The 115,343-nt window shown below is 61.9% G+C and carries 98 protein-coding genes, 1 tRNA gene and 2 pseudogenes (1 of these 101 running past the window's edge); 41 read left to right on the forward strand and 60 right to left on the reverse strand.

Annotated elements, in window-relative coordinates; translation table 11 throughout:
• The first annotated feature begins 15 nt into the window (after positions 1-15).
• From DM807_RS04605 to DM807_RS04615, 3 genes are all read left to right on the forward strand, one after another.
• Positions 16-92 (forward strand) — tRNA-Ile (locus DM807_RS04605).
• Between the two features lie 372 nt (positions 93-464).
• Complete coding sequence (locus tag DM807_RS04610; protein ID WP_179027088.1) at positions 465-1,502, forward strand: hypothetical protein; 1,038 nt, start codon at positions 465-467, stop codon at positions 1,500-1,502.
• Between the two features lie 10 nt (positions 1,503-1,512).
• Positions 1,513-2,208 (forward strand): hypothetical protein, encoded by a 696-nt coding sequence (locus DM807_RS04615; protein WP_179027082.1) that lies wholly within the window; start codon positions 1,513-1,515, stop codon positions 2,206-2,208.
• Between the two features lie 154 nt (positions 2,209-2,362).
• Here DM807_RS04615 and DM807_RS04620 read toward each other — a convergent pair whose 3' ends face one another.
• The 15 genes from DM807_RS04620 to DM807_RS04690 all read right to left on the reverse strand — a co-directional run bounded on the left by DM807_RS04620 (position 2,363) and on the right by DM807_RS04690 (position 14,568).
• Entirely contained in the window at positions 2,363-2,962 is a 600-nt protein-coding gene (locus tag DM807_RS04620) for a tail assembly protein (RefSeq protein WP_179027089.1), read from the reverse strand.
• Complete coding sequence (locus tag DM807_RS04625; protein ID WP_179027090.1) at positions 2,962-3,321, reverse strand: hypothetical protein; 360 nt, start codon at positions 3,319-3,321, stop codon at positions 2,962-2,964. Before DM807_RS04625 ends, DM807_RS04620 begins: the two co-directional genes overlap by 1 nt.
• A 256-nt stretch (positions 3,322-3,577) precedes the next feature.
• Positions 3,578-3,775 (reverse strand): hypothetical protein, encoded by a 198-nt coding sequence (locus tag DM807_RS04630; protein WP_033698165.1) that lies wholly within the window; start codon positions 3,773-3,775, stop codon positions 3,578-3,580.
• A gap of 129 nt (positions 3,776-3,904) precedes the next feature.
• Complete coding sequence (locus DM807_RS04635; protein ID WP_244965005.1) at positions 3,905-5,062, reverse strand: phage major capsid protein; 1,158 nt, start codon at positions 5,060-5,062, stop codon at positions 3,905-3,907.
• An 81-nt stretch (positions 5,063-5,143) separates the two neighbouring features.
• Positions 5,144-5,374, reverse strand: coding sequence for a MerR family transcriptional regulator (locus DM807_RS04640; protein ID WP_081874717.1), 231 nt, complete (start codon positions 5,372-5,374; stop codon positions 5,144-5,146).
• A 3-nt stretch (positions 5,375-5,377) separates the two neighbouring features.
• The gene (locus DM807_RS04645; protein WP_179027091.1) at positions 5,378-6,667 is read right to left on the reverse strand and encodes a tyrosine-type recombinase/integrase; all 1,290 of its coding nucleotides are present in this window, start codon (positions 6,665-6,667) and stop codon (positions 5,378-5,380) included.
• A gap of 253 nt (positions 6,668-6,920) precedes the next feature.
• The gene (locus tag DM807_RS04650) at positions 6,921-7,214 is read right to left on the reverse strand and encodes a hypothetical protein (protein ID WP_179027092.1); all 294 of its coding nucleotides are present in this window, start codon (positions 7,212-7,214) and stop codon (positions 6,921-6,923) included.
• On the reverse strand, positions 7,214-8,743 hold the full coding sequence (locus tag DM807_RS04655; RefSeq protein ID WP_179027093.1) for a DUF3631 domain-containing protein: 1,530 nt from the start codon (positions 8,741-8,743) through the stop codon (positions 7,214-7,216). The genes DM807_RS04650 and DM807_RS04655 overlap by 1 nt, the downstream gene beginning before the upstream one ends.
• Positions 8,736-9,767, reverse strand: a complete 1,032-nt coding sequence (locus tag DM807_RS04660; RefSeq protein ID WP_179027094.1) for a toprim domain-containing protein — start codon at positions 9,765-9,767, stop codon at positions 8,736-8,738. Before DM807_RS04660 ends, DM807_RS04655 begins: the two co-directional genes overlap by 8 nt.
• 2 nt (positions 9,768-9,769) lie before the next feature.
• Positions 9,770-10,072 (reverse strand): hypothetical protein, encoded by a 303-nt coding sequence (locus DM807_RS04665; RefSeq protein WP_177010923.1) that lies wholly within the window; start codon positions 10,070-10,072, stop codon positions 9,770-9,772.
• The gene (locus DM807_RS04670; protein ID WP_179027095.1) at positions 10,069-10,338 is read right to left on the reverse strand and encodes a hypothetical protein; all 270 of its coding nucleotides are present in this window, start codon (positions 10,336-10,338) and stop codon (positions 10,069-10,071) included. The genes DM807_RS04665 and DM807_RS04670 overlap by 4 nt, the downstream gene beginning before the upstream one ends.
• Positions 10,335-10,496 (reverse strand): hypothetical protein, encoded by a 162-nt coding sequence (locus DM807_RS04675; protein WP_179027096.1) that lies wholly within the window; start codon positions 10,494-10,496, stop codon positions 10,335-10,337. Before DM807_RS04675 ends, DM807_RS04670 begins: the two co-directional genes overlap by 4 nt.
• A 339-nt stretch (positions 10,497-10,835) precedes the next feature.
• Positions 10,836-11,054 carry a helix-turn-helix transcriptional regulator gene (locus tag DM807_RS04680; protein WP_177010925.1) on the reverse strand — a complete coding sequence of 73 codons (219 nt, stop codon included), beginning with the start codon at positions 11,052-11,054 and terminating at the stop codon, positions 10,836-10,838.
• Positions 11,055-12,213: 1,159 nt separating this feature from the next.
• A complete protein-coding gene (locus DM807_RS04685) occupies positions 12,214-13,635 on the reverse strand; it encodes a site-specific integrase (protein WP_179027097.1) in 1,422 nt (473 codons plus the stop codon).
• A 369-nt stretch (positions 13,636-14,004) separates the two neighbouring features.
• Entirely contained in the window at positions 14,005-14,568 is a 564-nt protein-coding gene (locus DM807_RS04690) for an LbetaH domain-containing protein (protein ID WP_179027098.1), read from the reverse strand.
• 134 nt (positions 14,569-14,702) lie between these two features.
• Between DM807_RS04690 and DM807_RS04695 the strand changes: the two genes are divergently transcribed.
• From DM807_RS04695 to DM807_RS04740, 10 genes are all read left to right on the forward strand, one after another.
• Complete coding sequence (locus DM807_RS04695) at positions 14,703-15,164, forward strand: Lrp/AsnC family transcriptional regulator (RefSeq protein ID WP_012270181.1); 462 nt, start codon at positions 14,703-14,705, stop codon at positions 15,162-15,164.
• 169 nt (positions 15,165-15,333) lie between these two features.
• Complete coding sequence (locus DM807_RS04700) at positions 15,334-17,016, forward strand: flavin monoamine oxidase family protein (protein ID WP_179027099.1); 1,683 nt, start codon at positions 15,334-15,336, stop codon at positions 17,014-17,016.
• Positions 17,017-17,030: 14 nt separating this feature from the next.
• Positions 17,031-17,825, forward strand: a complete 795-nt coding sequence (locus DM807_RS04705; RefSeq protein ID WP_012270179.1) for a carbon-nitrogen hydrolase family protein — start codon at positions 17,031-17,033, stop codon at positions 17,823-17,825.
• A gap of 62 nt (positions 17,826-17,887) precedes the next feature.
• Entirely contained in the window at positions 17,888-20,188 is a 2,301-nt protein-coding gene (gene pqqF, locus DM807_RS04710) for a pyrroloquinoline quinone biosynthesis protein PqqF (RefSeq protein ID WP_179027100.1), read from the forward strand.
• A gap of 159 nt (positions 20,189-20,347) precedes the next feature.
• The gene (gene pqqA, locus DM807_RS04715) at positions 20,348-20,419 is read left to right on the forward strand and encodes a pyrroloquinoline quinone precursor peptide PqqA (protein WP_003243383.1); all 72 of its coding nucleotides are present in this window, start codon (positions 20,348-20,350) and stop codon (positions 20,417-20,419) included.
• A 79-nt stretch (positions 20,420-20,498) separates the two neighbouring features.
• Positions 20,499-21,410: a pyrroloquinoline quinone biosynthesis protein PqqB gene (pqqB, locus tag DM807_RS04720; protein WP_012270177.1), complete on the forward strand. Its 912-nt coding sequence runs from the start codon at positions 20,499-20,501 to the stop codon at positions 21,408-21,410.
• A 9-nt stretch (positions 21,411-21,419) separates the two neighbouring features.
• Positions 21,420-22,175, forward strand: coding sequence for a pyrroloquinoline-quinone synthase PqqC (gene pqqC, locus DM807_RS04725; protein ID WP_012270176.1), 756 nt, complete (start codon positions 21,420-21,422; stop codon positions 22,173-22,175).
• Entirely contained in the window at positions 22,172-22,447 is a 276-nt protein-coding gene (gene pqqD, locus DM807_RS04730) for a pyrroloquinoline quinone biosynthesis peptide chaperone PqqD (RefSeq protein ID WP_012270175.1), read from the forward strand. Before pqqC ends, pqqD begins: the two co-directional genes overlap by 4 nt.
• Positions 22,419-23,579: a pyrroloquinoline quinone biosynthesis protein PqqE gene (pqqE, locus tag DM807_RS04735; protein ID WP_012270174.1), complete on the forward strand. Its 1,161-nt coding sequence runs from the start codon at positions 22,419-22,421 to the stop codon at positions 23,577-23,579. The genes pqqD and pqqE overlap by 29 nt, the downstream gene beginning before the upstream one ends.
• The gene (locus tag DM807_RS04740; protein WP_060493148.1) at positions 23,545-25,368 is read left to right on the forward strand and encodes a S9 family peptidase; all 1,824 of its coding nucleotides are present in this window, start codon (positions 23,545-23,547) and stop codon (positions 25,366-25,368) included. Before pqqE ends, DM807_RS04740 begins: the two co-directional genes overlap by 35 nt.
• Positions 25,369-25,401: 33 nt before the next feature.
• Here the strand turns inward: DM807_RS04740 and DM807_RS04745 are convergent, their stop codons facing one another.
• Complete coding sequence (locus DM807_RS04745; protein ID WP_003177654.1) at positions 25,402-25,560, reverse strand: YqaE/Pmp3 family membrane protein; 159 nt, start codon at positions 25,558-25,560, stop codon at positions 25,402-25,404.
• A 152-nt stretch (positions 25,561-25,712) separates the two neighbouring features.
• A complete protein-coding gene (locus DM807_RS04750; RefSeq protein ID WP_069943202.1) occupies positions 25,713-26,993 on the reverse strand; it encodes an aspartate aminotransferase family protein in 1,281 nt (426 codons plus the stop codon).
• A 209-nt stretch (positions 26,994-27,202) separates the two neighbouring features.
• Between DM807_RS04750 and DM807_RS04755 the strand changes: the two genes are divergently transcribed.
• Positions 27,203-28,126 (forward strand): LysR family transcriptional regulator, encoded by a 924-nt coding sequence (locus tag DM807_RS04755; protein WP_012270171.1) that lies wholly within the window; start codon positions 27,203-27,205, stop codon positions 28,124-28,126.
• A gap of 368 nt (positions 28,127-28,494) precedes the next feature.
• Here DM807_RS04755 and DM807_RS04760 read toward each other — a convergent pair whose 3' ends face one another.
• From DM807_RS04760 to bioB, 9 genes are all read right to left on the reverse strand, one after another.
• Positions 28,495-30,273, reverse strand: coding sequence for an acyl-CoA dehydrogenase C-terminal domain-containing protein (locus DM807_RS04760; RefSeq protein WP_060515208.1), 1,779 nt, complete (start codon positions 30,271-30,273; stop codon positions 28,495-28,497).
• Between the two features lie 124 nt (positions 30,274-30,397).
• Positions 30,398-31,681 (reverse strand): GGDEF domain-containing protein, encoded by a 1,284-nt coding sequence (locus tag DM807_RS04765; RefSeq protein WP_012270169.1) that lies wholly within the window; start codon positions 31,679-31,681, stop codon positions 30,398-30,400.
• A 183-nt stretch (positions 31,682-31,864) separates the two neighbouring features.
• A complete protein-coding gene (locus tag DM807_RS04770) occupies positions 31,865-33,670 on the reverse strand; it encodes a phenylacyl-CoA dehydrogenase (RefSeq protein WP_012270168.1) in 1,806 nt (601 codons plus the stop codon).
• 289 nt (positions 33,671-33,959) lie between these two features.
• Positions 33,960-34,256, reverse strand: a complete 297-nt coding sequence (locus DM807_RS04775) for a hypothetical protein (RefSeq protein WP_012270167.1) — start codon at positions 34,254-34,256, stop codon at positions 33,960-33,962.
• A 142-nt stretch (positions 34,257-34,398) separates the two neighbouring features.
• Complete coding sequence (gene bioD / locus DM807_RS04780) at positions 34,399-35,079, reverse strand: dethiobiotin synthase (RefSeq protein ID WP_012270166.1); 681 nt, start codon at positions 35,077-35,079, stop codon at positions 34,399-34,401.
• 10 nt (positions 35,080-35,089) lie between these two features.
• The gene (gene bioC / locus DM807_RS04785; RefSeq protein WP_012270165.1) at positions 35,090-35,908 is read right to left on the reverse strand and encodes a malonyl-ACP O-methyltransferase BioC; all 819 of its coding nucleotides are present in this window, start codon (positions 35,906-35,908) and stop codon (positions 35,090-35,092) included.
• Positions 35,901-36,632, reverse strand: coding sequence for an alpha/beta fold hydrolase (locus DM807_RS04790; RefSeq protein ID WP_012270164.1), 732 nt, complete (start codon positions 36,630-36,632; stop codon positions 35,901-35,903). The genes bioC and DM807_RS04790 overlap by 8 nt, the downstream gene beginning before the upstream one ends.
• Positions 36,625-37,797 (reverse strand): 8-amino-7-oxononanoate synthase, encoded by a 1,173-nt coding sequence (gene bioF, locus DM807_RS04795; RefSeq protein WP_012270163.1) that lies wholly within the window; start codon positions 37,795-37,797, stop codon positions 36,625-36,627. Before bioF ends, DM807_RS04790 begins: the two co-directional genes overlap by 8 nt.
• A gap of 1 nt (position 37,798) precedes the next feature.
• Positions 37,799-38,857, reverse strand: a complete 1,059-nt coding sequence (bioB, locus tag DM807_RS04800) for a biotin synthase BioB (RefSeq protein ID WP_012270162.1) — start codon at positions 38,855-38,857, stop codon at positions 37,799-37,801.
• Between the two features lie 89 nt (positions 38,858-38,946).
• On the opposite strand from bioB, the gene DM807_RS04805 reads away from it, so the two are divergent.
• The 5 genes from DM807_RS04805 to rarD all read left to right on the forward strand — a co-directional run bounded on the left by DM807_RS04805 (position 38,947) and on the right by rarD (position 45,422).
• The gene (locus DM807_RS04805; protein ID WP_179027101.1) at positions 38,947-39,678 is read left to right on the forward strand and encodes a ComF family protein; all 732 of its coding nucleotides are present in this window, start codon (positions 38,947-38,949) and stop codon (positions 39,676-39,678) included.
• Positions 39,679-39,736: 58 nt separating this feature from the next.
• On the forward strand, positions 39,737-40,501 hold the full coding sequence (locus DM807_RS04810) for a TOBE domain-containing protein (protein ID WP_060493150.1): 765 nt from the start codon (positions 39,737-39,739) through the stop codon (positions 40,499-40,501).
• A gap of 157 nt (positions 40,502-40,658) precedes the next feature.
• Positions 40,659-41,633 (forward strand): serine/threonine protein kinase, encoded by a 975-nt coding sequence (locus tag DM807_RS04815; protein WP_012270159.1) that lies wholly within the window; start codon positions 40,659-40,661, stop codon positions 41,631-41,633.
• A 272-nt stretch (positions 41,634-41,905) separates the two neighbouring features.
• Positions 41,906-44,350, forward strand: coding sequence for a hypothetical protein (locus DM807_RS04820; RefSeq protein WP_179027102.1), 2,445 nt, complete (start codon positions 41,906-41,908; stop codon positions 44,348-44,350).
• Between the two features lie 184 nt (positions 44,351-44,534).
• Positions 44,535-45,422 carry an EamA family transporter RarD gene (gene rarD, locus DM807_RS04825; RefSeq protein ID WP_012270156.1) on the forward strand — a complete coding sequence of 296 codons (888 nt, stop codon included), beginning with the start codon at positions 44,535-44,537 and terminating at the stop codon, positions 45,420-45,422.
• Positions 45,423-45,754: 332 nt separating this feature from the next.
• Here the strand turns inward: rarD and DM807_RS04830 are convergent, their stop codons facing one another.
• The gene (locus tag DM807_RS04830) at positions 45,755-46,273 is read right to left on the reverse strand and encodes a glycine cleavage system transcriptional repressor (RefSeq protein WP_060515041.1); all 519 of its coding nucleotides are present in this window, start codon (positions 46,271-46,273) and stop codon (positions 45,755-45,757) included.
• Between the two features lie 447 nt (positions 46,274-46,720).
• Here DM807_RS04830 and DM807_RS04835 point away from each other — a divergent pair, with 447 nt between their 5' ends.
• A complete protein-coding gene (locus DM807_RS04835) occupies positions 46,721-48,898 on the forward strand; it encodes a malate synthase G (RefSeq protein WP_179027103.1) in 2,178 nt (725 codons plus the stop codon).
• Positions 48,899-48,935: 37 nt separating this feature from the next.
• Here the strand turns inward: DM807_RS04835 and DM807_RS04840 are convergent, their stop codons facing one another.
• Positions 48,936-49,472: a response regulator gene (locus DM807_RS04840; RefSeq protein ID WP_012270153.1), complete on the reverse strand. Its 537-nt coding sequence runs from the start codon at positions 49,470-49,472 to the stop codon at positions 48,936-48,938.
• A gap of 116 nt (positions 49,473-49,588) precedes the next feature.
• Here DM807_RS04840 and DM807_RS04845 point away from each other — a divergent pair, with 116 nt between their 5' ends.
• The 7 genes from DM807_RS04845 (at position 49,589) to DM807_RS04875 (ending at position 57,899) form a co-directional block, all read left to right on the forward strand.
• Positions 49,589-51,526: a DUF294 nucleotidyltransferase-like domain-containing protein gene (locus DM807_RS04845; RefSeq protein ID WP_012270152.1), complete on the forward strand. Its 1,938-nt coding sequence runs from the start codon at positions 49,589-49,591 to the stop codon at positions 51,524-51,526.
• Positions 51,523-52,233, forward strand: a complete 711-nt coding sequence (locus DM807_RS04850; protein ID WP_012270151.1) for a 3'-5' exonuclease — start codon at positions 51,523-51,525, stop codon at positions 52,231-52,233. Before DM807_RS04845 ends, DM807_RS04850 begins: the two co-directional genes overlap by 4 nt.
• Before the next feature lie 201 nt (positions 52,234-52,434).
• On the forward strand, positions 52,435-52,953 hold the full coding sequence (locus tag DM807_RS04855) for an RNA polymerase sigma factor (RefSeq protein ID WP_069943196.1): 519 nt from the start codon (positions 52,435-52,437) through the stop codon (positions 52,951-52,953).
• A complete protein-coding gene (locus DM807_RS04860; protein ID WP_179027104.1) occupies positions 52,950-53,906 on the forward strand; it encodes a FecR domain-containing protein in 957 nt (318 codons plus the stop codon). Before DM807_RS04855 ends, DM807_RS04860 begins: the two co-directional genes overlap by 4 nt.
• 218 nt (positions 53,907-54,124) lie before the next feature.
• Complete coding sequence (locus DM807_RS04865) at positions 54,125-56,557, forward strand: TonB-dependent siderophore receptor (protein ID WP_060493157.1); 2,433 nt, start codon at positions 54,125-54,127, stop codon at positions 56,555-56,557.
• Positions 56,558-56,613: 56 nt separating this feature from the next.
• A complete protein-coding gene (locus DM807_RS04870; protein ID WP_179027105.1) occupies positions 56,614-57,726 on the forward strand; it encodes a PepSY-associated TM helix domain-containing protein in 1,113 nt (370 codons plus the stop codon).
• Positions 57,723-57,899, forward strand: coding sequence for a hypothetical protein (locus DM807_RS04875; protein WP_012270146.1), 177 nt, complete (start codon positions 57,723-57,725; stop codon positions 57,897-57,899). The genes DM807_RS04870 and DM807_RS04875 overlap by 4 nt, the downstream gene beginning before the upstream one ends.
• 44 nt (positions 57,900-57,943) lie before the next feature.
• On the opposite strand, the gene DM807_RS04880 is transcribed toward DM807_RS04875, so the two are convergent.
• From DM807_RS04880 to glnE, 8 genes are all read right to left on the reverse strand, one after another.
• Entirely contained in the window at positions 57,944-59,386 is a 1,443-nt protein-coding gene (locus DM807_RS04880) for a lipopolysaccharide kinase InaA family protein (RefSeq protein ID WP_179027106.1), read from the reverse strand.
• Positions 59,386-60,138 (reverse strand): lipopolysaccharide kinase InaA family protein, encoded by a 753-nt coding sequence (locus tag DM807_RS04885; protein ID WP_012270144.1) that lies wholly within the window; start codon positions 60,136-60,138, stop codon positions 59,386-59,388. Before DM807_RS04885 ends, DM807_RS04880 begins: the two co-directional genes overlap by 1 nt.
• A complete protein-coding gene (locus DM807_RS04890; RefSeq protein ID WP_012270143.1) occupies positions 60,135-60,869 on the reverse strand; it encodes a lipopolysaccharide kinase InaA family protein in 735 nt (244 codons plus the stop codon). The genes DM807_RS04885 and DM807_RS04890 overlap by 4 nt, the downstream gene beginning before the upstream one ends.
• Entirely contained in the window at positions 60,869-61,675 is an 807-nt protein-coding gene (gene rfaP / locus DM807_RS04895) for a lipopolysaccharide core heptose(I) kinase RfaP (protein ID WP_060493159.1), read from the reverse strand. Before rfaP ends, DM807_RS04890 begins: the two co-directional genes overlap by 1 nt.
• Positions 61,672-62,796, reverse strand: coding sequence for a glycosyltransferase family 4 protein (locus DM807_RS04900; protein ID WP_012270141.1), 1,125 nt, complete (start codon positions 62,794-62,796; stop codon positions 61,672-61,674). The genes rfaP and DM807_RS04900 overlap by 4 nt, the downstream gene beginning before the upstream one ends.
• On the reverse strand, positions 62,796-63,854 hold the full coding sequence (gene waaC / locus DM807_RS04905) for a lipopolysaccharide heptosyltransferase I (protein ID WP_012270140.1): 1,059 nt from the start codon (positions 63,852-63,854) through the stop codon (positions 62,796-62,798). The genes DM807_RS04900 and waaC overlap by 1 nt, the downstream gene beginning before the upstream one ends.
• Positions 63,855-64,904 (reverse strand): lipopolysaccharide heptosyltransferase II, encoded by a 1,050-nt coding sequence (waaF, locus tag DM807_RS04910; protein WP_012270139.1) that lies wholly within the window; start codon positions 64,902-64,904, stop codon positions 63,855-63,857.
• A 133-nt stretch (positions 64,905-65,037) separates the two neighbouring features.
• On the reverse strand, positions 65,038-67,971 hold the full coding sequence (gene glnE, locus DM807_RS04915; protein WP_012270138.1) for a bifunctional [glutamate--ammonia ligase]-adenylyl-L-tyrosine phosphorylase/[glutamate--ammonia-ligase] adenylyltransferase: 2,934 nt from the start codon (positions 67,969-67,971) through the stop codon (positions 65,038-65,040).
• 383 nt (positions 67,972-68,354) lie between these two features.
• Between glnE and aceE the strand changes: the two genes are divergently transcribed.
• The 5 genes from aceE to DM807_RS04940 all read left to right on the forward strand — a co-directional run bounded on the left by aceE (position 68,355) and on the right by DM807_RS04940 (position 77,163).
• Entirely contained in the window at positions 68,355-71,000 is a 2,646-nt protein-coding gene (gene aceE / locus DM807_RS04920; RefSeq protein WP_060493161.1) for a pyruvate dehydrogenase (acetyl-transferring), homodimeric type, read from the forward strand.
• A 13-nt stretch (positions 71,001-71,013) separates the two neighbouring features.
• A complete protein-coding gene (gene aceF, locus DM807_RS04925) occupies positions 71,014-72,651 on the forward strand; it encodes a dihydrolipoyllysine-residue acetyltransferase (protein WP_012270136.1) in 1,638 nt (545 codons plus the stop codon).
• 360 nt (positions 72,652-73,011) lie between these two features.
• On the forward strand, positions 73,012-75,702 hold the full coding sequence (locus DM807_RS04930) for a putative bifunctional diguanylate cyclase/phosphodiesterase (RefSeq protein ID WP_012270135.1): 2,691 nt from the start codon (positions 73,012-73,014) through the stop codon (positions 75,700-75,702).
• 165 nt (positions 75,703-75,867) lie between these two features.
• On the forward strand, positions 75,868-76,536 hold the full coding sequence (msrA, locus tag DM807_RS04935) for a peptide-methionine (S)-S-oxide reductase MsrA (RefSeq protein ID WP_060493162.1): 669 nt from the start codon (positions 75,868-75,870) through the stop codon (positions 76,534-76,536).
• Between the two features lie 3 nt (positions 76,537-76,539).
• Positions 76,540-77,163: a glutathione S-transferase gene (locus tag DM807_RS04940; protein WP_043202910.1), complete on the forward strand. Its 624-nt coding sequence runs from the start codon at positions 76,540-76,542 to the stop codon at positions 77,161-77,163.
• 166 nt (positions 77,164-77,329) lie between these two features.
• On the opposite strand, the gene creD is transcribed toward DM807_RS04940, so the two are convergent.
• The 4 genes from creD to rloA2 form a co-directional block, all read right to left on the reverse strand.
• A complete protein-coding gene (gene creD / locus DM807_RS04945) occupies positions 77,330-78,658 on the reverse strand; it encodes a cell envelope integrity protein CreD (protein ID WP_179027107.1) in 1,329 nt (442 codons plus the stop codon).
• 165 nt (positions 78,659-78,823) lie between these two features.
• Complete coding sequence (gene creC / locus DM807_RS04950; RefSeq protein WP_060515046.1) at positions 78,824-80,260, reverse strand: two-component system sensor histidine kinase CreC; 1,437 nt, start codon at positions 80,258-80,260, stop codon at positions 78,824-78,826.
• Positions 80,260-80,940, reverse strand: a complete 681-nt coding sequence (creB, locus tag DM807_RS04955; protein WP_060515047.1) for a two-component system response regulator CreB — start codon at positions 80,938-80,940, stop codon at positions 80,260-80,262. The genes creC and creB overlap by 1 nt, the downstream gene beginning before the upstream one ends.
• A gap of 180 nt (positions 80,941-81,120) precedes the next feature.
• Entirely contained in the window at positions 81,121-81,621 is a 501-nt protein-coding gene (gene rloA2, locus DM807_RS04960; protein WP_012270129.1) for a retropepsin-like aspartic peptidase RloA2, read from the reverse strand.
• Between the two features lie 182 nt (positions 81,622-81,803).
• On the opposite strand from rloA2, the gene DM807_RS04965 reads away from it, so the two are divergent.
• Together DM807_RS04965 and DM807_RS04970 are read left to right on the forward strand one after the other, a co-directional pair.
• Positions 81,804-82,691: an acyltransferase gene (locus tag DM807_RS04965; protein ID WP_060493166.1), complete on the forward strand. Its 888-nt coding sequence runs from the start codon at positions 81,804-81,806 to the stop codon at positions 82,689-82,691.
• Between the two features lie 244 nt (positions 82,692-82,935).
• A complete protein-coding gene (locus DM807_RS04970; RefSeq protein ID WP_179027108.1) occupies positions 82,936-84,285 on the forward strand; it encodes an APC family permease in 1,350 nt (449 codons plus the stop codon).
• 234 nt (positions 84,286-84,519) lie between these two features.
• Here DM807_RS04970 and DM807_RS04975 read toward each other — a convergent pair whose 3' ends face one another.
• Positions 84,520-85,101: a DUF2780 domain-containing protein gene (locus DM807_RS04975; protein ID WP_179027109.1), complete on the reverse strand. Its 582-nt coding sequence runs from the start codon at positions 85,099-85,101 to the stop codon at positions 84,520-84,522.
• Positions 85,102-85,301: 200 nt separating this feature from the next.
• Here DM807_RS04975 and DM807_RS04980 point away from each other — a divergent pair, with 200 nt between their 5' ends.
• Entirely contained in the window at positions 85,302-86,252 is a 951-nt protein-coding gene (locus tag DM807_RS04980) for an RHS repeat-associated core domain-containing protein (RefSeq protein WP_179027110.1), read from the forward strand.
• Positions 86,253-86,408: 156 nt separating this feature from the next.
• On the opposite strand, the pseudogene DM807_RS04985 reads toward DM807_RS04980, so the two are convergent.
• Positions 86,409-86,667 (reverse strand): annotated as a pseudogene (locus tag DM807_RS04985) (formaldehyde dehydrogenase, glutathione-independent); the annotation flags it as partial.
• 97 nt (positions 86,668-86,764) lie between these two features.
• Between DM807_RS04985 and DM807_RS04990 the strand changes: the two are divergent.
• Positions 86,765-87,709: an RHS repeat-associated core domain-containing protein gene (locus tag DM807_RS04990; RefSeq protein WP_179027111.1), complete on the forward strand. Its 945-nt coding sequence runs from the start codon at positions 86,765-86,767 to the stop codon at positions 87,707-87,709.
• A gap of 42 nt (positions 87,710-87,751) precedes the next feature.
• On the opposite strand, the gene fdhA is transcribed toward DM807_RS04990, so the two are convergent.
• The 7 genes from fdhA to DM807_RS05025 form a co-directional block, all read right to left on the reverse strand.
• Positions 87,752-88,951: a formaldehyde dehydrogenase, glutathione-independent gene (fdhA, locus tag DM807_RS04995; protein WP_012270123.1), complete on the reverse strand. Its 1,200-nt coding sequence runs from the start codon at positions 88,949-88,951 to the stop codon at positions 87,752-87,754.
• Between the two features lie 274 nt (positions 88,952-89,225).
• A complete protein-coding gene (purU, locus tag DM807_RS05000) occupies positions 89,226-90,083 on the reverse strand; it encodes a formyltetrahydrofolate deformylase (RefSeq protein WP_179027112.1) in 858 nt (285 codons plus the stop codon).
• Positions 90,084-90,095: 12 nt separating this feature from the next.
• The gene (locus DM807_RS05005) at positions 90,096-90,728 is read right to left on the reverse strand and encodes a sarcosine oxidase subunit gamma (protein WP_012270121.1); all 633 of its coding nucleotides are present in this window, start codon (positions 90,726-90,728) and stop codon (positions 90,096-90,098) included.
• Positions 90,729-90,902: 174 nt separating this feature from the next.
• The gene (locus DM807_RS05010; protein WP_179027113.1) at positions 90,903-93,917 is read right to left on the reverse strand and encodes a sarcosine oxidase subunit alpha; all 3,015 of its coding nucleotides are present in this window, start codon (positions 93,915-93,917) and stop codon (positions 90,903-90,905) included.
• Entirely contained in the window at positions 93,914-94,249 is a 336-nt protein-coding gene (locus DM807_RS05015) for a sarcosine oxidase subunit delta (RefSeq protein ID WP_012270119.1), read from the reverse strand. Before DM807_RS05015 ends, DM807_RS05010 begins: the two co-directional genes overlap by 4 nt.
• A 14-nt stretch (positions 94,250-94,263) precedes the next feature.
• A complete protein-coding gene (locus DM807_RS05020; RefSeq protein ID WP_003255680.1) occupies positions 94,264-95,514 on the reverse strand; it encodes a sarcosine oxidase subunit beta family protein in 1,251 nt (416 codons plus the stop codon).
• Positions 95,515-95,529: 15 nt separating this feature from the next.
• Positions 95,530-96,783, reverse strand: coding sequence for a serine hydroxymethyltransferase (locus tag DM807_RS05025; RefSeq protein ID WP_003255681.1), 1,254 nt, complete (start codon positions 96,781-96,783; stop codon positions 95,530-95,532).
• A gap of 339 nt (positions 96,784-97,122) precedes the next feature.
• Here DM807_RS05025 and DM807_RS05030 point away from each other — a divergent pair, with 339 nt between their 5' ends.
• On the forward strand, positions 97,123-98,163 hold the full coding sequence (locus tag DM807_RS05030; protein WP_012270118.1) for a threonine aldolase family protein: 1,041 nt from the start codon (positions 97,123-97,125) through the stop codon (positions 98,161-98,163).
• 53 nt (positions 98,164-98,216) lie between these two features.
• Here DM807_RS05030 and mcpH read toward each other — a convergent pair whose 3' ends face one another.
• The 3 genes from mcpH to DM807_RS05045 all read right to left on the reverse strand — a co-directional run bounded on the left by mcpH (position 98,217) and on the right by DM807_RS05045 (position 100,889).
• Positions 98,217-100,154 (reverse strand): methyl-accepting chemotaxis protein McpH, encoded by a 1,938-nt coding sequence (gene mcpH, locus DM807_RS28250; RefSeq protein ID WP_012270117.1) that lies wholly within the window; start codon positions 100,152-100,154, stop codon positions 98,217-98,219.
• 205 nt (positions 100,155-100,359) lie between these two features.
• Positions 100,360-100,662 (reverse strand): cell division protein ZapA, encoded by a 303-nt coding sequence (locus DM807_RS05040; RefSeq protein WP_012270116.1) that lies wholly within the window; start codon positions 100,660-100,662, stop codon positions 100,360-100,362.
• Positions 100,659-100,889: a hypothetical protein gene (locus DM807_RS05045; protein ID WP_012270115.1), complete on the reverse strand. Its 231-nt coding sequence runs from the start codon at positions 100,887-100,889 to the stop codon at positions 100,659-100,661. The genes DM807_RS05040 and DM807_RS05045 overlap by 4 nt, the downstream gene beginning before the upstream one ends.
• Before the next feature lie 280 nt (positions 100,890-101,169).
• Here DM807_RS05045 and DM807_RS28040 point away from each other — a divergent pair.
• Positions 101,170-101,925 (forward strand): annotated as a pseudogene (locus DM807_RS28040) (MCP four helix bundle domain-containing protein); the annotation flags it as partial.
• The gene (locus tag DM807_RS28045; RefSeq protein WP_406669825.1) at positions 101,917-102,780 is read left to right on the forward strand and encodes a methyl-accepting chemotaxis protein; all 864 of its coding nucleotides are present in this window, start codon (positions 101,917-101,919) and stop codon (positions 102,778-102,780) included. The pseudogene DM807_RS28040 and the gene DM807_RS28045, both read left to right, overlap by 9 nt.
• 144 nt (positions 102,781-102,924) lie before the next feature.
• Here DM807_RS28045 and gbcB read toward each other — a convergent pair whose 3' ends face one another.
• Complete coding sequence (gbcB, locus tag DM807_RS05055) at positions 102,925-104,025, reverse strand: glycine-betaine demethylase subunit GbcB (RefSeq protein WP_012270113.1); 1,101 nt, start codon at positions 104,023-104,025, stop codon at positions 102,925-102,927.
• Positions 104,026-104,320: 295 nt separating this feature from the next.
• Between gbcB and gbcA the strand changes: the two genes are divergently transcribed.
• On the forward strand, positions 104,321-105,613 hold the full coding sequence (gene gbcA / locus DM807_RS05060) for a glycine-betaine demethylase subunit GbcA (RefSeq protein ID WP_060494184.1): 1,293 nt from the start codon (positions 104,321-104,323) through the stop codon (positions 105,611-105,613).
• Between the two features lie 45 nt (positions 105,614-105,658).
• Here the strand turns inward: gbcA and DM807_RS28050 are convergent, their stop codons facing one another.
• The 7 genes from DM807_RS28050 to DM807_RS05095 form a co-directional block, all read right to left on the reverse strand.
• Complete coding sequence (locus DM807_RS28050; protein WP_082421449.1) at positions 105,659-106,495, reverse strand: RHS repeat-associated core domain-containing protein; 837 nt, start codon at positions 106,493-106,495, stop codon at positions 105,659-105,661.
• Positions 106,496-107,162: 667 nt separating this feature from the next.
• Positions 107,163-107,933: an electron transfer flavoprotein subunit beta gene (gene etfB, locus DM807_RS05070; protein WP_012270110.1), complete on the reverse strand. Its 771-nt coding sequence runs from the start codon at positions 107,931-107,933 to the stop codon at positions 107,163-107,165.
• Between the two features lie 10 nt (positions 107,934-107,943).
• On the reverse strand, positions 107,944-109,176 hold the full coding sequence (gene etfA / locus DM807_RS05075; protein WP_060515054.1) for an electron transfer flavoprotein subunit alpha: 1,233 nt from the start codon (positions 109,174-109,176) through the stop codon (positions 107,944-107,946).
• Complete coding sequence (dgcB, locus tag DM807_RS05080) at positions 109,176-111,128, reverse strand: dimethylglycine demethylation protein DgcB (protein WP_012270108.1); 1,953 nt, start codon at positions 111,126-111,128, stop codon at positions 109,176-109,178. Before dgcB ends, etfA begins: the two co-directional genes overlap by 1 nt.
• 208 nt (positions 111,129-111,336) lie before the next feature.
• On the reverse strand, positions 111,337-113,397 hold the full coding sequence (gene dgcA, locus DM807_RS05085; protein WP_012270107.1) for a dimethylglycine demethylation protein DgcA: 2,061 nt from the start codon (positions 113,395-113,397) through the stop codon (positions 111,337-111,339).
• 15 nt (positions 113,398-113,412) lie between these two features.
• The gene (locus DM807_RS05090; protein WP_008091518.1) at positions 113,413-113,943 is read right to left on the reverse strand and encodes a DUF5943 domain-containing protein; all 531 of its coding nucleotides are present in this window, start codon (positions 113,941-113,943) and stop codon (positions 113,413-113,415) included.
• A gap of 77 nt (positions 113,944-114,020) precedes the next feature.
• Positions 114,021-114,998: a dipeptidase gene (locus tag DM807_RS05095; protein ID WP_179027114.1), complete on the reverse strand. Its 978-nt coding sequence runs from the start codon at positions 114,996-114,998 to the stop codon at positions 114,021-114,023.
• A gap of 284 nt (positions 114,999-115,282) precedes the next feature.
• Here DM807_RS05095 and DM807_RS05100 point away from each other — a divergent pair, with 284 nt between their 5' ends.
• On the forward strand, positions 115,283-115,343 hold the 5' end (the start) of the coding sequence (locus tag DM807_RS05100; protein WP_060494187.1) for a lysozyme inhibitor LprI family protein. Its footprint extends 341 nt past the window's final position; only the first 61 of its 402 coding nucleotides appear in the window; it begins with the start codon at positions 115,283-115,285; the stop codon falls past the right edge of the window.

The following is a 115,343-nucleotide window of genomic DNA, read 5'->3' on the forward strand; positions in this document are numbered from 1 at the left end:
CCGGCCACTTACTGAGGGCCTATAGCTCAGTCGGTTAGAGCAGAGGACTCATAATCCTTTGGTCCACGGTTCGAGTCCGTGTGGGCCCACCAGAAAAATCAAAGGCTTGCAGCGATCTGCAGGCCTTTTTTTATTTCCGGTTATTCGATTTTCCCCGTTTGTTCCCCGTTTTCGTGCGTTCTGCTTGGCGCCCTAGCCCCCGAAGGCCAGAATTTGCCCACCTCTCGGACTCACGATCATCAACGGCCCGCGGGCTCTCTTCTCCCCCCGCGTTCCCCGCTTGCTAGAACACAGTGTGTGGAACGACCTAAATCTTCCATCGAGACAAGTCATTGGCATCTATGCTTCTCTCAAGGCATAGCCGTCGGCAGCTCCAAGCTGGCACGCCACAGTAGCCGTTCTAGAGCCCCGGAAGGCGAACCTCAATAGCGGGCTGCAATCGATGGCTCAAAGGAGGAGCATTCATGGATAGCACTCTGCTTCTAGCCGAGACTCGAATCGGTTTCAGAAACTGTTGCAAGCCAGGCTGGCTGCGCGCACTATCAGCGAATTTTTTGGCATTAATCGAAAGGATGCATCGTATGCTGGAGCTGAATCAGCGCTGGATTCATTTTTATGGTGTAACTTTGAAGTCTGCGCCCGATGACGCGCCGCCATTTGATTTAGAAAACACGTTAAGGGTACTCAAACAAAATTTTGGGGACGGCAAGCTAGCAAAGCTGATTAACAAGAATACTGCTTGCGTGCGAATCTCAGACTTATTGTTCACCCCCCAAAAAAGGCGAGTTAGCTTTTTATTTCAATATTCCGACTCGAAAATGTCGGACCCTGCCTTCAGCCACCTAGAGTCTGGTGAGCTCAGGTCCGAGCCTAAGTTAGATGGTGAAGGGATTGCAGTGTCTGCACACGCGATACTATACCTCGACCCTATCAAGCCTAACGGCCTAGAATATTTAATGCTTTTAGAAGATGCCCCTGGCATCGGCAAGGCAAAACTGACCCCGTTCTTCAACTCCCTGCTTAAAGAATTTTTATCCAAGGAGTTTGAGAACGAAGACGGCAACTTCATCAATAGCTATCCTGTAATTGGCTTTGACAACGTTGCTGATCAGTCACTTTCTGATGACCTTGAAAAGGGCGAGCTTCGCTTTATCGAACTATACAAAAACGTGACGATTAACGAGTTTGACGAAGACCCCTATCTAGATAAAGTCACGACGACCGTTAAAATCAAAGCAGCCGCAAAGTCTAATGGCCAAGGAGCTGTGGACTTTATCAACCGAGCCAAAGATATCGGTCGAGAGAAAGGTTTCCCAGATATGCGTGTAGTTTTTAAGAAGCAACAAGGGAACCAGCGCTCAGTGCGCTTCTCGACCTTAAGAGAGGATGCTGGTGATGCAGTCTTCGGTCGAATGGAGATGGTAGAGACTGACTATGATCTGCCGCAATGTACGGCTAAAATTGATAAGAAGTTTTTGGCTAAAATGCGAGCATTAAAGTGAGCATGCCACGATGAAAAATAGTCTCCGCCGACTTTTGACCCCGCTATCTTATCTGCGGATAACAAGGCAAGACAAACACACAGATGAGCTGATAATCCCTGGGGTTATCACGACTGCATCCGTCCTTATTCTTGCCTGTCTCGCTGGAAAGGTACCAGTATTTGCAGAGAAGGGTGTAATTAGCGCAATCGTTAACTACTTACAGATAGTATCCGGATTCTACATAGCATCACTTGCGGCCGTTGCAACCTTCAATAAAGACTCAATGGACAAGACAATGCCGGGAATTCCGGTGACACTTCCTAATAGACGCAGGAGGAAGGGACGGCCCGAGCCGTTGTCTCGACGACGTTTTTTGTGCTTTCTATTTGGTTATCTGTCATTCGCTTCGCTTGTTCTTTACTTTGGGGGGAGTGCATTAGTTTTGCTGGCTCCGCACATTAAAGAAATGATTCCCGCTCAGGCCTTACCGTTTCTGAAATGGCCGGTGATTACTTTATATTTATTTGTCACAAGCAATGTCATGATCACTACCTTGCTCGGACTATATTATATGACCGATAGGATTCATCGGAAGGAGGCGACTTTTGTTACTCCTATGGTGGCGCCGCCCAATGACGATGACGATAGCCCTGAGGACGACGATGAGGATGAGGATGAGGATGAGGAGGCCAAGCCAGATGTGCCCCCTCATCGAAAGCATTGAAGCCAAAATTTTGAGCCACACGCCGGGGGGTTGAGATCAGCTGGTATCCCTCGCGGTATTGGTACCTCACGTGGTGGAAAGGCAGGTGCCCTCAGATCTGAGGACACACCTAGATACCTCGAATTAGACGTACTTAAAGTGACCTCGACTCACTTTAAGCCTTGTCCTGGGCCACGATCGAAGCCGAGATGATCGCTCCGCCCCAGCGACGATGGCCGATGCAGATCGGCACAGGAAGGCCGCTGGCTGTGGTGTTTTTGGCGCTGCCAAAGGCGTAGCTAGCCAGGTTGTCTGGCGATCCACTGTGGCTTAGCCCAGTGGCCTGTGGGCTGAGCATCTGCAGCACTCCACCGGCCACGTTGGCAATGCCGGCGCCCATCAGGCCGGCAGCAAGGCCGCCTGTGGCGAACGAAGCAGCGACGATCAGCGCTGCGCCAAGCACAGTCTGCAACAGACCGCCGCGCTTGCTGCCGCGAATGACGGGGACAAACCACAGCTCCCGTGCGCCGCCTCGATCCAAGTCACCCTCACCAATATTTTTGCCATTCTTGAAGACGGCGAAGCGTAGACCGCGACCCTCAGCTTCAGCCAGGTCACGCGCGAAGCCTGGATAGTTGGCATCCAGCGCTTTGGCGGCCTCCTTCGTATCACCGCGTTCCAGCAGGAAGTGGTGGTGTTTATCGTATTTCTTGCCCAAGAAGCCGCCCAAGCGGATTTTGGTCTTTGGTGCATAGTCCATTGCGGTCGCAGCCATCACACGGCCTCCTGTGGCATAGCTAGGTGCACGCCCAGGCGACGAGCGAGCATCTCGCGGCACTGCAACGCCTCAAGGCGGATGGCGGCCTCTCGGGCAGAGCAAGGGTTCCAGTTGGGCGCATAGCTCGACATGGAAGCGCGAGCGCCGCGCATGGTGCCACGCAACAAGTCAGCGGATATCCGTGCCTCCTCTTCGGTGAAAAACACGCCATCGAGCTTCGCCCTTTGGCCGGCCTGGACCTGATCGACTTCCCACAGCAAATAACAGGGACCACCTTTGTCCAGCGCGAAGGTAGTCACATCGCAGGCTCGGGCGAAACGCTCTTGAAAGGTGGGTGGAGCTGGTTGAATGGTCATCAGCGGTAGCCTCCAGGTGTTAACACGTCGGTGTTAAAGCGTTAACTTTTCGGTGTTAAAGGTGTTAACCCTGTTAACGTCCGCCAGAGGGCGCTATTGGCTTCTATCGCACGATTTCCGTGGCTTCCAGCCCCATGCACGTTCGGCATGGTGTTAACGTCGGATTAACATTTTTTGTTAAAGGGGGAAAAAATCTGTGCGTGGGGTCGGAGGCGGTCTAGGTCAGCGGACCTTCCAGACTTTCGACCCGCCCCCCTCAGTAGGTCGGCGCGATGTACGGCGGCGCCGACCGGATCTGCTCCAGCGCTTCTGCTGCGCTCAGGCCGCTGGCCAACAGTCGATCGATCTCTTTGCTCAACCGCTCACGCTCCTCCATCTGGCGCAACAGGGCGCGGCTGTGGGCGATCTGGTTGAGGGCTCGTTGAACTGGCTTGGGTAGATGGGTATGGCTCATGGTCTTCTCCGGTGTGAATGAAAAGGCCCGCGAGTGCGGGCCAGTGCCGGATCACCCCACAAAGGAAAGAAGGGCTCCGACTGCTGCGGTTAGGAGGTCGTGGCACTCACAGCTAACCCACGCTCGTTGTTACGGTGTCGGCGTGCCGGCCAGCGTGACGAGTCGAGTAGCTGTGGGTGCGAACACGGCCAGGCCAGCGCGCAGCTCTGCCAGGATGGTCACCATGTTGCGGCGGAAGTTGTCACCGTCGTGGCGGCTGGCTTCCACGGTCACTTCCTGACGGTCCAGCAATGCGGCCACGCTGGTATCGAGGATCAGTGCCTCGCCTTGCGGCATACCGTTAGTGACGACTACCGGTGTGCCCCACAGGCTGGGTGGCGCTGGATCGCGGGGCGTGCCAATCACGTACTGGCCGTCGCCATCCTCGGCGCGCTCGCTCTCGATGGCGAACCAGTCGCGCGGGTTCATCACGATGACGTTCGGATTCCAACCGTCGGCCTTGAGGTCAGTGAGGGCAGCGCCAATGCGGTCAGCCGGCTTGCCGGTGGTGATGCCGGCAGCGATGGCCTGCTTCTTGAACCCGAGGATTTCACCTGCGCCGCCGTCACCGTTGATGAGTTCGGCTTCCAGCTTCTGCCGCACGCCCACGCTCATCAGCGTGTTGATCTGTCCTTCAAGCTGGTCATTGTCCTGCAGCACCTGGAGGCTCGCCGGAATCCAGGTGGCGATGGTGGCGATTTCCGCCCGCTCCATTTTGGTAGGCATCGACCCTTCGGCCTTCTCCTCGCCTTCTTCTTTCTGGTAGGCCGCGCCGTTGATGTAGCCGTCGAGGCGAACGAACTCGTAGGTGGCGCTGGTAACCGGCACGACCGGCAGCACATCCAGCAAGCTCAGCCGTGGCTGTGGAATGCCCCGGATCCCGCCGCCATCACGCTGCGGGGTGGTGGGGTAGCTGGTCGAGCCGGTAACGCCTTTGTTGGGGTTGGTGATGGCTGCGCGGACGCCCACTTTGCAATTGATCTGGCCGGTGGACTTCATACCGTTGCGGAAGCCGGCGATGCCATCAGCGGCCACGACCTGGGCAGTCACAACATTGGAGTCGGTGGAGTCATCGTTGGCGCCTCGGCGGGCGCTGACATTCACCATCTTCTGCTCGATTTCTTGAAGGCGGGCGCCGAACTCGGTTTGTTTCTCTGCAGAGGAAGATTTGAAGTCAGCGATCTGCGTGCCGATGTTCTGCAGCGTTTGATTCAGCTGGGTCATGTCCTGCTGATAGGGATCTGGCATAGGGTTCTCCGGGGTGTGTAAACGATGCCGTCTACCCTATGCGCGCACGCACACCCCGGTCAGCGGTTAACTTCGACGTCCTCAGTCGGTATCCGTCGCAAAGCGCACTATGTCGGCTATTTTGTAGAACCTACGATTGCCACGGCGCACGAATGGCAGCGGTGAGCGACCCTCTGCAGCCAGGCGGCGCAGGTAGCTGGGGGCATATCCCAGCAGGTCTGCCGTGGCTGGCTCGGGCACCAAGCCTCCAATCAATGGCGTGATGCCGGCCTGGGCCAACCGCTCGGTAACGTCCTGTTCAACGTCCACCATGATTTACATGCTCCTCTGTGATGCATCCTGATTATCGCTAGAGGCCTTGTGGTCTGTGGCCTGTGGCGAATCTTGTGAAAGTGCGTATCTCGGGTATGTCTCGCCTGTGAGTGCGCTCAATCCGAGCCCGTCTAAATGGTCGTGCCAGCGTTCCAGTGCTTGGCGCTTGAGGGCTTCGGCGGTGGTATGAATGTAGGTCGCGTCCATGTTCCGCAGGGCGTGGTTCACCAGCATCTCGCCCACCAGGTAGTCCACGCCCAGGTCCATCCAGCAGGTGCGGGCCACCTTGCGCACGTCGTGACTGGTCCACTGGCGGTCGCTTAGTTCGGCAAACACCTGGCTCGCCGCCGTGGCGCCCAGTGGCCCGCGCCGGCTGGCCGGGAACAGGTAGGCACCTTGGTAGCCCTGGGTGTTCTGCTGGGCCTGATAGCGGCTCAGCAGTGCGCAGGCTTGGCGGGTCAGCGGCAACGTGTGGTTCTGCTTGGTCTTCGTGTCGTCGGCGGGGATGAACCACTGGCCGGCCTGCAGATCGACGTTGCGCCACAGCGCGCTGCGCGTCTCGCCCAGGCGGGTGCCGTGGCAAAGCATCATCAGCGCCAGCAGGGCGTCACCGGGCCGCGCCTCGCTCCAGCCTGCCAGCTTGGCCAGCAGATCGGGCAAGTCTCGCTCCCGCAGCCGTGACGACTTCGGCTTGATCCGCACCGCGACGAAATCCCCGAAGCGCAGTGAGCCCATGGGGTTCTGCTCGATCATTCCGAGCCGGTGCGCCTTGCGCATGGCCACCGCCAGCACGTTGAACACCAGGCGTACAAACGACAGTGCATAGCGCTCCTGCAGTGGCCACATGAGCCGCTGATCGAGCGTGGCCTTGCTCACCTCGGCCAGCGGCAGGTCATCCAGCCGTGGCGTCAGGTGGCAGGTGATAGCCGACTTCGCGCCGGCCTTGCGCTTGGCCGACAAATTGCGGTCGCGCAGCATGCGATCCAGGTACCAGTCCAGCAGCTCACCGGTACGGCTCCAGGTGCTGGTCAGCGAGGTGGCCTCGGCGTCTGCGGCTCGGCGCCCCAGGATGGCCGGCAGCGCGGTCAGCATGGCCTTGGTGGTCAGGCTGGGGAAGTCGCCGGCCTTGCCCCACTTGCCCCTGACAACGACGTGCCAGGCGCCCCGGGTGCGGTCGACGGTGGAATAGCGGAATCGCAGCTCGGGGTAACGCGGGTCACGCAACTGGCGCACCGGCTGGCTCGCCTGCTTGCGGATCTCCGCGTCGGTGAATGTGACGTGCTTAGTAGTCATGCTTCGTTCTCGAATTGAGGCCGGCTCGGCGCCAGTGGCTCGACCTGCATAACCGGGCTGGTGACACAGCCTGATAGGTAGTTCAGTTGAGCCGAGTCGGACCGGATCAGCCGAGTCAGACCGAATGAGCTGTCTCGACAATCCACTGTGTTGATTCCTACACAGTGTGTTGATAACGCCACGGTGGATGAGAATTCCCACCCACATCGCCGAGCGTTCGACGATTGTTCGCCTAGGCACCTGCTACGGCTCGTCATGGCCCCACCTCCGCACCTGGCCAGCGCACACGAACATCTGCCAAGGCCTCGGCGCGGGTGATCGGCTCACTGATCATGGTGAACGGCCGGCACCCAGGTACCAGCACCGTCCAGTTGCAGCGGCGCTCCAGGCCGTCATTCGCTGCCAGTTCCGCCAGCAGCGCCAGCCGGTGTGCTTTCACGTACCTGCGAATGTCGTCGGTGATCAGCGCCTTGGGTCCGATGATCACGCGCATACCGCGCTTGCGGACTGAGAGGCCCTGATCCCGGAGATAGTCGATGGCAGCCATCACACCTCCTCCTCTTCCGGCCCAGCGGCGTCCTCCACACCCAGCGGGAGGGGTGTTTCATCCGCGACAGCGCGACACCCTGCATAGTCCGTGGCTTGCAGCTTTTTTTCATCCGCGACGCGGGGTAGGCCTGTCGCGGGGGAAAAATCGCTAGAAGCCGCATGGCCATTGGGTTGTCGCGCTGTCGCAGATGCAGTCGGGGTTTCGGCGGAAAGGTATCTGGTGAACGCTTCCGAAAAATCGGCTCGGTCGTACCCTTTCTTGTTGATGGTGCCGATGCGAATGTCCTTCGACTTGATGCCGAACTCGCCCAATTTCGTAGAGAGCTGACGCGCCGTCATCGGCTTGCCACGGTTCCAGGTAGGCCACGGTGCCTCGTCATCCGCCATCAGATGTTCAAGCAGGGTGGCGCTGAACATCTTGTTCGCCTGCTTGGTGTCTAGGATGGTTTTGATATCGTTCAGCAGTTCCACGCCCACGCTCGGGCTATCGTCTTCGATCTCATGAAGTGATCGCGCCGCCTGGCGAGCGATGGCAGGCCATTCCCCGCCTGCTGCTTCCGCAATCGCCAGCAGTGGCTCCCAGCAGTCATTAGCGCGGTCGTTCAGCCCGTTGATGGTGGCCGGCCTGGCCTTGCCAATTCGCTCGGCGTGGTCCTGAGCGAAGCGCATCATTCGTGAGCGCAGGCTGGTCCATAGGTCGGGATCGGAGTGACGCAGTACTTCTGTGGACTCGCCAGGCAGCTTTCGTCGGAGTCGAAGAGGAATGCTCCTGTCTGCCAACGTATCGGCGATCTTGCCGATGCCACAGAGCGCCTTAGCGCCCCACACCCTGAAAGGCGTGGGCATGTGATCATCACCCACACAGCGGATCACCACGGCGCTGTCACGGGTGAACCCGGCGTTGAGGATGCCTCGGGCTTCCTCATTGTCGCGCAAGAAGGCGTCCACCTCGTCAATCAGTAGCGTGGGTGACCAGAGCTCGATAGAACGAAACAGCGCAGCGGGCGCGATGTTCGATACTTGCAGCTTGCGGTTCACCAGATTCCCTAGTGCAGTGAGCATGATCGACTTGCCGCACCGCTTCTCCGGGGCCGTGATATTAGCGATCGGGGCGACCTGTACCGAGTCGATCAACCAGGTGAAGGTCGCCCACAACGCCGCTGCCTGAATCGTGGCTGCGTCGGCAATCACATAGCGCCTGATGGCGCCTGCAATGTCGTCCAGAAGCTCCGCGCCAGCGACAGGGCTTGGCCAAGACTCGACCTCGGGGAAGATGCCACCGCCGGCGGAAGCCTTCTCTTCGTCGTCCTGAGCCGTGAGACGGTCGAAGTCGACCATGGACAGAGCCTTGGTGTCCTTCACCTGCTGCCGGATTCTCGCCCAACTGGCCGGCTCCTTGGCACGGACCCGCTTCAGCTCCATGAGAATGATGGGCTCGTACAGCGCGCCAGCATCGGAGCCTAGGCGCTTGATGGCTTCTTGAACTGGGCTCTTGCTCATCAGCGTGATGACCTTCCCGTCACTCATGGCCCGCACTCCACACATGCAGGTCGTTGAAGTCGCTCAGCGCCAGCGGGGCATCCTCTGGCCACTCCGGGAAGCTGACCTCGGCACCTGCCGCCAACGCGGCAGCAATGGCCGCCGTGCGTCCTGGATTACCCTGCGTCTGGCGGTCGTCGTCTCCGGCGATCACCAGCTGCGCATCGGGGTACCTCGCCTTCATAGCGACGGCCACAGGTTTGAGGTTTCCGGCATTCATAGCCGCCGCCACGGCGCAGCCGGTCAGGGCGTGGATGGTGCACGCCGTTGCCCAGCCCTCGGCCAAATAGAGGCGAGCCCCGGGCACGGGCCTCCCGATCGGGCAGTACGCACCTTTCACCTGGCCGCCAGGAAGGAAACGCTTCTCCCCGCTGGCATCGATGCGCTGAAGGTTGACCATCAGGCCTTCGGCATACAGAGGGACCAGCAGGTCCTGACCACGCTGACGGATGCCCCGTGGTGCAACTTGCTTGCGCATCAGGTAGGGGTGGCGAACGTCTGCAGCGAATGCCTCGCTCCACATCGTGATGGCTCGCCCGGCAGCCGCACGCTGGCGGTCCTGAGCTTGTCGCGCTGCGTGCTCTGCCTTCGTAGCCGCGTCATGCGCAGCCTTCTCCAACCGCTGCTGAAGCTGCTCTGATGGCATGCCTGGGCGACCTTCGAGAATTGGAATGTCGAGCCCGAGGCGTCTCGCGATCCATGCGGCTGCATCGCTCTGGCTCATGTGCAGAGCCAGGGCGGCCAGGCTGACCAAATCGCTACCCCGGTCGCCGCTGGCAAAGTCACTCCAGCAGCCATCGGTGAGACTCACGGAAAAGCTGCCCGCTTTGCGGTCCGCCCGCGCGGGGTTCTTCGCCCACCATTCATTACCACGCTGCCTACCCTCAGGGAGCAGTTCAGCGACTAGCAAATGCGCTCTCGCTTGAGCGAACACGGCCACCTGGCGGATAGCTTCGACTTTTTTTGGGCAAGCCGATCCCGTCGGTGCCAATGCACCGTTTCGGATATTCATGATCAAGCCCTCGGGAGTTTTGCTTGCAGGTGATACTCAGCAGCTGCTTGGGTATCGACCAAGTTGCTAATGAGCGTTCCCATGCTTTCAAGCATCCAGCCGACACTGGTAACGGCTTGATCGCTCAAACCGGTTTCTCCATTGGAAGCAGTGCATGCCAGCAAATTGCCTATGCCGGAGATGCCGTGAGCCAACACGCAGGCATATTCCTTCGTTGAGTCGGCAGTTTTCCGAAGCTCATCGGTGGACATTTCCTTGATCGCCTCATGCTTGGGAAGCAGGCCATTCCAATTGCCAAGGCTCATTGGGCGCCTCCTACTACAGAAGCGCTGTAGCTATAACCCCAATGACGATGCTGCCAGCAGAAATTCTGAGTACCCAGACGGACGTTTTCCATATGGGCGTAGAGACTCTTGGAAACGGGGTGCTGCTGTCCAAGTGCAGGGATGATCAGGTTCGTGATGATCCGCTCAAGCTTCTTGAACTCATCCCTGGCTTGGCTGTGATGATGGACTTCAAAGTCCGCGAGCAAGGCCGGCCGCAACACGGTTTTGTTAGTGGTGTTTTTCATTCCGCATCCCCTTGAGCTTCGAGGGCGCGAGCCTGATCCATGTGGTGGTTGTAGCGCTTCAAGCGGACGGACAGGGACGAATTTGCGCGGAGAGCGCTGAGGGCCATCTTACGATGGGCAAGGGCACGGATTTTGGACGGAATGAGGGCGTGATTCATGGGTGCAGCTCCTTGGACGTAGGAACCACCACCAACTGCCGCCAAGCAGAATTGGGTGGTGGGTTGCGCAGGATTGGCGGACCGGCGTCCAAGGGAACCGGCGCACACGGAGGTGCTCCTACGCAACCCACCATAAAACGTTATTGCAGGCACAAAAAAAGCGCCTGCAATTCGAAGATGGGCGCTGTAGCGCCTCGGACAATTCAGGCCGCCAAGCCTGGTCGCTGAATTTGCAACGACACGGCGACGATACATCCCGAGCCACCGTGAAACAAGCGCTTTTTTGAGGCCGAGCAATCCCATGCCCGCGCAAGCGCAGGGGTGATTGATCATCATGGGTTAAGCCTCCTGGTTGCGCAGGAAGCTTTCGACAGACTCGGGCTCCCAACGGACGGAGCGGCCGAAACGGATCGGCTCGGGGAATCCGGGCGTCTTGGACCAGCGCCACCAGGTAGAGCGGCTGACCTGGTACTTGGCGCAAAGCTGAGCAGCCGTGGCGCGGGCACCGGGGATCGGCAGGCTGGGTGCATCGGTGTTGCTGATGGCGGTTTGGGCCATGTTCGATTTCTCCTTGCGAGGAAAAACCGAGGGGATCGTTCTGTAGAGCCACCAACGCCTGCGAACAGATCGCTAGATGGTAATTCATCGGAAACACCGCAACTGTATAGGACGCCAGTGTTGCGCATTATTCCCGCAGGTACTACAGTCCGCCCGAGCTTTACCTTTTACGGTAAAACGTAAAAACGTAAGCTCTGAAGCCGTCTCAAGTGCTTCTCCCCTCGGGGTTTGTGTGCTGGCCTGGCTGGTATGCAGAAGACGTTGGTAGCGTCTTTCCCGATCAAGCCTCAGCGTTGGTAGCGCTGAGGCTTTTCTTTTTCTGCTAACTAGCGATCACCATCCTGGCATCCACATCATAACTTTCATAGGGCAGCAGGATGTTGCAGGCGTGGCCGCATAGTAACGGCTAGTTTTGTGATGGCGCAACACCCGCGGAAGCAAATTCGACAGCTCTTCCGGCTATGTACGTTTCTACAAGCGTACATAACTAGCAAGATCGAAAATGTAATTTGGGGGCTCTAGGGGTTTCTAGGGGGCTCCTGCGTACTCATGCGTACTCAAAGCGAAGCGCTAAATCATGATCCCCTACCTTCACGACCGTTCGTCAGATAGGCGAAAAGCCAAGTAATGCGGGGCCTACAGCGGACCTTATGAGGCCCTCATGAGGGCCGCGCTCAAAAATCGCATCGACTAAGCATGCTCTGGTCTGACGCGTCAGTTTTAGCAGCTAAACAAAAACCTGACGCGTCAGGCTCTACATTTCTCCGCCACAGCGACCTGTCAAGACATGGTGCTCCCAACATCACAGTTCGTGAACTTTTCCACTTTAAGTGTAAAAAGCAGAAAAACTGTTCAAATGAACAAATCAGCTATTTCGCACATGGTTAACAAGTGTTTTAACGAGAGTTTTGGAACCGAATATAGCCGCAGCCCTTATAGATATGGGTTTGTCAGGCGGTCTGGCCAACTATCCGACTAAGGTAACTATCCGCGACAGCGCGACACACCAGTAAACTCGCGACCTCCAGCGATTTTTATCCCGCGACAGCCCTATCACCTGTCACGGACGAAAAAACGCTGTGGGTCACGGACTATAAGGGGTGTCGCGTTGTCGCGGATAAAACACCCCGTCCGCTGGAGGTCAGGGTAAGTGGGCAGCTCAGTCAGCCGATTTCTTTTTCCGGCGCGACAGCAGCACCACGTTGTCAGTCTCGCCCTCACCGATGGCAAGCTTGTCCAGGTAGCGGCCCCACTGCTCCAGCGCAGCACGCTTCTCGGGCAGGTAGCTGTATCGATCGTAATGCTTGGCCTGCACCCCGCTGCGCCCGTGAGAGAGCAGCCAGGCACGAACCTCGGCGGAAACGCCTTGATGCGCCAGCAGCGTTTCAGCTGTTACGCGCACGTTCTTCCAACTGAAGGGCTGGGTCTTGCCCGATGCCGAAAGTACACGGCCTGCTTCTACGAACAATCCGCTGAAGGTGTCAGGGCTGGCGGTGCTGCCAGGCGTCAGGGAGAACGGGCCGGGGCCAATCTGGTCGTCCAGCAGCGGCTGAATGACTTCCCTGATTCGATCAGTGATCGGCAGCAGGTGGTCCCATGCCTGGGCCTTGCGCCCTTTGGCATCGATCAGACTGATGGTGCTGTCGGTTACGGCCTCCCAGGGCACCGCGCAGAACTGGGTGAGCCGCTGGCCGCCAAAGTAGATCAGCGCCTTGGCGATGGCCGCGTATCGAAGCGGGAGCGTGTCCAGGTAGCGCAGAAGCTCGCCCAATTCTTCTGGTGTCAGCGACTCGGTGTGGCCACCGCCAGTACCTTGGGTGACGGGAATGTCGCGCACTGGGTTGCTGCTGATGGCAAACACCTTGCCGTCCTGCGCCAGCCGCTCGGGCGCCAGGTGGGCCTTGGCCGCGTAGCTGAATGCAGCTCGCAGGTACCGACGAAGCTTGTCGCAGGTGGTCCGCATTCCGTTGAATGAGCTACCAGGCGCCTTGTTGCCGATCCCGCGCCCCTTTGGCTTGCGCCCCAGCACACCAGCAAGAATCAGCTGTATGTCTTCGGGCTGAATCTCCGCCGCCGGCCTGGCCACCAGGTCAGGGTGGTAGGTCTTCACATGGAGCTGGAACATCCGGCCAATTTCCTTTGCGCTCACCCGGCCAGCCTCGATCATGCTGGCGGTGTAGCTGTCCATCAGATCGGCAAAGGAGCCACGTCGAGCAGCGGCCTCGGCTGCCCGCTGTGCACGCAGTTCCGCTTCGGCCTGGGCGGCTTTCTGTCGCTCAGACAGGGCCAGGTAGGCCCCAATGCTGCCAGCGGCCTCGACCTCAATCGACAAGCTCATTGCGCGGTGCCTTAGGTCGCTCAGGGAATACTCATCGGCTCCAGGCCTGGGGCGCTTGGCCAATGCGCCCAGGGGCAGGCGCTGGTCAGTTGTGGGAGTGCGCTCACGGTAGTAGGCCATCACGACCCCGGACGCCTTTCGCTCGAGCAGCAGCGTCCCCTTTCCGCGTGACCCGACTGGCTCGGACTTCCGGGTCTTGACCGCGTGTGCTTCCAGGTCAGTCAGCCGCGTGCGCTTCGCCATAATTTTCCCCGTTCGTTCCCCGTTTCGAGTGAGAACTCAGGGTATCCAGTGAAACGTAGAAAAACAAACGAACAGAATAAGCCACTGATATCAAAGTATTTTATGGAGATTCATGGCTATTCTTGAAACCTGCCGAAACCCCTCGAATGGTCACTCATAATCCTTTGGTCCACGGTTCGAGTCCGTGTGGGCCCACCAGATACGACAAAGCCGCGCAAATGCGCGGCTTTTTCATGCCTATCGATCAGCCGAGCAATTACGCTCTTCAATGCATCGCCTGCCCCAACCAAACCCGTTGAGTGCGGAGGTGCGACAAAGCACGCCATTTGCCGGCGCCTGCTGCTCGCGCGCAAAGCCCATTCAGTCGCATCACTCATCCCGCGCTGGAAAACCCCGCATCTCGACCTGTCGCGGGTTGTAGAAGGTCATGCCAGCCGGAATATCCCGCGTAACCAGCGACATAGCGCCAATCACCACGTCGTCGCCAATATCGATGCGATCGGCAACAATGCAGCTATTGGCGCCCATGCTCACATTGTCGCCAATGCGCAGCGTGTATTCCTCCAGGCCAAGGGTCTTGATGCCGATCGAGCAGTTCTGCCGGATGAAGAAATTGCGCCCGATGCGCACGTGCCGGGTGATCACTACCCCCGGTAGGTGCGCGATGCGCAGGCCGGGCGCGATGTGTGCACCTATATCGATGTCCACAGCGTACTTGAGGTTTAGCCGCTGTTGCATGCGCCGGGCGTGACGCCGTGCCAGGCCACCATGGGCGTCGAGGTACTGGGCCAGGCGGTAGGCAAAGAGAAAACGCAGTTTGTTGTCCTTGCGGGCGCGGCGCAGCACGTTGAACAGCAAACTGATACTGCGTCCGGGCCTTTTCTTGTTGGAGACTTCCAGTCGCCAGCATTCGAGCAGGTGGTCGAGGTTCACGCTGAGGTTCTCGTTGGACTAGCGCTTCATCATGCCGAAGGCAAAGTCATCGGGCCAGCCTGGTCAGCTGTGACGGCCCTTGCCCTCATCGGCATTGGCTGGCTAGGCTAGCGGGCCAACCGCAGAGACTCGCCATGTCGGATTCCCGCTCCATCACGCTGGATGAGATCGATCGCCAGCTGATTGCCCTGTTGCAGATCAACGCCCGCGAAAGCGTCGCCACCCTCGCCCGCCAGCTGGGCATCGCCCGCACCACGGTCAACTCGCGCCTGGAACGGCTGGAGAAGAACAAGGTCATTTCCGGCTATGGCGTACGCCTGGGCCAGAGTGTGATAGGCGGCGGGCTGCAGGCGTACGTGGGGATCAAGGTGCAGCCGCGTTCCGGCAAGGAAGTGGTGCGGCGCCTGAGTGCCATGGGGCAAGTGCAGCAGCTGTGTGCGGTAAGCGGAGAATTCGACTACGTGGCCTGGCTGCGTACGGACTCGCCCGAACAGCTTGACCAGTTGCTTGACCAGATCGGCAGTGTCGACGGCGTGGAGAAGACCACCACGTCGATCATTCTCAGTAGCAAGGTAGATCGCGGGCAGCCGCTCTGATTTCTAAGTCGTCGTAATGTATATGACGCATGTTATTCCGACGAAACAAACTACATTCAGACACCACTCTGCGCCTTAATTACGAAAACCCCACGCCCTAAAATGACCCCCAGGCATCTCCTATACTCAGGCTCCGCTCCCCGCGCAGCCTCTCTGGCAAGGTCACTTCATGAACAAGAAAAACCGCCGCCCCGCCGACGGCAAGAAGCCGATCACCATCTTCGGCCCGGACTTCCCGTTCGCTTTCGACGACTGGTTGGAGCACCCCGCGGGCCTGGGCAGCATTCCGGTTGATCGCCAGGGTGAAGAAGTAGCCATCATAGGTGCCGGTATCGCCGGCCTGGTGGCGGCCTACGAGTTGATGAAGCTGGGCCTCAAACCGGTGGTGTACGAGGCTTCCAAGCTGGGTGGCCGGCTGCGCTCGCAAGCCTTCAACGGCACCGATGGGATCATCGCCGAATTGGGTGGCATGCGCTTCCCGGTGTCGTCCACGGCCTTCTATCACTACGTGGACAAGCTGGGCCTGGAAACCAAGCCTTTCCCCAACCCGCTGACCCCGGCCTCGGGCAGCACGGTGATCGACCTGGAAGGCCAGACCTACTACGCCGAAAAAACCAGCGACCTGCCCAAGCTGTTTCATGAAGTGGCCGATGCCTGGGCTGATGCGCTGGAAAGCGGCGCCCAGTTCGCCGAAATCCAGCAAGCCATCCGCAACCGCGACGTACCGCGCCTGAAGGCACTGTGGAACAAGCTGGTGCCGCTGTGGGACGACCGCACCTTCTACGACTTCGTCGCCACCTCGCGCTCGTTTGCCAAGCTGAGCTTCCAGCACCGCGAAGTGTTCGGCCAGGTCGGTTTCGGCACCGGTGGCTGGGATTCGGACTTCCCCAACTCGATGCTGGAAATTTTCCGCGTGGTGATGACCAACTGCGACGACCACCAGCACCTGGTGGTCGGCGGTGTGGAACAAGTGCCGCAAGGCATCTGGCGCCATGTACCGGAGCGCTGCGTGCATTGGCCGCAGGGCACCAGCCTGAGCACGTTGCACGGCGGCGCGCCGCGTACCGGGGTCAAGCGCATTGCCCGCGCTTCCGATGGACGCCTGGCGGTCACCGACAACTGGGGCGACACCCGCCACTACAGCGCGGTACTCGCCACCTGCCAGACCTGGCTGCTGACCACCCAGATCGACTGCGAGGAATCGCTGTTCTCGCAAAAAATGTGGATGGCCCTGGACCGCACCCGCTACATGCAGTCGTCGAAGACCTTCGTCATGGTCGACCGGCCGTTCTGGAAGGACAAGGACCCGGAAACCGGCCGCGACCTGATGAGCATGACCCTCACCGACCGGCTTACCCGCGGCACTTACCTGTTCGACAACGGTGACGACAAGCCGGGGGTGATCTGCCTGTCCTACGCCTGGATGAGCGATGCGCTGAAGATGCTGCCGCACCCGGTGGAAAAGCGCGTGCAGCTGGCCCTGGATGCGCTGAAGAAGATCTACCCGAAAACCGACATCGCAGGGCACATCATCGGCGACCCGATCACCATTTCCTGGGAAGCCGACCCGCACTTCCTTGGCGCTTTCAAGGGGGCGCTGCCGGGCCACTACCGCTACAACCAGCGCATGTACGCGCACTTCATGCAGCAGGACATGCCCGCCGAGCAGCGCGGCATGTTCATTGCCGGTGACGACGTGTCGTGGACCCCGGCCTGGGTGGAAGGCGCGGTGCAAACGTCGCTGAATGCGGTGTGGGGTATCATGAACCACTTCGGTGGCCACACCCACCCGGACAACCCCGGCCCAGGCGACGTGTTCGACGAAATCGGCCCGATCGCCCTGGCAGACTGAGACAAGGAGGCACCATGCGCATCGCTCTGTTCCAGGGTGCACCCAAGCCACTGGACGTGCCCGGCAACCTGCAACGGCTGCGCCACCAGGCGCAGCTGGCGGCCGAACGCGGCGCACAGTTGCTGGTGTGTCCGGAAATGTTCCTGACGGGCTACAACATCGGCCTGGCCCAGGTCGAGCGCCTGGCTGAAGCCGACGATGGCCCGGCGGCGATGGCGGTGGTAGAGATCGCCCAGGCGCAGCGCATCGCTATCGTCTATGGCTACCCCGAGCGCGGCGACGACGGGGCAATCTACAACAGCGTACAGTTGATCGATGCGCATGGCCGCAGCCTCAGCAACTACCGCAAGACCCACCTGTTCGGTGACCTGGACCGCTCGATGTTCAGCCCAGGCGCCGACCTGTCCCCGGTGGTGGAATTTGACGGTTGGAAAGTCGGCCTGCTGATCTGCTACGACATCGAGTTCCCGGAGAACGCTCGGCGCCTGGCGCTCGATGGCGCAGAGCTGATACTGGTGCCGACCGCGAACATGACGCCGTACGACTTTACCTGCCAGGTGACCGTGAGGGCGCGGGCGCAGGAGAACCAGTGTTACCTGGTGTATGCCAATTATTGCGGTGCGGAAGACGAGATTCACTACTGCGGGCAGAGCAGCCTCATCGGGCCGGATGGCAGTGTGCTAGCCATGGCCGGGCAGGATGAATGCCAGTTATTGGCGGAGCTTGAACATGATCAGGTGGTGCAGGGGCGCTTGGCGTTTCCTTATCTGAACGATTTGCGCCAGGAGCTTCACCTGCGTAAAGGCTGATAGCCCTTTCGCGGGCCCGCTACACAAATGGGTTAGCATGGACAGCAGCAACCGGAGCCCCCATGCCTGACGCCACCCGCCACCTCACCCTCGCCAACGGCCTGCAGCTTACCCTGCGCCATGCCCCGCGCCTGAAGCGCGCGGCCGCCGCATTGCGGGTGCACGCGGGTAGCCATGACGCGCCGGGAAAATGGCCAGGGCTGGCCCACTTCCTCGAGCACCTGTTCTTCCTCGGCACCCCGCGCTTCCCCCTGGACGATGGCCTGATGCGCTACGTGCAGGCCCTCGGTGGCCAGGTCAACGCCAGTACCCGTGAACGCACCACCGATTTTTTCTTCGAAGTCCCGCCTAATGCCTTGGCCGCAGGCCTCGAGCGCCTGTGCCAGATGCTGGCCGAGCCTGACCTGGGCATCGCGCGCCAACGCCGCGAGCGCGAAGTGATTCACGCCGAGTTCATCGCCTGGTCGCGCAACCCACAGGCCCAGCAGCAATTCGCCTTGCTGCAGACGCTGTCGCCCGCTCATCCGCTGAGCGCTTTTCATGCCGGCAACCGATACACCCTGGCCCTGCAGGACCCGGCCTTCCAGCAAGCGCTTGGGGGCTTTCACCGGCGCTTTTACCAAGGCGGCCAGATCGTCTTGAGCCTATGCGGCCCGCAACCGCTGGATGAACTGGAGCAACTGGGCCGGCAGCATGCTCAGCAGTTCGCCACGGGCACGCGAGTACCGCACCTTCAGCCACCGCCCCTGTCGGCAGCGACTATGCCACTGGCTTTTATCCACGAGCACCTTCCGGCAGGTGCCGAGCAGGCGCTGGAACTGCTGATTGCCTGCCTGAATGACAGCCGCCCAGGTACCTGGCTGGGTACACTGCGCGAGCGTGGCTGGCTGCAAGGTTTCAAGGCCGAAAAGCTGTATGCCTTCGCCGGGCAGTTGCTGTGGCACCTGGACCTGAAGCTCAGCGCCAACGCCTGCCCAGATGAAGCCAATGACCTGCTGCACGGTTGGTTCAATTTCATCCGACAAGCCGATCTCGCACAGCTGAACCCTGACTTCGGCTTGCTGCAGCACAGCGGCGAACGCAGTGCCAGCGCACTTGAACTGGCCCGCCGGGACAGTACCGGGTTGCCGTTCAGCCAGTTGGATACACAAGGTTTGCAGGCCCTTCGTGCCCTGCTGGATGACCTGCCATGCAGCAATCATGGGCAATGGCAGATACCCACGGTCGAGCCGTTGCTGATGGCTGACTTACCCACCGCCATGGCGCAGCCTCTACCGAACGCACTGAAGATCAGTGACCAGCTCCCCGGCACCCGCCAATATGCGGCACTCTACTTACGCTGGCACGTGCCTTCGCCTGTGCGCCAGCGCTTGCAGGGCGTGCTTGAACAGGCCCTCGCGCCGCTGCAGGAGCGATGTGAACGCGCCTCGGTGCAACTGCAATACACCACCGCAGGGGAATACTGGCAGTTGCGCTGCGCCGGGCTGCCGGCCGCGGTGCTGCGCGCAGTGCCGCAGGCCTTGGCTTTGATGCTCACCCCCCCTGCCAGTTGCTGGCTGCCCAGCGCGGCGCCGCCCCCGGCACTGATCCCTATCAGGGCCTTGCTCAAGCAACTGCCAGACACGGTGCTGCATACCCCGCCCACAGCGGCACCGGCCGGCACGCTGAAACAGCAGCAGCTCGACAGCCTGTGGCAGCACGCAAACTGGCATGGCCTGGCTGCGGGCTTCGACGATGCCGCGCTGAACGCCTTGGCTACCGCGTTGCAGCACTGCCCCGGGCAAGGCGCACGGCCTGGCTCCCTGCCCACATGGGCCAACCGTCGCTGGCAGCATGCCGAAGTGGCTGGCAGCGAATATGCCCTGCTGCTGTTCTGCCCGCTGCCTCCCGCCAGCGAAGCCGCAGGCCGCCTGCTAGCGCAACTGCTGCAGGGGCCGGTTTACCAACGCCTGCGGGTAGAGTTGCAACTCGGCTACGCGGTGTTCAGCGCCTTTCGTCAGGTCGAGGGGGTCGGCGGTCTACTGTTCGGCGTGCAGTCCCCCCACACCGGCCAAGCGCAGGTCCTCGACCACCTGCTCGCCCTGTTGCGCCAGGGTGTCACCCTGGACCCGGCCGCCCGCCAAGCCCTGGCCGAGCAATTCGACGAGCCCGCCATGGCCAATGCCGACGTCGCCGAATGGGCGTGGCAGACACACCTGGCTACACAACCCGGCAGGCTGGATGCACTGCGCAGGGCTATCCTGAACACGCGGCAGACGGATCTGGACCACCTGCTGAGCAACCTGCTCGACACAGGTTCCACTTGGCTATGCCTGGCCAACGCTGCCGCGCCAAACCCTTCCTGGCAAGGCGCTGCACGATGATTGTTACGCGAACTGCAACGGCGCTTTTCGAATAATTAACCTTTCGGTACAAATTTTTCTTGTAAGATAGCGCAATCCCAGTTTCAGGGAACTGCCGACGCGTGGCGGTACCCAAGTAGTAGCTGAGCATCCCAACCCTCATCCGGAAGGAGTAATTCCATGTGGACCAAACCTGCATACACTGATCTGCGTATCGGCTTCGAAGTCACCATGTACTTCGCTAACCGCTAAGCCCGGCTTAGGGTTTCACGCCTCGGCCTGCCGGGGCGTTTTCGTTTTTCCGATCCGGTTTTTTGCATAGAGAGTGGCCATGTACATCCAGGTTCTCGGCTCCGCCGCCGGTGGCGGGTTCCCACAGTGGAACTGCAACTGCGTCAACTGCAAGGGCTACCGTGACGGCACCCTGCGCGCCACGGCACGCACCCAGTCGTCCATCGCCCTGTCCGACGACGGCGTGCATTGGGTTCTGTGCAATGCCTCGCCCGACATCCGCGCCCAACTGCAGGCCTTTGCGCCCATGCAACCGGCCCGGGCCCTGCGCGACACCGGCATCAACGCCATCGTCCTGCTGGACAGCCAGATCGACCACACCACTGGCCTGCTCAGCCTGCGCGAAGGTTGCCCGCACCAAGTGTGGTGCACCGACATGGTCCACCAGGACCTGACCACCGGTTTCCCGCTGTTCAACATGCTCAGCCACTGGAACGGTGGCCTACAGTGGAACCGCATCGAGCTGGAAGGCAGCTTCGTCATCGAGGCCTGCCCCAACCTCAAGTTCACCCCCTTCCCCCTGCGCAGCGCTGCACCGCCGTACTCGCCGCACCGTTTCGACCCGCACCCAGGCGACAACCTGGGCCTGTTGGTCGAGGACACTCGTACCGGCGGCAAGCTGTTCTACGCCCCAGGCCTGGGCCAGGTCGACGGCAAGCTGTTGGCGATGATGCACGACGCCGACTGCCTGCTGGTCGACGGCACCCTGTGGGAGGACGATGAAATGCAGCGCCGTGGTGTCGGCACCCGCACCGGCCGCGAGATGGGCCACCTGGCGCAAAATGGCCCTGGCGGCATGCTCGAAGTGCTGGACGGCTTCTCGCGCCAGCGCAAAGTGCTTATCCACATCAACAACACCAACCCGATTCTCGATGAAGACTCCCCCGAGCGCGCCGAAGTCCTGCGCCGCGGTGTGGAAGTTGCCTTCGACGGCATGAGCATCGAGTTGTAAGGAGGCCCGATGAGCGACGCACTGCCCATGTCCCCTGCCGAATTCGAGCAGGCTCTGCGCGCCAAAGGCGCCTATTACCACATCCATCACCCGTACCATGTGGCGATGTACCAAGGCCGCGCCACCCGCGAGCAGATCCAGGGCTGGGTGGCCAACCGTTTCTACTACCAGGTCAACATCCCGATGAAGGATGCCGCGATCCTGGCCAACTGCCCGGACCGCGAAGTGCGCCGAGAGTGGATCCAGCGCCTGCTCGACCACGACGGCGCACCCGGCGAGGACGGTGGCATCGAAGCCTGGCTGCGCCTGGGCCAGGCCGTCGGCCTCGACCCCGACCAGCTGCGCTCCCAGGAGCTGGTACTGCCCGGCGTACGCTTTGCCGTGGACGCCTACGTCAACTTCGCCCGCCGCGCCAGCTGGCAGGAAGCCGCCAGCAGCTCGCTGACCGAACTGTTTGCCCCACAAATCCACCAGTCGCGGCTGGACAGTTGGCCACAGCACTACCCGTGGATCGACCCGGCCGGCTACGAGTACTTCCGCACCCGCCTTGGCCAGGCCCGGCGCGACGTGGAGCACGGCCTGGCGATTACCCTGCAGCACTACACCACCCGCGCGGGCCAGGAGCGTATGCTGGAGATCCTGCAGTTCAAGCTGGATATCCTCTGGAGCATGCTCGACGCCATGAGCATGGCCTACGAGCTGAACCGCCCGCCTTATCACTCCGTCACCCAGGACCGGGTGTGGCACAAGGGGATCACCCTATGAGTCTTGATCGCAATCAAGTGCCGAACTGGCGCCCCGGCTACCGCTTCCAGTACGAGCCGGCGCAAAAGGGCCATGTGTTGCTGTACCCCGAGGGCATGATCAAGCTCAACGAAAGCGCCAGCCTGATCGGTGGCCTGATCGACGGCCAGCGTGACGTGGCAGCGATCATCAGCGAACTCGAACAGCAATTCCCCGATGTCCCGGAAGTGGCCGATGACATCGAGCAATTCATGGAGGTGGCCCGTGCCGAACACTGGATCGTCCTCGCCTGAGTTGCCGCCTACGCCTGCGGTCGGCCTGCCGCTGTGGCTGCTGGCCGAGCTCACCTACCGCTGCCCGCTGCAGTGCCCGTACTGTTCCAACCCGCTGGACTTCGCCGCCCAGGGCCAAGAGCTGAGCACCGAACAGTGGTTCAAGGTGATGGCTGAAGCACGGGAAATGGGCGCCGCGCAAATCGGCTTCTCTGGCGGTGAACCGCTGGTGCGCCAGGACCTTGCCGAGCTGATTGGCGAGGCTCGCAGGCTGGGTTACTACACCAACCTGATCACCTCGGGCATTGGCCTGACCGAGGCGCGCATCGCCGATTTCAAGAAGGCCGGCCTGGACCATATCCAGATCAGCTTCCAGGCCAGCGACGAGCAGGTGAACAACCTGCTGGCTGGCTCGAAGAAGGCCTTTGCACAAAAGCTGGAAATGGCCCGCGCGGTGAAAGCCCACGGTTACCCGATGGTGCTCAACTTCGTCACCCATCGGCACAACATCGACAAGATCGACCGCATCATCGAGCTGTGCATTGCCCTGGAGGCCGACTTCGTCGAGCTTGCCACCTGCCAGTTCTACGGCTGGGCGCACCTCAACCGCCTGGGCCTGCTACCGACTCGCGCGCAGCTCGAGCGGGCAGAACGCATCACCAACGAATACCGGGACAAACTCAAGGCCGAGGGCAACCCGTGCAAGCTGATCTTCGTTACCCCAGACTACTACGAAGAACGCCCCAAGGCCTGCATGAATGGTTGGGGCAACCTGTTCCTCACCATCACCCCGGACGGCACCGCCCTGCCCTGCCACGGCGCGCGCCAGCTGCCGGTGCAATTCCCCAATGTGCGCGAGCATGACTTGCACCATATCTGGTACGAGTCGTTCGGCTTCAATCGCTTCCGTGGTTATGAGTGGATGCGCGAACCGTGCCGCTCCTGCGACGAGAAAGAAAAGGACTTCGGCGGCTGTCGCTGCCAGGCCTTCATGCTGACCGGCGATGCCAGCAACGCCGACCCGGTATGCGCCAAGTCGGCCGACCACGGCATCATCCTCAAGGCCCGCGAGGAGGCAGAAACCGCCCAGCTCGCCATTGAACAGATGACCTTCCGCAATGATCGAAACTCACGTGTCATCGCCCGCGGCTGAATTCAGCGCGGCCCAGGCGGTGGCCGCCGGCACCGACTTCGCCGAACTCAAAGTCAGTGCCGACGGGCTGTTCTGGATCGAATTTCGCCCGGCCGATGGTGCTTGCCGTATCTGGCACTGGCTGCACTACCAGGCCCGCTGCCTGACGCCAGATGGTTTCAGCGTGCGCAGCCGGGCCTACGAGTATGGCGGTGGCAGCTTCTGCCTGGGTGGCGACGGGTTGGTGTTCGTCAACGAAAAGGACCAGCAGGTCTACACCCAACCGCTGGACGATTTGCTACCGCGTGCTCTGACCCGCGATGCCAGCTGCCGCTATGGCGATGTGCAGTGGCACGACAGCCAGGTGCTGGCCGTCGAGGAGCGCCATGCCGAGCAGGTGGAGCATCGCCTCGTCGCTTTGGGCGAAAGCCGCCGTGAGGTACTCGCCGAGGGTGCCGATTTCTACGCCGCACCCACCGTGAGTGCCGATGGCCAACGCCTGGCGTGGATCGAATGGGACCGCCCTGCACAGCCCTGGACCGTGACCCGCCTGATGAGCCGCACACGGGATGCCAGCGGCCACTGGGGGCCGCCGCAGTGTGTAGCCGCCGCTGACGAATCGCTGCAACAACCGCGCTTCGATGCCGAAGGCCGGCTCTACTGCCTATCCGACCGCAACGGCTTCTGGCAGCCCTGGGGAGAGGTCGAGGGTCACTGGCAAGCCTTGCCCGCCAAGTCGGCGGACCATGCAGCAGCGCCTTGGCAGTTGGGCACCTGCACCTGGCTGCCACTGGGGCCGCAAAGCTACCTGGCCAGCTGGTTCCAGGATGGCTTCGGGCAATTGGGGCTGCGTGGCGAAGATGGCCGCATGGCGCGGTTTGCCAGTGCTTATACTCGTTTTCGCAACCTGGCCATGGATGCCGAACACCTCTATGCCATTGCCGCCTCGCCTATCAGCCCGCCGGCAGTGATTGCCATCGACCGCGGCAACCACGAGGTCCGTGTGCTGGCCGGTGGTGCCGAGGTGCTACCGGCAGGGCGCATCAGCCTGCCGCAGCCCATCCACTATGGCAGTGACGGCGAGCAGGCCCATGGCTTCTTCTACCCGCCAGTGCAGTCGCAAGGCGCCGCACCGCTGGTGGTGTTCGTCCATGGTGGGCCGACTTCGGCCTGTTACCCCGTGCTCGACCCACGCATCCAGTACTGGACCCAGCGCGGCTTTGCCGTGGCCGACCTGAACTACCGGGGCAGCACCGGCTATGGCCGGGAGTACCGCCAGGCACTGCACCTGCGCTGGGGCGAAAGCGATGTGGCCGATGCCTGCGCAGCGGTCGAATACCTGGCGGCTCAGGGCTGGGTCGACAAACACAAGGCGTTCATCCGCGGCGGCAGCGCCGGTGGCTATACCACCTTGTGCGCCCTGGCATTCCATGATGTGTTCCGTGCCGGCGCCAGCCTGTACGGGGTCAGCGACCCGGTGGCCCTGGGCCGTGCCACCCACAAGTTCGAGGGCGACTACCTGGACTGGCTGATCGGCGACCCGCAGCAGGACGCCGAGCGTTATCGCCAGCGCACGCCTTTGCTGCATGCAGGGCAGATCAAGGTGCCGGTGATTTTCTTCCAGGGCGAGCTGGATGCGGTGGTGGTGCCGGAACAGACCCGCGCGATGCTGGCGGCGTTGCAGGCTAACGGGATCGAGGCTGAGGGGCACTTCTATGCCGGAGAGCGGCATGGGTTCCGCAAAGCGGAGAACCTGGCGCATGCATTGGAAGAAGAGTGGAAATTCTATTGCCGGGTGTTGAAGCACTGAGAGTTTGGGGCCGCTTTGCGGCCCCGGAAAACCTCATCGCTTGGCGATGATATAGACCGCGTGCACGATCCCCGGAATGTAACCCAGCAAGGTCAGCAGGATATTCAGCCAGAATGCTCCGCCGAACCCCACCTGCAGAAACACACCCAGCGGTGGCAGAAGGATGGCGATAATGATGCGGATAAAGTCCATGCGAGTCTCTCCTGAAGGGTTACATCAAAGACTAGCCGCGCGCCACAGAGGTTCCACAGGCAAAAAAAAACGCCCCGGGCCGAATGAAACAGGCCAGGGGCGATGCGCAGGAACGCCAGACGGTTCGTAGAATTCTCGGTCTTGCTAAACAGCTACGCCGGCATCTCGCGGCGGGCCTGCTGCTGGGCATGCAGGCGGGCAAAGGCGCGGGCCAGGCGCAACAGCATTTCATCGATGTTGCCCTTGCTCACAGTCAGCGCTGGCGAAAAACGCACTACATCCGCTTGCGGTGCGTTCAGCAGCAGGCCTTCGTACAGGGCGGCCGCCACCAGTTCGCGGGCCAGGTTTTCTTTCAGTTGCAAGGCCCACAGCAGGCCTTGCCCGCGTACTTCGCCCTGGCCATAACGCCCAGCCAGGCGGCTTAAGCCTTCACGCAGGTGGCGGCCGTTGTCCTGCACCTGAGCGAAGAAGCCAGGCTCCAGCACGGAGTCCAGCACCGCCAGGCCGGCGGCGCACATCAGCGCATTGCCGTGGTGGCTGCCTTCCAGTTCACCAGGCTCGGCGCAGCACGCCGTGCCCCGGGCCAGCAAGGCGGCCAGCGGCACGCCACCGCCCAGGCCCTTGCCCAGAGTGATGATGTCGGCGCGCACGCCATAGGTCTCTTCTGCCAGCAGCGCACCACAGCGGCCAATACCGGTCTGCACCTCATCGAGGATCAGCAGGATGCCCAGTTCGCGGCAGAGCGTTTCCACGCCCTTGAGGTATTCCTGGGTAGCCGGAATAACGCCCGCCTCGCCCTGGATCGGCTCCAGCATGATTGCCACGGTGCGCGAGTCCACCGCCGCGTGCAGCGCCGCCAAGTCATTGAACGGCACCTTGCTGAAACCGGGCAGGCCCGGTTCGCAGCGATTGCACGGCAGCGGGTCGGATGCTGACAGCGCACCCAGGCTGCGGCCATGGCAGGCCTGGCTGGCGGTGATGATGTGATAGGCACCGTTGCGGTGCAGCTGGCCCCACTTGCGCGCCAGCTTGATCGCACCTTCGCAGGCCTCGGCACCGCTGTTGAGCAGGTAGGCCTGGTCACTGCCGGTGCTTTGGCACAGGCGATTGACCAGGTCCAAAAGGCCGCGGCTGTGGAAACCCGAGCCAGGGTTGATCAGCGCCTGGGCCTGGTTACCCAATGCCTTCACCAGCACACTGGGGCTATGGCCCAGGCTGTTGACCGCGCCGCCTTGGGTGAAGTCCAGGTAGGCGTGCCCTTCGTTGTCCCACAACCAGGAGCCCTGGCCACGCACGAATACCTGCGCTGCACGCTCGGCACTGGGCATCAGGCGATCACGCGACAGCTCGGAAGCTTGCGGCACGATCACCGGCGCACGCTTAGGCTCGGCGACGGCGGCAGGGGCCGAGCGGCGCAGGTTGAACAGGTTCATCAGGGCTCCAACCAATCACGGTAAAGGGCGGCACGGTGCGGTCTTGTCGCCGACACTCGATATTTTGCCTTGCCTATCAAAAGTGTTTCTCATCCGGGGTAACAATCGACCTATTCATCGCTGTAACCCTTTGGAATACGGCGATAGACTAGGCTTCACAAGGGTTTTCGACCATTTCGTTTTTCCAGCATTTTCGATAAGTGTTACTTATGGATTTCCGCCAACTGCGTTATTTCGTCGCGGTGTATGAAGAAGGCCACGTGGGCCGTGCCGCCGAACGCCTGTCGCTGTCCCAGCCTGCGCTTTCCCAACAGATCCGTCAGCTGGAGCACAGCCTCGACCTGAGCCTGTTCGAGCGCAGCAACAAGCGCCTGCTACCGACCCTGGCCGCCCACACCCTGTACAACCATGCCTTGCCGTTGCTCGACGGCCTGCAGCGTGCTCACGAGGCCATGCGCAATTTCAAAGGCCAGTCGCTGCGTACCTTGGCCATCGGTGTGCTGCAAACCGTGCGCCCCAGCCTGGTACCGCAGCTGCTTGAACGGCTGCGCAAGGCTCAGCCTCATCTGGTGGTGCAGATTTACGAATTGTCAGGGCTGGAGATCGAGCGGCGCTTGCTCAACGGCAGCCTGGACATCGGTATCAGCTACCTGCCGCCGCGCCAGCCAGGGCTGCATGGCCTGCTGCTGTACGAAGATGAGTTGCAACTGGTGATCCCCGATACCCACCCATTGAAGGACTTCAAGAAGGTGTCCATCCGCCAGGCCGCCGAGCTGCCCATGCTGATGTTGGGCGAGGAGTTCCAGATCCGACAGATCTGGCAGGCGCAGCTGGCCAGTCAGGGCCGACGGCCGCAGGTACAGGCCGAGATGAACAACATGGCGGGGATTCTCGACAGCCTGGCGCACACGGCGCTGGCCACTATTCTGCCGGGGCGGGCCAAGGAGGCTGCCGAAGATGACCAGGGGCTGCTGTGGAAGCCGTTGAGCGAGCCGCGCGTGCCGCTGAAGGTTGGCCTGGTGTTCCGCGATGCCCAGCGCCAGCAGGCCTCTGTGGAGTTGTTGCGCACGCTGCTGGAGGAAGAGACCGATGCCCGCCTTTTGGGGGCGTCACCGCTGGATGTGCTGGCCTGAAAAAAAGCGCACAAAGAAAACCCCGCCGAAGCGGGGTTTTCCAGACTGTTTCCCTGTGACATCCGTATCGCCCCGCCATCCTGGCAGGTGGTCCTTCGTCGTCTTCCTTGATCTGTCCTTTGCGCTTCCTGCGCAACGTCCATGTGGTAAAGATTAACCGTGGATCCAATCTGAGACCAGTGGTGAAAAGTCACCACGTCGTGTAGGAAAAAGCTTACAAAGAGGACCTATTCCCAGACACACCGGGAATTGGGGCTGCTGCGCAGCCCATCGCGACACAAGGCCGCTCCTACAAGGACCGCATAAGCCTTGCGCCCTGTAGGAGCGGCCTTGCGTCGCGATGGGCCGCAAAGCGGCCCCAAGATCTGTCAGAACTGCTCAGCATCCAGCAGGTACAGCGACTCACTCCCCGCCTTCACCGAAGCCACCAGCGAATCCACCCGTGGCAGCAAGCGCGCAAAGTAGAACCGCGCAGTCCCCAGCTTGCCCGAGTAGAACGCCTCATCGCCCTCACCCGCCTTGGCCGCCCGCGCCATCAGTGCCCACATGTAGCCATACGCGACATAGCCAAAAGCATGCAGGTACTCGACCGAAGCCGCGCCAATTTCATTCGGGTTACCTTTGGCCTGTTCCAGCACCCATTCGGTCAACCCGTCGAGCTGGTCGAGGCAGACCGCCAAAGGCTTGGCAAATTCGTCTAATGCGCCATCTGCGCTGGCAATGAACTGGCGAATCTCGTCGGAGAACAAGCGGTAGTACGCCCCACCGCTGGCCACCACCTTGCGCCCCATCAGGTCCAACGCCTGGATACCGTTGGTGCCTTCGTAGATCTGCGTAATGCGCACATCACGCACCAGCTGCTCCTGGCCCCACTCACGGATATAGCCATGCCCGCCGAATACCTGCTGGCCGTGCACCGCGCACTCCAGGCCCAGGTCGGTGAGGAACGCCTTGGCCACCGGCGTCAGCAGTGCCACCAGCTCTTCGCTGCGTTTGCGTACGTTGGCGTCTTCGCTGTACTTGGCACTGTCCAGCTGCATGGCCACGTAGGTGGAGAAGGCGCGGCCACCCTCGATCAGCGCCTTCATGGTCAACAGCATGCGGCGCACGTCTGGATGGACAATGATCGGGTCGGCGGCCTTGTCCTTGGCTTGCGGGCCGGTCGGGGCGCGGCTCTGCAGGCGGTCGCGGGCGTACTCCACGGCGTTCTGGTAGGAGCGTTCGGCCGAGGCCAGGCCCTGGATGCCAACACCCAGGCGCTCGTAGTTCATCATGGTGAACATGGCCGCCAGGCCCTTGTTCGGCTCACCGACGATGTAGCCGACCGCCTCGTCGAAGTTCATCACGCAGGTAGCCGAGGCCTGGATGCCCATCTTGTGCTCGATCGAACCGCAGGTGGCCGGGTTGCGCGCGCCGAGGCTGCCGTCCTCATGGACCAGGAACTTCGGCACCAGGAACAGCGAAATGCCTTTTGGCCCCGCCGGTGCATCTGGCAGCTTGGCCAACACCAGGTGGATGATGTTCTCGGTCAGGTCGTGCTCGCCACCGGTGATGAAGATCTTGGTGCCGCTGACCTTGTAGCTGCCATCAGCCTGGGGCTCGGCCTTGGTGCGGATGATGCCCAGGTCGGTACCGGCATGTGGCTCGGTCAGGCACATGGAACCTGCCCACACACCGGCGTACATGTTCGGCAGGTATTTTTCCTTCAAGGCTTCGCTGGCGTGGGCGTTGATCGACAGGCAGGCGCCAGCGGTCAGCATCGGGTACAGGCCGAAGGCCAGGCTGGAAGCGTTGACCATTTCCTCGACCTGCGCCGAGATGGCCTTGGGCATGCCCATGCCACCGAACAGCGGGTCGCCGCCCACGCCCACCCAGCCGCCTTCGGCATAGGTGTTGTAGGCCTCGATGAAGCCAGCTGGGGTGCGCACTGCACCATTGTCCCAGTGGCAGCCCTCTTCATCGGCGGCGCGGCTAAGCGGCGCGATGGTTTTGGCGGTGACTTTGCCGGCTTCTTCCAGCACGGCCATGGCCGTGTCGGCGTCGACAACCTCGGCCAGCGCGGGCAATTGCGCCCACTGCTCGGCCACGTTGAAGACTTCATTCAGTACGAAGCGCATGTCGCGCAGGGGCGCTTTATAGTCAGCCATGACAACCTCTCGCTAGTCGGGTCGGGGCGGTCTCGGGGAACCGCGACACTGGGGTTACTGGCAGTGTAACCGAACAACTTTTACGAGACATAGGGTCATCACTCGACCATACAGTCTTATTCGGTCACGCCGTCCGCACGGCCCCACGCTGCGATTGTTGCCCATGCACCATGACACAATTGCGCCCCGCACCTTTGGCGCTGTATAGCGCCTGGTCGGCGGATTTGAGCACCGCCTCGGGGTTGCGATGATCGGCATGGCGCTCGGCCACGCCAATACTGATGGTGACCGAGACCGTGCCGCCGCCACTGCCAGCGCGGCGCTGACGCCCGGCCGTATCGTCCTGCGGGCGGTTATGCTGGTCGCGCAGATGCATCACGTAGTTGGCGATGACTTCACGCACGGCTTCCACATGCGGTACGCATTCTTCGGCGGTCTTGCCAGCGAAGACCAGGGCGAACTCCTCGCCACCATAACGGTAGGCGCGACCACCGCCGGTGACCTTGGACAAGCGGCTGGCGACCAGGCGCAGCACCTGGTCGCCCACATCGTGGCCGTGGGTGTCGTTGAATTTCTTGAAGTGGTCGACATCGGTCATGGCGATCACATAGTTGCGCCCCAGGCGCTGCATGCGTTCGTTCAGCGCACGACGCCCCGGCAGGCCGGTCAGCTCATCGCGAAAAGCCATCTGATAAGCCTCGTGCGCCACGGCTGCGGCGATCATCAGCATCACCTGGCTGCACATGATGTTCAGGGTAAACGGCAGGATGAAGGTTTGCGGCAGCATCCAGAAAATGCCCAGCAGGCCCGTTATCAACGCGGCGTGCAGCGGCCGTGGTGCGCGCAGGTATTGCACCACCAGCAGAATGAACACGCCGATGAACAAGGGGTATACCATCTGAATCAGGCTCATCCACTGGCCATGCAAGGCCGGCCAGCGAATTTCAGCCAACCAGGTCAGCAATGCCTCTGGGTAGCTTTGCTCCAGGGCTACTGCCACGCTGCCCACGGCAAACAGCACGGCACCACGGGCCACCAGGTCCTGCAGCAGGTGAGTGCGTTCCTGCCAGGCGCCATACAGCCCGAACAGCGCCGGCAGCAGCAGGCACACCAGGTGGAAGATTACCGCTGCGTCCTCGCGCACGCGGCCATGGTCACGGTAGAAGTCGGTCTGGGTGTCGAGCAGGAAGTAGGCGATGTACACCGTAAGCATCATGAACAGCTCACGCTGGCGGCGGTACACCGCGCAGTAGGCGCCGCCCAGCAGCAGAACCAAGGTAGGCAAGACATTGAACAGCGATGTGAAAAAGACGCTGAGGTCTCTCACATAGGCTGCGGCGAGCCCTGCCAGCAACAGGAACAGCGAAGGCAGGAAGTGGCTTGCGCGAACAGCGTTAAGACGAAACAAGGGTAATCTCCAACCCGGCAGATCAATAATGGCATTGTGCCCCTACTTCATCGGCAGTGCACATGAACAGTTGAATTCAGTTCAGACACAAGGCCACGCCTACACAGGATTCGCAGTAGCACCCCAAAAGCAAAAAACCCGCCTGCCGGTGAAGGCAGGCGGGTTTTTGGTACAGCCGATGGATCAGTACGACAAGCCGAAGTGCTCTTCGTCCATTGCCATCAGGTTGTTGGCACCCGACAGCATGGTCGCCACATGGGTACGGGTACGCGGCAGGATGCGCTGGAAGTAGAAGCGCGCAGTCTGCAGCTTGGCCGTGTAGAACGCCTCTTCGCTGGTGCCTGCAGCCAGTTTCTCAGCCGCCAGGCGGGCGATGTCGGCCCAGAAGTAGGCCAGGCAGGCGTAGCCGGAATACATCAGGTAATCGACCGAGGCCGCACCGACTTCTTCGCGGTCCTTCATGGCGGCCATGCCCACTTTCATGGTCAGCTCGCCCCACTCCTTGTTGATGGCCGCCAGCGGTTCGACAAACTCTTTGACCGCTTCGTTGCCTTCCTGCGCCTGGCAGAACTTGTGCACGATCTTGGTGAAACCCTTCAGTGCTTCGCCCTGGGTCATCAGCACTTTACGGCCCAGCAGGTCGAGGGCCTGAATACCGGTGGTGCCTTCGTACAACATGGAGATACGGCTGTCGCGCACGTTCTGCTCCATGCCCCACTCGGCGATGAAGCCGTGGCCGCCGTAGATCTGCACGCCGTGGTTGGCGGCTTCGAAGCCGACTTCGGTCATGAACGCCTTGGCGATCGGGGTCAGGAACGCCAGCAGGGCATCGGCCTTCTTGCGCTCTTCTTCGTCCTGGCTGTACTTGACGATGTCCACCTGCTTGGCAGTGAAGTACACCATGGCGCGGTTGCCTTCGGCGAAGGCCTTCATGGTCAGCAGCATGCGGCGCACGTCCGGGTGGACGATGATCGGGTCGGCAGCCTTGTCCGGTGCTTTCGGGCCGGTCAGGGAGCGCATCTGCAGGCGCTCGCGGGCGTACTTCAGGCCACCCTGGAACGCCACTTCGGCGTGGGCCAGGCCTTGCAGCGCGGTACCCAGGCGAGCCGTGTTCATGAAGGTGAACATGCAGTTCAGGCCTTTGTTGGCCGGGCCGATCAGGTAGCCCGTGGCAGCATCGAAGTTCATCACGCAGGTAGCGTTACCGTGGATGCCCATTTTGTGTTCGATGGAGCCGCAGCTCACGCCGTTGCGCTCACCCACGCCGCCTTCGGCGTTAGGCAGGAACTTCGGCACGATGAACAGCGAAATGCCTTTGGTGCCAGCCGGTGCGTCCGGCAGGCGGGCCAGGACGATATGGACGATGTTGTCGGCCATGTCGTGTTCACCGGCCGAAATGAAGATCTTGGTGCCCGACACTTTGTAGCTGCCGTCGGCCTGTGGTTCGGCCTTGGTGCGCAGCATGCCCAGGTCGGTACCGCAGTGGGGTTCGGTCAGGCACATGGTGCCGGTCCACTCACCGGACACCAGCTTGGTCAGGTAGGTCTCTTGCTGCTCATGGGTGCCATGCGCAGAAATGGTGTTCATCGCGCCATGCGAAAGGCCTGGGTACATGCCCCACGACCAGTTCGAACCACCGACCATTTCGCTCAGGGCCAGGCCCAGCGATTCCGGCAGGCCCTGGCCGCCATGTTCTACGTCATGCGCCAGGCTCGGCCAGCCGCCTTCGACGAACTGCTCGTAGGCCGCTTTGAAGCCGGTCGGGGTTTTAACGCCCGATTCGCTCCAGGTACAGCCTTCCTGGTCACCCACACGGTTCAGCGGCGACAGCACTTGTTCACAGAACTTCGCACCTTCTTCGAGGATCGCGTCGACCATGTCGGGCGTGGCGTCCTGGCAGCCCGGCAGGCTCTGATAGTGCGCCTCATAGCCAAGCAGCTCGTCGCGAACGAAGCGGATATCACGCAAGGGGGCTTTGTAATCAGGCATTGCGATGAACCTCTGGGTCAGTTCTGTGGGGGTGACCAGCTCTTGGCGGCCGTCTATCAAACAGTTGTTTGAAACTTACGTTTAGCACCGCGTTCTGTCAAGGTTGGACTATGGTGCCATTTACGCCGCGAAAAATGGCAAATATGCCATCGCATGACAAAAACCCCTGTGGGAGCGGGTTTACCCGCGAATAGGCCCGCCCAGAAAACAGAGGTATCTGGTCAAACGCATTCGTGGGCAAACTCGCTCCCACAGGGGTGGGTCGCGATGCAGGGGAAACGCCGAGAATTCAGGCGTAGGTGTCGATGATCCGGCCGAGCATTTCGTCGGATGCCTTGACCACTTTTGCGCCAAGTTCGACTTCGGTTTTGCCCACTGCCTGTTGCACGATGCTGGTGGCCATGTCCATCTGCTGGCTGCGGTCGACCGCGCGCAGGCGTTCGGCCTGAAAATCGCTGGACTGGCTGGTGGCGGTACGTTCGGCGGTGGTGTTGGCGATCTGGGCGGCGGCCTGATCGACGCGGCTCTGGCCGGCCTGGATTGCGCTCAGGCCCGCGTAATAAGCGGAGCTACCGGTGATTTCCATGTCAGGACTCCATTGACGCTGGATGACGAACAGCCCCAATTAAAGCAGGCCAGGCGTGAAAAGGCCCGTTTAAATCCCTAATGGCCTGGTGCCAGTCGATAGGCCTGGGGTATTCCCGCAAAAGAACCAGGCCTGGAAACGGCTAATCCAGCAGGTCCAACTGCAAATGCTCAGCCACCATATCGGCGCTGGCCTGCTTCAACTTGGGCACCCGCCCCAGGCAAGGCGCCGGCAAGCGTTCAGCCAGACTGGCCAGGTTTTCTTCCAGCCGTGAAGTACGCGGCTCGATGATGTTTGCCACCCAACCCGCCAGCTGCAACCCGTCACGTTCTATGGCCTCGGCGCTGAGCAAGGCATGGCTGATGCAACCCAAGCGCACGCCTACCACCAGAATCACCGGCAACTGCAGGGCAATGGCAAGGTCGGACAGATTCTCCAGGCCCGACAGCGGCACGCGCCAGCCACCGGCCCCTTCCACCAAGGTGAAATCGGCATGCTGTTGCAGCACATTACGCATAGCCGCCAACAGCTCTGGCACCGCCAGCGTCACCCCCGCCTCGCGCGCTGCCACATGTGGGGCAATTGCAGGCTCGAAGGCAAACGGGTTGACCTGCTCGTAGGGCAACTTGATCGTGCTTTCGTCGATCAGCGCCTGGGCATCGCTATTGCGCAAGCCTTTGGGCGTCATCGTGCAGCCAGAGGCCACCGGCTTGGCGCCCAACGTGCTCATGCCCTGCAAGCGCGCCGCATGCAACAGCCCGGCGGCGATGGTGGTCTTGCCGACATCGGTGTCGGTGCCGGCAATGAAATAGGCCTGGCTCATCGTGTTCCCCTTACGCCTGTGGCTTGCGCAACACACCATAGACCACTTGATAGGTAGCTGGCAGCCCCGCAGGCTGGCGAAATGCCTCATAGGCTTGCAACAAGCCCTGCATGCGCGCCCTGCCGGTGAGGCCGGAAGGGCGCCCAGGGTTCAGATTGTGTGCCCCTAAAGCCTTCAGCTCGTGGGTCAGGCTACGAACGTCCGGGTAATGCAGCACATGCGGGCGGCGCTGCAGCTCAAGCTGTTCGAAGCCGCTGGCCGCGCACAGGCGTTGGTAGTCTTCGAACCGGCGGAAGCGGTTCACATGCACCAGCCCATCTACCGCTTGCCAACTGGCGCGCAGTTCGTCGAGGGTGCCCACGCACAAGCTGCTGAAGGCCAGCACACCGCCTGGGCGCAGCACGCGCTGCGCCTCGGCCAGCACACTGGCGAACTGGTCGCACCACTGCACCGCCAGGCTGGAAAACACCAGGTCGACACTGCCATCACGCAGCGGCAGGCGCTCGGCGTCGCCAGCCACGTGATACTGCGCCCCGCCCTGTTCATGGCGTGCATGGCGCAGCATGCCTTCGGCGATATCCACCGCCACGCCGCTGGCCTGGGCGAAACGCTCAGCAAGCATGCGGCTGAAGTGGCCGGTGCCGCTGCCCAGGTCCAGCCAATGCAACGGCTGCAGGCCTGCAGGCAACTGCTCCAGCAGGTTCGCACCTACCGCACGCTGCAAGGCAGCCACGCTGTCGTAACTGGCTGCCGCGCGGGAGAACGAAGCCGCTACCTGGCGTTTGTCGGGCAATGCACCGGGTAGGGTCGGACGGGAAAGATCAGTCATCGCCACTCTCATGCAGGAAACTCTTGATGCCCGCCGCCAACTCCTGCGGGTACTCCAACAGGAAGGCGTGGGAACTGTCTTCGACCAGGCCCACTTCCACATCGGGCAACAGCTCGCTCAAGGCCTTCGCCGCCTCTGCCGGCACCAGCGCATCGCTGCCGGCGAACAGGTGCAACTGCGGGCCGCCATAGGCCTGCAGGGCTTCGCGAGTGTCCAGCTTGGCCAGCACCTCAAGGCCGGTGGCCAGGTACAGCGGGTCGGTGTCCGGCACGCCGACACCCAGTTGGCGCAGCAAGGTGCGTGGTTGCAGGGCGCCATCGCTGCACAAGGTACGGAAGCGCTTGAGGGTGACCTGGGTATGGCTGCGGCAGCCGTCGAGGAAGGTGCCGAAGGTGTCTTCGGCCATGCCATGCGGCCAGTCCGCGCGGGCCACGAAACAGGGGTTGCTGGCCAGGGTCAGCAGGCCGCAGCAGTGGTCGCCACGCTTGTGCGCGAGGGCGCTGGCGAGCATGCCGCCTAACGACCAGCCGCCCAGCCAGACATCCGCCGGCAACTTGCGGTCGAGGTGGTCAAGCCAGCCCTCCACATCGCTGTGAGGCAATTCCGGCAAGGGCATCAGCTCTACCTGCAGGCGGGCGTCCTGGGCGCGCAGGCTGGCTGCCAGCGGCTCAAGGGCAGCAATGCCCAGGCCCCAACCAGGCAGCAGAACAAGTCGATTACGCATCGGCGTTCTCCAGTTGTGGATAACACTCGGCCAATGCATTCAACAATAGCTGCACCTGCGCCTCGCTGTGCGCGGCGCTCAAGGTTACCCGCAGACGGGCGCTACCCGCCGGCACGGTAGGCGGACGGATAGCCGTCACCAGCAAGCCGCGCTCGCGCAGCATGCGTGACAGGCGCAAGGCCTGCGCACTGTCGCCGATCACGATGGGCTGGATCGGCGTCGGGCTGTCCATCAGTTGCAGCCCGATCTGCTGCGCGCCTTCGCGGAACTGGCGAATCAACGCGGCCAGGTGCTCACGGCGCCAGGTTTCGCGGCGCAGCAGCTCCAGGCTTTTGAGCGTAGCGCAGGCCAGCGCCGGTGGCTGGCTGGTGGTGTAGATGTAGGGCCGGGCGAACTGCACCAGTGCCTCGATCAGATCTTCGCTGCCGGCAACAAAGGCACCTGCGGTACCGCAGGCCTTGCCCAGCGTGCCGATCAAGACCGGTACATCAGCCACGCCCAGGCCGAAGTGCTCGACGATACCGCCGCCTTGTGCGCCCAAGGTACCCAGGCCATGGGCATCGTCGACCATCAACCAGGCGCCACGGCCACGGGCGACATCGGCCAGCGCCGGCAGGTCGGCCAGGTCGCCGTCCATGCTGAACACACCATCAGTCACCACCAGGGTATTGCCGACGGCCTTGTCCAGGCGGCTGGCCAGGCTCGCTGAGTCGTTGTGCAAGTAGCGGTTGAAGCGCGCACCGCTGAGCAACCCGCCATCCAACAGCGAGGCATGATTCAGTCGGTCTTGCAGCACCGTGTCACCCTGCCCCACCAGCGCGGTGATGGCGCCCAGGTTGGCCATGTAGCCGGTAGAGAACAACAGCGCGCGCGGACGCCCGGTCAGTTCGGCCAGCGCCTCTTCAACCTGGTGGTGCGGCGTGCTGTGGCCGACCACCAGGTGCGAGGCACCGCCGCCCACACCCCAGCGCTCGGCGCCGGCCTGCCAGGCAGAGATAACCTCGGGGTGGTTGGCCAAACCCAGGTAGTCATTGCTACAGAAGGCCAGCAGGCGTTGGCCATCGACCACTACTTCCGGCCCCTGTGGGCTTTCCAATAGTGGCCGCTGCCGATACAGGTCTGCGGCGCGCCGTTCGGCCAGGCGCGCTGCCAGGTCGAAGGCCATATCAGGCCGATGCAGCGTTGTAGAACATCTCGCTGCTGCGCTGTTCGACCAGCGCCTGCTCGATGGCCGCCTGATGCACTTCATCGGCGTGCTCTTCCCGCGCTTCGGGCTTGATGCCCAGGCGTGCGAACAGTTGCATGTCCTTGTCGGCCTGCGGGTTGGCGGTGGTCAGCAGTTTTTCGCCGTAGAAAATCGAGTTGGCGCCAGCCATGAAGGCCAAGGCCTGCATCTGCTCGTTCATCTGCTCGCGGCCTGCGGACAGGCGCACGTGCGACTTGGGCATGAGGATACGGGCCACGGCCAGCATGCGAATGAAGTCGAACGGGTCGACGTCTTCTTCCTCGGCCAGCGGTGTGCCGGCCACCTTGACCAGCATGTTGATCGGTACCGATTCCGGGTGCTCGGGCAGGTTGGCCAGCTGGATCAGCAGGCCGGCGCGGTCGTCCAGCGACTCGCCCATGCCCAGGATGCCACCGGAGCAGATCTTCATTCCAGCATCGCGCACGTAGGCCAGGGTCTGCAGGCGCTCGCCATAGGTGCGGGTGGTGATGATGCTGCCGTAGAACTCCGGCGAGGTGTCGAGGTTGTGGTTGTAGTAGTCCAGGCCAGCCTGGGCCAGGGCCAGGGTCTGATCCTGGTCGAGTTTGCCGAGGGTCATGCAGGTTTCCAGGCCCATGGCCTTCACACCTTTGACCATCTCCAACACGTAGGGCATGTCTTTGGCCGACGGGTGCTTCCAGGCCGCTCCCATGCAGAAGCGGGTAGAACCGATGGCTTTGGCCCGGGCGGCCTCTTCCAGCACCTTCTGCACTTCCATCAGTTTCTGTTTTTCCAGCCCGGTGTTGTAGTGGCCGGACTGGGGACAATATTTGCAATCTTCCGGGCAGGCACCGGTCTTGATCGACAGCAAAGTCGAAACCTGCACGCGGTTTGGGTCGAAATGCGCGCGGTGTACGGTCTGCGCCTGGAACAGCAAGTCATTGAACGGTTGCTGGAACAGCGCCTTGACCTCGGCCAGGGACCAGTCGTGACGTGTTGTTGCAGTTGTGCTGGCGCTCATCGGCGTTTCCTTGTTTAGGCTGTAGCTGGCGCCGGGACAGGAAAGCCCGCCAGCGCATCACGGATAGCTCGCATAGTCATGGAAGGTCTATGAACTGTCAACCACAATGGAAAAGGCTGGTTTACAAGTGCTCACTTATTAATCAAATCTGTTTACTGTGCGATGAGCCTGCCGAGCAGCGCTACCCATTGTGCACCGCCTGCGAGCAGGAACTGCCCTGGCTGGGTGATCACTGCCAGCATTGTGCCCTGCCCTTGCCCATGGCCGGGCTGACTTGCGCCCAGTGCTGCCGCCGCTTGCCGGCCTTCGATCAGGTCATTGCCCTGTGGCACTACGGCTTTCCGGTGGACACGTTGATCAGCCGCTTCAAGCACAATCGTCAATGGCCATTGGGGCGCTTGATGGCTGAGTTACTCGGGCATGGGCTGCTGCACCGCTTTGCCGAAGGGCTACCGCGCCCAGACCTGCTGTTGTCTGTGCCCTTGGCAAGCCGTCGACTGCGCGAGCGAGGGTTCAACCAGGCGGGGATGCTTGGGCGTTGGTTGTCTTCGCAACTGCGGCTACCTTGCGATGAGCGATTGCTGATGCGCACGCGCGAAACGACTGCGCAGCAACAGCTGACTGCCAAGGCAAGGCGACGCAACTTGCGTCAGGCGTTTGCGGTCACTGGCAAGCTGACAGGTAAGCATGTCGCTGTTGTCGACGATGTGTTGACCACCGGTGCCACCGCGCAGGCCATTGCTCAGGTGCTGCGCAAGGCCGGAGCGCGACAGGTAGATGTGTATTGCCTGGCACGCACGCCCAAACCAGGGTATGCATGACCTGTGCAGTCCTACACAATTCACCTTCAGGCCCATCACCTACAACGACTCAATGCTCATGCCGCTGCCTACTCTGCTTACCCAGCACATCGCCCGCCGCCCCCAGCGCATCGCGCTGCTGCAGCACATTGCCGAACAAGGCTCGATCACCCGCGCCGCCAAGGCAGCGGGCATCAGCTACAAGGCGGCCTGGGATGCCATCGACGAGCTCAACAACCTGGCCAGCCAACCCCTGGTCGAGCGCAGCACCGGTGGTCGAGGTGGCGGCGGTGCGCGCTTGTCGCCGGAAGGCGAGCGGGTGCTGCGCCTGTATCAAAGGCTGCAGGCCCTGCAGGCGCAAATCCTCGAAGCCGCCGAAGAGTCCAGCGACCTCGACCTGCTCGGGCGCCTGATGCTGCGCACCAGCGCGCGCAACCAGCTGCAGGGCCAGGTCAGCGGCCTGCGCCGCGAAGGCCGGTATGACCGCGTCAGCCTGGCATTGGGCGGCGGGCTGGAGATCGACGCGCTGATCACACACGACAGTACCGCGCGGCTGGAGCTGACGCTGGGGACGATGGTAGTAGCGCTGCTCAAGGCCGGGTGGGTGCGGTTGTTGGCGCAGGGGGAGCAAGCCGAGGTCGGCAGCAACTGCTTGAGTGCTACGGTGGAAGAAGTGTTGGCAGCGGATGACGGGCCCAGCGAGGTCCGACTGGCATTGGGTAATGGGCAGACGCTGTGTGCCATTGCCGAAGCGGATTGGTTGGCCGGGCTACAAGTGGCGGCTGGTAGTTCGGTGCGGGTGCAGTTTAATCCGTCCGTTGTGCTGATCGGGGTACCTGCATAGCCTGGGCGGGCCTCTTCGCGGCTAAAGCCGCTCCCACAGGGACCGCGTCGCCTGAAGGATGCTCACAAAACCTGTGGGAGCGGCTTTAGCCGCGAAGAGGCCGGTACAGGTATAACGCTGTACCATGGGCTCCATGCCGCCTATCCCCGGAGCCATCATGTCCCACCCCTTCGACACCCTCACCCCCGACCTGGTCCTGGACGCCGTGGAAAGCCTGGGCTTCCTCAGCGATGCCCGCGTGTTGGCGCTGAACAGCTACGAGAACCGCGTCTACCAGGTGGGCATCGAAGACGCGCAGCCGCTGATCGCCAAGTTCTACCGCCCAGGCCGCTGGAGCGATGCGGCCATTCTTGAGGAACACAGCTTCACCGCTGAACTGGCCGACTGTGAAGTGCCGGTGGTTGCGCCGATGCAGCACGACGGCCGCACCCTGTTCGAACACCAGGGCTTCCGTTTCACACTGTTCCCCCGCCGCGGCGGCCATGCCCCGGAGCCAGGCAACCTCGATCAGCTTTACCGCCTTGGCCAGTTGCTCGGCCGTCTGCATGCCGTGGGTGCCAGCAGGCCATTCGAGCACCGTGAAGCCCTGGCTGTGGACAACTTCGGCCACGCCTCGCTGAACACCCTGCTGGAAGGTGGTTTTGTCCCTCGCGAACTGTTGCCGGCCTTCGAGTCCGTGGCACGCGACCTGCTCAAGCGGGTGGAGGACATCTACGCCCGTACACCGCATCAGCTCATCCGCCTGCACGGCGACCTGCACCCCGGCAACCTGATGCACCGCGACGAGGTGTACCACGTGGTCGACCTCGACGATTGCCGCATGGGCCCGGCGGTACAAGACCTGTGGATGATGCTGGCCGGCAACCGCGAGGAGCGCCTTGGGCAGCTGGCCGAGCTGATCGACGGCTACAACGAGTTCCACGACTTCGACCCGCGCGAACTGGCCTTGATCGAGCCCCTGCGCGCCCTGCGTCAGTTGCACTACAGCGCTTGGTTGGCAAGGCGCTGGGACGACCCGGCATTCCCACCCAGCTTCCCGTGGTTCGGCCAGCCACGTTACTGGGGCGACCAGATTCTTGCCCTGCGCGAGCAGATGGCCGCGTTGGACGAACCACCGCTGAAGTTGTTCTAGTGCTTGCATCAGAAATGATTTAGCTAGCAATACCCTGACACGCCAGCCGGCAGGCGAGATGCCGGCACCCCACCTGAAACTTCTCTATGGGCTGAACACCTAGCATTTTTGCCAGTAGGCAAATAATTAAAGCAGGCGTAGAAAATATTAAGCGGACCACTCAAATTAATGTTGGCAAGCCAACTAGCGCCCCCTGTCGGCTACCACTGGCCGCCTCATAACCAGGCTGGAACGGGGCGCCTTGCAGGCAGCTTAATTAAAGAGAGAAGACGATGAATAATTTTGTACGCCAGTCACTTGAAGATTTTCTGAACGAGATAGCCAAAGCACGGAAAAATTTTGGCTACCCCGTGATCGTGGCATTCGATAGAAAAACAGCAAACAATGTACTGAAACAGGAGTTTATTGAGCGCTACACGGGAGAGCTATTCCTGGACCCGATGAACAGTGAGGTCGATATCGAATCAGGCGTTTCTTATCATCAGTTGAGTGACTTCTGCCTGGACCAGCCAAGGCTGACATTTGAGAATGCAGACCTCAGCGATTCTAAAGCTACGCTGATGATGCGAACGGTCAGAGGCAAGCAGCTTCAGCTAAGTCAAGCGGTAGGCAGCACGCGCCGGCAGGTCACACACTTGGCGACGGCTTCCCCTATCAATGGGCCATCGCTTGTATTCGATATCGAGTTGAAAAACACTAGGAATGCAGTATCGGAGAATGGCAGAGTTTACTTCAGCTATGCTGCAGGTACTAACTATGCCTTCTACGGTGGCACAACACAATTCGAACTAGACAAACTGGGGTTGCATTTCAAAGAATACTTTGAAGCCTACACGGTACAACCCGGACAGCGAGAAATCATCGAGTACACACTGGGTGAACTGGCTAATCTAGCAGACCTTATACTCAAGCCAAAGGATTTCAAGATTCGCACCCACGGCGCACCCGGCACACGGCTTAGAAACCAGGCGTCCTTTGGTGACGGGGCCGTTGTTTTATTTGTAGAGCTCGAAGGGTTCGACAGTTCGAATGCCATCCCACCCGATCGAAACGACAAGCTGCCATACCTCTTGCCAGACGGTTACAGTGCAAACGTGCTGATCAACTCTGATTTCATAACGAAAAATCTGATAATCAAACAACTGAAGGAATCTGCTTCGGGTATCAGTCTACTTGACTGGGCACCCCTACTTACAGGCGGCTTAGGCTACAGGGCAACGGGAGAACTCTCTATTGATGGCTTTGAATTTTATGACAACGCTGGGCCAAACGTCACAACATTCACCAAATACAACGCCACCTACACCTGCCCCCCCGAACATGACACAGCCAAAAATTTTAGAATAACTTTCAAAAACGACCTAATGATCGTCGATTGGAACGACGAACATCGCGCAGCTGGAAGGGCATATACACCGCGCTCGGGTCTCGATCCGATTATAGAGGACGGCGAATTTGTAAACAGCTGGAGCATACGCCTTGAATACAAGTTCACCATTGAAACAATTGAAGGCAAGCATTCGCTGGCACTCGAAAAAACCAAACAGGACTACACCTATAACTTGATGGCCACCGGAGACCTTGGGAAACACGTGCATTATGGCGAAAGAGTATACCGCCTTTGCTACGAACGGTCCGAACCCAAGTTTAAAGAGTTTCTGGATAGCATCATGTCTGGATTTACAACGCTTGACGTGGAGATTGACACGTTCATCCTATCATCACTGCTATTCCGAAACTCCCAGGTTGCCCTTGACTCCGTGCATTGGCCAAATGATTTGCTCACGGTAGGTCAATTGGCCCCTGATCGCACCAAGTTCAGCATTTCCACAAGTGACAACACCGCGATCGATCAAGGTGAAACAAGCGTACTGACCGGTGGCCGCATTCCCTTCACGACCGAGCCCGCTACCCCAGGCGTAGTCTGGAGCGTACAGCACCTCCCTGATTACACCGGTGACGACCTGGAAGGTGAGATCGACCCTGTAACGGGTGTGTACACTGCACCCGCTGCCGATACGTTCGACGACAGCTTCATCAAGGTCATCGTAACTGCCAAGTCTGGCGATAATGTTGCCCATGCCCTGGTAAGCGTGCTGAGAACTACCGTGAGTGTCTATCCGTCCGTCATGACGCTGAATCTCGGTGCCTACAACGATATCCTGGCGGGCGAGATGAACAAAGGCGCGATCAACTGGGCCGTCGAAGGGTTTGGCAAGCTTGAGGACATCGACAACGGCGACCCTTTGGCACAAGCGTCGAAAAGGTATCTAGCCCCCACTGTAGGCGAAGTCCCAGACTGGGACGACAGCATGCCATTGCTCGATATGTACATACGCCACAGCCGCATCAAGGTCAGCAGTGGGGCCACCAGCAAGTACGTTGATGTACTCCTGCCGATAGCTATTCAAGACAATCACTGGCTGGAGGCCACGCGGGCTGGCGAAGGTGTGAGGTTTGAGTTTTGGTGGAAGCCGAAAAGCAGACCCGCAGAGCTGGTGGACCCAGAAAATACGTCGTGGCACGTTCGCGTCGGTAGCGGCACCTGCATCGACGGTGTTTACACACCAGACCCATCAAAGGCGGAAGAGTACGCCGTTATTGTGGCAACAAACGACGTAACAGAAGATTACGCCAGCATGATCCTGCCACTGCCCTTCATCGACGTTGAACAGTTCATGGCGCTTCATGCGCCTGATGAAGCCAAGGCGGTTTAACGCCAGTCGTTCAACAACCGGCAATGATCGATGCAGCGATCATTGCCGGTTCAGGTATCAATGTCACGACCTCCAAAAACCAGGGCCAAGCCCTCGTTCCCACATTTAATTCGTCGCAGCACAACCGGCCAACCTGTGCTGAAATACCCCGCGCTATATTTAGCTAGCTGAGCAAGGATTCTGCATGCACGCCGCAAACCCGCGTCGCGGGTACACTTTGGGCCTGAGCGCCTACATCATCTGGGGCCTGTTCCCCATTTACTTCAAGGCGATACAGAGCGTCCCGGCGGTGGAGATCATCGTCCACCGGGTGCTCTGGTCAGCACTGTTCGGCTCGCTGCTGCTACTGGTGTGGAAACACCCCGGCTGGTGGCGTGAGCTGCGCGACAACCCACGCCGGCTAGGCATCCTGGCGCTGAGCGGGGCACTGATCGCAGGTAACTGGCTGACTTACGTGTGGTCGGTGAACAATGGGCGCATGCTTGAGGCCAGCCTGGGTTACTACATCAATCCGCTGATCAATGTGTTGTTGGGCATGCTGATTCTTGGCGAGCGCCTACGCCGCTTGCAATGGCTGGCGGTAGGCATGGCCGCCGTGGGTGTGGCCCAGCAGGTGTGGCAAGTGGGCAGCCTGCCCTGGGTTTCACTGGTGCTGGCGCTGAGCTTTGGCTTCTATGGGCTGATCCGCAAGCAGGCACCGGTGGCCGCACTGCCGGGGCTGGTGGTGGAAACCTGGATGCTGGTGCCGCTGGCCCTGGGCTGGCTGCTGCTGCACCCGGCGGCGATGAGTGCCCAGGGGGCGTTCTACACCAGCAGCGAAGCACTGTGGTTGATGGCTGCCGGGCCAGTAACGCTGGTGCCGCTGGTGTGCTTCAACGCTGCGGCGCGGCACCTGCCGTATACCACCCTGGGCTTCTTGCAGTACCTGGCGCCGACCTTGGTGCTGCTGCAAGCTGTGCTGCTGTTCGATGAGCATTTGTCGTCGAGCACCTTGGTGGCGTTCATGTTCATTTGGGCGGGATTGGCGATTTACAGCGTCGATGCCTGGTGGAATTTGCGCAAGCGCAGCTGATCAAAAAATAATCAAATCTGCGCAGGCCACGTGGCTCGTGGCCTGCGGCAACATCTCCAAAGGTTATCCACACCCTCTTCCCCGTGCTTTGTGCACAAGCTGCTGATTTCTGGGTGTTTTTTGATCAAAACCGTGTAAGGCGCACAGTGCTTGGGCTGGAGAGGTACACCCCCAGGTTATCCACAGGGCCTTCCCCGTGATATCGGGATAACCGCAGGGGGCTGCTTTGCAGCCCATCGCGACACAAGGCCGCTCCTACAGGGGACCGCGTAACCCCTGTAGGAGCGGCCTTGTGTCGCGATGGGGCGCGCAGCGGCCCCGGCAATCTCGGATCAATCCTCCGCCCGCAACTGCAACTCCACCATCAAGTCATCCGCCAGGCTCTCCAACTTTTGCTGCAGTTCATCCAGCGACAGGGTCAACGGCAGCGCCAGCAACGCATCGGCATGGAAAAGAGGCTCGCTGCTCATCGGCGCAGGCCGCACCTCAGTGCTGAACCGCTCAAGGTTCACCCCCAGATCCGCCAGCAACCGCGTAATGTCTCGCACGATCCCCGGCCGGTCATTACCCACCAGCTCCATGGCAATCGGCTTCCAGGTACATGACGGCTCGATCCCGCTTTCGGCAATCAGCACGCGAATGTCATACCGGGCCAGCCCCTGCAGTGAGGCCACCAGTTCTGCGTAGTTTTCGGCCGGCACCGCCACCCGCAAGATGCCGGCAAACTGCCCGGCCATGCGCGACATGCGGCTTTCCAGCCAATTGCCACTGTGGTCGGCGATGCACTGGGCAATGCGTTCGACCTGGCCGGCCTTGTCAGGGGCAATAACAGTCAGTACAAGATGATCCACAAGCCCTTCCTCGTGTCGAACCGCGCCGGGCGGCAGAAAATCGGGGGATCGACTCAGTATAGGCAAGGCGCGGCAACCTGCCGCAGGGCAATCCGCACAACGAATCGTGTACTGTTTCAAGATTTATCTGGAACAATCCACCTGTTTTTTGCGAACATACCCACTCCCAGCGTGACCATACGCGACCAACGGGTCGCAGAACGGCGCTTTTAGTCTGATTTTGCCCCGCCTACTGCTTCATGTAGTATCCCGTGGCGCGGACTACAAAACGTCGTTTGGATGTCTGCCAAGGCGCCTGTGAAAATACGCACACTGCCCGCCAGCCACCCTGGCAGGCCGCACCCAGCCGCGCCCGACAACCCGGGAGCACGCACTGGTGCCGTGTTTAGAGAAGCGCTACAGGCTTAATACAGAAGAGCGAAATAGCTGAGCAGAGTGAGGCAAGCAATGACTGGATACGTTCAAGTCGGTGGCCTTCAGGTCGCCAAGGTCCTGTACGACTTCGTGAACAACGAAGCCATCCCAGGGACCGGCATCGTCGCCGAGCAGTTCTGGGCGGGTGCAGAGAAGATCATCAATGACCTCGCTCCAAAGAACAAAGCCCTGCTCGCCAAGCGCGACGAGCTGCAAGCCAAGATCGACGCCTGGCACCAGGCACGCAAAGGCCAGGCCCACGACGCCGTAGCCTACAAAGCATTCCTCCAGGAAATCGGCTATCTGCTGCCACAAGCTGACGATTTCCAGGCCACCACCCAGAACGTGGACGAAGAAATCGCCCACATGGCCGGCCCGCAGCTGGTGGTGCCGGTAATGAACGCCCGCTTCGCCCTGAACGCCGCCAACGCCCGCTGGGGTTCGCTGTACGACGCCCTGTACGGCACCGACGCCATCAGCGATGAAGGCGGCGCCGAAAAAGGCCAGGGTTACAACAAGGTGCGTGGCGACAAGGTCATCGCCTTTGCCCGCGCCTTCCTCGATGAAGCCGCGCCACTGGCCGCTGGCTCGCACGTCGACTCCACCGGCTACCGCATCGAAGGCGGCAAGCTGGTCGTTGCCCTCAAAGGCGGCAGCAACAGCGGCCTGCGCGACGACGCCCAGCTGATCGGCTTCCACGGTGACGCCGCCGCACCGACCGCTGTGCTGCTCAAGCACAACGGCCTGCACTTCGAAATCCAGGTCGATGCCAACACCCCGGTCGGCAGCACCGACGCCGCCAGCGTGAAAGACATCCTGATGGAGTCGGCACTGACCACCATCATGGACTGCGAAGACTCGGTTGCCGCCGTCGACGCCGACGACAAGGTCGTTGTCTACCGCAACTGGCTGGGCCTGATGAAAGGTGACCTGGCCGAAACCGTGAGCAAGGGTGGCAAAACCTTCACCCGCACCATGAACCCGGACCGCGAGTACGCCGCGCCCAACGGTGGCAGCGTGACGCTGCACGGCCGTTCGCTGCTGTTCGTGCGCAACGTTGGCCACTTGATGACCAACCCGGCGGTACTCGATGCCCAAGGCAACGAAATCCCCGAAGGTATCCAGGACGGCCTGTTCACCAACCTGATCGCCCTGCACAACCTCAACGGCAACACCAGCCGCAAGAACACCCGCAGCGGCAGCGTGTACATCGTCAAGCCGAAAATGCACGGCCCGGAAGAAGTGGCCTTCGCCGCCGAAATCTTCAGCCAGGTCGAAGACCTGCTGGGCATGCCGCGCAACACCGTCAAGGTCGGCATCATGGACGAGGAGCGCCGTACCACGGTCAACCTCAAGTCCTGCATCAAGGCGGCTTCCGAGCGCGTGGCGTTCATCAACACCGGTTTCCTCGACCGCACTGGCGATGAAATCCACACCTCGATGGAAGCCGGCGCCGTGGTGCGCAAGGGCGCCATGAAGAACGAGAAATGGATCGGCGCCTACGAGAACAACAACGTCGACGTTGGCCTGGCCACCGGCCTGCAAGGCCGTGCGCAAATCGGCAAGGGCATGTGGGCCATGCCTGACCTGATGGCAGCCATGCTCGAGCAGAAAATCGCCCACCCACTGGCCGGTGCCAACACCGCCTGGGTGCCGTCGCCGACTGCCGCCACCCTGCACGCCCTGCACTACCACAAGGTGGACGTGCAGGCGCGTCAGCGTGAACTGGCTTCGCGTACCCCGGCCTCGGTGGACGACATTCTGGCCATCCCGCTGGCCGCCGACACCAACTGGTCGGCCGAAGAAATCCGCAACGAGCTGGACAACAACGCCCAGGGCATCCTCGGCTACGTGGTGCGCTGGATCGACCAGGGCGTGGGTTGCTCGAAGGTGCCGGACATCAACAACGTCGGCCTGATGGAAGACCGTGCCACCCTGCGCATCTCCGCCCAGCTGCTGGCCAACTGGCTGCGCCACGGCGTGGTCAGCCAGGAGCAGGTGCTGGAAAGCCTCAAGCGCATGGCCGTGGTGGTTGACCAGCAGAACGCTGGCGACGCCCTGTACCGTCCGATGGCGCCGAACTTCGACGACAACGTCGCGTTCCAGGCGGCCGTGGAGCTGGTAGTGGAAGGTGGCAAGCAGCCGAACGGCTATACCGAGCCGGTGCTGCACCGCCGTCGCCGCGAGTTCAAGGCGCGTAACGGGTTGTAAACCACAAGGGGCCGCATTGCGGCCCCTTTTTACATCTCTACATTTTCAATTCTTTCTTCACCAGTTCCAACAGCTTGCCCAGGTCTACCGGCTTGAGCAGGAAGTCCACCACCCCCAGGTGCATCACGTCCACCGCCTCCTCCACATCGGTGTCGCCCGACACCACGATGATCGACAACGCCGCCCGCTCCGACTCACGAATCGTCCGGATCAAGTCCAGGCCATCCTCGGGCTGCATGCGTAAATCCGTGATCATCAAACTGATGCGCGGCTGGTGATACAGGTACAACCTGGCTTCCTCCGCCCCGTCGGCCCCTACCGCATCGATGCCCCGGCTTTTCAGGTACAGGATCAACGCCTCACGGTTCACCGCGTTGTCATCCACCACCAGCACCAACGGCCTGGGCGCGACAGGCGCACTCACCACGGCCAATGCCTCGCGTTCGGCGTCGCTCAGGATGTCGGTTTGCTCAGGCATGGCCATCTCGTCAAAAAAATTCTGCTTCAGCATTAGGACCGCATTACTTGCGTAACCCGTTTCGCCTTTCGTCGGGTCTCTGACAGGGGTACTCATAGACTTACGTCCAATGGGCACCACCCCGCCGCAAGCCGACCATGGAGGCAGAAAACAACAGGGCCGGCACCTATATATAGATATATATAGTTCGGCGTAGCGATACGGTCAGTTTCATGAGCAAAAAGGACGCCTACAGCCAGGCGGGCAGGACAGCAGTACTGCAGAACATTCAAGGCACCCTGCAGTTTCTGCAGCGCTTTCCGCCGTTCAACCAGATGGAGCACAGCCACCTGGCCTATCTGGTCGAGCAGTGCCAGCTGCGCTTCTACGCCTGTGGAGAAAGCATCGTCAAACCTGCCGACGGGCCGGTCGAGCACTTCTACATCGTCAAGCAGGGCCGCGTGGTTGGCGAGCGCCAGCACCTGGTCAAGCCTGGCGTGGAGACCACCTTCGAAATCACCAGTGGCGAATGCTTCCCGCTGGCCGCCCTGCTGGGCGAGCGGGCGACCCGCACCGAGCACCTGGCCGGTGAAGACACCTTCTGCCTGCAGTTGAACAAGGCCGCGTTCATCCGCGTGTTCTCGATGTCTGAAGTGTTTCGGGATTTTGCCCTGCGTGGAGTGAGCAGCCTGCTTGACCAGGTCAACCAGCAAGTACGCCAGCGTGCGGTGGAAACCCTCGGCACCCAGTATTCGTTGAACACCCCCCTGGGCGAACTGGCCATGCGTCACCCGGTGGTGTGCAGCGGCGACACGTCCCTGCGCGAAGCCGTGCGGCTGATGCACGAGCAACAGGTTGGCAGCATCGTGGTGGTCGACCCGCAGCGCTACCCCATCGGCATATTCACCCTGCGCGACCTGCGCCAGGTGGTGGCTGCGGAGGATGCCGACCTGGGAGCGCCCATCGACCGTCACATGACCGCCAAGCCGTTCTACCTCAGCCCCCAGGCCAGCGCCTTCGACGCGGCCATGGCCATGACCGAGCGGCATATCGCCCATGTCTGCCTGGTGGAAAACCGGCGTCTGTGCGGGGTGGTTTCCGAGCGCGACCTGTTCTCCCTGCAACGGGTCGACCTGGTACACCTGGCCCGCACTATTCGCCATGCGCCTCGGTTGGATACCTTGGTCTCGCTGCGCGGTGAAATCAGCCAACTGGTCGAGCGCATGCTGGCCCATGGCGCATCGTCGACGCAGATCACCCAGATCATCACCTTGCTCAACGACCACACCGTGTGCCGGGTAATCGAACTGGCCCTGGCCGAGCGTGGCGACCCGGGCGTGCCATTCAGCTGGCTGTGCTTTGGCAGCGAAGGGCGACGCGAACAGACCCTGCATACCGACCAGGACAACGGCATCCTCTTCGAAGCCGCCGACAATGCCGAGGCCGACGCCATCCGCGCCCGCCTGCTGCCACTGGCGCAATACATCAACCAGTGTCTGGCCCAGTGCGGCTTTACCCTGTGCAAGGGCAACGTCATGGCCGGCAACCCTGACTTGTGCCTGTCGCGCAACGAATGGGCGCGGCGCTTTGCCGGTTTCGTCCGTGAAGCCAGCCCGGAAAACCTGCTGGGTTCGAGCATCTACTTCGACCTGCGGGTGGTGTGGGGCGACGAACAAGGCTGCGAGCAACTGCGCCAGGGCCTGCTTCAGCAGGTCGCCGACAACCGCATCTTCCAACGCATGCTGGCCGATAACGCTCTGCGCCAGCGCCCGCCGGTAGGCCGCCTGCGCGAGTTCGTGCTGACCCGCCAAGGTAATGACAAGGCCGCCACACTCGACCTCAAGGTCCAGGGCCTGACGCCCTTCGTCGATGGCGCCCGCTTGCTGGCCCTGGCCAATGGCATTGGCGCCTGCAATACCTTGGAACGCCTGCGCCAGTTGGTGGCCAAGGGCGTGATCGAGCCGCTGGACGGCGCCGCCTATGAAGAGGCCTACCACTTCATCCAGCAGACCCGCATGCAGCAGCACCAGCGCCAGACCCGCGACAACCTGCCGTACTCCAACCGGCTTGACCCGGACAACCTCAACCACCTGGACCGGCGCATCCTGCGCGAATCCCTGCGTCAGGCCCAGCGCCTGCAAAGCAGTCTGGCCTTGCGGTATCAGCTATGAGCCTGTTCGCCTGGCTGCGCCCCAGTGCGCCCGAGCTGGACTCCATCACGCGCCAGCGCCTGGCCCGACACGCCAAGCCGGCGCCCCTGGGTGTGTGCAGTTTGCGCGAGCAGCGCTGGGTGGTGCTGGACCTGGAAACCAGCGGGCTCAACCCCAACCGTGACCAGGTGCTGTCGATCGGGGCGGTGGCCATCGAGGACGGTGCCATCGACTTTGCCCAGCAGTTCGAGCGCACCTTGCACCGGCCGTTGCAGAAAACCAACGCCAGCGTGCTGATCCACGGCTTGGGCCCCAGCGCTCTGGCTGCCGGTTGCGACCCAGCCGAGGCCTTGCTGGATTTGCTCGATTTCATGGGCGACAGCCCGGTGCTGGCGTTTCACGCGCCATTCGACCAGCGCATGCTGGCACGGGCGTTGAAGGAAAGCCTTGGTCATCGCTTGCAATCTGTTTTTCTCGACGTTGCCGAGCTTGCGCCGATGCTCAACCCCGACACGGTGTTGCGCGAAGCCGGGCTGGATGACTGGGTGGCGCGCTTTGGCTTGCAAGTGGAAGAGCGCCACCACGCCAGCGCCGATGCCCAGGTGACTGCAGAGCTGGCACTGATCCTGTTCAGCCAGGCCCGGCGCCAGCAGTTGGACAGCCCGTTGCAGCTGGAACAGCGACTGCGCAGGTGGCGGCGGCGCAACGTGCAAAGTCACGGTTTGTAGGGTTTGAGTGCGGCAGGGCCTGTGAAATCGAGCGCCGCCCGGGGGCGCTCGATTTCACAGGCGCTAAAACACTCAAGCCAATCCCATCACCCTTCCCCATGATGGCAATCCGATAAGCGTCCATTGCACCCACCCCCTCCCCTCTGCAACAATCGCGAATAATTATCGTTAGTTAATACATTCGTTCCGGGGGGACACTGCTTGTCTTCTGCACAGAGCCCACACGCCGATCTGGTCGATTCGCTGTACCGCGACCATCGCGGCTGGCTGCTCGCCTGGCTGCAACGCAGCATGGCCTGCCGCCAACGTGCCGAAGACCTGAGCCAGGACACCTTCGTGCGCCTGCTGGGCCGCGAGCGACTGGACACACCCCGCGAACCCCGCGCCTTTCTCGCCGCCGTGGCCAAGGGGCTGATGTTCGACTACTTTCGCCGCGCCGCGCTGGAACAGGCCTACCTGGCCGAGCTGGCGCTGATCCCGGAAGCCGAACACCCCTCGCCAGAAGTGCAGCACCTGATCCTCGAAGACCTCAAGGCCATCGACCGCCTGCTCGGCAAGCTGTCGAGCAAGGCCCGCGCGGCGTTCCTGCATAACCGGCTGGACGGCATGGGCCATGCCGAAATCGCCGAGCGCCTGGGCGTTTCGGTATCGCGTGTGCGCCAGTACATCGCCCAAGGCATGCGCCAGTGCTACGTGGCCCTGTACGGGGAGCCGACGTGAGCAACGCACCGGTTTCGTCCCGGGTACTGGAAGCCGCCATCGCCTGGAAACTCAGCCTCGACGACGCCAGCGGCACACCGGATGAGCGCAACGCGTTCATGCGTTGGCATGCCGCCAGCGAAGAACACGCGCGTGCCTGGCGCCAGCTGGGCGCCATGGACCAACGTGTCAGTGCTGCGGCCGGCCCGGCACGCCAGGCCCTGCTGCAATCGCGTGTCGGCCTGCGGCGACGCATCGGCAAGGTTGGCGGCGGGCTGGCCGGTATGTTCCTGCTCGGTTCGCTGCTGGCCTGGGTCGGTGCCCCGTCGCTGGCGCCCAGCTACTGGCTGGCCGACCAGCGCACCGCCACGGGCGAACTGCGTACCTTGCGCCTGGAAGACGGCACACTGCTGAGCCTGAACACCCACACCGCCGTGGATATCGACTATGCCGGCGAACAACGGGTGATTGTGCTGCACCAGGGCGAAATCTCGGTCGAAACCGGCCACCAGGACCCGCGCCCGCTGCTGGTGCGCACCGACGACGGTCGCCTGCGGCCATTGGGCACACGCTTCCTGGTACGCCGCGAAGCTGAAGGTACACGCCTGGAAGTGCTGCAAGCCTCGGTCGCCGCCATGCCGCATAACAGCGGCGACGAACACGTGCTGCGTGAAGGCCAGCAAGTGCTGATGAATGCCAACGGCCTCGGCCAGGTCGGCACGGTGCCAGCCGGTGCCGATGCCTGGACCCGCGGCATGCTGGTGGTCGACAACGTGCGCCTGGGCGACCTGCTGGCCGCGCTGGGCCAGTACCGCAGCGGCTACCTCGGGGTAGACGCCAAGGTCGCCGACCTGCGCGTGACCGGCAGCTTCCCGCTGACCGACACCGACCTGGCGCTGGCATCGCTGGTGCCGGCATTGCCGGTGAAGATCGAGCGGCATACCCAGTGGTGGGTCAACGTCGCTCCCAAATAATCCCGCACCGCCCTCATCGCGGGTGACCCCTTTCCCACAGCCCCCCACCCGTTTCAGGCCGTTTGAAACACCTGTGGGGGCGGGTTAACCGCGAAGCGGCCAATGCAGGCAAAAACCAATTTCAAATAATTCTCACTTTTTTTCAGATTCACCCTGTCACTTTTCAAATCTCGCTCGGCAAGGAAGCAGCAAGCACTTACCCGTCGAGGAACCGCCGCATGTCCCGTGCCGTAGATCGTATCCTGCGCCCCAGCCTGATGGCCCTGGCCATCGCCGTGGCCGCACCGCTGGCCAGCACTGCCTTGTTCGCCGCCGAGCAGTCCGCTCCGCGCGCCTACAACCTGCCCAGCGCGCCACTGGCCACCACCCTCAACCAGATCGCCAGCCAGGCCGGTATTGCCTTGGCCATCGACCCGGCACTGGTCAGCGGCCGCTCCTCGGCCCCGGTAAGCGGCCAGTACGACGGCCTCGGCGCCCTGCAAGCCGCCCTGCGCGGTACTGGCCTGCAGTTGCAACAGAGCAGCGCGGGCAGCTACAGCCTGGTGGCCGTCCCGGATGGCACCCTGGCGCTACCAGAAACCACAGTAGACGCGGCGAGCGTTTCTGAAAGCGCCTGGGGCCCGGTAGACGGATACCTGGCCAAGCGCACCGCCGCTGGCACCAAGACCGATACCGCGCTGGTCGAAGTCCCTCGCTCCATTTCCGTCGCCACTCGCGAGCAGATGAAAGACCGCGGCGTGCACAGCCTGGATGATGCCGTGCGCTACATGCCTGGCATCGTGTCCGCCAGCTTCGGCAGCGACACGCGCTACGACTGGATGCGCGTGCGCGGTTTCGAGCCCACTCAGTTCCTCGACGGCCTGCCACTGCCACGCGGTGTGTACGCCAACCCGAAAGCCGAAACCTGGAACCTCGACCGCCTTGCCCTGTTGCGCGGCCCGGCGTCCTCGCTGTATGGCCAGACCCCACCCGGCGGCCTGCTGGACATGGTCAGCCGTCGCCCACAAGCAGAAAGCGAGCATGAGATCGAACTGCAGTACGGCAGCGACAACCATCGCCAGATCAACTTCGCCAGCACCGGCAAAATCGACGATGAAGGCCGCTTTCTGTATGGCGTCAGTGGGGTAATCCGCGACGGCGGCACGCAGATCGACCACATCGACGACAAGCGCTACAACATTGCCCCGAGCCTGACCTGGAACATCGACGAGGACACGACGCTGACCTTGCTCACCCAGTTCACCCGCGACGATACCGGTGCCACCAGCCAGTTCCGCCCTATCCAGGGCACCAAGATCGACATGCCATTCGGCAAAATCTCGCACCACAAGAACCTCGGTGACCCAGACTACGAGTTCTACGACCGCACCTATTACGCGCTGGGCTATGCCTTCGAGCACCGTATCAACGACGTCTGGCAGTTCCGTCAGAACCTGCGCTACACCAAGACGGACTTGTCGTTCCAGACCATCACGCCCGGCAGCTATTACGAGCCCGGTGGCCCGGTGAAAGACGATGGCACGGTCAGCCGCATGTCCACCAACACGGACGAAGACATCAGCCAGTTCGCCGTGGACAACAACTTCCAGGCCGACTTCACCACTGGCGACATCAGCCACACCCTGCTGCTCGGCCTGGACCACCAGCGCATCAACACCAATTACCTGTCGATCTTCGGCTTCAACGTGCCGGACAGCAATGTCATCAACCCGGTCTACGGGGTGCCGATCACTCGCCCGGACCGCTCCACGGCGTTCTACGACTACAACCAGAAATCCCGTCAGACCGGCTTGTATGTCCAGGACCAGATGGCGCTTGGCAACTGGCGCCTGACCTTGGGCGGTCGTGAGGACTGGGTGCATACCGGTACCAAGTACTTCAACCAGGGCGATGCCACCAATACCCAGCGCGACAAGAAGTTCAGCGGCAACGCGGCCATCAGCTATGTCTTCGATTCGGGCTTCGTGCCGTACCTGTCGTATGCCGAGTCGTTCCAACCTACCAGCAATGCCAGCGCTTCAGCGACCGAGTCGCTCAAGCCGACCGAAGGCCAGCAGTGGGAGCTGGGCATCAAGTACCAACCACCGGGCTCCAACACCCTGCTGTCGGCAGCCGTGTATGACCTGACCCAGAAGAACGTCTCGGTCACCAACAACGTCGGTGGCGTAACCGTCACCAGCCAGACCGGCGAAGTGAAAGTTCACGGCCTGGAGCTTGAAGCGGTTTCCGACGTTACCGAAAACCTGAAAGTGATTGCCGCTTACACCCTGGCAAAATCTGAAGTACAGGACGGCCTGTACAAAGGCAACCGCCTCCAGCTGATGCCGAACCAGCAAGCCTCGGTATGGGGTGACTACACCTGGCACTCCGGCGTGCTCGACGGCTTTGGCATTGGCCTAGGCGCGCGTTACACCGGCAATACCTATGGCGACCAAGGCAATACCTACCTGGGCAAGGCCAAGGCCTACACGGTGTTCGATGCATCCGTGCACTACGATCTGGGTCGCCTGGACACCAGCCTGAAGGGCGCGTCGGTGGCGGTCACTGCCACCAACCTGTTGAACAAGGATTACCTCTCTACCTGTGACTCGTACTACTGCTACTACGGCGATGAGCGCAGCGTTGTCGCCAGCGCCACTTACAAGTTCTGAGTGAGCTGGGGCCGCTTTGCGGCCCCAGGCTCCAACAGACAACAATCGGTACCGTGATGAAAAGCCCAACCATCCGCCGCTGGTCCGTGATCCACACCTGGAGCAGCTTGGTCTGTACCCTGTTCCTGCTGTTACTGGCAATCACCGGCCTGCCGCTGATCTTCCACCACGAACTCGAACACCTGCTCGGCGACGCCCCCGAACTGCGTGAAATGCCAGCAGGCACCCCACACCTCGATTTGCAGCAGCTCGTACTCAAAGCGCAGCAGCACCGACCCGGCGAGGTCATGCAGTACTTTGGCTACGAAGAGGACGAACCCAACGGCGTGGTGGCCATCACCGCCGCCACCGCTGGCACCGACCCCAACCTGTCGCACACCTTCATGCTCGACGCCCGCACCGGCGAAGCAGTGGCCATGCCCGCCGCCAATGGCGGCTTCATGATGGTGATGCTGCGCCTGCACGTGGACATGTTCGCCGGCTTGCCCGGCAAACTGCTGCTGGCTTTCATGGGCCTATTGTTCATCGTCGCGATCGTTTCTGGCACCGTGCTCTATGCGCCGTTCATGCGCCGCCTGGACTTCGGCACCGTGCGCCACGAAAAGTCCCGCCGCCTGCGCTGGCTGGACCTGCACAACCTGATCGGCGTGGTCACCCTGGCCTGGGCATTGACGGTAGGCGTGACCGGTGTGATCAGCGCCCTGTCCGACCTGGTCATCGCGGCCTGGCGCAACGACAGCCTGGCCGCCATGGTTGCCCCCTACCGCGACGCCCCGCCGCTCACCGAGCGCGCACCCGCCACACGCCTGCTGGAAATTGCCGAACAGGCCGCCCCCGGCATGCGCCCGGATTTCATCGCCTTCCCCGGCACGCGCTTCTCCAGCGAGCACCACTATGCGGTGTTCATGAACGGTGCCACGCACCTGAGCTCGCACCTGTTCACGCCGGTACTGATCGATGCCCGCACCCTTGAGGTGACAGCGGTCGGCGAGCGCCCCTGGTACATGGACGCCATGGGCCTGTCGCAACCCTTGCATTTCGGCGACTACGGCGGGCGGCCGATGCAAATCCTCTGGGCTGTGCTCGACGTGCTGACCATCATCGTGCTCTGCAGCGGCCTGTACCTGTGGTGGGGCAAGCAGCGCAAACCCAGGGAGGCGCGTGCATGAGCCACAAGTCGCAAACCACTGCGCGCATTTTCGCCTGGCCGGCGCTGATCGCCTTGTTGGGGGCCCTGGGGCTGTTCGCCGCCTTGCTCGGTGACGGCGGGTGGGACGGGCTGTCCTGGCTTGGCCTTGGGCTACCTGCGTGGTTCTCGATACGCGGCCTGTGGCGCCGCTGAGGTAGCCCGCTGAAACCGGGTGTTGCCGAACGATTACCCGCGGATCATTCGGCCAGCTTGGGCAGCAGCCGGTCTAGCCGCTGATGCAAGGCACTGCCGCTCGGCCAGTTACGCAGCAGCCGCGCCCGGTCACGGGCGTAGGCCGGGGCGAAGCTGAGCTGGGTAGCGTGCTGGCACATGGCGTCGAGGTCGATCAGCGACCACCGGCCGTTGTCCCAGAACAGGTTATGGCCCTTGAAGTCGCCATGGCTGATGCGTTCGCGGATCAGCTGCTGCATCACATGCACCAAGGCGTCTACCTGTTCCTCCGGTGCATCGCCGCTCTCCGCGAACGGTGCGAAACACGCGGTGAGGTCCGGGCCATCGACGTACTCGGTCACCAGGTAAGCACGGCTGCGCAGCCCCATGACCCGTTGCTCCAGCACCGCCAACGGTTTGGGTGTGGCAATGTCGAGGAATTCCAGACGATGGCCCTCGATCCACGAATGCCAGGCACGGCTCGGGCGCCAAAAGCGTTTGAACCAATGCGCGGTGTTCTTGATGTTGTAGCGCTTGAGCACCAGCTGACGGCCGTTCACTTCGATGCGTGCCACACTGGCGGCGCCACCGGTCTTGTACAGATGGCCCTTGTCGATCAGCGTATCGGCCTGCGCCAGCACCGGCTGCATGGCGCTGACTTCACTGCGGCGGATCGCCTGCAACCCCGAGAGGCTGCGCTGGACGCTGAACAAGCTGCACTCGCGGCCGGCCTTTTCCAGGTAGTCCTTCTGCCGCCAGTTGCGCACCTTGTCTACCTGTTTCTGCAGGGCTTCCAGCGGTAGCGCATGCTCGGCATTGGCCAGCAGGTAGTGCACCAGCAGCTCTTCGATGAACGGCTCCAGGCGCTTGGGCAATTGGGCGAAGAACACGCCGAGGTTTTCCAGCACACGCGGACGCGACAACTGTTGGCCAGGTGTTTCGGCCTTGATGCCAGCGCCGTCGATCAAGTACAACTTGCCGCCATGGCGCAGCAGGTTGTCCAGGTGCAAGTCTTCCTGCCACAGGCCTTGGGCGTGCATGTGCGCAACGGCGGTGAGCGCTTCGCCTAGCACCAGGTGCTGTTCGTCGGCCAGCACGGGCAGGTTTTCAACTGCGGCCCAGGCATCGGCCAGGCTTTCGGCACCGTCGAGGAATTCGAACAGCAGCCAACCGCCTTCGCCTTCCTTGAGGCCGTCGGCCAGCAGCTTGGGCGTGGTCAGGCCCTGCTCGGCCAGCAATTTCACACCTTGCAGCTCGCGCTGGAAATGCCTAGCCGCGTTGCCGCCTACCAGCAACTTGGCCAGCACCGGGGTGCCGCGCCACACACCAGCGCCCACATAACGCTGGCCTGGCAACACGCGCAGCAAGCTGAGCAGTTGCAGGTCAGCGCTGCCAGCGGCATCGGCCAGGGTGATGCTCAGCGGCAACGACGGGTTGCGGCCGGCATCTTTCAATTCAGACAAACGCATCAGCGGGCCTCTTTTTCACGACGGCGTTGCGTCAGGCGTTGCAGCCAGGTATTCACCAGCGAACCATCGGCCGGCTGTGCCAGGTACGTGGCCAGCAAGGTACGCACATCCTGCTCGCTCCAGGCCTGGGCGCGGCGCAGCAGCGGCTCCAGGTCCTTGAGGCGGTCGCGCATGCCGAACAGCAATGGCCGGGTCTTTTCCAGGTCGATCAACTGCGCGTCCCAACCGTCGCGGCGTTGGCGCAGGAAGATGTGCTTGGGGTAGAAGCAGCCATGCACCTGGCCGGCGCTGTGCAGTGTGCGCGCCAGCTGGCCGCAGGCCTGCAGGATACCGTTGCGTTCGGCGTCGCCCAGCTGTGGCCATTGGGCCAGCAGGCCGTCGAGGTCGGCCCACTCGTCCAAAGCGCGGGTCATCAGGATGGCCCGGTGCTTGCCGCCCTGCTTGCGCTCACCATAGAACACTGCCTGCAACGCAGGAATGTGCAGCTTCTGGTAGCGGCTGATGTTGCGAAACTCACGGGCAAAGGTCGGCTCGCCGAACGGCCGGTGCAGGGTGCGGGTCAGGTAGTCGCTCTGGCGCTTGAGGTAGTAGCCCTTGCCTTCGAGTTCCAGGCGAAACACGCTGCTCCAGCCGCCACGGCCGGTGTTGGGTTCGTCCACAGCCTCGAGTTGCAGCGCCCACAGCGCCTCGAAGTCGTCCAGGCCATGGCGTTTGAGCAGCGCGAGGTCCGCGCTGGCCAGGTAATCGGTCATTCCCTTCCCTCGAAAAAGCCCAATACCTGGCGAATGCGCTTCTTGTCGCGCACATTCAGCCGGTCGCGGCCACGGTATTGCAGGTAGAAGCGCAGGCGTTGGGTGGCGGACAGGTGGTATTTGGCCACCTTGTCCAGGCATGCCAGGTCCTTGATCATCCGGTGTCGCCACATGAAACCGCGCCAGAAGTCGCCGGTGGGGCAGTCGATGAAGAATAGCGTGCCCTGGTCATCGACCAGCAGGTTGCGCCACTTCAGGTCGTTGTGGGCGAAACGGTGCTCGTGCATTACCCGGGTATGGCGCGCCAGCTGACGGCTGACATGGTCGACCCAGGCACGGTCGGCCAGGCGCGCATCGTGGCGCTCGGCCAGTGCCGACAGGTCTTCGGTGCGCGGCAGTTCACGGGTGATCATCGCCCCACGGCCAAAGGCCAGGCCGTTGCGCTCCAGGCCCCAGGCCACCACCTCAGCAGTGGGGATGCCCCACTTGGCGAACTGTTTGAGGTTCTGCCATTCGGCCTTGATGCGCGGCCGGCCCAGGTAGCGACGCATGTGCTTGCCGGCCCCGGTGTAGCGCTTGACGTAGTAGTTGACCCCGCTGCGTTCGATACGGACCACTTCGCTGAGCGGGTCGCGGGTCAGGCGTTCGCCCTGGATGGCAAATACCGCATCGAGGCTGCCGAAGTCCGTCGCCAGGTGTTCGTAACCCGGCGCCAGTGTCCAACTCGCCATCAGAGTGCATCCCCATAGCGTTGCTTGCGATCGTAGAGTTTCTGCGCCTTGCGCTCCAACCAGGCGAGCAACGCGGCTTCGTCCTTGAGGACTTGGCGCAGCGGGCGCTGGAAGTAACCGCGCAGGAAACGCAGCTTGTCGCGCTGGGTCAGGCCGATGTCCAGCGCCGAGAAGTACAGCGCGGCCAGGTCCTTGTCACGCCACCGGCGGCTGATTGTCGCCCGGGTTTGCGCGCGGTGCAGGTCGATCACCGACAGTTTGAAGTCATCCGCCGTCACCGGTCGGTCGGTGTGCAGCAGGAAATGGCAGATATAACAGTCGCGGTGGTTGACCCCAGCGCGGTGCATACCGCCAGTCATCTTCGCCACTTCGGCGATCAGCGCGCGCTTCAGGCGCGGCTCGGGCGGCTGCTTGACCCAGTCGATGCTGTAGTCTTCAAGGCTGATGGTTGGCGCCAGTTCTTCGGTGATGATGAACGAGTGCTGCGTGGCCGGGTTGCTGCCGCGCTCGCCGTAGGCGACGGCGGTCATGGTCGGCACACCCACCTCATGCAGGCGCTGGATGGCCCGCCACTCCTGGCCGGCGCCGAGCACTGGCAGCTTGGCCGTGAACAAGTTCTTGAAGATTTCGCCCCAGCCAATGCCGCGGTGGATCTTAACGAAGAACCCCTCGCCCTCCACCTCGGTACGCAGCGTGCGGCGCCCTTCCAGTTCGCGATAGACCTCGCCTTGCAGCGCTTCTACGGCGTCGAAGGCATCACGCCCGGCCCACAGGCGTTTGAAGGGTTCGGCCACTATCAGCTTCATGCGGTTTTCTGCCCCAGGATCACGTCGGCAGCATGCTGCGGCATGCTGTACAGATCGGCGGTTTCTGCATATGCCAGGCCGTTGCGCGACCAGCTGGCGCGGGCCTGCGGGTCTTCGAGCATGCGCTGCAAGTAACCGTTGAGCTGTTCCTGCTCGAACGGCTCGTCCAGCACCAGGCCACTGTCGGCCTCGGCGATGTAGTGGGCGTAGCCGCACACCTTGGACACCAGCACCGGCAGACCGGCCACCAGCGCTTCGAGCAGCACTGTACCGGTGTTCTCGTTGTACGCCGGGTGAATCAGCAGGTCGGCACCCAGCAGGAAGCGCGGAATGTCGCTGCGGCCCTTGAGGAACTGCACCTGGTCGCCCAGGCCCAGGGTGGCGCTTTGCAGCTGGAACACCTTGGGGTCGTCCTGGCCGATCACCATCAGCTTCGTGCGTTTGCGCAGGGCCGACGGCAGCGCGGCCAGGGCCTTGAGGCTGCGGTCCACACCCTTGGTCTTGAAGCCCGAACCAATCTGCACCAGCAGCAGGTCATCCTCGCCCAGGTTGAATTCCTTGCGGAACTCGGCGCGAATCTCGGCGGCATTGGCCGGCGCACGGCGGTCCTGGGAAATACCCGGTGGCAGCAGGTGGAAGCGTTCCACCGGGGTGCCATAGTGCTTGATGAACAGCGGCTGCTGCACTTCGGAAATCATCAACACTTCGGTATGGGCGTCCTTGGCGAACACCGCGCGCTCATACTCGGCAAAGTGCCGGTAGCGGCCCCAGCGGCGGTACAAGCCACCGCGCAAGGTCTGCGCCTTGTCCTCGAAGCAGCCGTCGGCAGCGTAGTACACATCCAGGCCCGGCATTTTGTTGAAGCCGATCAGGCGGTCGACCGGGCGCTTGGCCAGGTCGGCGGCCATCCAGGCACTGAGTTTCTCATTGCGGCGGTGGTTGAAAATCGCTTTCACCGGCGCCACCAGCACTTCGAAGCCCGGCGGAATGTCACCCTCCCAGATCAACGTGTACACACGGATCTGGTGGCCCCGCTTCTGGCATTCCAGGGCAATGCGCATGAAATCGCGCTGCAGCCCGCCGAAGGGGAAATATTTGTAAAGCACGAAAGCCAGTTGCATCAACGGACATCCTCAGCCAGCAGCAACGCGCTCAAGCGGCCCGCCACATGCTCGGGATTCAGGCGAGTGAAGCACAGCGGCCACTCGCGTTTCAGATCGAACCGGCGCAGGTCGTCGGCGCTCGGTTTGTAGGTGCACTTCTTCTGCAGGCAGGGAGCGCATGGCCAGTCACTGGCCTGGTGAATCTGGGTCCGTCCGTAGGCGCCAGTCAGGCCCGGGTTGGTCGGGCCGAACAGCGAAATGGTGGGCACATCGAGTGCCGCCGCCAGGTGGCCAAGGCCGGTGTCGACCGCCACGCAGGCTTTTGCCGCCGCCAGTACGCGAGCGACGCCGGCAAGGTTCAATTTGGGGAGCACCTGGCAGTTGTTCAAGCCCTGGGCGATACGCTCGGCCCGCGCCTTCTCGGCCGGGTTGCCCCAGGGCAGACGCACTTCCAGCTTACGCCGGCCCATGCGCTCGGCCAGTTCGCGCCAGTAGGCTTCGGGCCAATGTTTGGTCGCCCAGGTGGTACCGTGCAGGAACACCACATAAGGCGCAGCCGGCGGCAACTGCAGGCGGTCTAGGTCCAGGCCGTAGTTGCCAATGCCCTCCGGCAGGTCGTAGGCCAGGGCCATGGCGAACAGCTGGCGTACCCGTTCCACGGCGTGTTGGCCGGTGGCAACCGAAAGGCGTCGGTCGTAGAAGCGGCTTGCCCAGCCTTCGCGTGCCGAATAACGGTCCAGGCCGGCGACCGTGGCCTTCACGTAGCGGGTCAGCCAGGCCGACTTGACCAAGCCCTGGGCATCGATCACCAGATCGTACTTGCGCTCGCGCACCCGTTGCTTGAACGCCTTCCACTCACCACTCTTGATGGTTTGCCACACGTTCTTGCGCCAGCGGCGGATGGCCACCGGGATCACTTGGTCGACCGCCGGGTGCCAGCTGGGGATTTCGGCGAAGCCTTCTTCAACTACCCAGTCGAAACGGATACCCGGAATGGCATGAGCGGCATCGGTGAGTGCCGGCAGGGTGTGGATCACATCACCCAGCGACGAGGTCTTGATGATCAGTACCCGCACTTAGTCGACCTCGGCCACGGTATCGATCAGGTCCGGCCCGCTCAGGCTGTGCAGGGCGGCGATGACTTTGCCCGGTTCCAGCAGGCGCAGGCAGTTGTAGTGGCCGAAGCGGCAGGTGCGGTCAAAGCATGGGCTGCACTCGATGCCCGTGCGCACTACTTCTACCTGTTCGGCCAGCGGCGGGGTGAAGCCGGGCGAGGTCGAGCCGTACACCGCCACCAATGGGCGATTCAGGGCTGCGGCCACGTGCATCAGGCCGGAGTCGTTGGACACCACGGCATGGGCGCAGGACATCAGGTCGATGGCTTCGGCCAGCGAAGTTTCACCGGCCAGGTTGGACGATTCTTCACGGAACCCCGGGATCAGCCGGTCACGGATCTGCTCGCCGACCGGGTGATCGTTCTTCGAGCCGAACAGCCACACCTGCCAGCCCTGGCGGATCATCGCGTCGGCCACGGCGGCATAGTGCTCGGCGGGCCAGCGCTTGGCCTCGCCAAACTCGGCGCCAGGGCACAGCGCCAGCACCGGGCGGTCCAGCTCCAGGCCGAACTTGGCCAGGGCGGCGTCACGGCTTTGCGCTTCGATCTGCAGGCTGGGGCGCGGGTACGGCTGCGGCAGCTCAGCGCCGGGGGCGTAGGCCAGGGCCATGAAGCGCTCGATCATCAGCGGGTAGCGGGCCTTGTCCAGTTTGCGCACATCGTTCAACAGGCCGAAGCGCATTTCGCCGCGCCAGCCGGTGCGTTTGGGGATGCCGGCAAAGAACGGCACCAATGCCGACTTCAGCGAGTTGGGCAGCAAAATGGCCTGGTCATACTGGCCGGCCAGGGACTTGCCGATGCGCCGGCGCGTGGCCAGCTCCAGCGCGCCGTGGCCGAGCGGGAAGCTCAAGGCCTGGCGCACTTCAGGCATGCGCTCCAGGATCGGCCGGCTCCACTCGGGGGCCAGTACGTCGATCACGCAGTCGGGGTGCTGCTGTTTCAGGCACTGGAACAGGGTCTGCGCCATCACCATGTCGCCGACCCAGCTGGGGCCAATGATCAGTATTCTCATGCTTAGTCCAGAAACGCTCGGGGAGGCTACAGGCTGTGGTACAGCCTGGCCTCCCCTCTTTATATTCAGGCTATGTGGCGGACAGTGTACCACTCAGGCAGGTCCATGGCTGATCGCGGCCCCTGCGGGACCTTCAAGCCAACCCCAATTCACCCCAGATCCGCCGCACTTCGCGGCGCTCGTCGGCAAACTGCGCCGCATCGATCACCCCGGCCTGCTTCTGCAAAGCCTGGCGGTGCGAAGCCGAGCGGAACGCCTTGTACACTTCACGCAACAGCACCGCGTCACTGGCCGGCATCAAGTTCGCCTGCTCCAGCTCTTCCAGAATGCGGATGTTATCGGTCCATCGGAGTATGGCCGGATGGTCGTGGGACCAGGCCAAAGCGGCGTATTGCACCATAAATTCGATATCGACGATACCGCCTGCATCCTGCTTGATATCGAAGGGCACACCGGCCTCGAAGGCGTTGGCCGCAGTACCGGCAGCCGTCGCCTTGGTACCCAGGTTGTCACGCATCTTGGCGCGCATGTCACTCACTTCGCCGCGCAGTTTTTCCAGGTCGCGGGCCTGGCCGAGTACCTTGGCGCGCACACCTTCGAACGCCGTGCCGACCTGCTTGCAGCCCACCAGCACCCGCGCCCGTACCAGCGCCTGGTGTTCCCAGGTCCAGGCCTCGTTCTGCTGGTAACGCTCGAACGCGCCCAGCGAGCTGACCAGCAGCCCCGAGGCGCCGGACGGGCGCAAACGCATGTCCACGTCATACAGCTGGCCCGAGTTGGTCTGGGTGGTCAGCAAGTGAATGATGCGCTGGCCCAGGCGCGTGAAGAACTGCGCGCTGTCGATCGGCTTGGCGCCGTCGGTTTCGGCCTGCGGGTCGCCGTCATGGATAAACACCAGGTCCAGGTCCGAACCGTGGCCAAGCTCCAGGCCGCCGACCTTGCCGTAACCAATGATGATGAACCCGGGGTCGCACAGGCTGCCGTCGCTGCGCTTGGGCTGGCCGTGGCGGGCCACGGTCTGGCGCCAGGCCAGGGCCAGCACCTGGTCGAGAATGGCTTCGGCCAGCCAGGTCAGGTAGTCGCTGACTTTCATCAGCGGCAGGTTGCCGCTGATTTCCGAAGCAGCTACGCGCAGGCTATGGGCCAGTTTGAAGTGGCGCAGCGCTTCCATCTGCTGCTCGAGGTCGTCCTCGGGGATACGCGTCAGGCGTTCGCGCAGCTCACTGGCCAGCTCTGGCGCCAAGGGCGGGCTGAACAAGCGGCCTTCATTGAGCAGCTCATCAAGCAGCAGCGGGTAGAGCGCGATCTGCTCGGCAATCCATGGGCTGGCAGCGCACAGGGTCAGCAGGCGGCGCAAGGCACCTGGGTTTTCGGTCAGCAACACCAGGTAGGCCGAGCGCCGCGCCACGGCCTCGACCAGCGGCAACACCCGCTCCAGCACCAGGTCGGGGTTGTCATGCTCCACCGCCTGGGCCAGCAACCGTGGAATAAATGCGTCCAGGCGCTCACGGCCAATGCGCTGCATCGAGCGCAGCTGTGGGCTGGAGCGCAACCCGGCCAAGCGCCGCAAGGCCTCGACGGGCTGTTTGAAGCCGGCTTCTTGCAGCTGCCGGCCAGCGGCTTCTTCATCCTGCGCCTGCTCCCACAGCGGCGACCACTCGCCCCCCACCACCAACTCGCCCTCGCCGTCTTCATCATCCGGGTCGGCGATGACCTGGCGGAAGTGCCAGTCGATACGGCCACGCCAGTACATCAGCTGGTCGTGGAAGCTCTGCCAGTCGGCAAAGCCAAGGATATACGCCACCCGCGCCTGGTCGGTCTCGCTCTCGGGCAGCATCTGCGTCTGGCGGTCGGCGATGGCCTGGATGGCGTGCTCGGTGTAACGCAGGAATTCATAGCCCTCGCGCAGCTCGGCGACCACTGCCGGCGGCAGATAACCCTGGCCTTCCAGCGTGGCCAGCACTTTGAGCAACGGCCGCTGCTGCAGGCTGAGGTCGCGCCCGCCGTGGATCAGCTGGAAGGCCTGGGCGATGAATTCCACCTCTCGGATGCCACCGGCACCCAGCTTGATGTTGTCGGCCATGCCCTTGCGCCGCACTTCCTGCTGGATCAGTTGCTTCATGGTGCGCAGCGCTTCGATCGCGGAAAAATCCAGGTATCGGCGGTACACGAACGGGCGCAGTACTTCCTGCAACTGCGCGCCGGCGGCCTGGTCGCCCGCCACGACCCGCGCCTTGATCATCGCGTAGCGCTCCCAGTCGCGGCCCTGGTCCTGGTAGTACTGCTCCAGTGCGTTGAAGCTGAGCACCAGTGCGCCGGCCGAACCATACGGGCGCAGGCGCATGTCGACGCGGAACACAAAGCCGTCGACCGTCACTGGGTCCAGTGCCTTGATCAGCCGTTGGCCAAGGCGGGTAAAGAACTCCTGGTTATCCAGCGAGCGCTTCACCCCTTCGGTTTCGCCGCCTTCGGGGAAGCCGAAAATCAGGTCGATGTCCGACGACAGGTTCAGCTCTACCGCCCCAAGCTTGCCCATGCCCAGCACCACCATGTGCTGCGGCTGGCCGCTGCGGTTGCCGATGGGCGTGCCGAACTGCTGGCAATGGCGCGGATACAGCCATTGGTAGGCTTCGTCGATGGCCGCATCGGCCAGGTCCGACAGGTCGCGGCAGGTTTCGCCCAGCTCGGCTTGGCGGGTGATGTCGCGCCAGATGATGCGCAGCTGCTGGCGGTTGCGCGCGCGGCGCAGGTTACGCGCCAGTTCGTCTTCGCTCTGCGCCGCCTGGGCAGCCTCGGCAATTTGCCCGCGCAACTCACCCGGGGCGTAACGCCGCTCCAACTCGCCACTGGCCAGCAGGGCAAACAGCATGGCCGGGTCGCGCTGGGCCACCCCCAGGACATAATCGCTGGCGGCGGCAACCTGATCGAACTGTTGCCGATGGGCTGGGCTCCAACCGTTCAGGTCAAGATCGGGGTGGGCAGCCACGGCATCGCTGATGAATTGCCGGTTGCGAACGACCAGTGGTTGCAGGGTGACGGGCAGATCGGAGGGCAAAGGTAGGCGCATGGTCTATCCTTGATCGGCGTGAAATAGAGGGGGAAAAGCGGCCAAGGGGAAGCCGGACCACGGTTGGACTGTCGTACAAAAGTTGGAAATAGCTGAAAAAAACGAAAACTTGGCAACAAACATCAAGAACCACCCGTTCGCGACACAATGCCAACCAACATGAACGTTTTTCCTCACAAGCCAAGGTGCGACCAAACGTCGCACAAATGTAGTTTTACTACTACTCGTGTCGTGCAAAAGCATGAAATGCGAACGCAAATGTAGTAAAACTACAACGCGCCGGAAGACACCCCGGTAATCCAAGAATTCACGACGTCTGCCCATAAGGCCAGTCGCAATCTCAGGCAATCGATTCTGGTTGCCTTTCCGCCCTGGAGCAAGCCATGCAAGACCTCGATCCAATCGAAACCCAGGAATGGCTGGATGCCCTGGAGTCGGTCCTCGACAAAGAAGGCGAAGACCGCGCTCATTACCTGATGACCCGTATGGGCGAGCTGGCCACCCGCAGTGGCTCCCAGCTGCCGTATGCGATCACCACGCCATACCGCAACACCATCCCTGTCACCCACGAAGCACGCATGCCTGGCGACCTGTTCATGGAACGCCGCATTCGCTCGATGGTGCGTTGGAACGCCTTGGCCATGGTCATGCGCACCAACCTGAAAGACTCGGACCTGGGCGGACACATCTCCAGCTTCGCCTCCAGTGCCACCCTGTACGACATCGGCTTCAACTACTTCTTCCAGGCCCCGACCGAAGAACACGGTGGCGACCTGATCTTCTTCCAGGGCCACGCTTCGCCAGGCGTCTACGCCCGTGCCTTCATGGAAGGCCGCATCAACGAAGACCAGATGAACAACTTCCGTCAGGAAGTGGACGGCAACGGCCTGTCTTCGTACCCGCACCCATGGCTGATGCCTGACTTCTGGCAGTTCCCGACCGTATCGATGGGTCTGGGCCCGATCCAGGCTATCTACCAGGCACGCTTCATGAAGTACCTGGAAGCCCGTGGCTTCATCCCGGCCGGCAAGCAGAAGGTCTGGTGCTTCATGGGCGACGGCGAGTGCGACGAGCCGGAATCCCTGGGCGCAATCGCCCTGGCCGGCCGTGAGAAGCTGGACAACCTGATCTTCGTCATCAACTGCAACCTGCAGCGCCTCGACGGCCCGGTTCGCGGCAACGGCAAGATCATCCAGGAACTCGAAGGCGTGTTCCGTGGCGGTGGCTGGAACGTCAACAAAGTCGTCTGGGGCCGTTTCTGGGACCCACTGCTGGCCAAGGACACCAACGGTGCCCTGCAGCGCCGCATGGACGAAGTCATCGACGGCGAGTACCAGAACTACAAAGCCAAAGACGGCGCGTACGTTCGTGAGAACTTCTTCAACACCCCAGAGCTCAAGGCCATGGTCGAAGACCTGTCCGACGAAGAGATCTGGAAGCTCAACCGTGGCGGCCACGACCCGTACAAGGTCTACGCGGCATACCACCAGGCTGTGAACCACAAAGAGCAGCCGACCGTCATTCTGGCCAAGACCATCAAGGGTTACGGCACCGGTGCTGGCGAAGCCAAGAACACCGCGCACAACACCAAGAAGGTCGACGTCGACAGCCTGCGTCACTTCCGTGACCGCTTCGACATCCCGGTCAAGGATGCCGACCTCGAGAACCTGCCGTTCTTCAAGCCGGAAGAAGGTTCCGCCGAAGCCAAGTACCTGGCCGAGCGCCGCGCAGCCCTGGGTGGCTTCGTGCCGCAGCGCCGTGCCAAGAGCTTCAGCGTACCGACCCCATCCCTGGAAACGCTGAAAGCGATCCTGGACGGCTCGGGCGACCGTGAAATCTCCACCACCATGGCCTTCGTGCGTATTCTGGCGCAGCTGGTCAAGGACAAGGAAATCGGCCAGCGCATCGTCCCGATCATCCCGGACGAAGCCCGTACCTTCGGTATGGAAGGCATGTTCCGCCAGTTGGGCATCTACTCCTCGGTCGGCCAGCTCTACGAGCCAGTCGATAAAGACCAGGTGATGTTCTACCGCGAAGACAAGAAGGGCCAGATCCTCGAGGAAGGCATCAACGAAGCCGGCGCCATGTCGTCGTTCATCGCTGCCGGTACCTCGTACAGCTGCCACAACCAGCCGATGCTGCCGTTCTACATCTTCTACTCGATGTTCGGCTTCCAGCGTATCGGCGACCTGGCCTGGGCCGCTGGCGACAGCCGCACCCGTGGCTTCCTGATCGGCGGTACCGCCGGCCGTACCACCCTCAACGGTGAAGGCCTGCAGCACGAAGACGGTCACAGCCACATGATGGCGGGCACCATCCCGAACTGCCGCACCTACGATCCAACCTACGGCTACGAGCTGGCGGTGATCATCCAGGACGGCATGAAGAAGATGACCGAAGAACAACAGGACATCTTCTACTACATCACCGTGATGAACGAATCCTACCAGCAGCCAGCCATGCCGGCCGGTGTCGAGGAAGGCATCATCAAGGGCATGTACCTGCTCGAAGAAGACACCCGCGAAGCCGCGCACCACGTACAGCTGATGGGCTCCGGCACCATCCTGCGCGAAGTCCGCGAAGCGGCGAAGATCCTGCGTGAAGAGTTCAACGTCGGTGCCGACGTGTGGAGCGTCACCAGCTTCAACGAACTGCGTCGCGACGGCCTGGCCGTGGAACGCGCCAACCGCCTGAAGCCTGGCCAGAAGCCACAGCAGACTTACGTCGAAGAATGCCTGAACGGCCGCAAAGGCCCGGTCATTGCCTCTACCGACTACATGAAGCTGTTCGCCGAGCAGATTCGCCAGTGGGTACCGAGCAAAGAGTTCAAAGTCCTGGGTACCGACGGTTACGGTCGCAGCGACAGCCGCAAGAAGCTGCGTCACTTCTTCGAAGTCGACCGCCACTTCGTGGTGCTGGCTGCCCTGGAAGCCCTGGCTGACCGTGGCGAGATCGAACCAAAGGTTGTTGCAGACGCTATCGTCAAGTTCGGTATCGACCCGGACAAGCGCAACCCACTGGACTGCTGAGGAGTATTTTTAAGTGAGCGAACTCATTCGCGTACCTGACATCGGCAGCGGTGAAGGTGAAATCATCGAGCTGTTCGTCAAGGTCGGTGACCGTATCGAGGCTGACCAGAGCCTGCTGACCCTGGAGTCCGACAAGGCCTCCATGGAAATCCCGGCCCCCAAGGCCGGCGTCATCAAGGAACTGAAGGTCAAGCTGGGCGATCGCCTGAAAGAAGGCGACGAGCTGCTGGTTCTGGAAGCCGAGGGCGCCGCTGCTGCGGCCCCTGAGGCTCCGGCCGCTGCCGCTGCGCCGGCTGCTGCTCCAGCGCCTGCTGCCGAAGCCGCCCCTGCTCCCGCCGCAGCTCCGGCTGCCGCCAGCGTGCAGGACATCCACGTGCCGGACATCGGCTCGTCGGGCAAGGCCAAGATCATCGAAGTGCTGGTCAAGGTCGGCGACACCGTCGAAGCCGACCAGTCGCTGATTACCCTGGAGTCCGACAAGGCCTCCATGGAAATCCCGTCGCCGGCTGCCGGCGTGGTCGAAGAAGTCCTGTGCAAGCTGGAAGACGAAGTCGGCACTGGCGACCTGATCTTCAAGCTCAAGGTTGCTGGCGCTGCACCTGCTGCCGCTCCGGCACCTGCCGCAGCTGCTGCCCCGGCCAAGGCTGAGGCTGCTCCGGCCGCCGCACCTGCCGCTGCCGCCCCGGCTGCAGCCCCTGCACCGGCTGCTACCGCACCGGCCGCAGGCAGCAACGCCAAGGTTCACGCAGGCCCGGCTGTTCGTCAGCTGGCCCGTGAATTCGGTGTCGACCTGGGCGCAGTCGCGGCCACTGGCCCGCACGGCCGCATCCTGAAAGAAGACGTGCAGGTCTACGTCAAGGCGATGATGCAGAAGGCCAAGGAAGCGCCGGCAGCTGCTGGTGCAACCGGCGGCGCTGGCATCCCGCCGATCCCTGCCGTGGACTTCAGCAAGTTCGGTGAAGTGGAAGAAGTGGCCCTGACCCGCCTGATGCAGGTCGGTGCCGCCAACCTGCACCGCAGCTGGCTGAACGTGCCGCACGTGACCCAGTTCGACTCCGCCGACATCACCGAGCTGGAAGCCTTCCGCGTTGCGCAGAAGGCCGTGGCCGAGAAGGCTGGCGTGAAGCTGACCGTGCTGCCACTGCTGCTCAAGGCCTGCGCCTTCCTGCTCAAGGAACTGCCGGACTTCAACAGCTCGCTGGCGCCAAGCGGCAAGGCCATCATCCGCAAGAAGTACGTGAACATCGGCTTCGCCGTGGACACCCCGGATGGTCTGCTGGTCCCTGTGATCAAGAACGTCGACCAGAAGAGCCTGCTGCAACTGGCTGCCGAAGCCGCAGCGCTGGCTGAAAAAGCCCGCACCAAGAAGCTGTCGGCCGACGAGATGCAAGGCGCTTGCTTCACCATCTCCAGCCTCGGCCACATTGGCGGCACCGGCTTCACGCCGATCGTCAACGCGCCGGAAGTGGCTATCCTGGGCGTCTCCAAGGCGACCATGCAGCCGGTCTGGGATGGCAAGGCGTTCCAGCCGAAGCTGATGCTGCCGCTGTCGCTGTCCTACGATCACCGTGTGATCAACGGCGCTGCCGCTGCGCGCTTCACCAAGCGCCTGGGCGACGTGCTGGGCGATATCCGCACCATGCTGCTGTAAGGCAGCCCACTGCCCCTGCGTGCAGGGGCAGTACCCTTTTCGAGCTGCCACGCTCGTACCTCAACCCCGTCGATTGGCGGGGCTTTTTTTGTCTGGAAAAAGCTGGGAGGGCTTCGCCCTCCATCGCGACACAAGGCCGCTCCCACAAGGCGATCGCGGCTCCCTGTAGGAGCGGCCTTGTGTCGCGATGGGCCGCAACGCGGCCCCAAAATCTCCAGCCAAACTACAGAATCGGCCACATCAGCCGATAACCCGTCCACAGCATCGCACATGGCCGCTTGCCAGCCCTCGGGACATGATGCAACCTTGCCAGATCCAACGCCGCCCAAGGGCCGCGTTCCCTCTTCAAGCGAGTCTTCGATGAAAAGCCAACCCGATGCCGCCAGCCGTGTGGCGGCCGAGGTCGTGACGCAGTTACCCGTGCCTTCGCGGCTGGGCATGCTGCGTTTCGAAAGGCTCAACGAAGCCACTTGGGCCATGCTCTACCTGGACCCGGCCTGCGAGCGCCAGTTCGGCCTGCAGGCCGGCGACCTGTGCGCCCTGGTAGACGCCCCGTACGCCAGCCTGATGGAGCCCGAAGCACGCTACCGGCTGCACGACGAGATCCAGCTGCAACTGGCCCAGCGCGGCTACTACCGCGTGCGCTATACCCTACACACCCCAAGTGCGTCGATGCGCTTGCTGGAGGCCGGTGAAGCCTACAAGCAGCACAACCGCCAGTTGCTGCGCGGCTACCTGAGCGTGCTCGACGACCAACAGGACGACACCGGCGAACCCGGCGCCAGCGACCTGGAATCACGCAACAACCGCCTGCAACTGGCCCTGCAACTGAACCAGCGCGCCCAGCAAGAACAACTGGAACACCTGGAGCGTGTGCGTGGCCAGCAGGACCTTATCCTGCGCCTGGCCCGCCAGCGCTACAGCGCCGGCAACTCGCTGCTGGAAGCGGCCCAGCTGATTACCCAGAGTGCCTGCGAAATCTACAAGGTCGACAGCGCCAGTATCTGGCACCTGGAAGACCAGCGCCTGGAACCGATCATCGCCTGGTACCGCGATGCGCAGGAGCATCGCCAGCCCGAAGCCATCGATGCCAGCCGCTTCCCCGACTACCTCGACGCGCTGCACGCCAGCCGCGCCATCGACGCCCACAACGCCGGCCACGACCCACGCACCCGCGCCCTGGCGCAAAGCATGCGCCCGGAAAACAAGGCCATGCTCGACGCCAGTATCCGCGTCGATGGCCAGGTGGTCGGCGTGCTGTGCCTGGAGCAGACCGGCCAGGCACGGGCCTGGCAGTCGGACGAAATTGCCTTTGCCGGCGAGCTGGCCGACCAGTTCGCCCAGGTCATCACCAACCACAACCGCCGCGCCGCCACCAACGCCCTGCACCTGTTCCAACGTGCGGTCGAGCAAAGCGCCAGCGCCTTCCTGCTGGTCAACCGCGACGGCCGGGTGGAGTACGTCAACCCAAGCTTCACCGCCATCACCCAGTACAGCACCGACGAAGTGCAGGGGCGCCAGCTGGCTGAGCTGCCGGCGCTGGAAAACCTCAGCGAACTGCTGTTCGACTCGCCGTCGAGCCTGGCCATGGGCAACAGCTGGCAGGGCGAGTTCAAGAGCCGGCGCAAGAACCTGGAGCCGTACTGGGGGCAATTGTCGATTTCCAAGGTGTACGGTGACAACCGTGAGCTGACCCACTACATCGGCATCTACGAAGACGTCACCCAGACCAAGCTGGCCCAGCAGCGTATCGAGCGCCTGGCCTACACCGACAACCTGACCAACCTGGGCAACCGCCCGGCGTTCATCCGCAGCCTCGACGAACGCTTTGCCCGTGATGGCGAAAGCGCGATGTGCCTGCTGCTGGTGGACATCGACAACTTCAAGCGGATCAACGACAGCCTTGGCCACCAAACCGGTGACAAGCTGCTGATCAGCTTGGCCCGGCGCCTGCGCAACAGCCTTCACGCCGGTGGCATCCTGGCCCGTTTTGCCAGTAACGAATTCGCCGTGCTGCTCGACAACACCAGCCTGGAAGATGGCCAGGGCGTTGCTCTGCAGTTGCTGCGCACCCTCGACAAGCCGATGTTCGTCGACAACCAGCTGATCAACGTCACCGCCTCGGTAGGCCTGGCCTGTGCACCGTTGCACGGCGTCGACCCGGCCAGCCTGATGAAAAACGCCGGCCTGGCGCTGCACAAGGCCAAGGCCAACGGCAAACACCAGGTGCAGGTGTTCACCGAAGTGCTCAATGCCGAAGCCAGCTACAAGCTGTTCGTCGAGAACAACCTGCGCCGCGCCCTGACCCAGAACGAGCTGGAAGTGTTCTACCAGCCCAAGATCTGCCTGCGCAGCGGCCGCCTGCTGGGGCTGGAAGCCTTGCTGCGCTGGAACCACCCAGAGCGCGGCATGATCCGCCCGGACCAGTTCATCAGCGTGGCGGAAGAGACCGGCCTGATCATCCCCATTGGTAAATGGGTGGTACGCCAGGCGTGCCGCATGAGCCAGCAACTGCGCGAGGCTGGCATGGGCAACCTGCACGTGGCCATCAACCTGTCACCCAAGCAGTTCTCCGACCCGGACCTGGTGGCGTCGATCAGCACCATCCTCAAGGATGAAGCCCTGCCCCCACACCTGCTTGAGCTGGAGCTGACCGAAGGCCTGCTGCTGGAGGCCAGCGAAGACACCCACCGCCAGCTGGACGAGCTGAAAGCCCTGGGCCTGACCCTGGCCATGGACGACTTCGGTACCGGTTATTCGTCGCTGAGCTACCTGAAGAAGTTTCCGATCGACATCCTCAAGATCGACCGCAGCTTCATCAACGAAATCCCCGACAACCAGGACGACATGGAAATCACCTCGGCGGTGGTGGCCATGGCCCACAACCTGAAGTTGAAGGTGGTGGCCGAAGGGATCGAGACGCCGGAGCAACTGGCGTTCCTGCGTCGGCACCGCTGCGACGTGGGCCAGGGTTACCTGTTCGACCGGCCAATTCCGGGGCGCGAGCTGGCTGAGCGGTTGAAGCGCTATCCGCGTGGCCCGGTGGCCTGACAGCCACGCAAACCTCGGGCACTATAGAGCCCATACGGGCCCTTTCGCGGGTAAACCCGCTCCCACAGGTACGCCACAGTATTCGAAATCTGTGGGTTGCCTGTGGGAGCGGGTTTACCCGCGAATGCCCCAGCCCCTATCTCAAAGCCATACAGAGGAACGGCCATGGTCCTGCGTTCGGAAATCCTGGTGAACAAAAACGTCATGCCAACTGCGGAACAGGCCCTGCCTGGCCGCGAAACGCCAATGAGCCTGCCCGAGTTCCACTACGTGTTCGAAGGCACCCCACTGCTCGGTCCATTCTTCGAAGGCGCCATCGACTTCGCCATCTTCGGCCTGGGTTGCTTCTGGGGCGCCGAGCGCCGCTTCTGGCAGCGTGAAGGCGTGGTCAGCACGGTGGTCGGTTACGCCGGCGGCTTCACCCCACACCCCACCTACGAAGAAGTCTGCTCAGGCCTGACCGGCCACACCGAAGTGGTGCTGGTGGTGTTCGACAAGGACAAAGTCAGCTACCGCGAGCTACTGGCAATGTTCTGGGAGCTGCACAACCCGACCCAGGGCATGCGCCAGGGTAACGACGTCGGCACCCAGTACCGCTCGGCCATCTACTGCACCAGCCCAGAACAGCTGGAGCAGGCCAAAGCCAGCCGCGACGCGTTCCAGGCCGAGCTGAGCAAGGCCGGCTTCGGCGAGATCACCACCGAAATCGACCAGGCACCCACCGTGTACTTCGCCGAGGCCTACCACCAGCAGTACCTGGCCAAGAACCCGCAGGGCTACTGCGGCATTGGCGGCACCGGCGTTTGCCTGCCACCCAGCCTGCAGGGCAACTGAACAATGGCCACGATGACACTGTTCCACTCGCCGTTGTCGCCGTTCGTGCGCAAGGTCATGGTGGTGCTGCACGAGACCGCCCAGCTTGAGCGTGTGACGCTGCAACCGGTCAACATCAGCCCGGTGAGCGGCGACCCGCAGCTCAATCAGGACAACCCGATCGGCAAGATCCCGGCCCTGCGCCTGGACGACGGCACCGTGCTGCATGACAGCCGGGTGATCTGCGAATACCTCGACCAGCAACACGTCGGCCTGCCGCTACTGCCCCGCGAAGGCTCGGCGCGCTGGCGGCGCCTGACGCTGGTGTCGCAGGCCGATGCGATCATGGATGCGGCGGTATCGTCGCGCTATGAGAGCTTCCTGCGGCCAGAAGACAAGCGCTGGGACGGCTGGTTGCAGGCGCAGGGCGACAAGATTCGCCGTAGCCTGGCTAACCTTGAGCAGGAGCATTTGCCCGAGCTGATGTCCGGTTTCGACCTGGCGGCGATTGGCGTGGCCTGTGCGCTGGGGTATCTGGACTTGCGTCAGCCCGAGTTTGGCTGGCGTGAGCGCCAACCTGGGTTGGCTGCGTGGTATGCCGAAGTGGCCAAGCGGCCGTCGATGGTCGCCACATCCCCAGTGGCCTGAAGGGCCTCTTCGCGGGTAAACCCGCTCCCACAGGGTACAGCGCCAATTTCAAATTGTGCGGCATACCTGTAGGAGCGGGTTTACCCGCGAATGCCTCACTTCGGTATCACAGGAAACAGCTGCCCAATCCTGAAGGCCAACCACCGCCCGATTTCTCTGTCCTCCCTCATGCCGCTCTCCCCACCCGCGCCCAGTCCAGCCGCCGGGTCAGCACCATGAACACCCCCAGCAAGCCAAAGCACAGCAGCGACCCCATCAGCAGCGCATAATCTTCGGCACTCAACAGCCCGTAAAGCAGCGCGTACAGCGCCGCCAACCCTGCCGCAAACCCCACCCCTCGCCCCAGGCTGCGCAACACATGGCTGAGGTAGAAGCCGATCAACAGCACACACGCCGAAGCCGACAGCCCATACGCCAGGCCAAAGCCGATGTGCTCGGACAACGACAGCAACAACAGGTAGAAGAACGCCAGCGCCACACCCACCAGGATGTACTGCACCGGGTGCACACTCAGGTTTTTCAGCACCTCGAACAGGAAGAAGCCGGCAAAGGTCAGCGCGATGAACAACAACGCGTATTTGATCGCCCGCTCGCTTTTCAGGTACTGGTCCACCGGGTCGATAAAGCTCACGCCAAAGCTGCGCTCGTTGAAGTCTTCGCACTGGCCGGCGGTGGCGCATTGGCGCAGGGCATCTTCAAGGTTGGTGGCGAAGAACGACGTCTGCCAGTGAGCGCTGAAGCCCTGGGCATCGATGTCGCGGCGGTTGGGCAGATAGCTGCCGACGAAGCTCGGGTGCGGCCAGTTTGCACGCATGGCCACGCTGCTGGAGCGGCCCACCGGCACGACGTGCAACTGCCCGGTGCCTTGTAATGCAAGGTCGAAGCCGTAGCTGAATTCCCGTGCTTGCAGGCCATCCAGCATCGGCAGGCTGGCATGCACGCCACCGCGCATCCAGTCGAGCTGGGTGCCGGCCTCGAACGGCAGCCTCTGCTCGTCGATGCTCAGTTCCAGGCCATTCTCGATGCCGCGGATATCGCTGATGCCCACCACCAGGAAAGGTTTGTCGAAGCGGTAGTCGTCGAAGTCCTTGTCGATGCCCCAACGCTCCGGGAGCTTGAAGCGGCCACTGATACGCCCCTTGGCATGGAACAGCCGCGCCTGGTAGATACCGCGGGCACGCAGTTCGGTGTCCACACCCAGGTCGGCGTCGAAGGTTTCCGGCAGAAAGTACAAGTGGCCGGCAATGGTGCTGGTTTCCTGGGTGCGTTCGCCGTCCTTCTCGATCCAACGGCGCTGGTACTTGCGATAAGGCACCACCAGCAGCGGGCCACTGAGTTGCTGGTCGAAGCTGGCACTCTGGGCGATGTCGCGCAGTACGTTGTCGCGCAGGGCCTGGCGTTCATCGATCAGGCCGTTGATCAGCAACAGCGGAATGAGCAGCAGCAAGATGAGCACGGCGATCATGCCGAGCTTGTAACCGAGGGTCTTGTTCATGGGGCCTCCTGTGGCAGTGGGCGCAGTGTCTGCGCCTTGCGTGGAGGCCTTGGGGAGCTTGTGTGGAGATTGTGTGTTTTTGGGTCCGCGCATTATTCGAAGTTTGCGCGGTCCCTGTAGGAGCGGCCTTGCGTCGCGATGGGCTGCGCAGCAGCCCCGGCTATCTCAACTAATACGCCGCACCGGCAACCACAACCGCACCCGCACCCCGCCATCAACGTTATCCACCGCCAACGCTCCGCCATGCAGTTGCATCACCTCGGCCACAAAATTCAGCCCCAGCCCGGTGCTCTTGCGCCCGCTCCCCGGCCGCGGCAGCGAGTAGAACCGCTCGCTGACCCGCCCAATGGCATACGCCGGTATCGCGTGCCCCTGGTTGAACAGGCTCAATGCGACCCGCTCACCATCGCGCTCCAGGTCGAACAGCAGCGCGCCACCTTCGGGGGTGAAATCCAGCGCGTTGTCGAGCAGGTTGGCCAGCGCCTGGCGCATCAGGAACGGATCGCACAGCAAACGCAACCCGGCAGGCACACGCTGGCGCACGTGCAGGTTGGCACCTTCGATTCGCGCCGCATGGGCCAGCAGCAATTCATCGACAAGCGCCGCCAGCGCCACCTGCTGTTCATCCTCCAGCGCCTGCATCTGCTCGACCCTGGCCAAGTTGAGCAGGCGCTCGATCATCTGCTGCAAGCGTTCGCTTTCGCGCTCGATATTGCCGGCAAAGCGTGCCCGTTGCTCGGCAGGCATATCGTCGCCCTGCAACAGCTCGGAAGCCCCCCGAATGGCCGCCAGCGGGCTTTTCAGCTCGTGGGTCAGGGTGTGTACGTAGCGCTCGACATAGGCCTTGCCCTCCAGCTGGGTGCGCATGCGTTCCACCGCCTGTGCCAGGTGCGCCAGCTCGCCCCCCTTGTAGTGCGGCAATGCGGCCCGTTCACCCTCGCTGACCGCCTGGGCATAACGCGCCAGCCGCCGCAGCGAACGCGCCAGCCACCACGACAGCGCAGCGCCGATCAGCAAGCCCAGGCCGATCAGCCCCAAGCCCAACGTAAGCAAGCGCCGCTCGGATCGGTCGATGTACGGTTGCAGCGAGCTATTGGGTTTGGCCACCGTGACAACGCCGATGATCCTGCCGTCGTCGATGATCGGTGCGCCAACGTGCATCACCGAGGTGCTTTCATCACTGGGGTCGCTGCGGGTGGAGCGGGCGCCGTACTGGCCACGCAAGGTCAGCAACACGTCATTCCACTGCGAGTAGTCTTTGCCCAGTGCCTCACCGCTGGAGTCCAGCAATACGATGCCCTTGGCGTCAGTGACGTAGATGCGGTGGCTGACCTGGTTTTTGGCCAGGCCCCAAATCTGCGCACCCGGGCTGCGCGAGCCGTAGGCTTTGAGCACCTCGGGCAGACGCCCCTGGTTCAGGGTGCCGGCCTTGACGTCATCACGCAGGATCTCCGCCAGCAGGTTGGCGGTGTCTACCAGGGTTTCTTCGGAAGACTGACGCACGACCGGGCGTATCTGTTCGCGTACGGTGTTGAGCAAGAAATAGCCCGCCAACCCCACGAACAGGAAGTACACCAGGAAGATCCGGATGCCCAGGCGCATCAGGCATGTTCCGGGCTGTAGCTGTAGCCGAGGCCACGGTGGGTCTGGATTGGCTCGCCGCCACTGGCCACCTGGCGCAGCTTGGCGCGCAGGCTCTTGATATGGCTGTCGATGGTGCGCTCGTAGCCCACGTCGCTGGCCACGCCCAGGGCATCGAGCAGTTGTTCGCGGCTGAATACGCGCTGTGGTTGCTCCAACAGGCATTGCAGCAGTCGGAATTCGTGGCGCGTCAGTGTGAGGGGCTGGCTGCGGTAGGTGATCTGCATGCGCAGGGTGTCGAGCTGGAACAGCGCGGCATCGGTCGCGGGCTCGGCCCTGGGGGCCATGCGCTTGAGAATCGCCCGCACCCGTGCGGCCACTTCACGCGGGCTGAAGGGTTTGACCACATAGTCGTCGGCACCGATTTCCAGGCCTACCACCCGGTCGATCTCGCCGTCGCGGGCGCTGAGGAACATCACCGGCACTTCGCTGAAGCGGCGCAATTGGCGGCAGGTTTCAAAGCCACTGATGTCGGGCAGGCCGATGTCGAGGATGATCAGGTCGGCCGGGCGCTGGCGTTGCTGGTCGAGGGCGGCACTACCGAGGGTCACCCATTCGGTGCTGTGGCCATCGGCCTGCAGGGCGTAGAGCAGGGTGTCGGCGATGGCGGCTTCGTCTTCGACAATGAGGATATGGGGCATAGTGCGCGGCCTGTGTAATTGTCGATGGCGACGCACTATTGTGTAGGAGCGGCCTTGTGTCGCGAAAGGGCCGCAGAGCGGCCCCGGCAATATCTGCATCAACGCTTGGATCGTGGGGCCGCTTTGCGGCCCTATCGCGACACAAGGCCGCTCCTACAAGGGGACCGGTCTGGCTTCAGGTCAGCAGTCAGGCTTGCCAGCGGTGAATTTCTTGGCCGGGTTGACTGCGGCCTTGAACTCGCGCAATGCCTTGGAACCCACCAGCAGCGGATAGTTGAAGCTGCTGCGATCCACCAGGTTCACTTCCACGGTGCGCTTCACATCACCCAGGCACAGCTCCAGGTCGACCACCGGGCGCTTGGAGATTTCCGGCGCATCGCCCTCCTCCTCTTCATCGGCACGGCCCTTGATCTTGCTGATGCGCGAGACCTTGTGCTCGTACACCTTGCCGTCCGAGTCCTTGGTCGCCAGGCGGAAGCGCACCCACTCCTCGCCATCGCGGTTGAACAGTTCGATATCCTTGGCCGACAACGAGGCGGTGAACGCACCGGTGTCCATCTTGGCTTTCAGGGTTTCGCCAAGCTCAGGCAGGGCGATGTTCTCGTAACGGCCGTAGATCGTGGGCTCGGCAGCCATTACCGGCATGGCCAACAATGACAACAGAGCAAGCAGAGGTTTCACAGGCAGGCTTCCTTGAGAAGGGTCAGTGCTTAGACTGCAATGGCTGAATAGGTTCGCTGTGACAAGCCTAACCAACATAATGTGAAACATTTGTCCCTGCCGACGGGCATTGGACATTTGGCGTAGGCCATTGCGCTGCTTATCATTGCCAATCGTTCATCTCCCACAACAAGAGTTTCTTTATGCGTCGCCTGCTGACCGGCATTCTCACGACCACCCTGCTGCTGCTCAATACTGTGGTGTTGATCTGCCCGCTGCTGGTCTTCGCCCTGCTCAAACTGGTGTTGCCGGGCCGTGGGCGTGATTACGCATCATGGGCGGTGATGTGGGTGGCGGAAACCTGGTCGGAGATCGACAAGGCCATCTTCGCCCTGTGCATCCCGACCCAGTGGGACATTCGCGGCGTCGAGAACCTGCGCAAGGACACCTCGTACCTGGCCGTGAGCAACCACCAGACCTGGGTCGATATCCCTGCGCTGATCGAAAGCCTCAACCGCCGCACACCGTTCTTCAAGTTCTTCCTGAAAAAAGAGCTGATCTGGGTCCCGCTGCTGGGTCTGGCCTGGTGGGGGCTGGATTACCCATTCATGAAGCGCTACAGCAAGGCGTTTCTGGAAAAGCACCCCGAGCTCAAGGGCAAGGACCTGGAAATCACCAAGGCGGCCTGCGAGCTGTTCAAGCGCCAGCCAGTGACGGTGGTGAACTATCTGGAAGGCACGCGCTTTACCGAAGCCAAACGCCAGGAACAGCAGTCGCCGTATCGTTACCTGCTCAAGCCCAAGGCCGGTGGCGTAGCGTTCGTGCTGGCGGCACTGGGCGAGCAACTGGATGCCTTGCTGGACGTGACCATCGTCTACCCCGGCAACAAGGCACCGGGGTTCTGGGCGTTGCTCAATGGCAGCATTAGCCGGGTGATTATCGACATTCAGGTGCGCGAACTGGACCCGGCATTGTGGGCGGGTGATTACGAGAATGACCCGGAGTTTCGGCAGACGGTACAGGCTTGGGTGAATCAGCTTTGGGTGGAGAAGGACCAGCGGATTGAGCAGCTGCGCCAGGAAATGCGTTGAGATTTTTGTTTTCTGGACCGGCCAATTCGCGGGTAAACCCGCTCCCACAGGTACTACATTGCCTTTGAAAACTGTGCCGTCCCTGTAGGAGCGGGTTTACCCGCGAATTGGCCGGAACAGGCAGTGCAAATATCCAATTAAAACCCTGGCTAATAATCAGCATTAGGATTACTTCTTTGTCACACCCTACCTAAGTGGATAAAAATCGATCAAAGCACAACTACAAAAAAGCTTGGATCGATCAATGGCCAACCCACCCAGCTCCGCCCCCGCCCAGCTTCGCCGTGTCCTCGGCCTGCCCGCCCTGGTATTTTTCGGCCTGGTCTACATGGTCCCACTGACCATCTTCACCACCTACGGCATCGTCACCGAACTCACGGGGGGCCGCACTGCCGGCGCCTACCTGGTCACCCTGGTGGCCATGCTGTTCACCGCGGCGTCCTACAGCTTCATGGTCAAGCGCTTCCCGGTCGCGGGCTCGGCGTACTCCTACACCAACATGGCGTTCGGGCCCAACGTCGGCTTCCTCGCCGGTTGGTCGCTGCTGCTCGACTACCTGTTCCTGCCGATGATCAACTACTTGCTGATCGGGCTGTTCCTCAACATCGCCTTCCCCGCAGTGCCCGCCTGGGCCTTCGTGCTCGCCTGCATTGCCCTAGTGACAGTGCTGAATGTGGTCGGCATCAACTCGGTGGCCAAGACCAGCAACCTGATCGTCGGCGCGCAGATCGTGTTCATCGGCGTGTTTGTCGCACTGTCCTGCCAGGCCTTGGCTGGCCAGCCGCTCGACCTGCTGTCGCCGCTGCTGGGTGACGGCAGCAAACCGGGCTTCGGCCACCTGATGGCTGGCGCAGCGGTGTTGTGCTTGTCGTTTTTGGGCTTCGACGCCGTCTCGACCTTGGCCGAAGAATGCCGCGACGCACGCCGCGACGTGCCACGGGCGATCATCCTCACCACCCTGTTTGCCGGTTTGCTGTTCACCGTGCTGGCCTATGTCAGCCAGCTGGTGTTGCCGGGTAGCAGCTTCGCCAATGCCGATGCGGCGGCCAATGAAGTGATGTTCAAGGCGGGCGGGCAGTTCCTTACCAACTTCTTCACTGCCGCTTATGTGGCGGGCAGCCTGGGTTCGGCGCTGGCTTCGCAGGCAGCGGTGTCGCGCATTCTGTTCACCATGGGCCGTGACAACGTGCTGCCACGGCGCAGCTTCGGTTACCTGTCGCCACGCTTTGGCACACCGGTGTTCGCCATTGCGTTGGTGTCGGCGTTCTCGCTGCTGGCGCTGGTGATCGACCTGTCCACCCTCGCCTCGCTGATCAGCTTTGGCGCACTGGTGGCGTTCTCGGCGGTGAACCTGGCGGTGGTGAAAACTCATCTGATGGACGACACCAGCCAGCGCAATGCCAAGAACCTGCTGCGCTATGGTGTGGTGCCATTGGTGGGGTTGGGGCTGACCTTGTGGCTGTGGACCAGCCTGTCGGCGCTGACGCTAGTGATTGGCCTGTGCTGGTTTGCGCTAGGCCTTGTGTACCTTGCCGTACTGACCGCAGGCTTCCGCCGCCCGGTGCGCCTGGTGGATTTCACCGAAGCGGCCTGACCTGCCGAGACGACGCAAAACCGCTTTTTCTTGTAGGAGCGGCCTTGTGTCGCGAAAGGGCCGCGCAGCGGCCCCAGGGATTTCCGCTTCACCTCGAAGATTGCCGGGGCCGCTTTGCGGCCCTTTCGCAACACAAGGCCGCTCCCACAGGTACAGCGCCAGGCTTGAAGTCTGCGAAAAACCTGTGGGCGCTAACTTGCCGGCGATAGAGCCGCCGCTGGCAACCCAAAAACCTCAGACCGAAGGCTGGGTCAACGGCGCCGGGGTTGTCCATAGGCTACCCAGGTTCTGCAACAACGACCCAGCAATCCCTTGCTGCCCCAGGTACTGCAGAATCAACGGCGCAAACTGCCCGATCATCCCGGTATCCATGCCCAGCGCCTTGAACGCAGTGTCCAGGTCGCTGCGGTTTTCCACGTTGCTGCCCAGCGCATTGCTCAAGGCTGACTGGCTTTCGCTGTTCTTGCCCAGCAAATCGCCCAGGCCACTCAAGCCACCCAGCGCATTGGCCCCGGCCAGCAGGTCCAGCCCCGGTACAGCCTTGGTCAGTTGCCCATAGTCATCGCTGCTCAGGTTGTTGCGCGCCAAGCCCAGCATTGCACCCGCCCCACCTACGGCCTGTTCGGGGGTGATCTTCAATTCACTGCCCAGGGTGTTGAGCAAATTGGCCTGTGCCTCGGGCGCCTGCACTTGGGCTTGCTGGCTCTGCTTCTGGTTTTGCATGGCCGACACGGCGTTGGCGGCATCGCTGAGGTTGAAGGCGAACACCGGGCTTGCGGCCAGGGTCATCAGGGTTGCCAAGGTGAACGCTTTCATCGGGAGGGACCTCGTTGGCCATGGATGGGATGGGCTGGGAAACGGACTTTTGACCGCAACATTAGTGGTTTGTTCCTGGATCAAGATCGAGTACACGCTGGGCTATGAGTGACCTGTCATTTCTGCCAGTAGCAGTTGGCAGACGGCTGCTAAATAATAAAAATTCAAATCAGCCGTGCTTAGAATTTGAGGTAACGATCATGAAGAGAAAACCCTCTACCGCAGCGTTTTTCTATCGAAACCACAATACTGTAACCAAAGTTTCCAGCTCCAGCAGCACAACCATTTTTGGCACTGATTCACGGCCCCTCGGCCAAAAAACTTCTGAAACAAGCGAAGCAAAACTACTGCTTGTCGACGACAAGAACTCCATATACAGCGCGAGCGAAGTGAATAACATAGCCATTCAATACTCCCCATACGGCCATGCAACCAATCTGCCGTTCCTACTTGGTTACAATGGTGAGTTAGCGCAAAATCATGCTTCAATCTATATGCTCGGCAACGGATACCGAGTTTATATGCCTCAGTTAATGCGCTTCATTTCGCCAGACGGGAAAAGTCCGTTTGGTCGAGGCGGTGTGAATGCTTATGCCTACTGTTCAAACGACCCGATTAATTACACCGACCCGTCCGGCCAAGCGAGAAACCCACTGCGAACCCCTGTAGCACTCACGCTGACCAAGTCGAGACGTGTCGTGAACGGTAGGCTCTACAGAGTGGAAAATATTCAAGGTAATAAGAGATTCGTACCTGCCCCGGCCTTGAGCGAGTCAGAAAAAACTCAACTAAAAGGTTTCATAGACGAACAAACAGGTGAAATCGATCGGACTCGCGCAAGAATAAATCAAATAAAACACTCACATGGACGCCCGATACAAGAAGCTGAAAATCTTGAAGCCATCATAGATAAAGGCAACGCCTCGCGAAAAACATATACTGACGCGCTTAACTGGACCAAAGATCGCCGCGCTGTAAAAAACACAATAGCTGATATTGAATCTCGCATCTCCGAGGCGCGCGCAAAACTTACCGATATAACAACCAAGCACTCAGCCCACCTAGAAAAATATCGTACTTATAACGAACACCACAAACAGCTTACTAGCGACTTAGAAAATGCAAACGCAATACTGCGAGCGAGCTCGTAGTGTGGCAAAGCTCTTGCCGGTTGGGGGCCGAGGCTGGCATCTTCACAAGCAAGCTCGCGCCTGCAAGAGCGGAATATGCCTGGAGGTTAGTTAAGGCATTGGATCTGTCATGAAAAGGGCCCCTCGATCTGAGGGGCTCTATTTACTCGACGGTTGTTACGCCGCACCCCACATCTTATGCGGATCAATCACAAACTTCTTCGGCACACCCGCATCAAACTCACCATACCCTTCCGGCGCCTGATCCAGGTTGATCACCTGCACGCCCACCACTTCAAGCAATATTGATCCGGCCCCACATGATCGCCTGCATCAGCTGGCAGTTGTACCTCATGGTCAGTGGCTGGCCAGTGTGGAAGCTGTGCGACTTCGCCCAACCCTGGCCAAAGCAGACGCTCAGCGCGCCGCATTCGGCCAACACCTGATATTTCTACCAGTATCAAAATCCCTGCGACTGTTCAGAATGGGCATCAAGCAGCCTCCATTTATCCAGCACGGCAGAGACTTGAATCATGAGCAAAGCGTCGAATTGTTCGCTTTTCTTCTACCAGGGCGACAAGCTGATCACCGTGAAACAAGTCGATAAGCATCGCGCCATCTTCCGCAATGCGGAACAACCGCTGGCTGAGCAGCAGACGAATGGAGACCGCAGCATTGCATTGCTGGCCACCAACGATAAGGGTTCGGTTCTCAGTGTTGAGAGCGAAGGTGATAAGGAGGACCACCCTTACTCAGCCTATGGGCACGACCCATCTCTGCCCTCGTTAAGGACTACGACTGGCTTCAATGGTGAGGCTTTCGACATTGGTTCGAACTGCTATCTGCTTGGGCTTGGATACCGCGCCTACTCACCACGTCTCGGACGCTTTGTTGCTGCAGATAACTGGAGCCCTTTTGGTCAGGGGGGCCTGAACGCTTACTGCTATTGTGAGGGCGACCCAGTAAACAGCAGCGACCAAAGCGGCCACATGCGTGTTTACCTAGCTAATGGTCAGATAATGAGGACTAGCAAGAATGCAGCGATTTCCGCTGGTTCCTGGTTGAAGCCGTTAGATTTCAACAGAACAGCTCATCGAAATGCACTTATTGACACAAAATTGCAGATGCCTCGCAGGGTAAAAGCCGACAACTCGGTCACTGAAGGGCGTACCCACATCAGGGTGTTTGAGCTATTCCAAAACCCAGGCAGCAGTACTGAAGTAGCTCACGTCCGGGCAATGGATATGCAGACATTCAAGCGCAATCGCGCGGAGATTGGCGTGTTAACCAGACTGCATGACGAAGGCGACAGAGCCCCAGCCTTGAATTATCTGGCTAGGGCCGCAGCGCTCATGAACAAAAATGAGAAATTGTCCCAGATTGGCGAAGCGCTTTGGCGCAAAGGCATTACGCCAAATTGGCCGACTACCACACTACCTGCTGATGCCAGGCGCGAGATCAGAAAGTCGAACTCTTGATAGTGTAAAGATGCCCTCAAAAGAGGGCATCTTTATTTGGCCTTAAGCCGCACCCCACATCTTGTGCGGGTCGATCACAAACTTCTTCGGCACACCCGCATCAAACTCGCCATACCCTTCCGGCGCCTGATCCAGGTTGATCACCTGCACACCCACCACCTCAGCAATATTGATCCGATCCCACATGATCGCCTGCATCAGCTGGCGGTTGTACTTCATGGTCGGGGTCTGCCCGGTGTGGAAGCTGTGCGACTTCGCCCAGCCCAGGCCAAAGCGGATGCTCAGCGCGCCGATCTTGGCAGCGGCATCCACCGCACCCGGGTCTTCGGTCACGTACAGGCCTGGAATACCGATGCTGCCGGCAACGCGGGTCACCTGCATCAGCGAGTTCAGTACAGTGGCCGGGGCTTCATGCTTGGCACCTTCGTGACCATGGCCACGGGCTTCGAAGCCAACGGCGTCAACGGCGCAGTCCACTTCTGGCTCGCCGAGAATATCGACGATCTGCTCATGCAGCGGGGTGTCCTTGGACAGGTCGACCACCTCGAAGCCCTGGGACTTGGCGTGGGCCAGGCGGGCAGGGTTCAGGTCGCCCACGATCACGCAGGCAGCGCCCAGCAGGCGGGCCGAGGCAGCGGCGGCCAGGCCGACTGGCCCAGCGCCCGCGACGTAAACGGTGCTGCCTGGGCCTACGCCAGCAGTCACGGCACCGTGGTAGCCGGTTGGCAGGATGTCGGAGAGGCAAGTCAGGTCACGGATCTTTTCCATGGCCTTGTCGCGCTCTGGCAGTTTCAGCAGGTTGAAGTCGGCGTAAGGCACCAGCACGTATTCAGCCTGGCCGCCAGTCCAGTCGCCCATGTCGACATAGCCGTAGGCACCACCAGCACGGGCTGGGTTAACGGTGAGGCAAACACCGGTGTGCATCTCTTTGCACGAGCGGCAGCGGCCACAGGCGACGTTGAACGGTACCGATACCAGGTCACCGATCTGCATGCGCTCGACGTCGCTGCCCTTCTCGACGATTTCACCAGTGATTTCATGGCCCAGAACCAGGCCGACCTGGGCAGTGGTACGGCCACGGACCATGTGCTGGTCGGAGCCGCAGATGTTGGTGGAGACCACCTTGAGGATGACGCCGTGTTCGATCTTCTTGCCGCGCGGGTCCTGCATTTTCGGGTAGTCGATCTTCTGCACTTCGACCTTGCCGGCGCCGAGATATACCACTCCACGATTGCCAGACATGCTCTTACCTCGCTTGATTTTTATTTATGCAGCGGTGGTTGAACGCGCCGCCATCCATGGGCGGCATGTGTTTCTGGAATGCAGGGAATTGTGGGCCTGATGGGGCGAGATGCACTGACTGAAAACGACAGGGGGATGCCTTTTTACGGCAGACCAAAAGCTGGGGCCACTTTGTGGCCCTATCGCGACACAAGGCCGCTCCTACAGGGGAACGCGATCGCCTGTAGGAGCGGCCTTGTGTCGCGACAAGGCTGCGCAGCAGCCCCAGAATTGTTCAGAGAACGACCGTCCGGTTGGCGTTGAGGAACACGCGCCGCTCGATGTGATACCCCACAGCCCGCGCCAAGGTCAGGCACTCGATGTCGCGCCCTTTGGCAATCAGGTCTTCCGGGTAATGGCTGTGGTCCACCACCTCCACGCCCTGGGCAATGATCGGCCCTTCGTCCAGGTCGTTATTGATGTAGTGCGCCGTGGCCCCGACCATCTTCACGCCCTTGTTGTACGCCTGGTGATAAGGCTTGGCACCCTTGAACCCAGGCAACAACGAATGGTGAATGTTGATCGCCCAGCCATCCAGGCGCCGGCACAGCTCGGGCGACAACACCTGCATGTAGCGGGCAAGGATGACCAGCTCGGCGCCGGTCTCCTCGATCACCTGCAGCACTTTGCGCTCTTGCCCAGGCTTGTCCTTGGGGTCGAGGGCAAAGTGGTAATAGGGAATCTTGTGCCACTGGGCCAGGGGTTCGAGGTCGGGGTGGTTGGACACCACCGCGACCACGTCCATGCCCAGCTGGCCGATGCGCTGGCGATACAGCAAGTCGTTCAGGCAGTGGTCGGCCTTGGACACCATGATCACCACCTTGGGGCGGTGGTTCGGGGCGGTCAGCTCGAAAGCCATGCCGAACGCTTCGCTGCGCTCGGCGAGGCCGGCGCGAAAGCCGTCCTCGTCGAAGGCATCAGGGGCACGGAACTCCACGCGAATGAAGAACCGCCCAGACTGCCGGTCATCGAAGGAGTGGTGCTCCGTCACGTAGCAGCGCTGCTCGAAGAGGTAACGCGTCACCACGTCGACGGTGCCGAGCATGCTCGGGCAGTCGGCGGTGAGAATCCAGGTATCCGGTGCCCGACTCATGTTCTGCTCTCCTTAAGCCTCGATGCTCAGGCCGTACTCGGCCGAAGCGTCCTGCAGCCACAGCCACCAGTAGTCGGCGAAGCTGCGGCGAATCACCAGCTCCCAGGTGTCTTCGGCGGTGCGGCGGATCACCAGTTGCGATTTGGCGAACACGGTGCCGACAGCCTTGCCCACCGGGAAGTTGTTCGGGTGAACATCATAGCTGGTGGACTTCATCAGCACTTCGCGCACGTTGGGGCCGCGCAGTTCCAGCAGGCTTTGCCCGCCGCTGACGTTGACCACCTGAATATGCTGGCCGTCAAGGGCCGCGCGCAGCTTTTGCTCGACCGCCAGTTCCTGGCCGCCGGGCACGATCAGCAGCCACTCGTCAGGGCCGACCCATTGCAGCGACATGTCGTTGTTGGCGACCACGGTCAGCGCCACGGGCAGCTCCAGGCCCAGGGCCTTGTGCACGCCGGCGGCGAATTCCGGATTGTGGCCATCACCGCGAAGGGTGAGGTGGCCGAGGAACTTGCGTTCACGCAGGGTCACGCCTGCGTTCTTGCGGCCTTTGCCAACCAGGCTGGCCAGGTCGGCGTGGTGCAGTGGCGACTGGGCCTTGGCCTCGGCGCCGGGGTTTTGCTGGAAGACGTTGATAGCGCTCATTTCTTACCTGCCTTGAATTCTGTAGGTCGCATGCGGTGCCATGGCGGGTGGTGCATCCTGTGGGAGCGGGTTTACCCGCGAATGCGAGGGTGGATTCACCGCCCTCTTCGCGGGTGAACCCGCTCCCACAGGGCCCTCATTACCAGCCCGGCACCGTTTGCCATCCGGGGGCCTTTAGACGTTCTGCCGCTCACCCTTCGGATCGAAGAACACCGAAGACACGATCTCCGCCTCGATCACGCTGCCATCCGCCTGCGGCGAGTAGACTCGCTCGCCCATGCGCTTGAGGCCGCCTTTGACCACACCCATGGCAAACGAGTAGCCCAGGGAGTTGGAGGCATAGCTGGAGGTGACGTGGCCAACCATGTCCATCGGGATCGGCTGTTTCGGGTCGAATACCAACTGAGCGCCTTCCGGCAGCCACTTGGTCGGGTCGACCGGCTTCAGGCCTACCAGCTGCTTGCGGTTCTCACGCACGCAGTCTTCGCGGTTCATGCCACGCAGGCCGATCCACGAGAACGGTTTGTTGCGGCCAACGCACCAGCTCATGTTCAGGTCGTCCGGGTTCATCGAACCGTCGGTGTCCTGGCCAACGATGATGAAGCCCTTCTCGGCACGCAGTACGTGCATGGTCTCGGTGCCATACGGGGTCAGGTTGTACTTCTTGCCGGCCTCAATGATCTGTTCCAGCACGCCCATGGCGTAGTTGGCCTGCACGTTGACTTCGTACGACAGCTCGCCGGTGAACGAGATACGGAACACACGGGCCGGTACGCCGCCAACGTTGCCTTCCTTCCAGGTCATGAACGGGAAGGCTTCCTTGCCCATGTCGATGTCGGTCAGCTCGCTCAGCAGCTTGCGGCTGTTGGGGCCGGACAGGGTCATGGTGGCCCAGTGGTCGGTGACCGAGGTGAAGTACACCTTCAGCTCCGGCCATTCAGTCTGGTGGTACAGCTCCATCCACTGCAGCACGCGCGCGGCGCCGCCGGTGGTGGTGGTCATGATGAAGTGGTTGTCGCCGACGCAGGCGGTTACGCCGTCGTCGAAGACCATACCGTCTTCCTTGCACATCAGGCCGTAGCGGGCCTTGCCCACGTCGAGCTTGGTCCAGGCGTTGGTGTAGATGCGGTTGAGGAACTCACGGGCGTCCGGGCCCTGGATGTCGATCTTGCCCAGGGTCGAGGCGTCCAGCAGGCCCACGCTGTCGCGTACGGCCTTGCATTCACGGGCCACGGCGGCATGGATGTCTTCGCCGGCTTTCGGGAAGTACCACGGGCGCTTCCACTGGCCGACGTCTTCGAACTCGGCGCCGTTCTTCACGTGCCAGGCATGCAAGGCAGTGAAGCGCACGGGCTCGAACAGGTGACCACAGTGACGGCCCGCTACCGCGCCGAAGGTGACCGGCGTGTAGTTGGGGCGGAACATGGTGGTGCCCATTTCCGGGATGGTGATGCCGATCGAACGGGCGGCGATGGCCAGGCCGTTGATGTTGCCCAGTTTGCCCTGGTCGGTACCGAAGCCCAGCGCGGTGTAGCGCTTGACGTGCTCGACCGACTCGAAGCCTTCACGGGTGGCCAGCTCGATACCCGCTGCAGTCACGTCGTTCTGTTGGTCGACGAACTGCTTCGGCCCTTTGGTGCCTTTGTCGTGCGGCACCTGGAACAATGCCACGGTGGCCTCTTCCTTGCGCGCCACGGTTTTTGGCAGGGTGCCAACGGTTGCCTTGAAGCCCGCTTCGGTAGCTGCGCGCACACCGCCTTCGAAACCATCGGCAATCACATCGCCAAGGGCGTAGACACCGTTGATGCCCCCGACGCATTCGCGTTTCTGCGGTGCATCGCCCGGCACGAAGCCGAGAATGTCGTCACGCCATACCGGGCGGCCGCCCAAGTGCGAGGCGAGGTGGACGATCGGGCTGTAACCGCCCGAGGACGCGATCAGGTCACACTCGAGGGTTTCGCCTGGGCTGGTGACTTTGTGCGCCTGCACATCGATGGCCGCCACGCGGGCGCCGGTGACGTGCTTGCTGCCTTTGGCCTCGACCACGGCGCTGGAAGTGAGGATGCGAATGCCTTTTGCACGGGCCTCTTCAACCAGCGAGCCACGTGGGTTGTGGCGGGCATCAGCGATGGCGACCACCTGCAGGCCGGCGTCGTGCCAGTCCAGCGCGGCGCGGTAGGCATGGTCGTTGTTGGTCGACAGCACCAGCTTGCGGCCAGGGGCCACACCGTAGCGGCGAACGTAGGTGGACACGGCACCGGCCAGCATGTTGCCCGGCACGTCGTTGTTGCCATACACCAACGGGCGCTCATGGGCGCCAGGCGCCAGTACCACACGCTTGGCACGCACACGGTGCACGCGGTGGCGAACCTGGCCGATCGGGGCGCGGTCGCCGAGGTGGTCGGTGAGGCGCTCGTGAATGGTCAGGAAGTTATGGTCGTGGTAGCCGTTGACCGTGGCACGTGGCAGCAGGGTTACTTCCGGCAGGCCTTCCAACTCTTTGACCACGGCGTTGACCCAGTCGGCGGCAGGCTTGCCGTCAAGGGTTTCGCGGGTGTCGAGCAGGCTACCGCCGAACTCTTCCTGCTCGTCGGCCAGGATCACGCGGGCACCGCTGCGCGCAGCGGCCAGTGCGGCGGCCAGGCCAGCAGGGCCGGCGCCGACGATCAGCACGTCGCAGTGCTGGTTCATGTAGTCGTAGCTGTCCGGGTCGTTCTGCAGCGGCGCACGGCCAAGGCCTGCGGCCTTACGGATGTACTTCTCGTACGTCATCCAGAACGATTTCGGGTACATGAAGGTTTTGTAGTAGAAGCCCGGCGGCATCATGCTGCCGCCTACCTTGCCGAGGATGCCCATGACGTCGTTGTTGACGTTCGGCCAGCCGTTGGTGCTGGTGGCGACCAGGCCTGCGTACAGCGCCTGCTGGGTGGCACGCACGTTAGGGATCTGGGTGGCTTCGCTGGAGCCGATCTGCAGGATGGCGTTCGGCTCTTCGGTGCCGGCGGCGATGATGCCGCGTGGGCGCGAGTACTTGAAGCTGCGGCCAACGATGTCGACACCGTTGGCCAGCAACGCGGCGGCCAGGCTGTCGCCGGCATAACCCTGGTAGGTCTTGCCGTTGAAGGTGAAGTTCAGGACCTTGCTGCGGTCGATACGGCCGCCGCTGGCGAGGCGATAGGTCTGGCTCATACTTTTTCCCCTTGGCCTTTGACGGTCGACGGTGCGTTCGCCGCTTTACCATTGGCGGTCACTTGCGGCTTCTCGCCAATCTTGTAGGTTTCCAGAATTTCGTAGGTCACGGTGTCGCGAGTGACGTTGAAGTACTGGCGGCAGCCGGCAACGTGGTCCCACAGTTCATGGTGAATACCGCGCGGGTTGTCACGGTAGAACATGTAGGTACCCCACTCCTCGTCGGAGCAGGCGTTAGGGTCCAGCGGGCGGGCGATGTGCGCCTGGCCAGAGGCGTGGAACTCTTCTTCGGAGCGCAGCTCGCCGCAGTGGGGACAGAAAATATGCAACATGACGGTGTCTCCGGTTAGTGGGCGACGGCGGCGGCGCCGTGTTCGTCGATCAGTGCGCCGTTGTAGAAACGGTCCATGGAGAACGGCGCGGCCAATGGGTGCATTTCGCCCTTGGCCAGGCTCGCGGCGAAGACGTTGCCCGAACCCGGGGTCGCCTTGAAGCCGCCAGTACCCCAACCGCAGTTGAAGAACATGTTCTTGACCGGGGTCTTGGTGATGATCGGGCAGGCGTCCGGCGAGGTGTCGACGATGCCGCCCCACTGGCGGTTCATGCGCACGCGCGAGAGGTTGGGGAACATTTCGACGATGGCCTGCAGGGTGTGCTCGATCACCGGGTACGAACCGCGCTGGCCGTAGCCGACCCAGCCGTCGATACCGGCACCGATCACCAGGTCGCCCTTGTCGGACTGGCTGATGTAGCCGTGTACGGCGTTGGACATGATCACGCTGTCGATGATCGGCTTGATCGGCTCGGATACCAGCGCTTGCAGCGGGTGCGATTCCAGCGGCAGGCGGAAGCCGGCCAGCTTGGCCATGTGCCCGGAGTTACCAGCGGTGACTACGCCGACGCGCTTGGCGCCGATGAAGCCTTTGTTGGTTTCCACACCGATGACCGCGCCGTTTTCCTTGCGGAAGCCGATCACTTCGGTTTGCTGGATCAGGTCAACGCCCAGGGCGTCGGCAGCACGGGCGAAGCCCCAGGCCACGGCATCGTGACGGGCCACGCCGCCACGGCGCTGCACGGTTGCGCCAAGGATCGGGTAACGGGTGTTCTTCGAGCAGTCCAGGTACGGGATTTCGGCCGCGACCTGGGCGGTGTTCAGCAGCTCGCCATCCACGCCGTTCAGGCGGTTGGCGCTGACACGGCGCTCGGAGTCACGCATGTCCTGCAAGGTGTGGCACAGGTTGTAGACGCCGCGCTGGGAGAACATCACGTTGTAGTTGAGGTCCTGGGACAGGCCTTCCCACAGCTTCATGGCGTGCTCGTACAGGTGGGCCGACTCGTCCCACAGGTAGTTGGAACGCACGATGGTGGTGTTACGGGCGGTGTTGCCGCCGCCCAGGTAACCCTTCTCGATCACGGCGACGTTGGTGATGCCGTGCTCTTTGGCCAGGTAGTAGGCCGTGGCCAAGCCATGGCCGCCACCGCCGACGATGACCACGTCGTACACCTTTTTAGGGGTTGGCGTGCGCCACATGCGCTGCCAGTTCTCGTGGTGGCTGAGGGAGTGCTTGAAAAGGCCGAAGCCCGAGTAACGTTGCATGGTGTGTGACTCCACTCAGCGGTAAACAGGGAAATCTGCGCACAGCGCCGCGACGTTCTTCGCCACATCGGCTTCGACGTCTGCGTCACCGAGGTTGTCGAGGATGTCGCAGATCCAGCCGGCCAGGGCCACGCACTGGGCGACCTTGAAGCCACGGGTGGTGACGGCCGGGGTGCCGATGCGCAGGCCCGAGGTGACGAACGGCGACTGCGGGTCGTTCGGCACGGCGTTCTTGTTGACGGTGATGTGCGCGCGGCCCAGGGCGGCGTCGGCATCTTTACCGGTAAGGCCCTGACGGATCAGGCTGACCAGGAACAGGTGGTTGTCGGTGCCACCAGACACCACGTCGTAGCCACGGTCGATGAACACCTGGGCCATGGCCTGGGCGTTTTCGATCACTTGCTGCTGGTAGGCCTTGAAGCCTGGCTCCAGCGCTTCCTTGAAGCACACGGCCTTGGCGGCGATGACGTGCATCAACGGGCCGCCCTGGGCGCCTGGGAATACAGCGGCGTTGAGCTTCTTCTCGATCTCTTCGTTGGACTTCGCCAGGATCAGGCCACCACGCGGGCCACGCAGGGTCTTGTGGGTGGTGGTGGTGACCACGTCGGCGAACGGGATCGGGTTCGGGTACAGGCCAGCGGCAACCAGGCCGGCAACGTGGGCCATGTCGACGAACAGCAGCGCACCGACCTTGTCGGCGATGGCGCGGAAGCGAGGGAAGTCGAGGGTCTTGGAGTAAGCCGAGAAACCGGCAACGATCATTTTCGGCTTGTGCTCGACCGCCAGGCGCTCGACTTCGTCGTAGTCGATCAGGCCGGTGTTGGTGTCGATGCCGTATTGCACAGCGTTGTACAGCTTGCCCGAGGACGACACTTTGGCGCCGTGGGTCAGGTGGCCGCCGTGGGCCAGGCTCATGCCGAGGATGGTGTCACCGGCCTGCAGCAGGGCCAGGTAGACCGCGCCGTTGGCCGACGAGCCGGAGTGCGGCTGGACGTTGGCGTAGTCGGCACCGAACAGCTGCTTGGCGCGCTCGATGGCCAGGGCTTCTACCTTGTCCACGTGCTCGCAGCCACCGTAGTAGCGCTTGCCCGGGTAGCCTTCGGCGTATTTGTTGGTGAGGCCGCTGCCTTGGGCCTGCATGACGCGCTTGCTGGTGTAGTTCTCCGAGGCGATCAGCTCGATGTGATCTTCCTGGCGCTGTTCTTCGGCATTCATCGCCGCCAGCAGTGCGTCGTCGTAACCCTGGATCTGGTCTTGCTTGCTGAACATCGTGTATCTCCCGGCAGCGATCGTTTTTTGTCGTAAGGCACTGTGGCCCTTTGTGGCGATGGTATGACTGGCGGGGTCGGGTCAGATGCCTGCGCACGCCTTGCAATGGCGCGTTTACGACATTCGTTGTTGTGCCGTTTGTGCCGGCCCTTTCGCGGGTGAACCCGCTCCCACAGGTACGGTGGTGCTCTGAAGGCTTGTGGTATCCCTGTGGGAGCGGGTTTACCCGCGAAGAGGCCAGCACAGACAACCCAGAAATCCGCCAATGCACAGCTTGTATAGGCAACCGCTGAATCGATGGTTTAGAGTGCTGTTCTGCGTCGTTCACAGGACCGTGTCATGACAGATAAGAGCCAACAATTCGCCAGCGACAACTATTCCGGTATCTGCCCCGAAGCCTGGGCAGCGATGGAGAAGGCCAACCACGGCCACGACCGCGCCTATGGCGACGATCAGTGGACCGAGCGCGCCTCGGAATACTTCCGCAACCTGTTCGAAACCGACTGCGAGGTGTTCTTCGCCTTCAACGGAACTGCCGCCAACTCCCTGGCCCTGGCCTCGCTGTGCCAGAGCTACCACAGCGTGATCTGCTCCGAGACCGCCCACGTCGAAACCGATGAATGCGGCGCGCCGGAGTTCTTCTCCAACGGCTCCAAACTGCTGACGGCGGCCAGCGTCAACGGCAAGCTGACGCCGCAGTCGATCCGCGAAGTGGCGCTCAAGCGCCAAGACATCCACTACCCCAAGCCCCGCGTGGTGACCATTACCCAGGCCACTGAAGTGGGCACGGTGTACCGCCCCGACGAGCTGAAGGCGATCAGCGCCACCTGCAAGGAGCTGGGCCTGAACCTGCACATGGACGGCGCGCGCTTTACCAATGCCTGCGCGTTCCTGGGCTGCAGCCCGGCCGAGCTGACCTGGAAGGCCGGCGTCGATGTGCTGTGCTTTGGCGGCACCAAGAACGGCATGGCGGTGGGTGAGGCGATCCTGTTCTTCAACCGCCAGCTGGCCGAAGACTTCGACTACCGCTGCAAGCAAGCCGGGCAACTGGCGTCGAAAATGCGCTTTTTGTCGGCCCCCTGGGTGGGCCTGCTGGAAGATGGCGCCTGGTTGCGCCATGGCAACCACGCCAACCATTGCGCGCAGCTGCTGGCCTCGCTGGTGAGTGACTTGCCAGCGGTGGAGCTGATGTTCCCGGTGGAGGCCAACGGGGTGTTCCTGCAGATGCCGGAGCATGCGATCGAAGCGCTGCGGGGCAAGGGGTGGCGGTTCTATACCTTCATTGGTAGCGGCGGGGCGCGCTTCATGTGTTCGTGGGATACCGAGGAAGCGCGCGTGCGCGAGCTTGCGGCGGATATCCGTAGCATCATTACCGCCTGAAAGCATGCTGGGAGGGCTTTGCCCTCCAAGGGCCGCAAAGCGGCCCCAGCAATCTAAAGCCTGAACCCACCCATCTGCCGCGCCAGATCATCAGCCAACCCACGCAACGCCTGGCACTCCTCGCGACACCCTTGCACCTCCGCCGCCGTTTCCCGCGCCAGGTCGGAAATCCCCTGCACCGTCCGGTTGATTTCCTCGGTCACTGCCGACTGCTCTTCCGTCGCCGTGGCCACCTGATGGTTCATATCACTGATGTGCTCCACCTGGTCGGTAATCGCGCCCAGCGACGCCCCGGTGCGCTGGCTCGACTCCACACCACTGCCAGTCGCCTGCTGCCCCGCCTGCATCGAACTCACCGCCGACCCCGCGCCCTGCTTCAGGCGCTGGATCATCTGCTGCACTTCGTCGGTGGACAGCTGTGTGCGCCGGGCCAGCGTGCGCACCTCATCGGCCACCACGGCAAAACCGCGCCCCATTTCCCCTGCCCGCGCAGCCTCGATAGCCGCGTTAAGTGCCAGCAAATTGGTCTGCTCGGAAATACTACGGATAACCGCTAGAACTTCATCGATCGAGGCGACTTCGTCGGCCAACTGAGTGACTGCATCGGCAGCCTTGCCGATGTCGCCCGACATGCCCTCGATACCCCGAATCGAGCGTTGCACCACCTCGCGCGCCTGCAACGCCTCGTCCCGCGCCGACTGCGAGGCTTGCGCCGCATCGCCGGCATTGCGGGCGATGTCCTGCACGGTCAGGCCCATCTCGTGCACGGCAGTAGCGACCATTTCGGTCATCTCTTGCTGCCGCCCCGAGCGCTCGGCCGTGTTGTCCACCACCTGAGTTACCTGCTCTACGGCCCGGTGCAGCCGCTCGGAGGTGCTCAACACCTCACCGATAAGGCTGCGCTGGCTGTCGAGAAAGCGGTTGAACCCCCGGGCCAGATCGCCCAACTCATCCTGGCGCGAATCATCCAGGCGGTGGCTGAGGTCTCCTGCGCCGCTGCCAATCTGCACCAACGCGCCGGTGACGCGGCGGATCGGCCGTACCAGGCCACGCGCCAACAGCACCACCAGCAGCAGTGACAGCAGGGCCACGGCGCCACCGATCAGGCTGGTCAACCAGACGGCCTGATGCATTTGTGCATAGATTTCCGACTCTGGCACTTCGGCCACCAGGGTCCAGTTAAGGTCGCGCAGTGGCAAACCAAGCGCCAGGTAGCTTTCGCCGTCACGGCTGAAGCGGCGGCTGCGCAGCCCCTCGCCTCCAGTCATGACACCCTTGGCTGCGTCCGCCCCAAGCTGCTCGGTGAGCTGGCGTTTACCACTGAAGGCTGCGTCTGGATGCACCTGGATCAGGCCATCGTTGCGCACCAGAAACACTTTGCCGTGTTCGCCGAAACTGAAATCGTGGATCAGCTTCGACAGCTCGGTCATGCGCAGGCCCATGCCGGCCACGCCGACCAGCTGGCCATTTTTTTCCACGCGGTAATCGATGAACAGCGCCAGCTCGCCGGTGGCACCATCGATGTCGATGTTGATCAACCGCTCGGCGCCGCTATCGATGTAGCCGTAGAACCACTTGTCCTTGGGGTTGCTGCGGCTGAGGGTGCGGTCCAGGCCGTTCTCGTTGTAGTAGTGGCCGGTTTCAGTCGCCGCGAACAGGGCAGTGAAGGCCTGGTTGCGCTGCTTGGCGGCGGTCAGGTATTCGGTGAATTGCGCTGCCTGGGCGGGCTCTTCACCAGCCGCCAGCCAGTCACGCAGCAAGGTGTTGCCGGCGATGTCTGCCGCTGCCACCAAAGGCTGGCCGAGCATGCGTTCGATGTCGTTGCGGATGGCTTCGATACTGGCTGGCAAGGCAGTGTCGACCAGGTAGCGCTCGGTGAGGCGGTTGAGCGCCACGGTGAAGATGACGACCACGACCAGGATGCTCGCCAGCAAGGCGGCGCCCATGCTGGTGATCAATTGCCACTGGATGCTCTTACGCCAGATACGCATGCCCTACTCCCCGCACATTATTGTTTTGCGGAAAGTGTATACACTTGCGTATCCAGTTAATCCAGTGACCTGGAACAATGAGTTGGGCCTTTGGGGCTGCTGTGCAGCCCATCGCGACACACGGCCGCTCCTACAGGGAAACGTATAACTGTTGTAGGAGCGGCCTTGTGTCGCGAAAGGGGCGCGAAGCGCCCCCAGCTATCGATCAGGACTCTGCAATGGTCCGCACGATGGCGTCCACCGTGGCGTCGATCTGCGCCTGGGTACGCGCTAGGGTCTGCTGATGCTCTTTCTGCAGCTCAACCTGCTTGGAGCACAGGTTGAGGGCAGCCAGCACCAACAGCTTGTCGCCGATCAGGGTCGGGTACTGACGCTTGGTTTCGTTCAGGGCAGTGTTGAGCATCCGTACCGCCTGGGCCAGGGTTTCTTCCTGACCTTCGGGCGCCTTGATCGAATAGTCGATGCCGAGAATCGACACCACATTGATCGGCTGCTCTTGCAGTCTCATGCGCCGACAACGCCCGCGCTGGCGCGCTCGACCAGGGCCTGGATGCGCGCTGCGGTAGCGCCGTTCTTCTCTTCCTGCTCCATCAGCGACAGCTGCAGGGTTTCGTTCTCTTCCTTGGCCTGGGCCAGTTCCTGGCCGAGGGCGGTGTTCTGCTCGGTGAGTTGAGCGTTTTTCTGCATCAGGTCGCTGACCAGTTGCTCGATTTGATTCAGGGAAGCTTCCAGCATGGGTCTATCTCAGGTTGTTGCGAGGGGCGCACACGATAAAGAAAAGTGCCGCCCATCGCCATTAAATATCGGATTCATAAGGTGTCGAACCCGCAGATTGACAGGGTAACCGCCCCCTTGTTCCGACCTGAGTCAACCGCCGGTCAGGAAAAGGTTAGCTACCTCACAATTTTTGCCGGTCGCACTCAAGACTGGCCGGTCACGACCGATAGCCCGGCAAGTCATGTTTTGTCGCACTTTCCCCCTTGCCTGGATCCTCCTCTCCATGTCCCTACGCAACATGAATATCGCCCCGCGCGCGCTGCTCGGCTTCGCGCTTATCGGCCTGCTGATGCTCGGCCTTGGTATCTTCTCCCTGGTGCAGATGGGCAACATCCGCCAGGCTGGTGTTGCCATCGAGCAAGTCAGTGTGCCCAGCATCAAGATCCTCGACGAACTCACCGCGCTGAACCTGCGCATGCGCACGCTTTCCTACCGCCTGCTGCTCAACCGCGAACCGGAAACCCAACGCGATACCCTCAACCTGCTGGACCAGCGCAACAGCCAGATCGACCGCGCGCGCCAGGCTTACCTGCCGATGATCGGTGCCGCCGACGAACAGGCCGCGTTCGACCAGTACGGCCTGTTGCTCAACCAATACCGCCAGTTGGAAGCGCGCATGCGCACACTGAGCCAGGCCGACCGCCTGGACGAATTGCGCGACCTGCTCAACCGCGATTTGCTGGCCAACTCAGAGCAGATCAACAAGGTCATGGACACCCTGGTACGCATCAACACCGACCAGACCCGCGCCACCAATGACAAGGCCGCCAGCCAGTACGCCGCTGCTTTCGCCCTGGTGATCGGCCTGCTGGTTGCCGCCACCGTCCTGACGTTCGCCTGCGCCTTCCTGCTGACTCGCAGCATCGTCAAGCCGATCGAAGATGCGCTCAAAAGCGCCGAACAGGTCGCCGACGGTGACCTGACCCACATCATCCGTGCCGAAGGCACCGACGAAGCCGCTCGCCTGCTGCGCGCCATGGCCCGCATGCAGGACAAGTTGCGCGACACCCTGCAACAGATCGCCGGCTCCGCCACCCAGCTGGCCTCGGCGGCCGAAGAGCTGAACGCCGTCACCGACGAAAGCGCCCGCGGCCTGCAACAGCAGAACAACGAGATTGAACAGGCCGCCACGGCCGTGACCGAAATGACCAGCGCTGTGGAGGAAGTAGCGCGCAATGCCGTGAGCACTTCGGAAGCCTCCAGTGAAGCCAGCCGCTCCACCGGCGACGGCCGTGACCTGGTGATGGAGACCGTGGGCGCCATCGAGCGCATGAGCGGCGATGTGCAGGCCACTGCCAAATTGATCACTCACCTGGCCGAGCAGTCGCGCGACATTGGCAAGGTCCTCGACGTGATCCGTGGCCTGGCCGACCAAACCAACCTGCTGGCGCTGAACGCCGCCATCGAGGCCGCACGTGCTGGCGAAGCGGGCCGTGGTTTTGCCGTTGTGGCGGATGAAGTTCGGGCATTGGCCCACCGCACCCAGCAGTCGACCAGCGAAATCGAGCGGATGATCGGCAGCATTCAAGGGGGCACGGAGGAAGCTGTGGAGTCGATGCGCACCAGCACCGAGCGTGCCGAATCCACCCTGAACATCGCCCGTGGCGCGGGCATGGCACTGGACACCATTGCCGGCGCGGTGGCGCAGATCAACGAGCGTAACCTGGTGATTGCCAGCGCGGCGGAGGAACAGGCGCAGGTGGCGCGGGAAGTGGACCGCAACCTGGTGAACATCAACGACCTGTCGGTGCAGAGTGCCACCGGGGCGCATCAGACCAGTGCGGCGAGTGCTGAATTGTCGCGCCTGGCCGTGGACCTGAATGGGTTGGTGGCACGGTTCCGTACCTGACCTGAAGTACCTGGGGGCGCTTTGCGGCCCATCGCGACACAAGGCCGCTCCTACAGCTACCGCGCAGTTTCATGGCTTGCGCGATACCTGTAGGAGCGGCCTTGTGTCGCGATGGGCTGCAAAGCAGCCCCCTGCAATCTCGGATCAATAATCGATCCGCACATCCCCTTTCGGCACACTGCAGCACGACAGGATATACCCCTCGGCCTCGTCCTCCTCGGTAATGCCGCCGTTGTGCTCCATTTCCACTTCGCCGCCCAGCTTGAGCACCTTGCAAGTGCCGCAAATGCCCATGCCGCAGGCTTTCGGGATCATCAGGCCAACCTTGGCCGCCGCCGCATGCACGGTCTCGCCTGGGGCAATGCGAATGCTCTTCTCGCTGCCGATGAACTCCACCAGGTTAAGGTCGGACACATCCAGCTCCGGCGCTTCGGCTGCCTGCTCGGCATGCTCGACCGCATCGGCCTTGGCCTCGGCCGGCGTGGCACCGAACGATTCCTCGTGGTAGTTCTTCATGTCGAAGCCGACCGCTTCGAGCATGCGCTTTACCGCCGTCATGTAAGGCGTCGGGCCGCAGCAGAACACCACGCGTTCCATGTAGTCCGGTGCAATCAGTTCCATCAGCCGCTGGTTCAGGTAACCGCGATAACCCGCCCATGGCTCGCCCAGGCCGTGCTTCTCGCAAATGATGTGCAGGCTGAAGTTGGGGATACGCGAGGCCATCTGTTCCAGCTCGCGGTGGTAGATGATGTCCTTGGGTGAGCGGGCGCTGTGCACGAACACCATGTCGACATTGGCGTTGGTGTCGTAGAACCAGCGCGCCATCGACATGACCGGAGTAATGCCCACACCGCCGGACAGGTACAGCGCCTTGCCCGCCGGGAAGTCGATGGCATTGAACAACCCGACCGGGCCATGCACCGGCAGCTCGGCGCCTTCGTGCATGGTGTCGTGCAGGAAGTTGGACACCAGGCCGCCCGGCACACGCTTGACGGTGATCGAGAAGCTGTAGGGCACCGACGGCGAACTGGAAATGGTGTAGGAACGCATCACCGGTTTGCCTTCGATCTCCAGCTCCAGGGTAACGAACTGCCCCGGCTTGAAGAAGAACATGATCGGCTGGTCGGCCATGAAGCAGAAGGTGCGCACGTCCCAGGTCTCCTGGATGACCTTGACGCAGCGCACGATGTGGCGGCCGTTGGCCCAGGTCTGGGTAGTGACCGGATTGAGGAAGGTATCGGACATGTTCATCTCCAGCAGCCGACTATTGGGCTTTTTATGGCTTGGATAATGCGCAAGCTGAGGGCGACGTACATTCCTGCCAGCGACATCGGCGTGCTTATCGCGACCAGCCCCGCGCTACAAGGGCTGGCGCGTCGTAATTCAATTCGGCCATGTCGCCCATGGATACGGTTCGCGGCGCCTTCGGACGCACACTCCACGGCAAAACAACTAGCTGTTTTTCGATAGACAGCCTTGCGGCACCACAACAACGATTAGCCACCTTTTGCCGGCCGCACACGGCCCCGAGGAATACACGATGGACGTCACCGCAACCCTGAGCCTGGGCGATCCACTGGAACCTGCACGCAAGGCCACCGCCGAGATGCTGCAGACCCGCGAGCGCACCTACTCGCTGCCCCAGCCTTTCTACACCGACGAGCGTCTGTTCCAGATCGACATGCAGGAGATCTTCCAGAAAGAATGGCTGATCGCCGGCATGACTTGCGAAATTCCGGCAAAAGGCAACTACATCACGCTGCAGATCGGCAACAACCCGATTCTGGTGGTGCGTGGCGCCGAGGGTAAGGTGCACGCCTTCCATAACGTCTGCCGGCACCGCGGTTCGCGCTTGTGCGTCAGCGACAAAGGCAAAGTGGCCAAGTTGGTCTGCCATTACCACCAGTGGACATATGAACTGGACGGCCGCCTGCTGTTCGCGGGCACCGAGATGGGCGCCGACTTCGACATGAAGCAGTACGGTCTGAAGCCTGTGAACGTGAAGGTCGCTGGTGGCTACATCTTCATCAGCCTGGCGGAAAACCCACCCGCCATCGACGAGTTCCTGGCCACCCTGGAACACTACATGGAACCCTACGACATGGAGAACACCAAGGTGGCGGTGCAAACCACCTTGATGGAAAAAGCCAACTGGAAGCTGGTGCTGGAAAACAACCGCGAGTGCTACCACTGCAGCGGCTCGCACCCGGAGCTGCTGCAAACCCTGCTGGAGTGGGACGACACCAACGACCCGCGCGCCAGCCAGGAATTCAAGGACCACGTGGCCGCCTCCGCCGCCGCCTGGGAAGCCGAAAAGATCCCGTACCTGCACAAGAGCCACGGCCTGCGTAACCGTATCGTACGCATGCCGCTGCTCAAGGGCACCGTGTCGATGACCATGGACGGCAAGCAGGCCTGCCAGAAGCTGATGGGCCGCATCAAGAACCCGGACCTGGGCTCGATGCGTATCCTGCACCTGCCGCACTCCTGGAACCACTGCATGGGCGACCACATGATCGTGTTCACCGTGTGGCCGATCAGTGCCCAGGAGACCATGGTCACCACCAAGTGGCTGGTGCACAAGGACGCCGTGGAAGGTGTGGACTACGACCCTGAGCGCATGCGCAAGGTGTGGGACGCCACCAACGACCAGGACCGCCGCCTGGCCGAAGAGAACCAGCGCGGGATCAACTCCACGGCTTACCAGCCAGGGCCGTACTCGAAAACCTACGAGTTTGGCGTGGTGAACTTCATCGACTGGTACAGCGGGCGGATGCTGAACAACCTGGGGGCGGAGCCGGCGGCGTATCTGAAGGAAGTAACCGCGCAGTAAAAGAGCACATCGTACAGAGGAAGGGCTGCCACGCAGCCCTTTCGCTCAAGCTGACGGATGCCTTTTCCTGAGCCCCATCGTCTGCCTTTGGAAGGCCCAAGCATCCTCTCCGTTAGCAAGCCTAGTCTCTCCAGCCAAAGCAGCTCGGCCAGCGAAAGAACGCTCGGCTACTGTAGTTCTCACCGCCAATCCCTCGCGAGTAGGCGTGCTTATACTTTCTAACGGTATGTTTGGTTGGGTGTCAGTTGGCAGTCCTCCCGTCATCAGGCCGTAATTTGTCCTTATCTGCTCCAAAGGCTTGGCTTGAGGTCCAACTGCAGCGTTGATGGCTCGAGCAGATACAGCAGTCAAACTGACCCCAAGTCCGACATTCGCTCCAAAAATGGCACTCTCGACGCCGGCGAACTGGGCACCTGAACTCGCAAGGCTCAATACAGATCCGAAAGTACTGATTCGTGAAGCATTGAGCCCCACGCGATTGGTTGGCGTCGGCCCCAAAAAATTATAGGTCAACGTTACTGTGTTCGACGCCATGCTCAAGCCTCGCAAGGATAGCGTGGCCCACTCGGACACCTTACCCGTCGGATCGTGGCGGTTGACTGGATCACCACCGCAATATGCATAGGCATTCAGTCCACCCTTACCGAAAGGGCTGTGGGAGTCTTGGGCGTGAAAACGCATCAAAACAGGATTGTAAGCCCGGTAGCCATTGCCAAGGTGATAACAGCCGGTCAGCAGATCCAGCGGTTGAGCGGCAAAACACAAAAGCGCCCCTTCGCGATCTCGTAGGAAGCCATACGGTAGGTAAACTCTGACAGCGCATCCTGGCCCGCCCAGGTTCGATGCTTGCTTGTCGAGCGCCAGCAAGTACCTGCAATTCATGCGAGAACCTCATTTATGATGACGACTCACAGTAGCACTGTGTATGGCTGTTTCTAACTGGTAGAAATGACAGTTCGGTGGGCTTTATCCACAGCTCCAGAAGGTATCAGCAAATGCTGAGTCAACCTGTGCCCAACCCAATTGATCCCCAGGTGTAGTTCAATATTTGATCAAAACCCTACAAGCCACGATTCAAGCGGCGTCTAGCGTCTTCCATACACCTTGTCCACAGCTCAGCCAACAGACTTTGTTGGTAACTGCATACTCTCACTGAGGGGGCTGTGGGTAACTTATCCAGACGTTATAATTTTCAACAATTCAAAGACTTTATCGTCTGAATGATCGTTTTTTGATCAACGCCATGAAACCCAGTATTTATGGGGCTTTTAGCCGCTATCGAACAGATTATCCACAGACCGACTAACAGCGACTGTGGGCAAGAACCATGAGAATTCTGAAAAGCACCCATGCAAAGACTGGGTGAAGCTTGATCGTTTTTCGATCAACTACTTGAAGGCATCGCCATACAAGGGCTGCAGCCATGCGCCAACACTTTATCCACAACTTGGCAAACAGATTTGGTGGGCAAAAGCATTCGATCGATACTGTGAATGGGATGTGGGAGCGGCCTTGTGCGCTCCCACAAAAGACCTCCAAGCCTCTGGCTTCAGCGCAACACGCCCTCTTCCACCAGCAACTTGAGGATGGCCTCGGCGCCTTCCTGTGGCGAAACATCCTTCAGCACCTTGCCGCCGCCACCACTGGCCTTGGCAGTTGCCGCCTTCATCCGGTCCGCACCGCTCTTGGCCTTGATCACCTTCAGCCGCTTTGGCCGCGGGCGCGCCGGTTGCAGCTCGGCCTCAGCCAGCAGTTCATCGTCAACGATGGCCACATTGCGCGCCGCCAGTACACCCCGACGCGCCGGCCCGAAGGCACTCTGGCGCGGCTTGGGCGCCGCGTTATCCACAGTCGCCAGCAACGGCAGGCGCACTTTCAGCCGGCGCCGCTGGCCACGCGGCAGCGCCTGCAATACCTGGGCGGTGCCATTGTCGATCGACTCCACCTCGGCCAGCCCCACGATCAACGGCCAGCCGAGCTTTTCGGCCAGCAGAAACGGCAACATGCCCGATCCTTCACCCGTTTCGGCTTGGCTACCTGTCAGCACCAGCTGTGCCCCGGCATCGCGCAGGTAATCCCCCAGCACACCCAGCACATCGGCACCAGCCGGCTGCTCCAGCACATCCAGATGGTCCAGGCCCATGCCCAGGTAGGCGCGCAGCGCCTCTTCCTGTGGGTCGCCGGCATGCACCACCTGCAAGTTATCCCCAGCCAGTTGCAAACCCAGTTCCACGGCGCGGGCATCCTGCTCGGCGCGGCGGGCGCGGCCAGAGCTTGGGTGGGCACCGATGGAAACCAGGCTGATCACTTTCGTACTCATGCTCGTGCCCTTATGCCGCGTCGCGCTGGCCGCCGCTGCGGAAGTTGTCCACAGCCTCGATCAGTGCCTTGAGAATCGCCGAACTGTCGCCAATTACCGACAGGTCGGCCCGTTTGATCATGTCGCAGCCCGGGTCCATGTTGATCGCCACCACCTTGTCGCAGGCACCGATACCCTGCAGGTGCTGGATCGCGCCCGAGATACCCACAGCCACGTACACGCGCGCGGTGACCCAGGTACCGGTAGCACCCACCTGGCGGTTGCGCGGCATGAACCCGTCGTCCACCGCCACCCGCGAAGCGCCTTCGGTAGCACCGAGGGCAGCGGTGGCCTGGTGGTACAGGTCCCAGTCCTTGACCCCGTTACCACCCGAGACAATGAACTCGGCCTCGGCCATGGCAATGGTGGCCGGGTCCACGGCCACCGAGCCGAGGTCTTCGATACGCGACAGGCTGCGCGCCACGCTTGTGGACAACTCCACCGGCAAGGCTTCGTGGCGGGTTTCGCTGACGGGCTCGGCGCACTCGGCCGACGCCAGGATCAGGCGCGGCACAGTGCGTTGCAGGTCTTGCTGGCCGGCACCGGCGCGGCCAATGCATTGACCATCCTTGACCTGCCACACCCGCGTCGCCGGGCGTTCACCCAGCGCGGCGCCCAGGCGCCGACCCAGTTCGCCGCCACCGGTGCGGCTGTCGGGCAATAGCCAGTGGCGCGGGGTAAACTGGTTATCCACAGCCCGCAGGCCTTGTACCAGTTGCTCCGGTGCATAACCTTCGAAAGCCTCGCCCTCGATGACCAGCAGGCGGTCGACCCCGGCTGTGGAAAAGTTGCTTTCCTTGTGCTCGTTGAAAACCACCGCCAGCACCGCACCGTCGCTGCCGGCCAGGCTGTGGGCCAGGCCAAGCAGGTCGCGGTCGTGGCTGCTCAGGCGGCCACCGACCATGTCCGGTACCACGGCGATGTAGAACGCCGGTGCCGGTACCTGATGCAGTGGCAGCGTGACCTCGGCGGCCGCCGTGCGACGCCCGCCCACACCGGTGCCCTGCTGGGCGCCGCTGCGGTCGATACGCTTGATGCCGGCCGGGCCAATGAAGCCTGCGGCGATCGCATGGGGGTTCTTGCGGAGGATGCCGTTGGGCCCCATCCAGCGAGTTTGCTGTGTCTGCATTGCCGCATGCAGAGGGTGCAGGCGGTTACGGGCGATCCACTCGGCGCGTGGGTCGCGGCGGATAATGTCGCTCATCAGTGCACCTCCGCAGGTTCACGTTTAGCCGTTTGCGGCTTTGGGCCAGTGGGCGCGTCCTCTTCGATCAGCACGTCGGCCACCAGCTCGGCCAGGTCCTTGATCTGCGGGCGCGGCTCGACCACACCTTCGAGCATGGCGGTGCACTGCGGGCAACCCACGGCCACCAACTCGGCCTCGGTCTCGCGGATGTCGTCCATGCGCATGTCCGGGATACGCTGCTTGCCAGGGATGTCGGTGATCGGCGCACCGCCACCACCACCGCAGCAACGGGAGCGGAAGCCCGAGCGCTGCATCTCGCGCACTTCGATACCCAACGCCTTGAGCACTTCGCGCGGGGCTTCGTACTCGCCGTTGTAGCGGCCCAGGTAGCACGGGTCGTGGTAGGTGACGCTGCCGCCCTTGTGCTGGCCGAGGTTGAGCTTCTTGGCCGCGATCAGTTCGGCGATGTAGGTGCTGTGGTGCTGCACCTGGTAGTCGCCGCCCAGGGCGCCGTATTCGTTCTTCAGCACATGGAAACTGTGTGGGTCGCAGGTGACGATGCGCTGGAACTTGTACTTGCCCAGGGTCTGGATGTTGCGCTTGGCCAGTTGCTGGAAGGTCGCTTCGTCGCCCAGGCGGCGCGCCACGTCACCGCTGTCGCGCTCTTCCAGGCCAAGCACGGCGAAGTCCACGCCCGAAGCCTTGAGCACTTTGACGAACGAGCGCAGGGTGCGCTGGTTGCGCATGTCGAAGGCACCATCGCCCACCCAGAACAGGACTTCGGTGGATTGCACCTCCGACAGCAGTTGCAGGTTCAGGTCAGCGGCCCAGTTCATGCGCCCGCCAGGGGCGAAGCCGCCAGGGTTGTCGGTGGCGATCAGGTTGTCCAGCACCTCGGCACCCTTGTTCGGGGTGGCGCCCTTTTCCAGGGTGAGGTGGCGGCGCATGTCGACGATGGCATCGACGTGCTCGATCATCATCGGGCATTCCTCGACGCAGGCACGGCAGGTGGTGCACGACCACAGCGTTTCGGCGTCGACCAGGCCATTGACGATCGGCTGGTGCGGATTGCCGCCGTGTTCACCAATCGGCTTGCCAGGGTACGGGCTGCCGGCGAACTGGGCGTCAGTACCCCCGGCCAGGCCGATGACCATGTCCTGGATGAGTTTTTTCGGGTTCAGCGGCTGGCCAGCGGCAAAGGCCGGGCACATGGCCTCACATTTACCGCACTGCACGCAGGCATCGAAGCCCAGCAGCTGGTTCCAGGTGAAGTCCACCGGCTTTTCAACGCCCAGCGGAGCATTCGGGTCTTCCAGGTCCAGTGGCTTGAGGCCGGTAGAACGGCCGCCGCCAAAACGCTCGGCACGGCGGTGCCAGGCCAGGTGCAGGGCACCGGCGAAGGCGTGCTTCATCGGACCGCCCCAGGTCATGCCGAAGAACAGCTCCGACACGCCCCACAGTACGCCCAGGCCAAGCACGACGACCATCACCCAGCCGCCGGTATTGGCCGGCAGGATGCCAGCGACCGGCAGTGTGGCGATGAAGAAGCTCGCGGCAAACGCCAGCAGGCTTTTCGGCAGGCGCATCCACGGGCCCTTGGACAGGCGCGAAGGCGGGTTGAGGCGGCGTTTGAAGACAAAGATGGCACCGCTGAACATGATCACCGTGGCCACCAGCAATGCGTAGCCGAGGATTTTGCTCTGCAGGCCGAAGCCGTGCACCAGGATCGCCAGGGCCGCCGACAGCACGAAGCCGCCCGCCGTGGCCACGTGGGTCTTGGACATGTACTTGTCGCGCTCGACCACGTGGTGCAGGTCCACCAGGTAACGGCGCGGCATGGCCAGCAGGCCGCCGATCAGGTCGACCTTGGCGGCTCGGCCACGCCGCCACATGCGCACCCGGCGCAGGGCGCCGAGCACTGCCAGGCCAAGGGCAGCGAACAGCAGGATGGGTAGAAGGGTGTTCAACATGGGAGGCTCCCACAACAGCTAGATTCTTGCGCCACCCCGAAGGCCAGCGCGGACCCCATGTAGGAGCGGCCTTGTGTCGCGAAAGGGCTGCGTAGCGGCCCCAAAATCTATGCTGCTATGGCGATCTTGGGGCCGCTACGCGACCCTTTCGCAACACAAGGCCGCTCCTACACAGGGGGCCAGTCCCGCCTCTAGAAAGGCGGTGCGATCAGAAGTCCTTGCACAGGCGCAAGGCGTCGTAGATCGCTGCATGCACGTTGCGCTGGGCCACGCAGTCGCCAATGCGATACAGCAGGTAACCTTCGCCCGGCTGGCTGAGGATCGGCTGTGGCTTGATGGCAAACAGCGCCTCCACATCGATCTGGCCCTTGTTGCGTGAGCCATCCTTCAGCGCGTAGTACAGCTCCTCATCAGGCCGCACGCCGTTCTCCACCACCACCTGATCGACCACGCGTTCTTCCTTGGCGCCGGTGTATTCGTTCTCCAGCACCGCCACCAGCTTGTCGCCTTCGCGGTAGACCTTTTCCAGCATCATGTCGCCGGTCATGATCACTTCTTTGGGGTACATGCTGCGGTAGTAGGTCGGGAAAGTGGTGCCGCCCATGGCCACGCCCGGCTTGATGTCGTCGGTGACGATCTCGACCTGGCTGCCCTTGTCGGCGATGAAATCGGCCACCGACATGCCGGTGAACTCGCAGATGGTGTCGTACACCAGCACGTTCTTGCCCGGTGCAACCTTGCCGTCGAGCACATCCCAGCTGCTGACCACCAAGCCTTCGGCAGCGCCCCAGTGCTCGTTCTGCTCCAGGAACGAATGCCCGCCTACCGCCAGTACGATGACGTCCGGGCGCAGGTCCTGGATGGTGGCCACATCAGCGGCGGTACCCAGGCGCAGGTCCACTTTCAGGCGCGCCAGCTCCAGCTGGTACCAGCGGGTGATACCGGCAATCTGGTCACGCTGCGGGGCCTTGGCGGCGATGGTGATCTGCCCGCCAATCTGGTCTTTTTTCTCGAACAGGGTCACGTCGTGGCCGCGCTCGGCAGCCACCCGGGCCGCTTCCATGCCGGCAGGGCCGGCGCCAACCACCACCACCTTGCGTTTGACGCCGGTGGTTTTCTCGATGATGTGCGGCACGCCCATGTATTCACGGGAGGTCGCGGCGTTCTGGATGCACAGCACATCCAGGCCCTGGTACTGGCGGTCGATGCAGTAGTTGGCACCGACGCACTGTTTGATCTGGTCGATCTGGCCCATCTTGATCTTGGCGATCAGGTGCGGGTCGGCCATGTGCGCACGGGTCATGCCGACCATGTCCACATAGCCGCCTTCGAGGATGCGCGTGGCCTGGTTCGGGTCCTTGATGTTCTGCGCATGCAGCACCGGGACCTTGACCACTTCCTTGATACCGGCCGCCAGGTGCAGGAACGGCTCCGGCGGGTAGCTCATGTTGGGGATGACGTTGGCCAGGGTGTTGTGGGTGTCGCAACCAGAGCCAACCACACCGATGAAGTCGAGCATGCCGGTGCTGTCGTAGTACGCGGCGATCTGCTTCATGTCCTCGTGGCTGAGGCCGTCAGGGTGGAACTCGTCGCCACAAATACGCATGCCCACGCAGAAGTCGTCACCGACCTCGGCGCGCACGGCTTTCAGGACTTCCAGGCCGAACTTCATGCGGCCTTCGAAGGTGCCGCCCCATTCGTCGGTACGTTTGTTGACCCGCGGGCTCCAGAACTGGTCGATCATGTGCTGGTGCACCGCCGACAGTTCCACACCGTCCAGGCCGCCCTCTTTGGCACGACGCGCAGCCTGCGCGTAGTTGCCGATCACCCGCCAGATCTCTTCCACTTCGATGGTTTTGCAGGTGGCGCGGTGCACGGGTTCACGGATACCCGACGGCGACATCAGGGTCGGCCAGTTGAAGCCGTCCCAGCGCGAGCGACGGCCCATGTGGGTAATCTGGATCATGATCTTGGCGCCATGCTTGTGCATGGCGTCGGCCAGGTTCTGGAAGTGCGGGATGATGCGGTCGGTCGACAGGTTGACCGACGCCCACCATTCCTGCGGGCTGTCGATGGCGACGACGGACGAACCGCCGCAGATCGCCAGGCCGATGCCGCCCTTGGCCTTTTCTTCGTAGTACTTCACGTAGCGGTCGGTCGTCATGCCGCCGTCAGTGGCGTAGACCTCGGCGTGCGCGGTGCTGAGCACACGGTTGCGGATGGTCAGCTTGCCGATCTGAATCGGCTGGAACATTGCTTCGAATGCCATGACGCTATCTCCGGCTTACAACGGCTTTGTTACGAACAGGCCATCTTCGTGGCCTTCTTCCGACCCGCCGTAGACCTGTTCGGCCACGGTGCGGATCTTGCTGCCGCGGGCAGCGAGAATCTGGTCCATCGCGCCGGCGAACCAGCCGGTGAACATGTAGTCGACCTTGCGGCCACACTTGCCATACACGTACACGAACGCCGAATGCTTGAGCTTGACGCTGCAGGTGCCTTTATCCAGGTCGATGTCCTGGATTTCGAACAGGCCCCAGCCACGCTGGCTCAAGCGCTTCATGTAGTGCTCGAACACCGCTACGCCTTCCAGGCCATGGCATTCGGCCTCTTTTTCGCACCAGTGCCAGGCGGACTTGTAGCCAGCCTTGTAGAGGATCTCGGCGTAGGCGTCAGCGCCCAGCACTTCCTCGATGCCGATGTGGTTGTTGACGAAGAAATGGCGCGGCACATACAGCATCGGCAAGGCGTCGCTGGTCCAGACACCGGTTTCGCTGTCGACTTCGATTGGCAATTGCGGGGCGATCTTGGCCATGGAAACTCAACTCCATAAAAATTTTTATTTGGGTGCCCCGGCGTTGCTGGCAGGGGCTATCAGGCTTGGAGAGCGGCTTACTCGCCCCAGACGTCCTTGAGGACGTTGACCCAGTTCTCGCCCATGATCTTGCGCACCACGCGCTCGGAGTGGCCGCGCTTGAGCAAGGTTTCGGTGAGGTTGGGGAATTCGCCCACGGTACGGATGCCCAGCGGGTTGATGATCTTGCCGAAGTTGGTCAGGCGTCGGGCGTAGCCCTTGTCGTGGGTCAGGTACTCGAAGAAGTCCTGGCCGTGGCCCTGGGTGAAGTCGGTACCGATACCGATGGCGTCTTCACCGACGATGTTCATGGTGTACTCGATGGCTTCGGCGTAGTCGTCGATGTTCGAATCGATGCCTTTGGCCAGGAACGGCGCGAACATGGTCACGCCAACGAAGCCGCCGTGGTCGGCAATGAACTTCAGCTCTTCGTCCGACTTGTTGCGCGGATGCTCTTTCAGGCCCGAGGGCAGGCAGTGCGAGTAGCACACCGGCTTTTTCGATTCGAGGATGACTTCTTCGGACGTCTTGGAGCCGACGTGGGACAGGTCGCACATGATGCCTACGCGGTTCATTTCCGCGACGATCTCACGACCGAAGCCCGACAGGCCGCCGTCACGCTCGTAGCACCCAGTACCTACCAGGTTCTGGGTGTTGTAGCACATCTGCACAATGCCCACGCCCAGTTGCTTGAACACGTCCACATAGGCGATCTGGTCTTCGAACGCGTGGGCGTTCTGGAAGCCGAAGAGGATGCCGGTCTTGCCCAGTTCCTTGGCCTTGCGGATGTCGGCGGTGGTGCGCACCGGCATGACCAGGTCACTGTTGTCGCGGATCAGCTTCTGGCTGGTGGCGATGTTGTCGACGGTAGCCTTGAAGCCTTCCCAGACCGACACCGTGCAGTTGGCCGCGGTCAGCCCGCCTTTGCGCATGTCCTCGAACAGCTCGCGGTTCCATTTGGCAATGATCAGGCCGTCGATGACGATGCTGTCGGCATGAAGTTCGGCTGGGCTCATCAGGCTGTCCCCTTTTATTGAATGGTTGGCGCCAAACCTTGTGCCGGCGCTTTGGGGCCAGCATATGCCTGTGCCCAAAGGCGCCCCGATGCAAAAACGACAGGGGGTTTGCCGAAAGCGTCAACGCGCGACAACACGCCCTCTGGCGCGGCGCCTGGCGATGAGAGACAGTCTCGATAACGACCTTTCTGGCTGCTTTATGAACATTTCGTCAGAGAGCTACCGCCTTGCCCTCGGCTGAGCGAGAATCCCTGCGATTCGTCAGCCTGTTGAGGAGAAAACGGATGAAATCATTGGCATGGCTGGTACTGCTGGCTGTCGTATCGGGCGCCCAGGCCGGCGAGG

Origin of the sequence: Pseudomonas hunanensis (genome assembly GCF_013393325.1) — a bacterium.
Taxonomy (GTDB): Bacteria; Pseudomonadota; Gammaproteobacteria; order Pseudomonadales; family Pseudomonadaceae; genus Aquipseudomonas; species Aquipseudomonas putida_P.

Bases quoted from the DNA above. Each gene is read 5' to 3' on its own strand.
- DM807_RS04610 (WP_179027088.1), top strand. From the start codon at position 465: ATGGATAGCACTCTGCTTCTAGCCGAGACTCGAATCGGTTTCAGAAAC.
- DM807_RS04615 (WP_179027082.1), top strand. From the start codon at position 1,513: ATGAAAAATAGTCTCCGCCGACTTTTGACCCCGCTATCTTATCTGCGG.
- DM807_RS04620 (WP_179027089.1), bottom strand. From the start codon at position 2,962: ATGGCTGCGACCGCAATGGACTATGCACCAAAGACCAAAATCCGCTTG.
- DM807_RS04625 (WP_179027090.1), bottom strand. From the start codon at position 3,321: ATGACCATTCAACCAGCTCCACCCACCTTTCAAGAGCGTTTCGCCCGA.
- DM807_RS04630 (WP_033698165.1), bottom strand. From the start codon at position 3,775: ATGAGCCATACCCATCTACCCAAGCCAGTTCAACGAGCCCTCAACCAG.
- DM807_RS04635 (WP_244965005.1), bottom strand. From the start codon at position 5,062: ATGCCAGATCCCTATCAGCAGGACATGACCCAGCTGAATCAAACGCTG.
- DM807_RS04640 (WP_081874717.1), bottom strand. From the start codon at position 5,374: ATGGTGGACGTTGAACAGGACGTTACCGAGCGGTTGGCCCAGGCCGGC.
- DM807_RS04645 (WP_179027091.1), bottom strand. From the start codon at position 6,667: ATGACTACTAAGCACGTCACATTCACCGACGCGGAGATCCGCAAGCAG.
- DM807_RS04650 (WP_179027092.1), bottom strand. From the start codon at position 7,214: ATGGCTGCCATCGACTATCTCCGGGATCAGGGCCTCTCAGTCCGCAAG.
- DM807_RS04655 (WP_179027093.1), bottom strand. From the start codon at position 8,743: ATGAGTGACGGGAAGGTCATCACGCTGATGAGCAAGAGCCCAGTTCAA.
- DM807_RS04660 (WP_179027094.1), bottom strand. From the start codon at position 9,767: ATGAATATCCGAAACGGTGCATTGGCACCGACGGGATCGGCTTGCCCA.
- DM807_RS04665 (WP_177010923.1), bottom strand. From the start codon at position 10,072: ATGAGCCTTGGCAATTGGAATGGCCTGCTTCCCAAGCATGAGGCGATC.
- DM807_RS04670 (WP_179027095.1), bottom strand. From the start codon at position 10,338: ATGAAAAACACCACTAACAAAACCGTGTTGCGGCCGGCCTTGCTCGCG.
- DM807_RS04675 (WP_179027096.1), bottom strand. From the start codon at position 10,496: ATGAATCACGCCCTCATTCCGTCCAAAATCCGTGCCCTTGCCCATCGT.
- DM807_RS04680 (WP_177010925.1), bottom strand. From the start codon at position 11,054: ATGGCCCAAACCGCCATCAGCAACACCGATGCACCCAGCCTGCCGATC.
- DM807_RS04685 (WP_179027097.1), bottom strand. From the start codon at position 13,635: ATGGCGAAGCGCACGCGGCTGACTGACCTGGAAGCACACGCGGTCAAG.
- DM807_RS04695 (WP_012270181.1), top strand. From the start codon at position 14,703: ATGTCGGATTCCCGCTCCATCACGCTGGATGAGATCGATCGCCAGCTG.
- DM807_RS04700 (WP_179027099.1), top strand. From the start codon at position 15,334: ATGAACAAGAAAAACCGCCGCCCCGCCGACGGCAAGAAGCCGATCACC.
- DM807_RS04705 (WP_012270179.1), top strand. From the start codon at position 17,031: ATGCGCATCGCTCTGTTCCAGGGTGCACCCAAGCCACTGGACGTGCCC.
- pqqF (WP_179027100.1), top strand. From the start codon at position 17,888: ATGCCTGACGCCACCCGCCACCTCACCCTCGCCAACGGCCTGCAGCTT.
- pqqB (WP_012270177.1), top strand. From the start codon at position 20,499: ATGTACATCCAGGTTCTCGGCTCCGCCGCCGGTGGCGGGTTCCCACAG.
- pqqC (WP_012270176.1), top strand. From the start codon at position 21,420: ATGAGCGACGCACTGCCCATGTCCCCTGCCGAATTCGAGCAGGCTCTG.
- pqqD (WP_012270175.1), top strand. From the start codon at position 22,172: ATGAGTCTTGATCGCAATCAAGTGCCGAACTGGCGCCCCGGCTACCGC.
- DM807_RS04740 (WP_060493148.1), top strand. From the start codon at position 23,545: ATGATCGAAACTCACGTGTCATCGCCCGCGGCTGAATTCAGCGCGGCC.
- DM807_RS04745 (WP_003177654.1), bottom strand. From the start codon at position 25,560: ATGGACTTTATCCGCATCATTATCGCCATCCTTCTGCCACCGCTGGGT.
- DM807_RS04750 (WP_069943202.1), bottom strand. From the start codon at position 26,993: ATGAACCTGTTCAACCTGCGCCGCTCGGCCCCTGCCGCCGTCGCCGAG.
- DM807_RS04755 (WP_012270171.1), top strand. From the start codon at position 27,203: ATGGATTTCCGCCAACTGCGTTATTTCGTCGCGGTGTATGAAGAAGGC.
- DM807_RS04760 (WP_060515208.1), bottom strand. From the start codon at position 30,273: ATGGCTGACTATAAAGCGCCCCTGCGCGACATGCGCTTCGTACTGAAT.
- DM807_RS04770 (WP_012270168.1), bottom strand. From the start codon at position 33,670: ATGCCTGATTACAAAGCCCCCTTGCGTGATATCCGCTTCGTTCGCGAC.
- DM807_RS04775 (WP_012270167.1), bottom strand. From the start codon at position 34,256: ATGGAAATCACCGGTAGCTCCGCTTATTACGCGGGCCTGAGCGCAATC.
- bioD (WP_012270166.1), bottom strand. From the start codon at position 35,079: ATGAGCCAGGCCTATTTCATTGCCGGCACCGACACCGATGTCGGCAAG.
- bioC (WP_012270165.1), bottom strand. From the start codon at position 35,908: ATGACTGATCTTTCCCGTCCGACCCTACCCGGTGCATTGCCCGACAAA.
- DM807_RS04790 (WP_012270164.1), bottom strand. From the start codon at position 36,632: ATGCGTAATCGACTTGTTCTGCTGCCTGGTTGGGGCCTGGGCATTGCT.
- bioF (WP_012270163.1), bottom strand. From the start codon at position 37,797: ATGGCCTTCGACCTGGCAGCGCGCCTGGCCGAACGGCGCGCCGCAGAC.
- bioB (WP_012270162.1), bottom strand. From the start codon at position 38,857: ATGAGCGCCAGCACAACTGCAACAACACGTCACGACTGGTCCCTGGCC.
- DM807_RS04805 (WP_179027101.1), top strand. From the start codon at position 38,947: ATGAACTGTCAACCACAATGGAAAAGGCTGGTTTACAAGTGCTCACTT.
- DM807_RS04810 (WP_060493150.1), top strand. From the start codon at position 39,737: ATGCCGCTGCCTACTCTGCTTACCCAGCACATCGCCCGCCGCCCCCAG.
- DM807_RS04815 (WP_012270159.1), top strand. From the start codon at position 40,659: ATGTCCCACCCCTTCGACACCCTCACCCCCGACCTGGTCCTGGACGCC.
- DM807_RS04820 (WP_179027102.1), top strand. From the start codon at position 41,906: ATGAATAATTTTGTACGCCAGTCACTTGAAGATTTTCTGAACGAGATA.
- rarD (WP_012270156.1), top strand. From the start codon at position 44,535: ATGCACGCCGCAAACCCGCGTCGCGGGTACACTTTGGGCCTGAGCGCC.
- DM807_RS04835 (WP_179027103.1), top strand. From the start codon at position 46,721: ATGACTGGATACGTTCAAGTCGGTGGCCTTCAGGTCGCCAAGGTCCTG.
- DM807_RS04840 (WP_012270153.1), bottom strand. From the start codon at position 49,472: ATGAGTACCCCTGTCAGAGACCCGACGAAAGGCGAAACGGGTTACGCA.
- DM807_RS04845 (WP_012270152.1), top strand. From the start codon at position 49,589: ATGAGCAAAAAGGACGCCTACAGCCAGGCGGGCAGGACAGCAGTACTG.
- DM807_RS04850 (WP_012270151.1), top strand. From the start codon at position 51,523: ATGAGCCTGTTCGCCTGGCTGCGCCCCAGTGCGCCCGAGCTGGACTCC.
- DM807_RS04865 (WP_060493157.1), top strand. From the start codon at position 54,125: ATGTCCCGTGCCGTAGATCGTATCCTGCGCCCCAGCCTGATGGCCCTG.
- DM807_RS04870 (WP_179027105.1), top strand. From the start codon at position 56,614: ATGAAAAGCCCAACCATCCGCCGCTGGTCCGTGATCCACACCTGGAGC.
- DM807_RS04875 (WP_012270146.1), top strand. From the start codon at position 57,723: ATGAGCCACAAGTCGCAAACCACTGCGCGCATTTTCGCCTGGCCGGCG.
- DM807_RS04880 (WP_179027106.1), bottom strand. From the start codon at position 59,386: ATGCGTTTGTCTGAATTGAAAGATGCCGGCCGCAACCCGTCGTTGCCG.
- DM807_RS04885 (WP_012270144.1), bottom strand. From the start codon at position 60,138: ATGACCGATTACCTGGCCAGCGCGGACCTCGCGCTGCTCAAACGCCAT.
- DM807_RS04890 (WP_012270143.1), bottom strand. From the start codon at position 60,869: ATGGCGAGTTGGACACTGGCGCCGGGTTACGAACACCTGGCGACGGAC.
- rfaP (WP_060493159.1), bottom strand. From the start codon at position 61,675: ATGAAGCTGATAGTGGCCGAACCCTTCAAACGCCTGTGGGCCGGGCGT.
- DM807_RS04900 (WP_012270141.1), bottom strand. From the start codon at position 62,796: ATGCAACTGGCTTTCGTGCTTTACAAATATTTCCCCTTCGGCGGGCTG.
- waaF (WP_012270139.1), bottom strand. From the start codon at position 64,904: ATGAGAATACTGATCATTGGCCCCAGCTGGGTCGGCGACATGGTGATG.
- glnE (WP_012270138.1), bottom strand. From the start codon at position 67,971: ATGCGCCTACCTTTGCCCTCCGATCTGCCCGTCACCCTGCAACCACTG.
- aceE (WP_060493161.1), top strand. From the start codon at position 68,355: ATGCAAGACCTCGATCCAATCGAAACCCAGGAATGGCTGGATGCCCTG.
- DM807_RS04930 (WP_012270135.1), top strand. From the start codon at position 73,012: ATGAAAAGCCAACCCGATGCCGCCAGCCGTGTGGCGGCCGAGGTCGTG.
- msrA (WP_060493162.1), top strand. From the start codon at position 75,868: ATGGTCCTGCGTTCGGAAATCCTGGTGAACAAAAACGTCATGCCAACT.
- DM807_RS04940 (WP_043202910.1), top strand. From the start codon at position 76,540: ATGGCCACGATGACACTGTTCCACTCGCCGTTGTCGCCGTTCGTGCGC.
- creD (WP_179027107.1), bottom strand. From the start codon at position 78,658: ATGAACAAGACCCTCGGTTACAAGCTCGGCATGATCGCCGTGCTCATC.
- creC (WP_060515046.1), bottom strand. From the start codon at position 80,260: ATGCGCCTGGGCATCCGGATCTTCCTGGTGTACTTCCTGTTCGTGGGG.
- creB (WP_060515047.1), bottom strand. From the start codon at position 80,940: ATGCCCCATATCCTCATTGTCGAAGACGAAGCCGCCATCGCCGACACC.
- DM807_RS04965 (WP_060493166.1), top strand. From the start codon at position 81,804: ATGCGTCGCCTGCTGACCGGCATTCTCACGACCACCCTGCTGCTGCTC.
- DM807_RS04970 (WP_179027108.1), top strand. From the start codon at position 82,936: ATGGCCAACCCACCCAGCTCCGCCCCCGCCCAGCTTCGCCGTGTCCTC.
- DM807_RS04975 (WP_179027109.1), bottom strand. From the start codon at position 85,101: ATGAAAGCGTTCACCTTGGCAACCCTGATGACCCTGGCCGCAAGCCCG.
- DM807_RS04980 (WP_179027110.1), top strand. From the start codon at position 85,302: ATGAAGAGAAAACCCTCTACCGCAGCGTTTTTCTATCGAAACCACAAT.
- DM807_RS04990 (WP_179027111.1), top strand. From the start codon at position 86,765: ATGAGCAAAGCGTCGAATTGTTCGCTTTTCTTCTACCAGGGCGACAAG.
- fdhA (WP_012270123.1), bottom strand. From the start codon at position 88,951: ATGTCTGGCAATCGTGGAGTGGTATATCTCGGCGCCGGCAAGGTCGAA.
- purU (WP_179027112.1), bottom strand. From the start codon at position 90,083: ATGAGTCGGGCACCGGATACCTGGATTCTCACCGCCGACTGCCCGAGC.
- DM807_RS05005 (WP_012270121.1), bottom strand. From the start codon at position 90,728: ATGAGCGCTATCAACGTCTTCCAGCAAAACCCCGGCGCCGAGGCCAAG.
- DM807_RS05010 (WP_179027113.1), bottom strand. From the start codon at position 93,917: ATGAGCCAGACCTATCGCCTCGCCAGCGGCGGCCGTATCGACCGCAGC.
- DM807_RS05015 (WP_012270119.1), bottom strand. From the start codon at position 94,249: ATGTTGCATATTTTCTGTCCCCACTGCGGCGAGCTGCGCTCCGAAGAA.
- DM807_RS05020 (WP_003255680.1), bottom strand. From the start codon at position 95,514: ATGCAACGTTACTCGGGCTTCGGCCTTTTCAAGCACTCCCTCAGCCAC.
- DM807_RS05025 (WP_003255681.1), bottom strand. From the start codon at position 96,783: ATGTTCAGCAAGCAAGACCAGATCCAGGGTTACGACGACGCACTGCTG.
- DM807_RS05030 (WP_012270118.1), top strand. From the start codon at position 97,123: ATGACAGATAAGAGCCAACAATTCGCCAGCGACAACTATTCCGGTATC.
- mcpH (WP_012270117.1), bottom strand. From the start codon at position 100,154: ATGCGTATCTGGCGTAAGAGCATCCAGTGGCAATTGATCACCAGCATG.
- DM807_RS05040 (WP_012270116.1), bottom strand. From the start codon at position 100,662: ATGAGACTGCAAGAGCAGCCGATCAATGTGGTGTCGATTCTCGGCATC.
- DM807_RS05045 (WP_012270115.1), bottom strand. From the start codon at position 100,889: ATGCTGGAAGCTTCCCTGAATCAAATCGAGCAACTGGTCAGCGACCTG.
- DM807_RS28045 (WP_406669825.1), top strand. From the start codon at position 101,917: ATGCAGGACAAGTTGCGCGACACCCTGCAACAGATCGCCGGCTCCGCC.
- gbcB (WP_012270113.1), bottom strand. From the start codon at position 104,025: ATGTCCGATACCTTCCTCAATCCGGTCACTACCCAGACCTGGGCCAAC.
- gbcA (WP_060494184.1), top strand. From the start codon at position 104,321: ATGGACGTCACCGCAACCCTGAGCCTGGGCGATCCACTGGAACCTGCA.
- DM807_RS28050 (WP_082421449.1), bottom strand. From the start codon at position 106,495: ATGAATTGCAGGTACTTGCTGGCGCTCGACAAGCAAGCATCGAACCTG.
- etfB (WP_012270110.1), bottom strand. From the start codon at position 107,933: ATGAGTACGAAAGTGATCAGCCTGGTTTCCATCGGTGCCCACCCAAGC.
- etfA (WP_060515054.1), bottom strand. From the start codon at position 109,176: ATGAGCGACATTATCCGCCGCGACCCACGCGCCGAGTGGATCGCCCGT.
- dgcB (WP_012270108.1), bottom strand. From the start codon at position 111,128: ATGTTGAACACCCTTCTACCCATCCTGCTGTTCGCTGCCCTTGGCCTG.
- dgcA (WP_012270107.1), bottom strand. From the start codon at position 113,397: ATGGCATTCGAAGCAATGTTCCAGCCGATTCAGATCGGCAAGCTGACC.
- DM807_RS05090 (WP_008091518.1), bottom strand. From the start codon at position 113,943: ATGGCCAAGATCGCCCCGCAATTGCCAATCGAAGTCGACAGCGAAACC.
- DM807_RS05095 (WP_179027114.1), bottom strand. From the start codon at position 114,998: ATGAGCCCAGCCGAACTTCATGCCGACAGCATCGTCATCGACGGCCTG.